We start from the raw sequence: 112048 nt of genomic DNA on the forward strand, positions 1-112048 counted from the left end.
GGGGTGACGGTGGCGGTGACGCCGGCCGGGGCGCCGCTGACCGACAGGTTGAGGCTCTGCGCCGAGCCCGCCGTCACTGCCGTGGCGATGGCCGCGGACGTGGACGAACCAGCGGCCAGGGTGCCGGAGTTCGGGTTCACCGCGACCGAGAAGTCGTTGCCGGGCTGGGTGCCCGTGACGTTCAGGGTGAAGACGCCGGTGTGACTGCCGGAGGCCGCGCTGCCGGTGACCGTCAGCTGGTAACTCCCGGGCGCCACCGCCGAGGTGGTGGTGACGTTGAGGGTGGCGCCGGTGCCGGCGGTGACGCTGCCGGGGGTGACGGTGGCGGTGACGCCGGCCGGGGCGCCGCTGACCGACAGGTTGAGGCTCTGCGCCGAGCCCGCCGTCACTGCCGTGGCGATGGCCGCCGACGTGGACGAACCAGCGGTGACCGTCGCGGAGTTGGGGTTGACGGCCACGGAGAAGTCGTTGGTCACCGTCGAGCCGCTGGTGAACGGCGCGAAGATGTGGGTGAAGTCCCAGGTGTTCTGGCTGATGCCGGAGCAGGAGTCGTCCCCCGCCTTGCCCGGGCAGCCGCCGTTGTCGCGCTGGAGCGCCCAGAAGGACAGTGTGTTGATGCCCTTCGACACCGCCCAGTTGTAGACGGTGGTGGCGTTGGCCACGGTGAAGGTCTCGGCCGCGCCGTAGTCGTCGATGCCGGGCATCTCGGTGATCCCGATCGAACCCCACAGCTGGGCTGGGGTCTTGGACGGGTAGAGCTTGGCGAGCTGGTTGTAGAGGCCCTGCGCGGAGGTCTGGGTGTCGGCCGCCATGTCGTGGGTGGCGCCGTCGTAGTAGTCGAAGGTCATCATGTTGACGACGTCGATCCGGGCGTTGTTGCTGACCGCGTTCTTCAGCACGGCGAGACCGCTGGAGGCGAGCCCGGTGGTGGTGGTCGGCAGCGTGTAGGAGAACTGGACGTTCCGCCCGTTGGTGGCGGCCCAGTCCTGCACGATCTTGATCGCCTTGTTGCGACGGTCGATTCCGGCCGTGTTGGTCAGCGAGTTGTCCTCGATGTCGAGGTCGATCCGGCTGACGTCGTAGGTGGTGACGAGGTTCTCGAAGGCTGCTGCGATCTGGTTGACGTCGGTGCAGCTGTCGGCCAGTTCGGTGCCGGTGTTGTCGGCGGTGTAGCCGCCGAAGGAGGGGATCACGTCCCCGCCGTTGGCCCGGATGGTGGCGATGTCGGCGCCGAAGGTCGAGGAGGAGACCGGCTTGGAGGTGTCGCCGTTCCAGTACGGGGTGCAGGAGCCCTTGGTGGCGGCCTGGAGGAACGCCATCGTCAGGTGCTTGGCCCCGGACTGGGCGGCCAGGGCGGCGGGGCTCTGCCCGGTCCAGGACTCGAAGTAGGGGGCGAAGACCCGGCTGGGGAGCGGGGTCGCGGCCTGGGCGGAGCCCGTCCCGGCGGCGACCAGGCCGGCCGAGGCGGCCAGCGTGGCACAGGCTGTCAGGGCCGCCTGGATGGTTCTGCGTAGACGCATGGATTCTCCAACATACGTGGTGGGGCAGGACGTTGGGGATGCGCGCATGATCGGGGCGCGACGGCCGTGTGGGGTCGGCTGCGCGGGCCCGGACGTGCGGACGTGTGGGTGTGCGGGTGTGCTGACGTGCGGGACTGCTGGGTGTCCGGATGTGCGGGCGCGCGGAAGCCCACCGACTCGCGCGGAGGCGGGTGGCGGGTACGCGTGTGCGCACGCCGTACGGAGCGGGGGTGGTGCGGGACAGGCAGGGCAGGGCAGTGCCTCAGCCGCCGGTGGTCACACCCCCACAGTGCATCCCGGTCGGATCGACATGCTTATGGTTGGACTAGACCACTGGTCTGTCAAGAGACCTAACAGTTCGTCAACATACCGCCCTCGTGGCCGAAGGGCCGTCCGATCGGCCGGGTGTGCGCGGTGCGGCCGGGGCTGTGGAGGTGGGCGGTGCGGCGGAGGTGGCCGGTGGGGCGGGGTGGCCGCGCTGCCGAAGGGTGGATCCGGCGAAGAGCGAAGGTGCCGAAGAGCGAAGGTGCCGTGGCCGCGCGCCCGTCGGCGGGAGCGCGGCCACGGCGGCCCGGTGCTCAGGACACCGGGCGGTTCGGGTGGGCGCTCCGGGTCACGCCGGCGGCGGGCAGAGGGTGGTCCGCAGCGCGTCGTTGATCTTCGCGGCGGTGTCCGGTCCGAAGCCCTGCGGGTGGTCGGGCGAGGTGAAGCGCTGGTTGGCCAGCTCGACCAGCTTCGACTTGTCCTTGGGGAACTGGAACAGCGCCTGGCACTGGTTGCGGGCCCGGTCCACGGCCTGGTCCGGCTTGCCGCCGACGATTGCCGGGTCTATCGCGTCCAGCGCGGCGACCAGCTTGCCGGTCAGGTCGGTGCCCGGCTTTCCGGGCAGGCCGGCGTCGCTGGGGGGCGTGGGCTTGGCCGGGGCGGGGGCTCCGGAGGAACCGGAGTCCGGGGCGGGGGCGGGGGCCGAGGGGCTGTCGGGCGCGGGCGCCGAGGGGGCCGCGGGCACCGAGGGGGAGGCGGCCGGGTCGGGCGCGGAGGCCGAGGGCGACTCGGGCGCCGACGGCGTCGAGGCGGTGCCGGGGGCGGGAGCCGAGGCGGCGGCCGGGGTGGTGGGGGAGCCGGCCGCGGCGGTGGCCGGGTGGGGGCCCGGTCCGGAGCTGGAGCAGGCAGCGAGGCTCACCGCGGCGAATGCCGTGAGGGTGGCGGCGAGGAGACGAGTGCGCATGGCGTCACACTGTCATGTCCGCGGCGTCGAAGGGAAGATCCTCCCGCGAGCGCGGACGGCCCGGGAGGGGGACCTCCCGGGCCGCCGACTCGCCGCGTTCGCAAGACACGGGCGAGGCGCCAGCAAGGCACGGCCAGGGCACGGGCGAGGCGCCAGCAAGGCACGGCCAGGGCGCGGGCGAGGCGCCAGCAAGGAACGGCCGGGGCGCGACCGGGCACGGCCAAGGGGCCGGCCGAGGCGTGGTCAGCCGAGGCCGTTGGCCTTCAGCCAGTCCTTGGCCACCGCCGACGGGTCGTCCTTGTCGATCGCGACGCGCTTCATCAGCGCCGTCAGCCCCGCCGTGTCGAGCTTGGCCGACACCGCGTTGAGGGCCGCCGTCGCGGTGGGGTTCACACTCGCCTTGTTGACCAGCGGGGTGACGTTCTGCGCGCCGAAGAGGTTCTTCGGGTCGGTCAGCGGGACGAGCTTCAGCTGGACGATCTTCGGGTCGGTGGTGAACACGTTGCCGACCTGGATGGTGCCGTCCTTGAGCGCGTTCGCGGTGGCGTCGCCGGTGGGCTTCCACTCCTTGAAGTTCAGCCCGTAGACGTCCTTGAGCTGCTGCTCGCGGCGGGACTTGAACTCCGGCGGACCGCCTATCGTGAACTCGCCCGCCTTGGCGGCCAGGTCGGCGATGCTCTTGAGGCCGTACTTGTCGGCGTTCTCCTGGGCGACGCTGAGCGAGTCCTTGTCCTCGGCGGGGGAGGAGTCGAGGATCCCCAGCGCGGCGGGCAGCGTCTTGGCCAGCGCCGCGTTCACCTCCTCGGTGGTGGCGGCGGTGGACTTGGCGTCCAGGTAGGCGAGCAGCGAGCCGTTGTACTCGGGCAGGACGCTCAGGCTGCCGCTCTGGAGCTGCCCGTAGAGCACCTCGCGGCTGCCGATGTTGAACTTCTCCTCGACCTTGACGCCCTTGGCCTTGAGGGCCTGCGAGTAGATCGAGCCGAGCAGCACGTTCTCCGGGAAGTTCGCCGAGCCGACGACCACCGTCGAGCCGGCGCCGGCGCCCGAGGCGGCGGGGGAGCCCGCCGCGGAGCCGCCGCCGAGCGGGTCGCCGCCGCCGGAGGAGCCGCAGGCGGTGGCGCCGAGGGCGAGTGCGGCGAGCGTGCCGAGGACGACGGCGCGCCTGCTTCCGTGGTTTGTCGACATGGTGACAGATGTCCTTCCGGAGAGGATGGGGAACGAGGTTCAGCGGGCCCGGCGCTGGGCGCGCATCCCGGGCGGGAGCGCGTACCGGGCGAGCAGGGCGAAGAACAGCTGGGCGCCGACCGCGAGCAGCACCACCAGCAGTGCGCCGCCGACGGTGACGGCGTACTTGCGGGTGGCCAGTCCGTCGATGACGTAGCGGCCGAGGCCGCCCAGCCCGACGTACGCGGCCACGGTGGCGGTCGCGATCACCTGGACGGTCGCGGTGCGAAAGCCCGCCAGCAGGGTCGGCGCCCCGGATGGCAGGCAGACCTGCCACAGCACCTGCGGGTGGGTCAGCCCGATGCCGCGCGCCGCGTCCCGGACGTCCGGGTCGGTGCCGCGCACCCCCTCGACGGCGGCCACCAGCAGCGGCGGCGCGGCGAGCGCGACCAGCGGGATCAGCACGGCCGTGTCCCCGACCCCGCCGAGCAGCACCGCCAGCGTCACCAGGCCGAGCGTCGGCAGGGCGCGGGTGGCACCGGCGAAGGCCGTCACGAGCGTGACGCCGCGCCCGGTGTAACCGATCAGCAGCCCGAGCGGCACGGCGAGCAGCGCTGCGAACAGCAGGGCCTCGCCGGAGAGCACCAGGTGCTCGGTGATCCGGTGCACGATCGAGTCCGGGCCGCTGCGGTGGTCGGGGGCGGAGAAGAAGTCGCCCAGCCAGTTCAGCCAGTTCACGAACCGGCTCCCTTCTCCCGGACGGCCCAGGGCGCGAGCAGCCGGCGGGCGCCCACCAGCAGCAGGTCGACGGCCAGCGCGAGGGCGGCGATCAGCGCGATGCCGGCCACGATCGGGGTCGGGAACGTGCGCTGGAAGCCGTCGATGAACAGGTAGCCGAGCCCGCCGCGCCCGATCAGCGCGCCGACGCTGGCCAGCGAGATGCTGGACACCGCCGCGACCCGCAGCCCGGCGATCAGGTACGGCACGGCGGCAGGCAGCTCGACGGAGGTCAGCCGGTGCCACGGCCCGTACCCCATCGCGGTGGCGGCCTGCCGGACCGGGTCCGGGACGGCGCGCAGGCCGTCCACGGTGGTCGGCAGCAGCACGGCGAGCGCGTAGAAGGTGAGCGGGATCATCACGGTGGCCTGGGTGGCGAGGCCGGTGTAGGGGATGAGCACCACGAACACGGCCAGCGAGGGCAGCGCGTAGACGATGTTGAAGACGGCGGACAGCGGTTGGTACAGCCGGGGGAAGCGGGTGCAGGCCAGGCCCAGCGGGACGGCCAGCAGCAGGCCGATGAGCACCGGAAGCAGGGAGATCACGGCGTGGTCGGCGAGCAGGTCGCCGAGGTAGCCGAGGTGGTCGCCGATCCAGTACCAGCGGACGATCGGTTCACCGTCCACCGGCCGCCCCGTCCGTGAGGTCACCGGCCGCCGCGCCGGCTGCCGCACCGCCCGCCGCGTCCACAGGGCCACCGGCTCCCGCACCGCCCGCCGTGCCCGCTGCGTCGGCCGCCGCGGCGGCCACAGGGGTGGACAGTGCGGCGAGGACGGCCTCGCGGCTCGCGGTGCCGGTGGCCCGGCCGTCGGCGTCCAGGGCCACGGCGGCCCCGGCGGGGGAGAGGACGGCGGCGTCCAGCGCGGTGCGCAGGGTGTCGGCGTCCGGCCGGTAGCCGGAGACCGGGTGCAGCTCGGCGGTGGCGGCGTCGCGGTCGATCCAGCCGATCGGGCGGCGCTCGTCGTCCAGCGCCAGTTCCCAGCCGCCGTAGCGCAGCCCGTCGGCCACCGGGCGGACGGCGATGGTGGTCGCGGGGCGCAGGGCGAGGCCGCGCAGGCCCCGGTCGCGGCCGAGGAAGGCGGCCACGCCGTCGTCCGCGGGGGTGGTGAGCAGGGTGTGCGGGTCGGCGAGCTGGGCGATCCGGCCGTGTTCGCGCAGGACCACCACCTGGTCGCCGAGCCGGACGGCCTCCTCGATGTCGTGGGTGACGAACAGCACCGTCTTGTGCAGCTCGGACTGGAGCCGCAGCAGTTCCTCCTGGAGCCCGGCGCGCACCACCGGGTCGACGGCGCTGAACGGCTCGTCCATCAGCAGCACCGGCGGGTCGGCCGCGAGGGCGCGGGCCACGCCCACCCGTTGCTGCTGGCCGCCGGACAGCTGGAACGGGTACCGCTTGCCGGTCTCGGGAGCGAGCCCGACCAGTTCGAGCAGTTCGGCGGCCCGGGCGCGGGCCTTCTTGCGGTCCCAGCCGAGCAGGTAGGGCACGGTGGCGACGTTGTCGATCACCTTGCGGTGCGGGAACAGGCCGGCCTGCTGGATCACGTAGCCGATGCCACGGCGCAGCTTGGCGGGCTCCAGTTCGGCGACGTCCGTGTCGTCCAGCAGCACCCGGCCCGAGGTCGGCTCGACCATCCGGTTGACCATGCGCAGCAGGGTGGTCTTGCCACACCCGGACGGTCCGACCAGGACGGTTATCCGACCGGTCGGGACGTCCAGGTCCAGGCCCTCGACGGCGATGGTGCCGTCGGGGTGGCGCTTGCCGGCGCCCTCGAATCTGATCACGGGGAGTTTCCTCGTCAGGGCGCCCCGGGGAGGCGGCGCCTGTTTCGGTCGTACGGTTGATGGCGGTTCGTCGACAAGCGGCGACGGCGTGGGCCGTACCGGCCGCTGCCGTGACGGCGTCTGTCGGATCGACCGCCCGGGCGTTCTTCCGCCCGCGTGGCTGCCCAGCTTCGGACCGGCGGAAACTCTGATCAGACTATGACCTGCATCATCTCCTGTCTCTCACTTACCACCCGGCACGGGGCCCGGACCCCGCCTCCGGACGGCCGGGGCCGACCGGACGCCCGACGTTCCGGCAGGTCAGAGGGGTGGGACACGGACACCCTGACGGCGGGTCGAGGGCTCGGGCCCCGGACGATCAGCCCGTCAGCCGCCGAGCGCCCCGGCCCTCCAGACTCTCAGCCGCCCCGGCGCGTCGGCAGCCCGGAGGCCGCCCAGCCGACGAAGCCGCCGTCCAGATCGGTCGCCCGGTGCAGCCCCAGCTCGCGCAGCGAGGCCGCCGCCAGGCTGGAGGCGTACCCCTCCGAGCAGACCACGATCACCTCGACGTCGTAATCCGACGCCTCGGGGATCCGGTGACTGCCCGTCGGGTCCAGCCGCCACTCCAGGACGTTGCGCTCGATGATCAGCGAGCCGGGGATCTCCCCCTCCGCCGCCCGCTGCGCCGCCGGACGGATGTCCACCAGCAGCGCGCCGTCCAGCTGCGACTGGTACGCCTCTCGGGCGCGCGGACGGTGGACGCCCTCGCGGGCCCGCTCCACCAGGTCGTCGATCGTGGTCACCATTGCTCCGGTCCTTCCTCCGAGGTACGGACGAGCCCGCCGGCCCGCAGGTCGTAGTGCGCCATCGAGCCCAGCGGGGGCGAGTAGGCGTGCAAAGTCACGGCCGGGCCGGACGCGGTGTTGCGCACGTCGTGCACGTACTCGGGGCCGAAGGCGCGGGCGGTGCCGGCCGGGACCCGGCGGATCAGCAGGCCCTGCTCCGGCCCGCCGAGGGACAGCTCCTCCAGCTCGCCGAGGGCGACGGTGAACGCGCCGCGCGAGCCGCCGTGGTCGTGGAAGCCGGTGGACTGGCCGGGCAGCCAGCTGATCAGCCACACCTCGTGGTCGTCGTCGGCCACCAGCCGCCGGTACCAGCGCTCCTCGGTGGAGAGCCGGACGAGGTGGATCCACTGGTCGGGCTGTTCGGCCAGTTCGCGGACGACGGTGCGCAGGGCGCTCGGGGTGAGCGGCGCGCGGGTCTCCGCGGTGGCGGTGGCGGTGGCGGTGGCGGTGGCCTTGGCCTTGGCTGTTCTGGCCGGTGCCGGTGCCGGGGTCGGGGCTTGGGCGGCAGCGGGTTCGTCGGGGGCGAGGTTCAGGCTCATGGGGGCGTCCTCGGGTGCAGCGGGAACGTCGGCGGGGTGCGCCCTGGTCCGGCGGCGGGCGAGGGCACGGGCCGACGGAGCGGCACGGCACGCGCGGATGCGCCGGGCGGGGCGGGAATCAGAACGCTGGGTGCGGGTGTGCGGCGCGGGCCCTGGCGGACGTCACAGGGCGGGGGCAGCGCGGAGAGCCAAGGTCAACAGGCACAGATGGAACTCGCCTGGCGTCGCAGATCGACGTGCAGGCGGCAGACCAGAGTGGTGCCGGTGTCCATGCGCCGGATCCTTCCCGAGCCAACCGGACGAAGTCAAGCCGGATGGGGCCGGATCGCCCGGCTCCGCCGCCGGTCGGCTCTCCGCCGGCTGCCCGTTACCCCTCGGCCGGCCGCCTTCGGCTGCGCCGCGCTAATCCACCCCCGGCCGAGCGGCCGACCGGCCGTCGAGCCGTTCTGGACCGGAACCGCCGAACGGCACTCGCATGCGTAAGGACCCCACTCGCGGGGTAAATGATCGGTTCATCCCATCCGGGACCCTCTGCGTGTCCGCGTCACGAGATCGCCCCAGATGCGTTACCGCCAACGTATTGTCAGGCCACCGAGGCCCGGCCTACGGTCTACAGACCGCTTTCTACGCACGTAGACCCCTGCGGATCCCCGGCGGTCCGCAGACGAGACCCGCCCGCCCCGTCAACCCTCAGACCGCAGGCCCGACCCCATGGCCGGGCGGCGGAGTTGCGGAGGTATCCATGTCGCAGATCGTCCGTGCCGCGCTCGTCCAGACCCGCTGGACCGGCGACCAGGAGAGCATGATCGCCCTTCACGAGCGGTACGCCCGCGAGGCCGCCGCCCAGGGCGCGAAGATCATCGGTTTCCAGGAGGTCTTCAACGCCCCGTACTTCTGTCAGGTCCAGGAAGCCGAGCACTACCGCTGGGCCGAAGCCGTCCCCGACGGCCCCACCGTCCGCCGGATGCAGGACCTCGCCCGTGAACTCGGCCTGGTGATCGTCGTCCCGGTCTACGAGGAGGAACAGGCCGGGGTCTACTACAACACCGCCGCCGTCATCGACGCCGACGGCAGCTACCTCGGCAAGTACCGCAAGCACCACATCCCGCAGGTCAAGGGCTTCTGGGAGAAGTACTACTTCAAGCCCGGCAACCTCGGCTGGCCCGTCTTCGACACCGCCGTCGGCAAGGTCGGCGTCTACATCTGCTACGACCGCCACTTCCCCGAGGGCTGGCGCGCCCTGGGCCTGGCCGGAGCGCAGATCGTCTACAACCCCTCCGCCACCAGCCGAGGCCTCTCCGCCTACCTCTGGCAGCTGGAACAGCCCGCCGCCGCCGTCGCCAACGAGTACTTCGTCGCCGCCATCAACCGCGTCGGCACCGAGGAGTACGGCGACAACGACTTCTACGGGACCTCCTACTTCGTCGACCCGCGCGGCCAGTTCGTCGGCGACGTCGCCTCCGACAAGGAGGAGGAGCTCGTCGTCCGCGACCTCGACCTCGGCCTGATCGAACAGGTCCGCCAGCAGTGGGCGTTCTACCGGGACCGCCGCCCCGACGCCTACGGACCGCTCGCCGAGGCCTGAGGAGCAGCGCGATGACCACCCGCGACCCGCACCAGCGCACCATCGTCCGCGGCGGCCTCGTCATCACCGCCGCCGACGAACTCCACGCCGACGTCCTCATCGAGGGCGAACGCATCGCCGCCCTCGCCACCACCGGCAGCTCCACCGCCGAGGCCTGGAGCGCCGACACCGTCATCGACGCCACCGGCCACTACGTCATCCCGGGCGGCGTCGACGCCCACACCCACATGGAACTGCCCTTCGGCGGCACCTCGGCCTCCGACACCTTCGAGACCGGCACCCGGGCCGCCGCCTGGGGCGGCACCACCACCATCGTCGACTTCGCCGTGCAGTCCGTCGGCGGCTCGCTGCGCGAGGGCCTGGACACCTGGCACGCCAAGGCCGACGGCAACTGCGCCGTCGACTACGCCTTCCACACCATCGTCTCCGACGTCAACGAGGGCGTCCTCAAGGAGATGGACGCCCTCGTCGACTCCGGCGAGTCCACCTCCTTCAAGCTCTTCATGGCCTACCCCGGCGTCTTCTACAGCGACGACGGCCGCATCCTGCGCGCCATGCAGCGCGGCGCGGTCAACGGCGGGCTGATCATGATGCACGCCGAGAACGGCATCGCCATCGACGTCCTGGTCGAACAGGCCCTCGCCGCCGGGCACACCGCACCCCGCTACCACGGCGAGGTCCGCCGCGAACTCCTGGAGGCCGAGGCCACCCACCGGGCCATCAAGCTCGCCCAGGTCGCCGGCAGCCCGCTCTACGTCGTCCACGTCTCCGCGGCCGCCGCCCTCGCCGAGCTCGTCCAGGCCCGCGACGCCGGGCTCAACGTCTTCGGCGAGACCTGCCCGCAGTACCTGTTCCTCTCCACCGACAACCTCGCCGAGACCGGTGCCGACGGCTTCGAGGGCGCCAAGTACGTGTGCAGCACGCCGCTTCGGCCGCGCGAGCACCAGGAGACGCTCTGGCGCGGACTGCGCGCCAACGACCTCCAGGTGGTCTCCACCGACCACTGCCCGTTCTGCTTCACCGGGCAGAAGGAACTCGGCCGCGGCGACTTCTCGAAGATCCCCAACGGCCTGCCCGGCGTGGAGAACCGGATGGACCTGCTCCACCAGGCCGTCGTGGACGGGCACATCACCCGTCGGCGCTGGATCGAGATCGCCTGCACCACGCCCGCCCGGATGTTCGGGCTGCACCCGCGCAAGGGCACCATCGCGCCCGGCGCCGACGCCGACCTCGTCGTCTACGACCCCACCGCCGTGCAGACCGTCTCCGCCGCCACGCACCACATGAACGTCGACTACTCGGCGTACGAGGGCCGCCAACTCACCGGCCGCGCCCGCACCGTGCTCTCGCGCGGCACCGTCGTGCTGGACGGCGAAACCTGGCTCGGCCGGGCCGGCCACGGCACGTTCCTGCGCCGCGACACCTGCCAGTACCTGACCTGACCACTCTCCCGCGCCGCCGCCCGGGCCTGTGCGCACGACCGCCCGGGCGGCGGAACCACCCTCCCCGGAGCCACCATGGACATCGGCCTCGTCCTGCAGACAGACCCGCCCGCCCGCCTGCTCATCGACCGGATGATCCGCGCCGAACAGGCCGGGTTCAGCCACGGCTGGACCTTCGACTCCTGCGTCCTGTGGCAGGAGCCGTTCGTCATCTACAGCCGGATCCTCGCCGAGACACGGCGGTTGACCGTCGGACCGATGGTCACCAACCCCTCCACCCGGACCTGGGAGGTCACCGCCTCCCTGTTCGCCACGCTCAACGACATGTACGGTAGCCGCACCGTCTGCGGCATCGGCCGCGGCGACTCCGCCATGCGGGTCGCCGGACGCCACCCCGCCACCCTCGCCCGGCTCTCCCAGGCCATGCACGCCATCAAGGAGCTGGCCGAGGGGCGGACGGTCGAGGTGGACGGCACCGAGATGCACCTGCCGTGGGTCGGCCCAGGCGCCCAACTCCCCATCTGGATGGGCGCGTACGGGCCGAAGGCGCTCGCACTGACCGGTCGTCAGGCCGACGGATTCATCCTCCAGCTGGCCGACCCGTACCTCGCCGAGTACATGGTCAAGGCGGTGCGGTCCGCCGCGGCCGAGGCCGGCCGGGACCCGGACGCCGTCACCATCTGCGTCGCCGCCCCCGCCTACGTGACCGCCGACGACTCGCCCGCCGCGCTCGCCCACGCCCGGGAGCAGTGCCGCTGGTTCGGCGGGATGGTCGGCAACCACGTGGCCGACCTGGTCAGCCACTACGGCGCACACTCCGAGCTCGTCCCGGAGGCCCTCACCGACTACATCAAGGGCCGCCAGGGCTACGACTACAGCCACCACGGCCGGGCCGGGAACCCCGACACCGCCTTCGTGCCGGACGAGATCGTCGACCGCTTCTGCCTCATCGGCCCGCCGCAGGCCCAACTCGCCCGCCTGGAGCACCTCCGCTCCCTCGGCGTCGACCAGTTCGCCGTCTACGCCATGCACGACGCCGTCGAGGCCACCATCGACGCCTACGGGACCGACGTCATCCCGCACCTGTCCCGCCAACCCCAGACGTAACGCCATTCACACGGAGGGGAGTTGCCCAAGGCCGACACCGCGACCAGCGGCGGCGGGCAGTGGCATCACTCCGACGGCCGGGTCGAACTCGAACCGGCCGCAGGGGAGTTGCCGTCCAACGGCTTCACCAACGGCGACCTGCGGCCGGTCCCGGTGGCACGGCGCACCTGGACCACCTACAACTTCCTGGCGCTCTGGGTCGGCATGGCCCACAACATCCCGTCCTGGACGCTCGCCTCGGGGCTCGTCGCGCTCGGCATGGACTGGAAGCAGGCCGTGCTGACCATCGCGCTCGCCAACCTCGTGGTGCTCGTGCCGATGCTGCTCACCGGGCACGCCGGGACGAAGTACGGCATTCCGTTCCCGGTGTTCGCCCGGGCCGCGTTCGGACTGCGCGGCGCCAACCTGCCCGCGCTCATCCGGGCGGCGGTGGCCTGCGCCTGGTTCGGCATCCAGAGCTGGATCGGCGGCGAGGGGATCTTCCTGCTGGCCGGCAAGCTGCTGGGAGAATCCTGGCGCACGGCAGCGGAGTTCGGCGGCTATCCATGGACGCAGTGGGTGTCGTTCCTGCTGTTCTGGCTGATCGAGATGGCCATCATCGCCCGTGGGATGGAGACCCTCCGGCGGTTCGAGAACTGGGCCGCGCCGTTCGTGATCGTCGGCGCGCTGGCGCTGCTGGCATGGATCACCGTGAAGGCGGGCGGGTTCGGTCCGTTGCTCGACCAGCCGTCCGAACTGGGCTGGGGCGGCGGGTTCTGGAAGGTCTTCTTCCCAGCGCTGATGGGCATGATCGGGTTCTGGTCGACCCTGTCGCTCAACATCCCCGACTTCACCCGCTTCGGCGGCAGCCAGCGCGCCCAGATCCGCGGGCAGGCGCTCGGCCTGCCGACCACGATGACGCTCTTCGCGCTGCTGTCCGTCCTCGTCACCTCCGGCTCGCAGGCCGTCTACGGCGCACCGGTGTGGGATCCGATCGAACTCGCCGCGAAGATGGAGAACCCGGTCGGCATCCTGTTCGCGCTGCTGACCGTCCTGATCGCGACGCTGTCAGTGAACATCGCCGCCAACGTCGTCTCGCCGGCCTACGACCTCGCCAACCTGCTGCCCCGGCTGGTCGACTTCCGTACCGGGGCGCTGATCACCGGCGTCGTCGGGATCGCGATCTTCCCGTGGAGGCTGATCTCCGACCCGCACGTGTACATCTTCACCTGGCTGGGTGTGGTCGGCGGCCTGCTCGGGACGGTGGCCGGGGTCCTGATCGCCGACTACTGGGTGCTGCGTGGCACCCGGCTGCAACTCGCCGAGCTGTACCAGCCGGGCGGGGCGTACTGGTACGCGGGCGGGTGGAACTGGCGGGCGGTGACGGCGCTGTTGGTCGGGGGCGTCCTGGCGATCGGCGGCTCGTACGGCGGGCCGTTCCCGGCGGACGGGCTGCTGCCCGTGTTCAAGCCGCTGGCCGACTACGGCTGGGCGGTCGGCTTCGGGTCGGCCTCGGTGCTGTACCTCGTGCTGGGCGCTGTCCCGGGTGCCCGGCGGGTGGGCGGGCGCCACGGGCGGACGGCGGCGGACGGCTGACAAGTGACAGCGGACGGATAACAGCGAACGGATGACAGCGAACAGATAACAGATTTCGAAATCTGTTATCTGTTCGCTGTTACTTGTTCACTGCCGGCTGCCCGCTGTCATTCGCCAGTCGCTGCCCGGTCGACGGCCGCGAGCACCTTCGCCGCACCGTCCTCGGCCGCGAGCGTGGCGGCCGCCGCCCGGGCCTGGTCGCGGTAGCGGGGGTCGTCGAGGGCCTGGCGGATGGCGGCGGCGAGGCGTGCGGCGGTGAGGGCGTGCAGCGGTACCGGCCCGGGGGAGACGCCGAGGCGGGTGAGCCGGTCGGACCAGAACGGGGCGTCGAGCTGTGCGGGTACCGGTACGGCCGGCGTGCCGCAGCGCAGGGTGGCGGCGGTCGTGCCGGCGCCGGCGTGGTGGATCACGGCGGCCATGCGGGGGAACAGCCAGTCGTGCGGGGCGTCGCCGATGGTCAGGACGTCCTCCGCCTCGCCGGCTCCGAGGTCGCTCCAGCCCGACTGCAGGACGGCCCGGACCCGGGCGGCGCGGACCGCGGCGACCACCGTCGCGGTGAGCCGGCCGGGGTCGGGGACGACCAGGCTGCCGAAGCCGACGAAGACCGGCGGCGGTCCGGCGGCGAGGAAGTCGAGCAGTCGGGTCGGGGGGTGCCAGTCCGGATCCCGTACCGGCCACCAGTAACCGGCCACGTCCAGCCCCGGGCGCCAGTCGGCGGGCCGCGGGACCACGGCGGGCGAAAACCCGTGCAGGACGGGGTACTTGCGCCTGGCGTGGGCGGCGCCGAGCGGCGGTAGGCCGAGGCGGCGCCGCAGCCCGCGTACGGCGGGGGCGAAGAGCTGGTCGGTCGCGACCTGGACGGCGTGCCCCGCGAGCAGGTTGCCCGGGCGGCCGAGTGAGCGGGCACCGGTGACAGCGGGCGCGAACTCCCTGGTGGGGGAGAGGGGTTGGAGGTGTAGGCCGATGCTGGGAATGCCCGCAGCCTCGGCGGCGACCTGGCCGAGCGGGCTGGTGGTGCTGGTGGTGAGCAGCAGGTCGGTGCCGAGTGCCGTGGCGTCGGCGATGCCGTCGGCGAGCTCCGGCATGAACTTCCGCCCCAGCTGTAGAAGTTGCAGGACGGCGCGAGGTCCGGTGCCGGCCTGGAGCAGGCGCCGCCCCTCGGCGGAGGCGAGTTCGGCGCGCGGGTCGACCGGCAGCGGGCGGAACTCCAGCCCTGCGGTCCGCACCGAGGCGGCGAAGGTGGCGTGGGTTGCGACGGCCACCTGATGGCCGGCCGCCTGGAGGCGGGCGCCGAGCCCGGTGAACGGGGCCACGTCGCCCCGGGATCCGGCGGTGGCGATCAGGATGCGCATGGCCGCAGTATCCCGGCGCGGGCGCCCCGCCGGAAAGGTGCCGTGCCCGGAGCGGCCCGGTCCGGGGTGGCCGGTTCGGGCCGGTGCTTCCGCGGCGCCGGAACCGGGCGGTGGTGGGCGGCGTCCTTCCTGGCAGAGCGGCGGAACGGGGCCGCCGCGCCGTGGACGGGAGGGACAGATGAGCATCGTCGCGTGGATCGTGCTTGGCCTGCTGGCGGGGGCACTGGCCAAGCTGCTGCTGCCGGGGAAGGACCCGGGCGGCCTGATCGTGACAACCCTGATCGGTATCGCCGGCTCCTTCGTGGGCGGTTGGATCGCCTCGCACTTCCTGCACAGGTCGGTGACGGCGCACTTCTTCGACATGGCGACCTGGGTGTCGGCGATCGGCGGGGCCCTGGTGCTGCTGATCATCTACCGGCTGGTGTTCGGCAGCTCCCGACGCTAGCCCGAGCGCCGGGAACCGGCCCCGCGCCGACGCGGACACGGTGTCGCACAGCCGAGCCGGCCAGGCCCACGGGGCGGCCGGCTCGGCTCAGCGCGTCGGTGCCGACGCCTCCGCGACCCACTCCGGCAGGTCCTCGCGGGCGGCCAGCCAGGCGGTCGGCACCTCGGCGAGGCCGGTGCGAGCGGCGACCGCCCCGGCGGCGATCGCGCAGGTGGTGTCCATGTCGCCCCAGCCCTCCAGGGTGTGCCAGATGACCTCGGGCAGTGAGTCCAGGTGCCCGGCGGCGGACCAGAGGGCGAACGGGACGGTGTCCGGGGCGGAGATCATGAACCCGGAGCCGAGTACGTTGGCGGCCTGCCGGACGCTCGTGTGTCCGGGCAGCCGGGCGGCGATCCGTAGACCGGAGCGCACTTCGCCGTCCGGCAGACGCCCGGCCACCTCTGCCAGCAACTCGGCACGGCCGGGCGGGTTTTGGCCCCGGCTGCGGACAGCGAGTGCCGTGGCGAGGGCGACTGCCACCGCGCCCGCGACCGCCTCCGGGTGGAAGTGCGTGGTGAGCGCCTGGAGTTCGGCCTGCCGGGCGACGGCGTCCAGGTCGTCCGCGAACCAGGCGCCCAGTGGGGCGACCCGCATCGCGGCGCCGTTCCCGTACGAGCCCTGACCCTCGAACTGGCGCGAGGTGATGGCGCGCCAGTCCCCGCCGGCGCCGATCTCACGCAGTACCCGGTGCATCGACGGGCCGTACTTGCGCCCGTACTCGCGGGCGTACTCCTCGGCGAACTCGCCGGCCAGCGCATCCTGTCGGACCTCGCCCCAGGAGGCCAGGTGGCGGACGAGGACCAGCGCCATCGCGGTGTCGTCGGTCCAGTACCAGGGCGCCGGGCGGAGCCGGCGAGCGGCCAGCGCGGCGGGCGCCTCGTCGAGCGGCCACGAGAACCAGCGGTCGCCGAAGGCGTCGCCGAGGGCGAGCCCCTGCAAACTGTCCAGGGTCGGACGGGTTGGACGGGGCGGAGGGGTCGGACGGGCCGGACGCATGTCGTCCTCCAAGTGAGATCAACCGTGCGCGGCAGTCTGCCGGACGGCCGGGCCCGTCGGCGACCGGGTTTCGCTCCGGTGCCGGCGAGCCCGGCCGTCGGTGTCCGGGTTCAGGGGCGCCCGGGGCTTCGGAGGGGCGTCACTTGGTGAGCAGGCCGCCGAGGATGAGCTTCCAGAGGGCCTCGAAACGGTCCTCGATGGTCGGCTCGGACCACGAGGACGCGTACGCCGGGTCGTGGAAGGGGCCGGTGGCGTCGAAGACGGCGCGGGCCGTGGAGAGGATGTGGGCGAGCTTGAACTCCTTGCTCTCCATGCCGTCCTGGACGATCTGGGCGATCTGGGTGACCAGGGTGTCGATGTGCGCCTCGACGATGCCGCTGTTCTCCTCGACCAGCACCATGTAGGTGGCGAACAGCTCCGGGTCGTCCAGCGCCTTCTTCCGCTTGGCCGCGAACAGCGTCACCAGCCAGCGGTGCAGCCGCTCGACGGCCGAGCCGGCCTCGGTCGAGATGAAGGCGAGCTGGTGGTGCGCCTGGTCGAGCCAGCGCTGGGTGACCGCCTCGCGCAGCGCGGCCTTGCTCGGGAAGTGGCGGTAGACGCTGCTGTGGCTGACGCCGAGGATCCGGGCGACGTCCACGACGGTGGCCTTGGCCGGGCCGAACCGCCGGAGGACGTCCTCCGCCGCGATCAGGATCTGCTCGGCGGTGAGTGTGGTGTCCGTGGTCACGGGGAGGTCCGTCCTTAGGGTCGTGCGGTCGAGGGTGGTGCTGCCGTCCCCGGCCGTCGGGCCGGTTCCGGTGGGTCAGTGCTCGCTGTCCAGGTGCTCCATCTGGGCGGCAGCGTAGCGGTCGCCCGCTGCGGAGCCGGCGGGGACGGCCGCCTCGATGGCCGCGAGGTCGGCCGCGGTGAGCGTGACGTCCAGCGCGCCCAGCGCCTCGGTGAGGCGGTCGCGGCGGCGGGCGCCGACCAGCGGAACGACGTCCTCCCCGCGCGAGGCGACCCAGGCGATGGCGACCTGGGCGACGCTCGCCTCCTTCGCGGAGGCCACCGCGCGCAGTGCCTCGACGAGCGCGAGGTTGTGGGCCAGGTTGTTGCCCTGGAAGCGCGGACTGTGGCCACGGAAGTCGGTGCCGGCCAGGGCGCGGCCCTGGTCCCAGTGGCCGCTGAGCAGGCCGCGCGAGAGCACGCCGTAGGCGGTGATGCCGATGCCGAGCTCGCGGGCGGTGGGGAGGATGGCGTCCTCGATCGAGCGGGAGATCAGCGAGTACTCGATCTGCAGGTCGCTGATCGGGTGGACGGCGGCGGCGCGGCGCAGGGTGTCGGCGCCGACCTCCGACAGGCCGATGTGACGGACGTAGCCGGCCTTCACCAGGTCCGCGATGGCGCCGACGGTCTCCTCGACCGGGACGTTCGGGTCCAGGCGGGCGGGGCGGTAGACGTCGATGTGGTCGGTGCGCAGTCGGCGCAGCGTGTAGGCGAGGGCGGTCTTGGTGGCGGCGGGGCTCGCGTCGTAGCCGAGCCACTGGCCGTCCGGGCCGCGCTGGGCGCCGAACTTCACGCTGATCTGCACGCTCTCGCGGGCGCGGCCGCGCAGGGCCTCGTGGATCAGCAGCTCGTTGTGGCCCATGCCGTAGAAGTCGCCGGTGTCGAGCAGGGTGACCCCGGCGTCGATCGCGGCGTGGATGGTGGCGATGCTCTCGGCCTCGTCGGCCGGGCCGTACAGGTCGGACATGCCCATGCAGCCGAGGCCGAGGGCGGAGGTGACCGGTCCGGAGGTGCCGAGGGTGCGCTGCGTGGGGCGGGAGGTCGTGGCCACGGGGACTCCAGGGGTGGGTGCGGCGATGGGTGGGGTGACCCGGGGTCCACTATGACACGACAGCGAACAGATTTCAAAATCTGTTCGCTGTCGTCTGTTATCTGTTATCTGAAAGCTGTCACCTGTTATCTGTCACCCGCCGACTCGATCGGCCGCCCGGCTGCGGTTCTCGTACGCGAGTGCCTCGCCGGCCGCGGCCTCGCCGGCCGGGGGCTCTGGCGGCGAGGCCGGACCCCAGTCCTCCCGCCCACCCAGTGACCGCAGCAGGTAGGCGCGGGCCGGCGGCAGGTTGCGCCACACCGTGCGCTCACCCAGCCCGTACGCCGCCTCGAACCGCCGCAGCAGTCGCACCACTGCCCGGTGGCGGGCGCTCTGCCGGGGCCCCGAGGACAGGGTGCGGGCCGTCGTCGTGCCGAGGTAGCCGAAGTACGTCAGCTCGCCCCCGGGCAGAAGCAGCCGCAGGTAGAGGTCGAGGAGGTGGCGTACCTGGGCCGGCTCGAAGTTGGTGAACGGCAGGCCCGACACGATCACGTCGTACCGCTCGTCCGTCTCGCCGGCTCGGCCCGTCACGTTCGTCTGGTCCTGGGGCAGTTCCTCCACCCGGCAGGCCGACAGCCGCAGGGCGACACCCGGGCGTCGTGCGGCCAGCACCGGGTCCTCGCGCAGCCGGTCGGCGAAGCGCGGGTTCGCCTCGACGACGTGCAGCCGGTCGCCCGGGAGCAGTACTTGGGCCAGCCGGCGGGTCACCACGCCCGTCCCGGCGCCGACTTCCAGCACCGAGATCGGCCGATTCGGGCGGCTGGTGGCCGGAACCACCAGGGCGTTCACGAGGTCCTCACCGCTCGGGGCCAGCGCTCCGGTGTCGTGGAAGGTGCGCAGGGCCTCGGCGAGGAACAGCAGGTGGTCCCCGGCGGACCGTGAACTGCGCTGCGGGGTGAGGAAGTCGGGGCGCGGGCGAAGCTGTTCGGTGGTCATGCCTTCGACGCTAGGCAGCCCCGCCGCACCCCGAATCGGCCGACGAGCGACGCGTACCCCCGACGAAAGTCGAGGGTGCGGGTACCCGGGAGAAGGGGGCACCCGCCCGCCGCCCGCCCGTAACATCGAGCCGGACGGACGGACGGACAGGCGACGGACGGACGGAGCGAGCGCGGAGGGAGCCCGATGCGAGAGGACGGGAGCGGCCCGATGCGCGCAGGCCTGTTGGGCTGGTACGGCCCGGGCCGCCGGCTGTGGAGCGAAACCCTGCTGCTGCTCGGCATCCTCGCGCTCACCGCCGAGGAGGGCCTCTCCCAGTGGGTCCACGCCGATGAGCCGTTTCGGCTGCCCCGGACCGTCGTGGCCGTCCTCGCCTCGCTCTCCCTGCTGTTCGCCCGCCGCTACCCGATGGCCTCCGCCGTCCTGCCGGTGCTCACCGGCGGCCTGTTCAACCGCGCCTTTCCCGGGCTGTTCAGCGTCTACTACCTCGCCTCCCTCGGCCGGACCGGCCCGGCGGCGGCCGGCGGCGCCCTCATCGCGATGGTGGGCGCGACCCGAGCCGATTCGCTGGTCGGCTGGGCGGGCACCACCGGATCCCAACTCCTCGTTCAGGCGGCGACCTTGTCCTTCGGCCTGTGGCTGCACGGCCGCAGGGTGCTGATCCGCACCCTGCACGAGCAGGTGGACGCGCTGCGCCGGGAGCGCGAGTTGCGCGCCGAACGGGCCCAGGCCGCCGAACGGGCCCGGATCGCCCGGGAGATGCACGACGTGCTCGCCCACCGCCTCAGCCTGCTGGTGCTGCACGCCGGGGTGCTGCGCGACCAGGCCCTCGCCGGTACCGTCGCCGCCGACCCGGACCGGCTCACCCACCGCCTCGAACTGCTGCGCACCACCGCCGCCCACTCGCTCGACGACCTGCGTGACGTCCTCGGCGCCCTGCGGGCCGACCCGCCGACAGCACCGGCCGCCGAGGAGGTGCCGGCCGCACCGCCCCGGGTGGCGCGCGTCCCGGTGCCCGTCCCGGCGCGCGTCCCGGCGCCCGCGCTGCGCGACCTCACCGAACTCGTCGGTGAGGCCACTTCGGCCGGGCAAGAGGTCGAACTGGCCCTCTCCGGCGACCCGGAGACCGTCCCCACCACCCACCGGCTGGCCGTGCACCGCCTGGTCCAGGAGGCGCTGACCAACGCCCGCAAGTACGCGCACGCCGCGCCCGTCACCGTCCGGGTCCGCTACGGCGCCCCGGCAACCACCGTCGAGGTCCGCAACGGTCCGGGGGAGGCGTCGCCGAACGGGCCGGGCACCGGCGGCGGGTACGGTCTGGTGGGGCTCGCCGAACGGGTCGACGCGCTCGGCGGCTACCTCGACGCGGGACCGGACGGTGGTGGCGGCTTCCGGCTCGCAGCCCGCCTGCCCGCACCGGAGCGCCCGCCGCGGACCGTGCCAGGACCCGTGCCAGGACCGGGACACGGCCTCGGATCCGGGCCTTCTCCGGCCCTTGCCCCCTCCCCGACCCCGCAGCCGAAGGACGCCGCATGATCCGCACGATGGTGGTCGACGACGACGCGCTGGTGCGGCTCGGCCTCGTCGACCTGCTCGCCCAGGACCCGGCCCTCACCGTGGTCGCCGAGGCCACCGACGGACTGCAGGCCGTCGAACTCGCCCGCAGCCAGCGGATCGACGTGGCGCTCATGGACATCCGGATGCCCAGGCTCGACGGCATCGCCGCCACCAGGCGCCTGCGCGAACTGCCCGACGCCCCGCGCGTGATCGCGCTCACCACCTTCGACCTCGACGAGTACGTGTACCAGGCGCTCGCTGCCGGGGCCGACGGCTTCCTGCTCAAGGACACCCCGCCCGCCGAGATCGCCCGGGCCGTCCACGTCGTCGCCGGCGGTCAGGGGATGCTGCACCCTGCGGCCGCGCGGCGACTGATCGACCGCTACCACCGCACCGGTGCGCCCCGGTCGGTCGCCGCCCGCAACCGGGTCGCCGGGCTGACCCCGCGCGAGACCGACGTGCTGCGCGAACTCGCCGACGGGCTCTCCAACGCGGAGATCGCGGGCGTCCTCGGGATGCGCGAGAGCACCGTGAAGGCGCACGTCAGCCGGATCCTGACCGGGTTGGGCGTCGGCAACCGGGTCCAGGCCGCGCTGCTCGCGCGCGATTCCGGGCTGGTCGGGGACGGCGCCTGAGCCGGCACCGGGCGCTGTGGGGCGGTGCGGTGCGGTGCGATGGTGCGGTGCCGTCGTGGCTCGTGTGGTCGCTGGTCCTGCCGATGCGCGACGCCCGGTGGTGCGCGCGGTGGTGGGTGGGGCGTCATGTCGTCCGGTGTTCACGCGAGTGTTCCCGGGGCGTCGGACCGGGCTCCCCCTGAGCCGGTCGCGTGCTCCCGGTTCGTACCGCGCGCTGAGCCGTTGTCACCCATCCGGCGTGGAAATCCCGCGCCTTGGCGGTTTGCGCTGCCGAACCCGGGCGGCGGGTCCATGGTGGAGATGGGCGCGATCCGGCGACCGCGCCCGCGCGCCGATCCAGGCCCGCGCGCCGCGCGCCCGCCGCTGTTCTCCGACGGGTGTCCGAGGCTGAGGGCCCGGTCCCGGCACGCTGGGAGCAGGGCCACCTCGCAGGAAGCCGAACGGTTCTTCTAGGCTCACATCTCGGCTTCCCTGCGGCGGTCCGGCCCGTTGCGCCCGCCGTCAGGAAGCCGCCGTCCACGGGGCCCCGGGCGGACCGGGGCCACCGGATCGAGCGAGGAGGACGCAATGCCAAGCACGCCGCCCAGCCGTTCCACCGCACTTGGGCCAGACGGTCCGTTCCGAAGGGCCGGGCACCATCCCGGTCGATCGGCGCGGTCCGGCCGGGCCTGGCAGCCGGGTTGGGGTGGCCGGCCGGTCCGGCCGCTGAATACCGGCAGCGGCCGCGGAGGCGAACGTTGAGTCCCCAGATCGTCGGGTCGCCCGCCGCGCCGAGTGCCGCCGCCCCCGACGGTGACTCCGCCCCCGCGCCCGCCCCTGCCTCGGACCGCGCCCCCGTCGACCTCCCGGCCGCTGCTGACGGTGAGGCCCTCACCGCTACCGCTACCGCTACCGCTCATGCCACGGCCACGGCCACGGCCACGGTCACCGTCACAGCCTCGGCCACCGCTGCCGCGACCGCCGCACTCCCCGGCCTGCCGCAGGCCCTCAGCACCCGTGCCCGTACGCTGGCCGGGGCCGTCCGGCGCCGGTGCACGGACCTGGCCCGGATCGAGTCGCCCAGCGGAGACGTGCCCCGACTCGACGCTCTCGCCGAGGAGTTGAGCGCCGGGTTCAGCGCCACCGGTGCCACCGCGCAGCGCGAGCCCGGGCCGGCCGGTGACCACCTGGTCCTGGAGTGGGAGGGGCAGGACGAGACCCTGCCGCACCTGTTGATCGTCGGCCACCACGACACCGTCTGGCCGGTCGGCACCCTCGCCGACTGGCCGGTCACCGAGCAGGACGGTCTGCTCAGCGGCCCCGGCGTCGTCGACATGAAGGGCGGACTCGCCATCCTGGAAGGCGCGTTCGCCCTGCTCGCCGACCTCGGGCAGCGGCCGCACCGCGCCGTCCGGCTGGTCGTCGTCTCCGACGAGGAGGTCGGCAGTCCGGACGGACGGCGCCTGGTCGAGCGCCAGTTGCGCGGCGCGGCTGCGGTCCTCGGGCTCGAACCTCCGCACCCCGACGGCCGGTTGAAGACGGCTCGGCGCGGCAGCACCCGGGTCCGGCTCACCGTCACCGGGCGTGAGGCCCACGCGGGCAACGACGCCCACGACGGGGTGTCGGCGGTCGACGAACTCGTCGACCAGCTCGTCGTCGTCCGCGGCCTCGCGGGACAGCCGGGGACGGAGCTCAACGCCGGTCGGATCAGCGGGGGTTCGCGGGCCAACGTGGTCGCGGGCCGGGCCGAGGCCGAGCTCGGCCTGCGGTTCTCCACCGTCGAGGCGCAGCGCCGTACGCTCGACAACCTGGCTCGGCTCACCGCGCTGCGCCCGGGGGCCAGGGTCCGGACCGAGGTGCTGTCCAGCCGTCCGGCGTGGCCCGAGCGCACCGGCAACCCGCTGCTGCGGCACGTTCGTTCACTCGCCGCGGTGCTCGGGCAGCAGCTGGACGGCGGTCCGGCGGGCGGCGCGGGGGACACCAATCTGCCGGGCTCGCGCGGGCTGCCGACGCTGGACGGCTTCGGCGCGGTCGGTGCCGGTGCTCACGCCCGGCACGAGCACATCCGGCTCGACCAGCTGGCACCCCGGATCGCCCTGCTGGCCGCGCTCCTCGCCGTACCGCTGCCGAGGCTGCGCGACCGCACGGAGGGTTGAGCGGGCTGCCGGCGGCCGGGGGCTGTCGGCGAACAGGGAGCAGGGAACAGGGAACAGAGAACAGAAGACGGATGACAAGTAACAGCTGACAGATAACAGATAACAGCTAACAGATAATGAAATCTGTTAGCTGTTATCTGTTTGTTGCCCGCCCGCTCGCCGCAGCCCGCCCGTCGACGACTGTCCGCCGCCCGAAACCCCGCCCCTCACCCGCGTCCCTTGCCATCCCTCCACCTTGCCGCGCAGAATGGTACCGACCGAACGGTCAGTCGGTTGGCGCCGTGGGCGCCGGCGCGGGACACGAGAGGTGATCGTGGTGACAGCAGAGGTGGCCGAGGCGGTCCCCGCGCAGGCGCTGGAGGACCGGTTCGAGGCGGTCGTCGCCGCCGAGCAGCGGATCGAGCCCAGGGACTGGATGCCCGACGCCTACCGGGCCACGTTGGTCCGCCAGATCGCCCAGCACGCCCACTCCGAGATCATCGGCATGCAGCCCGAGGGCAACTGGCTCACCCGCGCCCCCTCGCTGCGCCGCAAGGCGATCCTGCTCGCCAAGGCCCAGGACGAGGCCGGCCACGGCCTCTACCTCTACGCCGCCGCCGAGACCCTGGGTGTCGACCGCGCCGAGCTGACCGAGAAGCTGATCTCCGGCCGGCAGAAGTACTCCTCGATCTTCAACTACCCGACCCTCACCTTCGCCGACGTCGGCGTGATCGGCTGGCTGGTCGACGGCGCCGCGATCTGCAACCAGGTCCCGCTGTGCCGCTGCAGCTACGGCCCGTACGCCCGCGCGATGGTGCGGATCTGCAAGGAGGAGTCGTTCCACCAGCGTCAGGGCTACGAGCTGCTGCTGACACTGATGCGCGGCACCGAGGCGCAGCGCCGGATGGTCCAGGACGCGGTGGACCGCTGGTGGTGGCCGTCTCTGATGATGTTCGGGCCCCCGGACGCCGACTCGCCGAACACCGCCCGCTCGATGGCCTGGCGAATCAAGCGGCACACCAACGACGAGCTGCGCCAGCGCTTCGTCGACATGACCGTCCCGCAGGCCGAACACCTGGGCGTCACGCTCCCGGATCCCGAGCTGCGCCGGAACGAGGAGCGCGGCGGCTGGGACTTCGGCGAGCCGGACTGGTCCGAGCTGACCAGGGTCATCCACGGCCAGGGCCCGTGCAACGCCCAGCGGGTCGAACGCCGCCGGACGGCGCACGAGGACGGTGCCTGGGTCCGTGAGGCGGCCGTCGCCTACGCGGCCAAGCGCCGCGCCGAACAGTCCGCCGAACCTGGGCAGCCCACCGGATCCGAACCGCCCGTCGAAGCCGGGCAGCCCGGGCGTACGGGCGAGCCCACGGAACAGGAGAACGGAAAGTGACCGAGTCCAAGGCCGGCTGGCCGCTGTACGAGGTGTTCGTGCGCCCCCGACGCGGGCTGAACCACGTCCACGTCGGTTCGCTGCACGCGGCCGACGACCGGATGGCCCTGCTCGCCGCCCGCGACCTCTACACCCGCCGCAACGAGGGCGTCAGCCTCTGGGTGGTCCGCTCGGACGCGATCACCGCCTCCACCCCGGACGAGCGCGACCCGTTCTTCGAGCCCAGCGGGGACAAGGTCTACCGCCACCCGACCTTCTACGACATCCCCGAGGATGTCCCGCACATCTGACGGGGGAACCGCCATGCAGGACCACAGCACGCAGGCCGGCGCTGACGCCGACGACCACGTCTACCTCGGCCTCGCCGAAGCCACGCCCGGCCCCGAGGGCGAGGGCCGCTGGGCGTACGGGACGGGCTTCGCCGACCCGCTGCTCGGCGTGGACACCGCCGTGCCCGCCGGAGTGGACGGCGCGGACCTCGCCGCCTACTGCCTGATGCTCGGAGACGACGCCCTGATCCTCTCCCAGCGCCTGATCGAGTGGTGCACCCGGGCGCCCGAACTGGAGGAGGAGGTCGCGCTCGCCAACCTGGGCCTCGACCTGCTCGGCCAGGCCCGGCTGCTGCTCACCCGGGCCGGCCAGGCGGACGGCTCCGGCCGCACCGAGGACGACCTGGCGTACTGGCGGGAGGACCACGAGTTCCGCAACGTCCGGCTGGTCGAGGCCCCGAACGGCGACTTCGCCCACTCGATCGCCCGGCTGCTGCTGTTCGCCACCGCGCGCTGCGCCCTGTACGAGGCGCTGAGCGCGCACCCGGACCCGGTGCTGGCGGCGGTCGCCGCCCGGGGCGTCAAGGAGCTGGCGTACCACCGCGAGTACGCCACCGCCTGGACGCTTCGGCTCGGTGACGGCACGCCGTACTCCTCGGCGCGGATGCAGGCCGGGCTGGACGCGCTCTGGCCGCTGCTGGAGGAACTGTTCACGGCCCACCCGGTGGAGCTGCGGACGGGCGCCGATCCGGCGGTGCTGCGCGAACCGGTGCTGCGCTCGCTCGGCGCCGTTCTCGCCGAGGCCGGGCTGACCGTACCGGACGTGCGGCCGCTGGCCACCGTGCTCGGCCGGGCCGGCCGGGACGGCGTGCACACCGAGGCGCTCGGCCCGCTGCTCGCCGAATTCCAGGTGCTGGCCCGCGCGCACCCGGGGGCGACGTGGTGAGCGCGGCGCTGACGGAGCGCGGGACGGCCTGGGAGGTCGCGGCGGCCGTGCCGGACCCGGAGCTGCCCATGCTGACCCTGGCCGACCTGGGCGTGCTGGCCGAGGTGGCGGTGGACGACGGCGCGGTGACCGCCTGGCTGACCCCGACCTACTCGGGTTGCCCCGCCGTGGCCGAGATGGCCGCCGACGTGGACCGCCGGCTGCGCGCGGCCGGGTACCGGGACGTCCGGGTCCGGCTGCGGCTGGATCCGCCGTGGTCGACCGATCTGATCACCGCCGAGGGCCGCCGCAAACTCGTCGAGGCGGGTATCGCCCCGCCGCGTCCGACCTCCGCCGCCGGCGTGGCCGGCCCGGTCCCGCTCGCGCTCGGTCCCACCCGCACCGCCGCTCCGGCCGGCACCTCCGCTGCCGCTTTCGCTTCCGCAGCCGCCCCCGTGCCCTGCCCGCGCTGCGGCGGTGCGGACACGGAGGAGCTGTCCCGCTTCGGTTCCACCGCCTGCAAGGCGCTCTGGCGCTGCCGCGCCTGCCGGGAGCCGTTCGAACGCGTCAAGGAGATCTGAATGCCCGCCGCTTCGCCCGCCGCGTCCCAGGCCGACGCCTCCCAGCCCGCCGCGTCCCAGGCCGACGCCTCCCAGACCGAAGCCTCCCAGACCGAAGCCTCCGTCGCCGCGCACGCCGACACTCCCGCTGAGGCCGCGGTGTCCACGCTGCGCCCCGCCCGCCGCCCGACCTTCCACCGGCTGCGGATCGAGCGGGTCGAGCGGCTCTGCGACGACGCCGTGGCGGTGACCTTCGAGGTGCCGGACGGGCTCGCGGCGGACTTCGTATTCCGGCCGGGGCAGACCCTGACGCTGCGCAAGGTGGTGGAGGGCGTCGACGAGCGCCGCTCGTACTCGATCTGCGCCCCCGCCGACGGGCCGCTGCGGATTGCCGTCCGGGAGGTGCCCGGCGGGCTGTTCTCCCGGTGGCTGGTCCGGGACGCGGGGCCGGGCGAGGAGGTGGACGTGCTGACGCCGTCGGGCCTGTTCACCCCCGACCTCGGCGTTCCGGCCGAGCACGTGCTGCTCGCGGCCGGTTCCGGCATCACCCCGATGCTGTCGATCGCCGCGTCCGTCCTGGCCGCCGACCGCAGCTCCACCGTCACCCTGCTGTACGGCAACCGGCGCAGCGACACCGTGATGTTCGCGGACGAGCTGGCCGACCTGAAGGACCGCTACCTCGGCCGCTTCCAGCTGGTCCACGTCCTGTCCCGGGAGACCCGTGACGCCGAACTGCTCAGCGGGCGGCTGGACCCGGAGCGGGTGGGGGCGCTGCTGGGGGCGCTGGTGGATGTCGGGAGCGTCGGGCACTGGTGGCTGTGCGGCCCGTTCGGGATGGTCGCGGGGGCGAAGGAACTGCTCGCCGGGCTGGGCGTGCCGGGCGAGCGCGTGCACCAGGAACTGTTCCACGCCGAGGACGAGCCGGTGTCCGAGCGACCGGAGGACCGGGACGGCGCGGCGGGAGCGGCCGACGGCCCGCACAGCGAGGTCACCGTCGTCCTGGACGGGCGCGGCAGCACGCTCTCCCTGCCGTGCGACCGCTCGATCCTGGACGGTGCCCAGCGCTCCCGCCCCGACCTGCCGTTCGCCTGCAAGGGCGGGGTCTGCGGCACCTGCCGTGCGCTGGTCACCGAGGGCGAGGTCGAGATGCGCCGCAACTTCGCGCTGGAGGAGAAGGAGCTGGCTGCCGGCTACGTCCTCACCTGCCAGGCCCGCCCGATCACCGACCGGGTGACGGTCGACTACGACCGCTGAGCGGCCGACCGCCCCGCCCTTCCCCTCCCGACTGCTTCAGACCACGGCCGGGGCGGGCAGCCTGGCCGGGTCGCCGAGCAGGTGGACGAGGTCGCTGACGGCGGCGCGACCGGCCCGGTTGGCGCCGATGGTGCTGGCGGACGGGCCGTAGCCGACCAGGTGGACGCGCGGGTCGGCGGTGGCACGGGTGCCGGTGAGCGCGATGCCGCCGCCGGGGGAGCGCAGCCCGAGCGGGGCCAGGTGGCCGACCTCCGGGCGGAAGCCGGTGGCCCACACGATCGCGTCCACCGCCAGCTCCTCCTCCCCCCAGGCGACGCCGTGCTCGGTGAGCCGGTCGAACATCGGGCGGCGGTGCAGGGCGCCCAGTTCCTCGGCACGCTGGTAGGCGACGGACGGGCCGAGCCCGGTGACGCTCACCACGCTGCGCACCGGCAGGCCCTGCCGGACCCGTTCCTCGACCTTGGCGACCACCGCGCGTCCGTACTCGGGGGTGAACGGCCCCTCGTGGTAGACGGGCGGGGTCCGGGTGACCCAGACCGTCTCGCCGACCGCAGCCACCTCGGACAGCACCTGGATCGCCGAAGCGCCCCCGCCCACCACCAGGACGCGCCGGCCGGCGAACTCCCCGGGGCCGCGGTAGTCGGCGTAGTGCAGTTGGCGACCGGCGAAGTGGCCCGGGTAGTGGGGCAGGAACGGGCGGGTCCAGGTGCCGGTGGCGTTGATCAGCGCCCGCGTGGACCAGGTGCCGTGGTCGGTCTCGACCAGCAGCCGGGAGTCCGGGCGGTCCGACTCGGCGCGCACCGCGCGAACGGCGACGGGGCGTACGACCGGGAGCGCGTGCCGGGCCTCGTACGCCGCGAAGTACCCCGGCACGACCTCGCGCGCCGGGGCCTCGGGGTCGGGCGCGGGGAGTTCGGCGTCCGGGAGGTCGTGGAAACCGTGCACGGTGGCCATCCGCAGGGACGGTGAGCGGTGCGCCCAGGCGCCGCCCGGCGCGGGGTTGGCGTCGAGCACGACGAAGCCGCCGTCGGCGTCCGCCCGGTAGGGGGCGAAGCCGCGGCGGCGGAGGTGGTAGGCGGCGGACAGTCCGGCCTGTCCGGCGCCCACCACCAGGACGTCCACCACGTGGACGTCCACTACCAGGACGTCCACTACCAGGACGTCCGCGTGCCGCTGCCCGCCATTGGTTGCACCGTAAACAGTCACGCCGGTGAAACATCGGGGGTGCGGCGGGTGTTCCCGCGTCCGCGGGTGCTTGCGGTCCCGCCGCGTGGCGCCCCGCGCGGGCGACGCGTCAGACGGCCGGGGAGATCACCGCGGCCGTGCCGTAGGCGCAGACCTCGGTGCCGACGTCCGCCGCCTCCGTCACGTCGAAGCGCATCATCAGCACCGCGTTCCCGCCGCGCGCCTTGGTCTGCTCGATCAGCCGCTGCATCGCCTCGTTGCGGCTCTCGACCAGGGTCTTCGTCAGGCCCCGCAGCTCGCCGCCGATCAGCGACTTCAGTCCGGCGCCGATCTGGCTGCCGAGGTGGCGGCTGCGCACGGTCAGCCCGAAGACCTCGCCGATCACATGATCGACCCGGAAGCCGGGGATGTCGTTGGTGGTCACGACCAGGACGTCGGCGTTCGGGCCCTGCCCGCCGCCGTACTCGTTGATGTCAGCCATGGGTCCATCCTGCCGTGTCGTACGTCCGAGTGATCGAGGCGGGGCCGGGCGATGGCCGAGAAGGGGTCCAGAAGCTGGTTCAGACCGGTGATCGGGCGGCCGAAAGGCCGTACCGTAGCCCCATGGGCGAGCGAAGCGATCATCCACAGGGGCCGGGCGCGGCGGAGGACTCCGGCGCGCAGGAGATCGAGGCGACGGTGGTGCTGGGCCTGCGGATCACCGACTGGCCGGCGCTGCGCGCCGCCGCGATCAGGGCCGTCGAGGAGCTGGTGTTCGAGGGCGTCGACCCGGTCGGCCAGCGCCGCGAGCTGCTGCGCGAGGTCTCCGAGGACGCCAACGCGGCGCTCGGCGCACTGCTGCACCCGGACCGGCTGGTGGCCGCGATCCCCGGGGTCGAGGCGATCGGCGGCACGCTGGAGATCAGCGTCACCGAGGACTTCGCGCCGGACTTCGCCGAGCTGTTCCCGCTGGAGGGCGACGAGGACGAGGACGGCGGCGCCGGCGCGGACTGGACCCTCACCCCGCGCACCGCCTGCCTCCTGCACGCCCAGCTGATCGGCCTGGCCGACGCCGCCTACGACGACTTCGACGAGCACGGTGACGACCCGGTCGTCGACGGCGAGGACGCCGACTGGGCGGTCTACGCCCGCCTGCCCCAGCGCACCTGGCGGCTGCACCGGAACTGGCGCCGCGCCATGGCCCGGGCCTTCGACGACCTGGCCGACGACCTCGCGCTCGGTGAATGGCCGCTGCCGCGATGTCTGGCCGAGGACATCGGGCTGCGGATGGCCCTGGTGGACGCCCGGGCCCTGCTCGGCGCGCAGCCCGAGTCGGTGGCCGACATGATGGGCGACCTGCCGGCCGACCTGTACGACTACGACTGGGACGGCTGTCACGACGAACTGTTCGGCGTCTACGGACCGGACGACGGCGACCCGGAGCTGGGCGCCGAGCAGCGCACCGAGGTGCTGCTGGCGGCCACGCACCCGGAGGGCTGGTTCCTGACGTACGAGGACGCGGAGGCGCGGGACCCGCAGCGCGGCTACCGGCGCTGACCGGCCGTCGGGCCGGGTTGGCCCTGGTCGGGATGGTGCGAAGTGCTCTTCGGGCGCTGCGACGGGTGGGCGACTAGGCTGCGGGCATGTCCGATACGTCTGATGTGCGTGCGGTACCCGGGGGACCGGACGGGGCGGACGGTCCGGCCCGGGCAGACGGTCCGGCGGGCCGGGACGACCAGGTGCTCGCCCGGATCGCGCTCGGACTGGACGGCGTGCAGGCCGCCCAGCGCGGGCGGACGGCCGAGGCGCGGGCCAGCTTCGAGGCGCTCTGGGCGGCGCTCGGCGAGCGGGGCGACGTCTTCCACCGCTGCGTCCTCGCCCATTACCTGGCCGACCTACAGGACCATCCGCAGGACGAGCTGGAGTGGGACCGGCGGGCGCTGGCCGCCGCCGACTCGCTGACCGCCGAGCGTGCCCAGACCTACGAGTCCGCCCTCCAGGTGCGCGCGTTCTACCCCTCGCTGCACCTCAACCTGGCCTCGGACCACCTCAAGCTCGGCGAGCCCGACCTCGCGCGCGAGCAGCTGGAACGCGCCGTGCGCAGCCTGGACGCGCTCCCCGAGGACGCCTACAGCGCCGGCATCCGGTCGGCCGTCGACGAACTGCGGCAGCGGCTGCGCTGAGCGGCGGTGTGCGGGGGCGGGGGTGTGCAGGGGCAGGGGCGTGCGGGGGCAGGGGCGTGTAGGGACGGGGGTGGAGATGGCGGCGGCTCGGGTGGTTCGGGGCGGGTCGTACGGGCTCCCGGCACCGCGTGATCACCGGGGTGGCGGGGCTGGCATGCTGGACGGGTGACTTCTCCGTTCGACACCCCTGCTCCCGATGCCGCTTCCGATTCCGCTCCGGCGCCCGTTTCCGCTGCCGACGACGCCCCGGCCCCGGCGGACCGTGACGCGCGGCCGCAGTACGTGCTGCCGCTGCTCGTCCGGCTGGAGAAGGCCACGCCGCCCGGGCGGACCGACGCGCTGGAGACCTCGGCCCGGGCGGTGCTCACCCTGCTGTCCGACTCGCGGGTGACCGACACGGACGGCGAGTGGGCGGAGCGGGTCGAGGCCTGGGAGGACGCCCGGATCCGCAAGGTGGTCCGGCGGGCCCGGGGCGGGGAGTGGCGCCGGGCGGGCGAACTGCCGGGGATCACGGTGAGCGGACGGGAGGCCGAGGTGCGGGTGTTTCCGCCGGTGCCGTTGGATGGCTGGCCGAAGGACCTCGCCAAGCTCCAGGTCTCCGGGACGGACTTGGAGGAGACCACCGAGGTCGGCGCTCCTGAGCCCGGGTTGCCGGTGCTGTGGCTCAACCCGGAGCTGGAGATGAGCGCGGGTAAGACGATGGCGCAGACCGGCCACGCCGCCCAGCTGGCCTGGTGGCGGCTGGACGAGGCGCAGCGCAAGGAGTGGGCCGAGGCCGGATTCGCGCTCGCGGTGCGGACGGCCCCGGCGGAGGCGTGGGAGGGGCTGGTCACCAGCGGTCTGCCGCTGGTCCGGGATGCGGGCTTCACCGAGATCGCGCCGGGTAGCTGCACGGTGATCGCGGACCACCCGGCATTGCGGGGGACTGCTGAGGTCTGACAGCGAGCTCGGCCCTGCCTCGGCTCACCCGCCACTGGGCCGTGAACGGGCATGGTGGCGTCCCGACGGTTTGACGACGGAGAGCACGACGTTGGCGACGTACACCGACAGCGCGACGATCGGGATGATCACCAGGTTGTAGCGGGTGAATCCGAGGTGCATGTCCGCGATGGTGCCGGTGGGGTGCTGGTCCACCAGGTGGGCCGCTTCGTGCAGCCGGGCGGTGAGTTCGAAGATCGAGGCGGCGGTGGCGGCCAGGGTGAGCCAGAACTTGACGGCAACCCAGCGGTACCTGAACAGGCGCCAGGGGGTGCCGAGCGCGAGGAGCAGTCCGGTCAGCAGGGAGAGCAGGCTCAGCGGGAAGACCAGCGCGTCGCCGAGGACCGGCATCATCCGGTAGGCGCTGCGCAGGGTCTCCGCGCTGTCCGTCAGCAGCCCTGTCGCGCCGAGTGTGAGCAGGCAGAGCATCAGGCCCAGCCAGCTGACCGAGCTGACGATGTGCACGACCACCGCGCTCTTGCGGGCAGTCGGTGAGAGGCGGAAGTTCTTGGGCTGCCGGGTGCCCGGACGGGGCGTTGCCGCGGAGGACGCGGCGGGGGTGGTCATACGGGGTCCTTCGGGAGACGACGGGGGAGGGGGCCTGCGTCAGGCTCTCGTGGCGAGCGCCGTGGTCGCCGGCCTGTGGCTGCGGCCGGCCACCGGCGTCAGAGCATGATGCGCCCGCCGGCCACGTCGATCGTCAGGCCGGTCAGCCAGGACGACGACTCGGACGCGAGGAAGAGCGCGGCGTGAGCGACATCGGCGGGCACTCCTGCGCGGCCCAGCGGGAACTGCCTGACGATCAGCGGGAGCTTTTCGGCGGGTATGCGCTCCTGCTGGCTCTCCGTCATGATCAAGGACGGAGCGAGGCAGTTGACCCGCACGCCGTACCGGCCCACCTCCTGTGCGACCTGGCGGGTGAACATCAGCACGCCTGCCTTGGCCGCCGCGTAGGAGGCGGCGGCACCGCCGGGAAGCCGCCCGGCGGTGGACGCCATGGTGATGATCGAACCGCCGCCGCGCTCGATCATGCCGGGCAGGAAGGTCTGCACGGCCAGGAAGGTGGTGGTCAGGTTCAGGTCGACCACCGAGCGCCAGTGCTCCAGGCTCATCTGCTCGATCGGCACCGGGTCGCCGCCTCCGCCGACGAACGCGCAGAGCACTTCGATCGGACCGACGGACTGCTCGGCCTGTGCACGCAGCCGCACGAGGTCGGCGGGATCGGTGCAGTCGGCCGTCATCGCGACCGCCGTTCCGCCTGCCGCGCGGATCTCGCCGACCGTCCGGTCGACGGCACTCCGGTCGCGGCCGACGACGGCTGCCTTGACACCGTTGGCGGCCAGGGCCTTTGCCGTCTCGGCTCCGATGCCCCGGGAACCTCCGGTGACGAGGGCGGCCTTGCCCGCGAGATCGGGATAGGTGGGCAGTGGCGTGGTCATCAGTGTGGCTCCGTGGATTCTCGGTTGACGGTGAATCGGCCGGCGGGCGGCGTGGTCTCGTCAGACATGGGAGGGGACCGTGGCGTCATCGGCTTCGGCCGGGCGTCGCGCCGGGTTGAGGGCGCCGGCCTGGCGGCCGGCGCGTCGCCCCGGACTGATCCGCCGATGCGGGCACCTGCCGCCCGTGCCGACCCCAGGAATCCTCGTCGCCGCGCCTGCACGCCGTCGTCGTCCGAGCGGCGACCGTCGGGATACTCCTGCTGACGTAGCGTCGCGTCCCGGTGGTACGACGCTGGGAGGAGGTCGAAGTGCCAGTCTCAGACCAGCTGCTGACACGACACAAGGGACAATGCTCTCTTGGTGGCCGAGCCCTTGGTATGACCCGCGGCCGAAGCACCAGGCCTGTGTGAGGGCGGCCGGTGCTCCGGCACCCCCGAGGGCGTACGGCGGAAGCCTTCCTCCGGAGGACGCCCCGGCGCGGCCGGCGCGGTGAACTGAACCGCGCCGGACGTGGGCCTTCCAGCCGGCGCCGTCCCTTGCCTGGAGGCTGTCGACCTTGTCGTCCTTCACCTCGCCCCGCCGGTCGTCCGCGGGAGCGCTCAGCGGCATCCTGTACGTGCTCCTCTTCGTGGCCAGCCTCGTCATCAGCGGCATCACCGCGCCCTCCGGGCCGTTCGCCACCCCGTACTCCAGTGACGACGTGGTGCGGAAGTACCTGCTCGCCGATCCGGCGGCGCTGCACCGCTCGCTTCAGGTGGGAGCCCTGTTCCAACTGCTCTCGGCACTGGCGCTGCTGGCGTTCGTCCCCTGGCTCACAGAGTTCGTGGGCCGCTACGGCACCCCGGTGCGGGCGGGTGTGGTCCGGGCGGCGGGCAGTGCGTCCGGGGTCCTGCTGGTGCTGTCCGCGAGCGCGGGTTGGGTCCTGTCGCTGCTGGGCACCGCCGCGGACCTGCCGGTGTCCCGCGCCCTCATGGACCTCGCCTTCATCACCGGCGCCGCGCCCGCGATCGGTACGCTCGGCGTGGTCCTGTGGCAGGTGTCGCGCACCGCGCTGGTGAGCCGGGCGCTGCCCGCCTGGGTGGCCTGGTCCGGACTGGCCCTGTCCGCCGCGAGCATGTTGTCTCTGCTCTCGCTGGTCGCCGAGCCGGCCACGCTGCTGATCCCGGTCGGACGTTACGTCGGCTTCCTCTGGTTCGTCGCGGTGAGCCTGACGCTGTGGCGTCGGGACGGCGGCACCCCCTCCACGGGCCAGTCGCGTACTACGGCGGGAGTAGCTGCGCCCGCACCCGCGAGCTGATGCCCAGGTGTGGCGCGCCGCACTAGCCTTCCGGGATGAACGAGTTGCGCCCGTCGTGGAAGCCGCCGTGGAACCGGTCCGGCCGGGCGGGCCTGCCCGTGCTCTCGTCGCTGGCCGTCGCCTGCTTCCAGGTGGCGGGCACGGTCGGCGCAGGACACCGGCAGCCCGACCGCGTCCAGCTCGACGCCCTCGGCTACGCGCTGCTCCTGCTCGGCCCCGCCGCGCTGCTGCTGCGCCGCCGCCACCCGGCGGCGGTCATGGTCGGCACCACAGCGGTCACCATCGGCTACCTGCTCGCCGGGTACCCGTACGGCCCGGTCTTCGTCAGTCTTGGTGTGGCGTTCTTCGTCGCGGTCCAGTGCGGGCGACGGCGGGCGGCCTGGGCCTGCGGCGGCGCCTTCTACGTCGGTCAGCTGCTGATGAGCTACGCGGTTCCGCACGACTGGCTGCGGGCCAAGAGCTGGCAGGCCAACGCCTGGCAGGAGTTGGGCGTCACGGCGGTGCTGCTGCTCATCGCGACCGGTGCGGAACTGGCCCGGACCCGCCGCGAGCAGTCCGCCGCCGCCAGAGCCGCCGCGGAGGAGGCGCAGCGGCGCCGCGTCGACGAGGAGCGGCTGCGGATGGCCCGCGAGCTGCACGACATCCTGGCGCACAGCATCTCGTTGATCCACGTCCAGGCCGGGGTGGCGCTGGAACTCATCGACACCCGCCCGGAACAGGCCAGAAGCGCCCTGGCGACGATCAAGGCCGCCAGCAAGGAGGCCCTGGGCGAGGTCCGGCAGGTCCTCGGCACGCTGCGCGGACCGGGGGCCACCGCGCCGCGCACTCCCGCCCCCGGCCTGGACCGGCTGGACGAACTGGTCGACCAGGCCGGCCGGGCAGGCCTGACCGTCAGCGTCCGTTCCGAGGGCATCCCCGGGGAGGTTTCGGCCGCCGTCCAGCGGGCCGCCTTCCGGATCGTCCAGGAAGCCCTGACCAATGTGATCCGCCACTCCGCCGCCCGGACGGCCACCGTGCTGCTCTCCCGGACGGCCGACGGCCTCACCGTGCGGATCGACGACCCGGGCCCGGTGGGCGGCGGCGACGCGGGTGGCTCGGGAGCCGGATTGGTCGGGATGAGGGAGCGGGTCGCCGCCTTCGGGGGCACCCTGGAGGCGGGCCCGTACGACGCGGGATTCCGAGTCCGGGCCCGCTTGACGAGGGGTGACTGATGATCAGGGTGCTGCTGGTGGATGACCAGATGCTGGTCCGGGCCGGTTTCCGGGCGTTGCTCGACGCCCAGCTCGACGTCGAGGTGGTCGGCGAGGCCGACGACGGCGAGCAGGCCCTGCGTCTCGCCGTCGAGCTGCGTCCTGACGTGGTGCTGATGGACATCCGGATGCCCCGCCTCGACGGCCTGGAGGCCACCCGGCGGATCGGGGCCGACCCGGAGCTCGGCGGGGTGCGGGTGGTCGTACTGACCACCTTCGAGCTCGACGAGTACGTCTTCGAGGCGCTGCGGTCCGGCGCGGCAGGGTTCCTCGTCAAGGACGCCGAGCCGGCCGAATTGCTCCGGGCGGTCCGGGTCGCCGCCGCAGGTGACGCGCTGCTCTCGCCGGGCGTCACCCGGCGCCTGATCGGAGAGTTCGCCGCCCGCTCGAAGGAACCGCAGGCGGTCGGCCTTGAGATGCTCACCGAACGCGAACGCGAGGTGCTTGCCCTGGTCGGGCTCGGGCTCTCCAACGAGGACATCGCCCGCCGCCTGGTGGTCAGCCCGCTGACCGCCAAGACGCATGTCAGCCGCGCCATGGTCAAGCTCGGCGCCCGCGACCGCGCCCAACTGGTCGTCCTCGCCTACGAGTCTGGCCTGGTCCGCCCTGGCTGGCTCGGGTGACGAGTGACAGATGACAGCGAACAGATAACAGCAAACAGATAACAGATTTCGAAATCTGTTATCTGTTCGCTGTTTGTTGTCATCGGCCACCGGCCCACCGGCCCACCGGCCCACCGGCCCACCGGCCCGCCGGCCCGCCGCCCGCCGTCGGGCGCTACTCGCCGGAAGCCTGGTGCCGCCGGATCGCCCGCAGCCCGCCGTAGGCGGCTGCGGCCGTCCAGAGGGCCATGATCAGCAGTCCGGTCCAGTGGCCGTAGTGGATGCCGGCCTCGGTCCGGGTGTGCATCGCGTACAGGCCGGCCCGGTCGGGCAGGAACTGGCCGACCTCGCGGACGCCGGGGATGGCCGCCAGCCAGGTGGTGCCGAGGAACACCATCGGGCCGAGTAGGCCGAGCGCGGCGCTGAAGTTGCCCAGCATCGTGGTCAGTCCGAGGCAGAGCAGTACCAGCAGCGGGTGGTAGAGCACGCCGGCCACGAAGCTGCGGGCCAGGCCGGGGGTTGACCAGTCCAGTCCGACGGTGGCGTCGACGGCCAGGAACGAGCCCGCCGTCGACGCCAGCCCGAGCAGCAGGCCCAGCCCGGCTCCGAGCGTGAGCTTGGCGCCGTACAGCCGAGCGCGCCGGGGGACGGCGATGAACGAGGTGCTGATCATGCGGGTGTTGAACTCCTGGCCGATCAGCAGGATCCCGAGGCAGGCCACGGCCACGTGCCCGAAGAGCAGCCCGTAGTAGATCCCGTTGGCCGGGTCAGTGCCGGGGGCCACGGTCTTGGGGTCGGAGGCGGCGCTGACGGCCGTAGTGACCCCGACGGTCAGGACCAGGGCGACCAGCGGGGCCGCCCACTGGGAGGGCAGGGTGGTGAACTTGATCCGTTCGGCGCGCAGGGCGTGGGCCGCGCTCATGGTCATCTTCCCTTCGTTCGTGGTCACTTGGCGCGCCGCAGGGCGAGCAGGCCGCCGTAGGCCGCGGCGCCGGCCCACAGGGCCATGATCAGCAGTCCGGTCCAGTGCCCGTACGAGACCTGCGGGTCGTCGGCGTAGTGCATCGCGTACTGGCCGGCCCGGTCGGGCAGGAACTGGGCCACCTGCCGCACCCCGGCCACGCCGCCGAGCAGCGGCGAGAGCAGGAAGAAGACCGGGACCAGCAGTCCCATGGCGGCGGTGAGGTTGCCGAGCAGCGCGGTCGCGCCGAGGCAGAACACCACCAGCAGCACCGGGTAGAGCACGCCGGCGGTGGCGCTGCGGACGAAGGCGGGGCCGTCCCAGTCGCCGGGGACGGTGGCCGCGTACCCGGCGAAGGCGCCCGCCGTGCCCGCCGCGCCGACGCCGAGGCCGACCAGCGCGCCGAGCGTGAGCTTGGCGCCGTACAGCCGTCCGCGCCGGGGGACGGCGGTCAGCGAGACGTCGATCATGCGGGTGTTGAACTCCTGGCCGATCAGCAGGACCGCGAAGCAGACCAGCGCGGCCTGGCCGAAGTTGAGCCCGTAGAAGACGCCCACGCCGGGGTCGTCGGTGAGGTTGTGCTCCGAGCCGCCGAGGGCCGCACCGATCGCCGTGGTGGTGCCCACGGTGAGCGCGAAGGCGAGCAGCGGGGTGATCCAGAGCGAGTGGAGGGTGGTGAGCTTGATCCGCTCGGCGTCGAAGGCGCAGAGGTGGTGCCGGAGAGTTGAGTCGGGGCTCATGCGGTGGCCTCGGCGCGGTACTCGACGCTGTCGGCGGTCATCCGCATGAACGCTTCCTCCAGCGAGTCCTGTTGGACCGCGATCTCGTACAGGACCACGCCGTGTGCGGCGGCGAGCGCGGCGATCTGCTCGGGTTCGGCGCCGGTCACCTCCCAGGCGCCGTCGTCGACCTCGGTCGCGGTGAGGTTGCCGGCGGTGTCCGACTGCCGGAGCAGGTCGCCGCCGAACAGGGCGGCGAGCTTGGCCGAGTTGACGGCCCGGACGCGGATCCTGGTCCGGCCGTGCTGGTCGATGAACTCGGCGGTGGCGGCGTCCGCGAGCAGCCGACCACGGCCGATGACCACCAAGTGGTCGGCGGTGAGCGCCATTTCGGTCATCAGGTGGGACGACACCAGCACCGACCTGCCCTCGGCGGCCAGTTCGCGCAACAGGGTGCGGATCCAGCGGATGCCCTCCGGGTCGAGACCGTTGACCGGTTCGTCCAGCAGCAGCACCGGCGGGTCGCCGAGCAGCGCGGCGGCCACCCCGAGGCGCTGGCGCATACCGAGGGAGAAGCCGCGGATCCGCCGTCCGGCGGCGTCCGTCAGGCCGACCTGGGCGAGCACCTCGTCCACCCGGCGCGGCGCCAGGCCGTTGCTCGCCGCGAGCCAGCGCAGGTGGCCGGCGGCGGTGCGGCCGCCGTGCAGGGCGTGGGCGTCCAGCAGGGCGCCCACCTGTCGTAGCGGCTGGACGAGTTCGGTGTACCGGCGGCCGCCGACCAGGGCGCTACCGGCGGTGGGGCGGTCCAGGCCGAGGATCAGGCGCATGGTGGTGCTCTTACCGGCGCCGTTCGGGCCGAGGAAGCCCGTCACCAGGCCGGGCCGGACCTCGAAGGACAGGTCGTCGACGACGCGCCGACCGTCGTACTCCTTGGTGAGGCCCTGGATCTCGATCACGGCCGCGCTCCCCTCTCGGTGCTCCGGTGCCGGGTCGTCCGGCTGGTGGTCACATTCGACCGGAGCGGGCCGTACCGGCGGATCCCGCCGGGGTCGGGAGCCGTCTCCCTCCCGGGAGGGAGACGGCGGCAGGCCGGCGGGGGAGCCCGGGCCGACCGCTGAGCTGGCAGGATGGTGGAATGCCCAGGATCCTCGCGCCGCTGCTGGCCGGCGCCACGTACGCGCGCCTGCTGCATCTGCTGGTCGGGTGGATCTTCGTGGGCGTCGTCCTGATGATCTACCCGGGGACGTACCACAAGAGCCTGGGCGAGATCGTGGTCGCCGGCGCCGCGGTGGACACCGCCCTGCTCGCCCTGGTCGCCCTCGTCCCCGCGACGCGGCGCGCCGAGGGGGTGCAGGCGCGACTGCTGCTGCTGCCCGACCGCGAGGAGGACATCGCCGCCGAGTCCTCCCGCACCTGGGCGGACCGGCGGCGCACCGCCGGCTGGCTGATCGGGCGGGTCGTGCTCGGCTCGGTGGTCGGGTTCGCGACGGCCTTCGGCCTCACCAGCGGCTACGACCTGCTGACCGGACCGGACTCGTTCTGGTACCTCCCGCTCGCCCCGGTGCTGGTGATCGGCTACGGCTGGCTGGTGGTGTCCGCCGGGCGCCTCCAACTCGCCATGGCTGTAAGGCTTCTGGGGCCATCCCCGGCGGAGCGGCTGGCGGAGGCGGAGCTGCGCGCCGAACGGCTGCTGGAACGCAACAGGTTGGCCCGCGAGCTGCACGACTCCATCGGCCACGCACTGACGGTGACGGTCCTTCAGGCGGGTGCCGCGCGGGAAGTCGGGGACCAGGTGTTCACCGCCAAGGCGCTCGAAGTCATCGAGGAGACCGGCCGCCGGGCCATGGAGGACCTCGAACGCACCCTCGTCCTGCTCCGCGAGACGCCGGAGGGCGCGGCCGGCAACGGAACGGCCACCGAACAGCCCGGTGTCGACCAGTTGCCCGCACTGTTCGACACCGCCCGGTCGGCCGGGAGCCCGGTCGAGGCGCGGATCGAGGTGTCGGCGGGCGCGCTGCCCGGGGTGCTCTCCCGCGAGTCCTACCGGATCGTCCAGGAGGGTGTCACCAACGCGCTCAAGTACGCGCCCGGCGAGCCGGTCAGCGTCCGGATCGCCCTTCAGGGAGGGCAGTTGGAGCTGCGCTGCGCCAATCGCCCGGCGGTCGGCGGCGTTCCGGCGCGCCTCCCGGGCGGCGCGGCGGGCAAGGGCGGCAAGGGGCTGCGCGGCATCCGGGAGCGCGCCACGCTGCTCGGCGGGGAGGCCACCGCCGGGGTTTCGGGCGACGGGGGCGGGGAGTGGGTGCTCGCCGTCCGGTTGCCCCTACGCTTGGGCTCGTGACGAACGATCTTGTGGGCGACGGACCGTCGAGGGGCTCCGCTGGGATGATCGACATCCTGCTCGCCGACGACGAGGAGCTGGTCCGGGCCGGGATGCGGGCCGTCCTGGAGGCGCAGGGGGACCTACGGGTGGTCGGTGAGGCCGCCGACGGCGCCGACGCGGTGGCGCTGGCCCGCTCGCTGCGCCCACACGTCGTCCTGATGGACGTCCGGATGCCGGTGCTGGACGGCCTGGCGGCCACCCGCGAGCTCCTGCGCCCCGGCGCGCCGGGGGAGCAGCCGCCGAAGATCCTGGTCGTCACCACCTTCGAGAACGACGACTACGTCTACCAGGCGCTGCGCGCGGGCGCCGATGGCTTCCTGCTGAAGCGCTCCCGAGCGGCCGAGATCGCGCACGCGGTACGGCTGGTGGCGGCGGGCGAGTCACTGCTGTTCCCGGCCACGATCCGCCGCCTCGCGGCCGGCCACGGCAATCCCGCCGCCCGCGCGACCATGGAGCGGGCGGCACTGACCGAGCGCGAGGCGGAGGTGCTGCGGCTGGTCGCGCGCGGCCTCAGCAACGGGGAGATCGCCGAGCTGCTGTTCCTCGGCGTGCAGACGGTGAAGACCCACGTCAGCAGTGTGCTGGCGAAGCTCGGGGCGCGGGACCGCACCCAGGCGGTGATCGCCGCGTACGAGTCGGGCTTCGTCGAGCCGTCGGAGTAGCGCAGAGCGCAGCGGGCAGGAGCTCGGCGGGGACGCGGGCGGCCCGGCGCGGCCCGGCCCGGCCCGGCGCGGTGTCGGGGTCAGGCCGGGTACGCGTGGGTCTGGGTGGCTTTGACGGAGGCCCAGACCTCGGATCCGGGCGCCAGCCCCAGCTCGGCGACGGCGGCCGGGGTGAGGTCGGCGGCCATCGGGAGTTCGCCCGCGAGGTCGGCGCGCACCTGGTCGCCGTGCAGGTCCAGGCCGGTGACCTCGGCCTTCCACACGTTGCGCGCGCTGGACTGGGGCCGTTCGCGGTGCAGGGTCACGGCGGACGGCGGGAAGGCGACGAAGGCCGGGCCGGACAGCTCCTCGGTGGTGGCCAGGACTGTGCCGGCCGTGAGCGTGACCTGGTGGCCGTCGGCCACGCCCTGGTACAGGTTCAGTCTGACCAGGCGCGCGATGTAGTCGGTGCGCGGCCGCCGGGCGACCTCCGCCGGGCTGCCGGACTGCACCTCGTGCCCGCTCTCGATCACCACCAGCCGATCGGCGAGTACCATCGCGTCCAGCGGGTCGTGCGTCACCAGCACCGCCACGGCCTCGAACTCGGCCAGATGGCGCCGCAGTTGGGCGCGTACGTCGAGCCGGGTGCGGGCGTCCAGAGCGGCCAGTGGCTCGTCCAGCAGCAGCAGCCGGGGGCGGACGGCCAGCGCCCGGGCCAGCGCCACCCGCTGGGCCTGGCCGCCGGAGAGGCTGCCGGGTCGTACGGAGGCGTGGTCGGCCAGGCCCATCCGCTCCAGCCAACCGGCCGCCTCGGCCCGGGCGGTACGCTTGGGGCGGCCCTGGCAGCGCGGGCCGAAGGCGACGTTGTCGAGCGCGCTGAGGTGCGGGAAGAGCAGGTAGTCCTGGAACACCACACCGACGGGACGCTCCTCGGCGGGGGTGTGCACGCGCTGCCCGGGCTCCTCCAACAGGCGTCCGTCCAGGCGCAGGTGGCCGCCGGTGAGCGGGAGCAGCCCGGCGAGGGCGCGCAGGGCGGTGGACTTGCCGGCGCCGTTCGGGCCGAGCAGCGCGATCACCTCGCCGGGTGCGGCGGTGAGGGCGAGGTCGAGGGTGAACGCGGCGCGCTCCACCCGCAGCCGGGCGTCGAGGGCGGGTGCAGGTGCAGCCGCGGCGGCCGTGGAGGCGGGGTCGGCCGAGTCGGTGGGGTCGGTGGGGTCGGTGGGGTCGGTGGGGGAAGTGCTCATCGGGGCGGCGTCCAGGGGGTCGGGGCAGCGGTGGCCGGGCTCCGGCCCGGGGCTCGCGGGGCCGTCACGGGGTCGACATCCAGCGGTCGCGCAGGCCGACCAGGACCGCGACGGAGACCACCAGCAGGACCAGCGACAGCGCGATCGCCGCCTCGGGGTCCGATTCCATGGCGAGGTAGACGGCCAGTGGCATGGTCTGGGTGCGGCCCGGGAAGTTGCCCGCGAAGGTGATCGTGGCGCCGAACTCGCCGAGCGCCCGGGCCCAGGCGAGGACCGCCCCGGCGGCGATCCCCGGGGCGATCAGCGGCAGGGTCACCCGGCGGAACGCCGTCAGCCGGGAGGCGCCCAGGGTCGCGGCCGCCTCTTCGTAGCGGGGGTCGGCGGCGCGCAGCGCACCCTCCACGCTGATCACCAGGAACGGCATCGCCACGAACGCCTCGGCGATGACCACTCCGGTCGTGGTGAACGGCAGCGTGATGCCGAAGGCCGAGTCCAGCCAGGAACCGACGATGCCGCGCCGTCCGAGGACCAGCAGCAGTGCCACGCCGCCGACCACCGGCGGCAGCACCAGCGGCAGGGTGACCAGGGCCCGGATCACCCGTCGGCCCGGCAGCTCGGTGCGGGCGAGCAGCCAGGCCAGCGGGACGCCGAGGACCAGCGAGACCGCCGTGGCCGCTGTCGCGCAGATCAGCGACAGACGCAGGGCGTCCCAGACGGCGGCGCTGGTGAGCTGCTCGGACAGGCCGCTCCAGGGCGCCCGGACGAGCAGGCCGACCAGCGGCAGGATCAGGAACGCCAGCCCGAGCAGCGCCGGGAGCAGCAGCGTGACCGGGACGCGGTGGGTGCGCCGGCGCCGGCGTGGCAGGGCTTTCGCCGTTCCTGCCACGCCGGGCCCGGTGCCGGTGGCGCGCTCGGTGGTGCGCCCGGTGTCGGTGGTGCGCTTGGTGGTGCGGTCGCTCACGGCGCCTGGAAGCCCGCCGCGGTGAGCACCTGCTTGGCCTCGGGCGACTGGATGTACGCGACGAAGGCGGCGGCGCCGTCCTTGTTCGGGGCCTTGGCCAGGGCGGCGATCGGGTAGTCGTTCACGGCCTTGTCGGCCTCGGGGAAGTCCACGCTGTCGATCTTCCCAGCGTCCGCCTTCACGTCGGTCTTGTACACGAGCGAGGCGTCGACCTCGCCGAGCTCGACCTTGGTCAGCGCGCCCTTGACGTCCTGCTCCAGGGTGACCGGGGTGAGGTTGACGTTGGCGGCCTTGAGCGCGGTCAGGGCGGCGGCGCCGCACGGCACCTCCTTTGCGCACAGCGCGACCTTCACACCGGAGGCGGTGAGGTCGTTCAGGCCCGCGACGTGCTTGGGGTTGCCCTTGGGCACGGCGATGGTGAGCGTGTTCTTGACGAAGGTCTTCGGGTCGCCGCTCGCGCCGCCCGCGTCGGTCACGGTCTTCATGGTGGCCGGACTGGCGGCGGCGAACACGTCCGCCGGGGCGCCCGAGTTGATGCTGGTGGCGAGGCTGGAGCTGCCGCCGAAGTTGAACTTGACCTTGGCGCCCGGGTTCGCGGCCTCGAACTTCTTGCCGAGGTCGGTGAACGTCTCCTTGAGCGAGGCGGCGGCGAAGACGGTGATGTCGCCGGTGGCCTTCGGGACGCTGCCGCCACCGGCCGCCGACGAGGCCGAGGAGCCCGCCGTCGAAGCGGCCGAGGAGCTGCCGGACTTGCCACCGCCGTCGCTGCCGCAGGCGGTGGCCCCGAGGCTGAGGACGAGGGCCGCCGCGGCGGCGACGGCGAGTCTGCGGGTGGTCGTACGGGTGCTCATCGGGGCTTCCCCTCCAAGGCGCGCGCCGGAAGGGGCGCGGAGTGAGGCCGCAGGTGCGGCCATTACGGTGATCATAGTGCCGCAAATGCGAGTGATAAGTCCTCTGTCGCTTCGCACAGGCGGGGTGTGGCGGCGCTCTCCGCCCGGCTGTGCGAAGGCGCAAACGCGCACGGACGGCGCCGGAGCGGGAGTGCTGCGGGGGTCGGCGTGATGGCCTGTGTGAGGGCCGGCGTGAGCGTGCTGCCGGGGAAATTACGTCGCGCAGGGGGTAGCCGGGCGGACAGAGTGGGGGCGATTCGTACGGCAGTCCGTACGGCAGTCCGTACACACCACCCGGGCCGAACGGCCCAGAAGAGGAGGAGGGGTCCGTCCATGTCCACGTTGCGCGTCACCGCGGAGAAGCTGGTCGTCCTGGAGCACCCGAACGCCGACGCACTGGAACTCGCGCAGGTCGGCCTCTACCGGGCGGTGGTCGCCAAGGGCAGGTACCGGACCGGCGACTACGCCGTCTACATCCCCGAACAGTCGGTCCTCCCGGTGAAGTTGATCGAGGAGCTGGGCCTGACGGGCAAGCTGGCCGGCAGCAAGTCCGACCGGGTGAGGGCCGTCCGGCTGCGCGGTGAGCTGTCCCAGGGCATCGTCTGCCTGCCGGCCGCGCTCGCCGGCACCGACCTGGCGGACGCCGCCGGGCGCGGCGAGGACTTCGCCGAGCTGCTCGGAGTCGTCAAGTGGCAGCCCCCGGTACCGACCTCCATGAGCGGCGACGTGCTGAGCGCGCCCGACCTGCTGCCCTGGGTGGACATCGAGAACCTCAAGCGCTACCCCGACGTCTTCGAGCCCGGCGAGCCCGTGGTGCTGACCGAGAAGCTGCACGGCAGCTGCTGCCTGATGACGTACACCGCCGCCACCGGCGAGGTCCGGGTGTCGTCCAAGGGCATCGGGGCGCAGGGGCTCTCACTGGTCGAGGACGAGCGCAACCTGTACTGGCGGGCCGTGCGCGCGTACGACCTCCCCGCCGTGGCGGCCCGACTGGCCGAGCGGCTGGGCGCCGAGCGGGTCGGCGTCTTCGGCGAGGTCTTCGGCGCCGGTGTGCAGGACCTGACGTACGGAGCCTCCGGCCGTGCCGAACTGCCCGGCTACGCCGTGTTCGACGTGTCGGCCGTGGTGGACGGGCAGCTGAGGTGGTACTCCGCCGCCGAACTGCTCGCCGCCGAACTGCTCGACGGCGAACTGCCGCTGGTGCCCGAACTGTGGCGGGGGCCGTTCGACCCGGAGACCGTGCTGGCCTTCGCCCAGGGCAAGGAGACCGTCTCCGGGCGTGAACTCCACCTGCGCGAAGGCGTGGTGGTCCGGCCGGTGACCGAGCGCTGGAGCCCGGTGGTGGGCGGACGGGCGATCGCCAAGGTGGTCGGTGACGCCTACCTGACGCGCAGGGGCGGCACCGAGTACGAGTGATCCCCGCCCCGTCGCGCCCTCTCGCGCCCTCCCCCGCGCTTTCACGCCTTCCGCAGCTGATGGATCGTCAGCTAGGTTGGTGGGTCGCCTGCGGAGAATGGAGTGCCGATGACCGCCGCCACCGCCCTCATCCCCGGGCCGGCCGGAAACCCCCTGGTCGGGTCGTTGTTCGACCTCACCCGCCGCCCGCTGCGCACCTACCTCGCCGCCCGCCGCGACCACGGGGACGTGGTCCGGTTCCGGGTCGGGCCGCCCGGGCTGCGGGTCGAGTTCTACGGGGTGTTCTCCCCGGAGGGCGTCCAGCAGGTGCTGGGCGGTGAGGCGGCCAACTTCCGCAAGGAGAACGCCTTCTACGACGAGTTGCGGACCAGCGTCGGTAACGGCCTGCTGACCAGCCAGGACGGCGACTACCAGTGCCAGCGCCGGCTGGTCCAGCCGCTGTTCACCCGCCGCCGGGTGGACGGCTACGCGGGCGCCGTCGCCCGGGAGGCGCGGGCGCTCACCGAGCGGTGGAACGCGATCCCGGTCGGGGTCGTGGACGCGGCGGAGGAGATGTCCCGGTTCGCGCTGCGAGCCGTCGCCCGGATCCTGTTCGGCGCGGACGTCGAGGAGGCGGTGGCGGTGGTGGACCGCAGCTTCCCGGTGCTCGGTGAGTACGTCTGGGACCGGGGCTTCGCGGCGATCCGCATCCCGCGCACCTGGCCGACCCCCTCGAACCGGCGCGGCGCCGAGGCCCAGCGCGCCCTGTACGCGGTCTGCGACCGGATCATCGCCGAGCGGGCCGCGCGCGGCGGCCTGGACGAGGACGCGGACGACCTGCTCACACTGCTCGGACGGGCCCGTGGCGAGGACGGGGAGCAACTCGACCCGGCCGAACTCCGGGACCAGGTACTTGTGTTCCTGCTCGCCGGGCACGAGACCACGGCCACCTCGCTGGCCTTCGCGCTGCACCTGCTCGCCAAGCACCCCGAGCAGCGGAAGCTCGCCCAGCAGGAGGCGCAGACCGTGCTGGCCGGCCGGGAGCCGACCGCGGCGGACCTGGAGTCGCTGCCGTACATCACCCGGGTGCTGAAGGAGGCGATGCGGCTCTACCCGGCGGCGGCCCTGGTCGGGCGGCGGGCGGTCGCCGAGACGGTCATCGACGGGTACGTGATTCCGGCGGGTGCCCAGGTCGTCGTCTCGCCACTGGTCACCCACCGGCACCCGGCGCACTGGCCGGACCCGGAACGCTTCGACCCCGACCGCTTCCTGCCCGAGCAGGAGAAGGACCGGCACCGCTACGCCTGGTACCCGTTCGGTGGTGGTCCGCGGGCGTGCATCGGGCAGCACTTCGCGATGCTGGAATCGGTGCTGAGCCTGGGCGTGCTGCTGCGGGACTTCGAGATGGAGGCGGTGGACGAGCGGGTGGCGCTCGCCCAGGGCATCACGCTCCGCGCGGCGAGCCCGATGCGGATCCGGGTGACGGCGCGGGGAGCCGCAGGGCTCGCCGGGTAACGGCTGACAGCCTTCAGATTTCAGATGACAGAGGATGAAATCTGTTATCTGTCATCTGTTTGTTGTTATCTGTTCGCTGCCTCTCCGGGTGTGTGGCCGGCCGGCGCCCACCGGGGGGTGCGGGTGCGCGGCGGGGGCGCCGCCCCGGCGGGACAGCGCCCCCGATCGGCTCTGCCGGTGCCTCAGCCCCGGCTCTGGAACACGATCTTGGTCCAGGTGGAGCCCGGGCAGTTGCCCCAGACGTCCCAGGCCTGGGATCGGGCGCCGATCCACAGGCCGGTGGTGCTCGTGCCGTTGGCACAGTAGGTGATGGTGCGCAACTCGCCCGAGTAGACGTTGCAGTAGCCCTCCCAGCGCCACCCGTAGTTCGCGGTGATGACGCAGTGGTAGGAGGCGGCGGCCACCTCGGGCGAGGCTCCGATGGCATTGGCGGTGATGGTCTGGTCGGCGACGGTGGGCGCGGCGGCGGCGGGCAGGGTGGTGGTCCCGAGCACGCCGAGGGTGGCCGCGGCGGCGGCCCCGAACGTGGCGATCTTCCTGGCGATGCGACCTCGCATGGCGGTTTCTCCTCGCTCAGCGGTACGGATCGGGCGGTGCGTCCCCGGCCGTCCAGATCCACGGGGTGGGTGAATTCCGGCTTCCCGTCCGGCCGATGACGTATTGCGCACGAATGACTGCGTACAGTGAGACGACGGCCTATGATGTGAGCTGTGTCACAACCTTTTCTTTGGGTTGTGACCTGCCCAACTGGGCTTTCGGAGTGCCGATTTCCGGGGAGAGCGGCATGGCGGAATGCGGCGGTAGGTGTGGTGGCGGACGCGGGGGCGGCGGTGGGAAGGACTTCGGTCCGAGGCCTGCCGATCGTCAATCGGACGATTTCAACCGGGTGTTCACGGAAATGCTGCCGAGGCTCCACCGGGCGGCCGCGTCGCTCACCGGCGGGCTCGCCGCCGGGGACGTGGTGCATGACGCGTATCTGCGGATCGCCCGCAGGCCGGAGCGGTTCCTGAGCCATCCGCAGCCCTACGCCTACGTGTTCACCACGATGGCGAACATCCTGCGCGACCAGTGGCGCCGGGAGCGGCGGAGGGTCGTGCTGCCCGATCCGTGCGAGACGGCCGAGCGGGAGCGGGACCGGCCGCCGGTCGAGTCGCCGTCGGGCGGGATGGCCGAGCTGCAGGCGCGCTGGGAGGTGCTCCGACTGCTGGGCTGCCTGACGGCGAAGCAGGCCCGCGTGGTGGTGCTGGTGGACCTCGACGGCTACACCGTCGACGAGGCCGCCGAACTGCTGGGCCTGCATCGCAGCACGCTGGCCGTCACCCGTCGCCGCGCCCACGGGAGGCTGCGCGCGGTCCTCGCGCGGGAGCGGGATCATGAGCGGGAACATGAGCGGGAGGGCGAGCGGGACCATCGGCCGGGGCCCGCCCTCGAAGCGGCGCCCGGCGCGGGGTCCGCTGCGGGGTCCGCTGCGGGGCCCGGTGCAGGCCCTGGGGCGGCGCCCGAAGCGGCACCCGACGCACCGAGCTGACGCCAAGTCAGCTGATGCGCCGCCCCGGCCCGTACGCTGAAAATCGTGATCACGTACGAGGACCACCGCCTCCGCGCCCTGGCTGACGACGGCCGCTGGCCCGAACTGCTGACCGCCTACCGGCAGGGTCGGGCGGCAGCCGTGGAGCGCGCCGGGGAGGAGCCCGCGGCGGCGCTGACCGCGCCGCTCGGCCACCTGATCGCCTACTCGGCGCCGCCGGAGCTGGCCGTCCGGCTGTTCGACCGGGACGGCGGCCCGGGGACGGTCGCCGGGGTCGCCGACCATGACGCCGGTCCGCTCTGGGAGGTGCTGGCGACCCGGCATTCCTGGCTGCGGCTGGCCCCGCTGCTCGTCCCGGCCCCGGTGCGCCGACTGGTCGCGCAGACCCGGGTGCTGCTCGGCGAGGACCTCTCGTACGGGGCCGAACCCGACCCGGAGGGCGTGCCGCTGCTGCTGGCGCCGTGGGAGACGGCCGGATGGGACGAGGGGGCGCGGGTGCGCCAGTACCTGCCCTGCGGGGGCGCGCGCAGTGCGCTGCTGACCCTGCCGGCCAGCCGGGAGGGTCTGGGTGACGTGACGCTGCCCGCATCGGGCGTACGGCTGGGCGGGCAGCGGGCGACCCGGGCGCTGGCCGCACTGGCGGACTGGGCGGAGGTGGTCTGCGTCCGGGGCCCGGCGCCGCAGGCGGCCGCCCAACTGGCCCGTAGTTCCCGGGTCACCGGCGGGTACCTGCCGTTCGCGCTGGTCTATCCGGCGCTGGTACAGGCCGCCGTCGTGGACCGCGGACGGGGCTCGGCGCACGGACGGCTGGCGCTCTGGCGGGCGCTGGTCGCGATGGCCGGCGCGAAGGGTACGGACGGGTCGGACCGGGCGGAGGTCGACGCGCTGGTGGCCCGGATGCGCTGCTTCATCTGGCACGAGCCGACCGCCGGGCTGCGCCATCTGCACGTCGCACTGGAGGACCCGGCCTGTGGCCTGGCCTGGGCGGTGAGCGGCTCCGAGGACCTGTGAGGACCTCCGAGGACCTGCGAGGACCTGTGGGGACCCGCGAGAACCGGTGAGGACCGGTGAGGGCCTGTGGCGAAGGCCCGTCGGACATGCGGAACCCCCGGTCCGGCGCCGTTTCCGGGGGAGGTGGTGGCGCCGGACCGGGGGCGTATGAGGGGGCCGCTCAGGCGGCCGCGGCCGCGCCGCTCTGGACGGGGACGGCTTCCGGAGTCGCCGGGACGGCCTCGGGGGCCTCGACCGGCCCGCCGTGCGCGTCGACCAGGGTCCGCTCGTCGAACGGCTCCTCGCCGGCCAGCACCCGCTGGGCGCGGTCCGCGTCGAGTTCGCCGGTCCAGTGCCCGATCAGGACGGTGGCGACGGCGTTGCCCGCGAAGTTGGTGAGCGCACGGGCCTCGGACATGAAGCGGTCGATGCCGACGATCAGGCCGACCCCGTCCACCAGCGCGGGCTTGTGCGACTGCAGTCCGCCGGCCAGGGTGGCCAGCCCGGCGCCGGTGACCCCGGCCGCACCCTTGCTCGCGATCACCATGAACACCAGCAGCGAGAGCTGCTCGCCGATCGACATCGGCTTGTCCATCGCCTCGGAGATGAAGATCGACGACATGGTGAGGTAGATCGCGGTGCCGTCGAGGTTGAAGCTGTAGCCGGTCGGCACGGTGATGCCGACGACCGGGCGGCTCACGCCGAGGTGCTCCATCTTGGCGATCAGGCGGGGCAGCGCGCTCTCGGAGGAGGAGGTGGAGAGGATCAGCAGGAACTCGCGGCCCAGGTAGCGCAGCAGGGCGAACACGTTGACCCCGGCGACCAGTCGCAGCAGCGCGCCCAGGACGACGACGACGAACAGCACGCAGGTCGCGTAGAAGCCGATCATGATGACCGCGAGGCTCTTCAGCGCGGCCGTGCCGGTCGCCCCGACGACGGCGGCCATCGCCCCGAAGGCGCCGATCGGCGCGACCCACATGATCATCGACATGACCCGGAAGACCAGCCGCTGCACGTGCTCGATCCCGCGCAGCACCGGGGCACCGGCCGGGCCCATCGCCTGGAGGGCGAAGCCGGCGAGCAGTGCGACCAGCAGGGTCTGCAGCACCTTGCCCTCGGTGAGGGCCGAGAACGTGGTGGTGGGGATCATCCCGAGCAGGAAGTCGGTCGTCGACTGGGCGCCGCCGGCGACGGCCTGGGCGTGGCCGGACTTCGCGAGCGCGGCGGTCAGGTGCAGGCCGCCGCCGGGCTCCAGCAGGTTGCCGATGGCCAGGCCGATGGCCAGCGCGACGGTCGACATGACGAGGAAGTAGCCGAGGGCGAGGCCGCCGACCTTGCCGACCTTGGCGGCCTTGGTCACCGAGCCGATGCCCAGCACGATGGTGCAGAAGATCACCGGGCTGATCATCATCTTGATCAGGTTGACGAATCCGGTGCCGACCGGCTTCAACTCCACGGCGAAGCCGGGGGCGGCCAGCCCGACCGCGATGCCCGCGACCACGGCGGCGATGACGGCGAGGTAGAGGTAGTGGGTCCGGTCCCTGCGTCTGGATCCCCCCGCCGGTGCGGCTCCATCGATCGACATCTGCGGCTCCTTCGCCGTGCGGTCCTGGCGGCCCCGGGTGGTGGGCCGCTCTGACTATCGGGCCTGGGCGTGACGGAGGTCACGTTTGCGTTCATAGAGTTCACGGCCGGGTGCCGCTGGGCCGTGGGGTGCGACGGGGCTGGGGGGCGTTCGTCGACAGGTCGTCGGCAGGCCGCCGACCTGTCGCGGGCCCCTGGGGGACCCCGGGAGTGTGGTGCACACTGGCAGGCATGTCCGTGCGCACCGCCCCCACGCCCTCGCGCCGACGGCTCCCGGCACCCCGCGGGCTGGTCCGCAGCCTGGCTGGGCAGCTCTTCGTCGTCCAGGTGGTCATCGTCGCCGCCGTGGTGGCGGGCGGTGCGGTGCTCGCATACCTCTTCACCGCCGACCGGGCCGAGGACGCGGCCCGTCGTCAGGTCACCACTGTCGCCCACGCCGTCGCCGACTCGCCCTCCGTGCGGGCCGCCGTCACCACGCCGGACCCGACCGCGGTGCTCCAGCCGTACGTCGAGCAGGTGCGGGTGGACACCGGCGTCTCCTTCATCACCGTCATGGACACCGAGGGCGTGCGCTGGACCCACCCGCTGCCCGAGCAGATCGGCAAGCGCTTCCTCGGACACATCGACTGGGCACTCGCGGGGGAGACCCGCAGCGAGACGTACACCGGCACGCTCGGGCCGTCCGTGCGGGTGGTGACGCCGGTGTTGGACGACCGGCACCAGGTGATCGCGCTGGTCAGCGCGGGCCTCACGGTGGAATCCATCTCCGCGCAGTTGAGCGGCCCGCTGCTCGCCCTGATCGGGGTGGCGGTGGCCGCGCTCGGGGTCGGCGGTGTGGGCACCTACCTCGCCAACTCCCGGCTGCGGCGGCACACCCACGGCATGGGGCCGGCCGAACTCAGCCACCTCTACGAATACCACCAGGCGACCCTGCGCTCGGTGCGCGAGGGGCTGGTCCTGCTGGACCGCGCGCACCGGGTGGTGCTCTGCAACGACGCGGCCCGTGAACTGCTCGGACTGGGCGGCAACTTGGAGGGCCGCCTGATCGTGGAGCTGGGGCTGCCGCAGGCGCTGGTCGCGGCCGTGCTCGGCGACGAGCCGGTCCGGGACGAGGTGCACCTGACCGCCGAGCGGGTGGTGGTGCTCAACACCTCCACCATCGGCACCGGCCTCGGCCGGGTCGTCACCCTGCGCGACCACACCGAACTCCAGTCGCTCAGTGGAGAGTTGGACTCCGTGCGGGGCTTCACCGAGGCCCTCGGGGCGCAGGCGCACGAGGCGGCCAACCGGCTGCACGCCGTCGTCTCGCTGATCGAACTCGGCCGCCACGAACAGGCGGTGGAGTTCGCCACCGCCGAGCTCGCGCTCGCCCAGCAGCTCACCGACCGGGTGGTCGCGGCGGTCGGCGAACCAGTACTGGCCGCGCTACTGCTCGGCAAGGCGGCCCAAGCGGCCGAACGGGGAGTGGAGTTGGCCCTCACCGACGACAGTCGGATCGACGACGGGCTGCTGCCGCCCGGGCTCTCCGCGCGGGACCTGATCACCGTCCTCGGCAACCTGATCGACAACGCCGTGGACGCCGCCATCGCCGGAGCCGCGCAGAGCGCGGTGCCGCCGGAGGTCACCGTCACCGTGCGGATCGATGGCGGTGGCGTGGGTGGCGTGGGTGGCGTGGGTGGCGGCGACGCGGCTCCGGGTGGCGGCGATTGCCTGCTGCTGCGCGTCGCCGACACCGGGGCGGGGATCGACCCGGCCGCCGTCGAGGACGTGTTCCGGCGCGGCTGGAGCACCAAGCAGGACGTGCGCGGGCACGGTCTCGGGCTGGCGCTGGTCTCCCAGGCCGCCCGGCGCAACGGCGGCAGCGTCGAGGTCGGGCGCGACCGGGGTGCGGTGCTCACCGTCCGGCTGCCGCTCGCTGGGCTGCCGGCACGATCCGGTGAGCGGCAGCCGGGGCAACTCGGGAGCCCGGAGCAACTTGGCCAGCCGGGCCAGCCAGGCCAGCCGGGGCAGCCGGGCCGACGGGAAGGGGTGTCGCGATGACCGAGGTGACCGCCGGGCCGGGGATCTCCGTGCTGGTCGTCGAGGACGACCCCGTGGCCGCCGCCGCGCACACCCTCTACGTCGAGCGCGAACCCGGCTTCCACGCCGCCGGGACGGTGCACAGCTGCGCCGACGCGCTGCGCTTCCTGGACCGCGCCCGCGCTGCCGGGAGGCCCGTCGACCTGACCCTGCTCGACCTCTACCTGCCGGACGGCCACGGCCTCCACCTATGCCGCTCGCTGCGTGCCGCCGGCCACACCACCGACGTCATCGCGGTGACCTCGGCCCGCGACCTGGCGATGGTGCGGCAGGCCGTGTCGGCGGGCGTGGTCCAGTACCTGCTGAAACCGTTCAGCGCCGCCGCCCTGCACGACCGCCTGGAACGCTACGCCCGCTACCGCGACAGCCTCGGGCGCACCGGCGAGGCGACCGGGCAGGACGAGGTCGACCAGGCGTTCGCCCTGCTCCGCACGCCCGAGCGCAGCAGCCTCCCCAAGGGGTTGAGCGCGCCCACCCTGGACACCGTCGCCGCCGTACTGCGCGAGACGGCGACGGGTCTGTCCGCCGCCGCCGCGGGCGTCGCCGCCGGGGTCTCCCGGATCACCGCGCGCCGCTACCTCGAACACCTCGTCGACACCGGGCGGGCGGTGCGGGAACCGCAGTACGGGAGCGTGGGGCGGCCGGAGCTCTGCTACCGGTGGAAGGGTGGCGGGGCGGCTCCGGGTCGGCGGGGGTGAGGGCCGTGACCTTTTCGCCGGTGGCTCGTTGGCAGGACCGGGGGCGGTTCACTCACTCGGGTGGTTCTGGGGGCCCATGGGGTATCCCGCCAGGTCAGGGGCGGTAAAGTTAGGCTTACCTAACTTCTTCTGGGGGTTTGCCTTGTCGCTCGCCGCCGTTCCCGCCCAGGTTCCGGCCTCCTCCTCCGGAACTGTCGGAGCCGCCGGAGCCGTCGGAGGTGTCGAATCCGCCGGTGTCGCTGGAGCCGCCGGTGCCCCGGCCTCCGGCGAGGCCATCCTGCGCCGCCAGCGCGTACGCGAGTCCGCCGCCCGTACGTACGCCCGGTCCTTCCCGATCGTCCCGGTACGGGCCCACGGCATGACCGTCGAGGGCGCCGACGGGCGGCGCTACCTGGACTGCCTCTCCGGCGCCGGGACGCTCGCCCTCGGGCACAACCACCCGGTGGTGCTGGAGGCGATCCGCCGCACCCTCGACAGCGGCGCCCCGCTGCACCTGCTCGACCTCGCCACCGCCGAGAAGGACGACTTCACCAGCGCCCTCTTCGAGAGCCTGCCCGCCGACTTCGCCGCCGGCGCCCGGATCCACTTCTGCGGGCCGGCCGGCACCGACGCCGTCGAGGCCGCGCTCAAGCTGATGCAGACCGCCACCGGCCGGTCCGGCGCGCTCGCCTTCACCGGCGCCTACCACGGCATGACCGCCGGAGCCCTGGCGCTCACCGGAAACGTCGCCGTCAAGGAACCGCTGCCGAGCGGCGGCGAGGTCGTCCGGCTGCCCTACCCGTACGGCTACCGCTGCCCGTTCGGCGTCGGCGGCGAGGCCGGCGCCGACCTCGCCGCGACCTACGTCGAACGGCTGCTCGACGACCCCTCGGGCGGGGTCGTCCCGCCCGCCGCGATGATCCTGGAAGCCGTCCAGGGCGAGGGCGGCGTCGTCCCCGCGCCCGACGGCTGGCTGCGCGAGATGCGCCGGATCACGGCCGAGCGGGGCATCCCGCTGATCGTCGACGAGGTGCAGACCGGCGTCGGGCGCACCGGGGCGATGTGGGCCGTCGAGCACAGCGGCATCGTCCCGGACGCCATGGTGCTCTCCAAAGCCATCGGCGGCAGCCTGCCGCTCGCCGTCGTCGTCTACCGGGAGGACTACGACGGCTGGCGCCCCGGCGCCCACACCGGCACCTTCCGCGGCAACACCCTCGCCATGGCCGCCGGCGCCGCCACCCTGCGCCACGTCGCCGCCCACGGGCTGGCCGAGCGCGCCGCCGTCGTCGGCGAGCGGATGACCGCCCGGCTGCGCGGGCTCGCCGCCGAACTGCCGGTGATCGGCGACGTGCGCGGGCGCGGCCTGATGCTCGGCGTCGAACTCGTCGACCCCGCCGCCGATCCGGACGCCTGCGGGGCCAGGCCGGCCGACCCGGCGCTCGCCCGCCGGGTGCGGGAGGCCTGCCTGGCACGCGGGCTGATCGTCGAGCTCGGCGGGCGCCACGACGCGGTGCTGCGACTGCTGCCGCCGCTGACCATCACCGACGAGCAGGTCGCCGCGGTGCTCGACCGGCTGGCCGACGCGATCGCGGCCGCTGCGGCCGTCGAACCCGTCGCTGCGGCGAGCGCCGCGGCTCCCGCGGCCCGGGGCGCCGAATGAGCGCGCGGCGAGGGGGCGATGGCGGTTCAGGGGAAGGCTCGGGAGGAGGCTCGGGCGCCCGAGCCGGGGCCGGTGGTGACTCCGGTGCCGAGGGCGGTTCCGGGGCCGGAGTCGGGGCCGGTTCTGGAGTTGGAGGCGGTTCGAGGGCTGGTGGCGGTTCCGATGCGGGTTCCGGCTCGGGTTCCGGTGCCGCAGCCGGACTGCCCGGCGGGCCCGCCCCGTTGGACGCCCTCGCGGGCGGCGTCGGCGGGCCTGGCGCGCTCGGACCGCTGCTGGCCACCGTCCTCGACGCGCTCGACCACGGCATCGCCCTGCGCGGCGGGCCGCTGCCCGCAGGCAGTCCGGCCGAGCTCGGTGCGCTGGTCGCCGACGGTCTGGCCGGCGCCCACGGGCCCGGCGCGCTCGCCCGCCTCACCGAACTCCTCGCCTACGGCGCCGCCGACCCCGCCGACCCGGCCTGCGCCGCCCACCTGCACTGCCCGCCGCTCGCCGTGGCCGCCGCCGCCGACCTCGTGGTCAGCGCCCTCAACCCCTCCCTGGACTCCTGGGACCAGGCCCCCGCCGCCACCGCCCTGGAGACCGCCCTCCTCGCCGAACTCGCCGCCCTCGTCGGCTACGACCCGGCCCGCGCTGCCGGCGTCCTCACCTCCGGCGGCACCGAGTCCAACCTCATGGGACTGATGCTGGCACGGGACCAGAAGCTGGACGGCATCGTCGAATTGGACGGCATCCCGGCCGGAGTCCGGCCGTGCGTCGTCGCCTCCGAGGCCGCGCACTTCTCCGTCCAGCGCGCCGCCGCCCTGCTCGGGCTCGGCGAGCGCGCCGTCACCACCGTCCCCGTCGACCGGCAACTCCGGATGGAACCAAAGGAGTTGGAGCGGACCCTGGCCGAGGCCAGCTGGGCCGGACGCACCCCGATCGCCATCGTCGCCACCGCCGGCACCACCGACACCGGCGGCATCGATCCGCTGCACGTCGCCGCCGACCTGGCCGGCCGCTACGGCGCCTGGCTGCACGTCGACGCCGCGTACGGCGGCGGCGCGCTGCTCTCCGACCGGCTCGCCCCGCTCCTCGACGGCATCGACCGCGCCGACTCCGTCTCCCTCGACTGGCACAAACTCGGCTGGCAGCCCGCCGCCGCCGGCGTCTTCCTGGTCCGCCGCACCGAGACCTACGTCTCGCTCGCCCGCCGCGCCGAGTACCTCAACCCCGTGGACGACGAGCAGGCCGGCTACCCCAGCCTGCTCGGCCGCTCGCTGCGCACCACCCGGCGGGCCGACGCCTTCAAACTCGCCGTCACCTTGCGCACCCTCGGCCGCGACGGGCTCGGCCGACTCGTCGACGCCTGCCACGAACTCGCCCGGTCGGCCGCCGAGGCCGTCCGCGCCGAACCGTCGCTCGAACTCCACGCCGAACCCGCGCTGACCGTCGTGCTGTTCCGCTACCGGCCGCCGGGCCTGACCGACGAGGCTGCCGTCGACGAACTCAACGGCAGCCTGCGCCGGTTGCTTCTGCGCACCGGGCGGGCGGTGGTCGGGCGGACCGAACTCCCGGGCGAGGGGCCGGGCCGGGTACGGCTCAAGCTCACCCTGCTCAACCCGCACGCCACGGCGGGGGAGGTCCGTGTACTGCTGCGCGAGGTGGTGGGCGCCGGGCGGAAGGCCGAGGGGGACCGGGCCGGCTAGGCGCGCGCTGCGGGGAGTCGGTCATCGCCGGTCATCGCCGGCCGACCGGCGCCCGGGCAGGCCCCGTTCGGGACCGAGGACCAGGGCGCCGATTCATGACCGCGACCGGATGACCATGGTTGCCGCGGTGGCGGTGGCGGTGGCGGTGGCGGTGGCGGTGGCGGTGGCGGTGGCGGTGGCGGTGGCGGTGGCGGTGGCGGTGGCGGCGTGGCTGTGGTTGCGGTCGGTCAGTCGCTCAGGAGTGTGGTGCGGGTGAGCTCCCAGGTCTCCGGGTCGGCGGCGACCAGCAGGCCGTTCTCGCAGCCGGGGGCCTCGGGGCGGTAGGGGGTGCCGTCCAGCCGGGCGGACACGCCGCCGGCCTCGGTGACGAGCAGGGAGCCGGGGGCGTGGTCCCAGGGGAGGGTGCGCCAGTAGAGGAGGAAGTCGAAGCGGCCCTCGACGACGTCCGGGTACTCGATTCCGGCGGCGTGCCGACCGGGGGAGACCTCGCCGAAGGCCGACTCGTTGGCCTGCAAACGCCGGCGGTGTTCCGGGTCGAGGTAGCGGCTCTTCACGGATCCGCGCAGCTTCGCGGCGTCGCGCGGTGCCGGCGGCCGGGTCAGGCGCACGCCGTCGCGCCAGGCCCCGGAGCCCAGTTCGGCACAGTAGGCGGTGGCGGTGGCGGGCTGCCAGATCCAGGAGGCGACGGTCTCTCCGCCGCGGACGAGCGAGCACATCACGGCGTACTCGGGGCGGCCTGCGACGAAGTTGGCGGTGCCGTCGACCGGGTCGACCAGCCAGGCGGCGGGCTCGTCGTGGAGGGCCTGGGCGAGTTCGGGGTCGGCGGAGACCGCCTCCTCGCCGACCACGGGGACGGGCAGCAGCTCGCGCAGGCGGCGGGCGATGATCACCTCGGCCTCGCGGTCGGCGACCGTCACGATCTCGCCGGGCGCCTTCTCCATCACCTCGCCGGCGGCCAGCGCCCGGAAGCGCGGCTCCACCACCTCGGCCGACGCCTCGGCGAGTATCGCCGCCACCTTGTCCATCAGCACGTTCGCGCTCCCTTCGCTGCCTACCACTGTCGCACGAGTGTGCGGAGGCGACCTGCGGCGACCCCTGGGGCGGGCGGGGCCCGCGGGTGGGGTCCGGCGCGCGGACGGGCGGGCGGCGGGGCTCGAACAGGGAACGGCGAACAGATAACAGATAACAGATTTCGAAATCTGTTATCTGTTATCTGTCAGCTGTTACCTGCTGCCCGCCGTCCCGGGGGTGCCTTCAGTCGCCCAGGTAGTGGAACCCCGGGCGCGGGTGCATCAGGAACTCGTGGTGCGAGATGTTCCAGGCGTACGCGCCCGCCATCGCGAACAGCACCCGGTCGGCTGCCCGCAGGCCGTCGGCGTCGGCGGCGGCCCGGGCGAGGACGTCCTTCGGGGTGCAGAGCTGGCCGGCCAGGGTGGCGCGGCCGGTGGCGACGGCGGGGCGCGGCCACGGGTGCGGCCAGGCGTCGACCGGGAGCACCTCGAAGGGCTGGGAGTGCCCCCGGGTGGCGGGGGTGCGCAGGTGGTGGGTGCCGCCACGGACCACCGCGAAGTCCTCGCCGTGGCTCTGCTTCACATCCAGCACCTCGGTCGCGTACCAGCCGCAGTGGGCGGTCAGGGCCCGGCCGGGTTCGATCCGCAGGGTCAGGCCGGGGTGGGCGTCCAGCAGCTTGGCCAGCCCTTCGCCGAAGGCCGTCCAGTCGAAGTGGTTCGCCGGGTCGTCGTAGTCCACGGCCATTCCGCCGCCGACGTTGACCTCCACCAGCGGGAAGCCGTGCCGCTCGGCCAGCGCGGCCGACCAGGCCACGATCTGCTCGGCGACGGCCAGCTGTTCCGCCGCCGCGAGCCCGCTGGCCAGATGGGCGTGCACGCCGCGCAGACGCAGCCGCCGTCCGAGCGGGCCGGTGCCGTCGCCGGTGAGCTGGCGCACGCACTCCTCGGCGCGGTCCGGGTCGAGCCCGAAGGGCGTCGGTCGCCCACCCATCGCGAGTGCCACCGCGTCGAGCGCACCGGTGGCGACCGGCAGGTTGACCCGTAGCAGCACGTCGACCACCGTGCCCGGCCGGTCCGCGAGGACGGCGTCGAGCCGGTGCAGTTCCTGCTCGCTCTCGATATGCCAGCGGTGCACCCCGGCGTCCACGGCGGCGGCGATCTCGGCGGGCGTCTTGCCAGGGCCGCCGAAGGCCAGCGGCGCGTCCGGAACGGCCGCCCGCACGTGCGCCAACTCACCTCCGCTGGAGACCTCGTAGCCGTCGACCGCGTCGCGCAGCGCGGCGAGCAGCGGCGCCTCCGGATTGGCCTTGGCGGCGTAGTACAGCTCGACCCGCGCGGGCAGCGCGGCCCGGACGGCGGCGGCGTGCGCGCGCAGCGCCGCCAGGTCGTAGACGTAGGCGGGCAGGGCATCGGACGCGAGGGCGGCGACGTGCCGGCGGACGATCTCGGTCATCGGGCGGTGCTCCCGAGGGAGAGGGGGGTAGCGGCGCGGGCGGCCTGGGCGAGGACGGATCCGGCGAGCGGCGAGGGCAGGCGGACGTAGCCGGCCTGTCGGTCGGCCTTGCGTTCCCAACGGGTGAGCAGGTTGGCCTTGGCCGGCAGCGGCACGCCCGCGAGCAGCGCCCGCAGCCGGGGCGGGCGGCCGTGGCCTGCCGCGTACCGCTCCAGGGTGTCCCGGACCGCCTGCCACAGGGCGCCCTCCAGCTCGGGGTGGCGGTCGGCGAGGGCGGCCAGCAGTTCGGCGACGTGGTTGACCAGCAGGCAGTAGACCACCCGGTCCCAGCCGCGTTCGGCGTCGTACGTCATCGGCCCGGCGACCTCGGGCGGGAGGGCGGCCAGGAGGTCGGCGTTGTGCTCGGGGACGAGCTTGGTGCCCTCCAGGTCGCGGAAGAGCACCTGGGTGGGGTGCCCGGTGGCGTCGACGCCGATGAGCACGTTCTGCAGGTGCGGCTCCAGCACCACGCCGTGGTCGAAGTAGGCGGCGAGCACGGGCGGGATGAGCAGCCCCAGATAGGCCCGCCACCAGTCCAGGGCCCGGGAGGCGTCCGAACTCCCCGCCAGTAGACGGGAGATGTGGGCGGAGCTGGTCGGGTGCTCGTCGGCGACGGCGGCGGCCAGCAGCGGGGTGACGCCGGGCCGCAGCACGCCGCCGAAGCCCTCGCGGACGATCAGGCCGAAGCCCTCGTACAGCGCCTGGTCGGGTCGGCCGTCGGCGCCGGGCAGGGCGAGGGTGCGGAACGCGGGCTCGCGCAGCATCGCCGCGTCGGGGAAGCGCCGGGCGAGGTCGGCGAGGGCGGGGGCGAGCAGCCGGGTGAGTTCGACGGCGCCGGTGAGCTCGTAAGCGGCGTTCTTGCGCAGGCAGTTGGTGATGCGCACGTTGAGGCTGAACTTGAGGAAGGCGTCCGCGCCGTGGAGGGTGCGCACCGAGGCGGTGGCGGCGAACTCCTCGCCGCGCGGCCCGAGGTCGAGGACGTCCCCGCGGTCCAGGGCGTCGCGCAACAGCGGGTGATCGCCGATGAGTTGGTACTGCCAGGGGTGGGCGGGCAGCAGGCGGTATCCGTCCGGGACGTCGCCGAGGCCGTCCAGCAGGGCGCTCGCGCTCTCGTCCAGGGACTGCTCGGTGAGCAGTTCGGTGCGGACGGCGAGGTGGCGCAGCGGGAACGCCGCACGGAACTCCGGGGCGTACCCGCGCCAGTCCCCCCGAGCGGCGGAGCGGGACTTGGGCGCCGGGTGGAAGCGGTGGCCGAACAGCAGGGCCTGCTCGGACTCCAGGTAGCGATCCGGTCCGGAGACCGGGCGGTCGGCCAGGCTCTGCCGGAGGCCGTCGTGGCTGGAGGTGACCTGGCCGAGGAACTCCTCGTTCACCGTGCCGGTGCGCAGCTCCAGTTCGTCCTGCACGTGTTCCGCCAGCTCTCGCCAGTTCAACTCCGCCCAGATGCCGCCTCGTTCGATCTCGACCGGGCCGGTGAAGCGGTGCGCGCCGAGCAGCGAGGTGCGGCGCAGGGCGATCCGCAGCAGGGCGCCGCGCCGGGGCAGGCGCAGCAGCAGGCGGCCGTCGGCCACGGCGGTCTGGTGCTCGGGGGCGGAGACCTCGCGCAGCAGGCAGTTCAGCAGGGTGTGGGCCACCGCGTCGTCGGCGGTGGGCAGTTCGTGGCTGATCGGCTCGTGGGTGATCGACTTGGGGGCGATCGGCTCGGGGGTCATCGGCGACTCCAGCGCTGGCGGAGGGACGGGAGGGAGAATGCGGTGGCCGCGACGGCGGCCAGCAGGGCGGCGGCGGTGCCGGCCACCACGGGCGCGGCGGCGCCGAACTGCCCGTTGGCCAGCGCTGCGACGGCGCCAGCGGCGACGGCGCCGCCCTTGGAGACGAGTTCGAGCGTGCCGAACATCCGCCCGGGCGCGCGCCCTTGGGCCGCTCCGGCGGCGAGCACGGCGAGGCAGACCAGGCCGAGCGTGAGCCCGGCGCCGAGCAGCAGCCGGACGGCGACGAAGACCGGGAGCGAGTACGCGACGGCGTGCCCGGCCAGGCCGAGCGCGACGAGGCCGAAGCCGAGTGCGATGCCGGTGTGCGGGCGGGCGTGGAACAGCGTGTGGACGCGTGCGGCGAACACCAGGTAGCACAGGTGCGGCAGGGCGAACAGCACGCCGGTGGTGGTGCCGGAGACGCCGGGAAGCCGTTGCTCGGCGAGCGAGATGAGATAGGGGAAGGAGATGACGGTGGCGAAGACGAAGACGAACTCGAAGACGTAGAGCGGGAGGAGCGGGGCGGCGGGTGCCCGCTCGGCGCGGCCCTCCGACGCGGGGGTGGCCGCCGGACGGTCCGGCTCGGGCAGCAGGGACAGCAGCAGCGCGGCGGCGAGCGGGAGGACGGCCATCACCAGGTACTGGCGGTGCGGGTCGATCCACGGGGACAGCGCGCCGACCAGGATCGGTGCGGCCACCAGGGCCGCCCGGGCGCTGCCTTGCATCAGGGTGAGTGCGCGGGACAGCCGCGGTCCGTCGAGGGCGGCGGCGAGGTAGCCGTTGGTGGCGGCGAAGGTGCCGCCGAGGAAGCCCTGAAGGACCAGCGCGAGGGTGAACGCGGGCAGGCTGCCGGCGGCCCCGGCCAGCAGGAAGGAGACGGTGAGCCCGAGTTGGGCGCGCAGCAGCAGCCGCTTGCGGCCGAAGCGGTCGGCGAGCCGGCCCCACAGCGGTGCGCCGAGCGCGCTGAAGACCGTCGGGACGATGTAGAGCACGCCGGCCCACCGGGCCTGCGGATCGCCGAGCGTGGGCAGGATCGCGGTCAGGTACGGCGGCAGGCCCAGCGCGGCGAAGGAGGCGACGAAGTAGCAGGCGGCGACGGCGTGCACCTGGCGGCGGCCGAGTCCGCCGGAGTGGTCGGTCCCGTGGCCGGACCGCTGCGAAACGGTCTCCACACTCACCGGGTGATCCCGTCCGCCAGCAGGTAGTTGGGGCCGCTGGTGTAGTGCTTGTTGATGTCGGCGGCGCCCGAGCGCTGCTTGCTGAGCAGGGTCCCGGCGCTGACCATGGCCTTGACCGGCAGGCGTTCGGCCTCCAGCAGGTCCGTCCGCAGCGGCTCACCGGCCGGTCCGATCCGGTCCACCGCTTCGGCCAGGCGCTTTCGCAACAGTGTGAGCACGTCGGTGAGTTCGGCGCGACGGTGCTCGGCGAGGCCGAACGCGAGCGCGCCGGTGCACAGGTGGCCGGTGATGGTGGTGAACAGGTCGGTGAGCGCCCGGTCGTCGTCGCCGAAGATCCGGGCGTCGTCGAAGTCGGCCCGGGTCGGGGCGAGTTCGCCGAGGCGGGCGGTCATCCGGGCGGTGTGCACGCGCGGGCCGTCGTCGTCCTTGTAGAGCAGGCGCAGTCCGTCGCCGTCGAGCACCAGGGAGGTGTTCTGCTGGTGCGACTCCAGTGCTATGCCGTAGTCGAACAGCGTGGTCTGCCAGTCCAGCAGCAGTTCCAGCAGGGAGTCGTAGAAGGCGAGTTGGTCGCCGTCGTGGAAGCGGTCGACGAGGTGGTCGAGCACCAGGCGGCCCCCGGGCGCGGGGGCCAGCAGGGCGGCCAGCGGGACGGTGACGGCCCGCTCCAGCCCGGCGGGGTAGCGGCGCAGCAGGACGGCCAGCAGTTCGTGACCGGCGTGCGCCCAGGTCTGCTCGTCGGCGTGCAGGACGCGGCCGGCGAAGCGCGGCTCGCGGGCCAGCACGGCCTCGATCAGGCGCTGGCCGGCGGCGCCGTCGAGCAGCGTGCCGGGCTTGATGGTGCGGCGGTTGAGCCGGCCCAGTGTGGCGGTGGCGAGCGGGAGTTTGAGGTGGCAGGCGGGGTCGTCGGCGACGGCGACGGTGCGCATGGAGAGCGTCGGCACGACGGTCAGGTAGGGCCGTTCGGCGAGCACCGCGCGGTCGGCCAGGCCGGCCGCCTCCAGTGCCTCGTCCAGCGGGGCGCCGACGGTGAGGGGGTGGACCGGCAGGGTGGTCCAGCCGTCGCCGGGGCAGGCGTCCGCAAGGCCCAGCCAGGCCGGAGTGGGCCACCAGCTCGGGAGCGGGCGCCGGCCGTGGGTGGTGAGGGCGTCGGTCGGGACGGCCAGCCAGCGCAGCTCGAACGCGGGGTGGAACTCCGGTGCGTAGGAGCTCAGCTGGTGTTCGGTGAGGCCGGATCGGCCGCGCGCGGTCGGGTAGACGGGGTGGTCGAGGTAGGCGGCCAGGGTGTCGTGGCCGAGGGCGGCGGCCAGACCGGTCCAGTCGGCCGGGTCCTCGCCGTACAGGTCGGTGAGCCGGGTGTGCACCTCGGGCCGCGCGCGCTCGTGCAGTTCCATGGTCGCGAGGGTCTGGCGGCACTCCTCGGCGAAAGCGTCCCAGCCGGGCCGGTCCTCGGCCTCGGCCAGGCCGGCCAGGGCTGCCACGATGACGTCCAGGCCGGTGAGCCGGCGCCCGGCCAGCTCCAGTAGGGGCAGCCGGGCGGCGTACTCGCACTGGAACCCCTCGACGGCGACGGGCAGGGCGAGTTCGGCGTCCGCGACGGTGAACCAGGCGCCGTCCGCGCGGTCCTCCACGGCGCCGCGGGTGCGCAGGCCGAGGACGTCCTCGCGCAGCAGGGCGGAGAGCACCCGCAGGGTGAGCTGCTCGTCGGCGGTCACGGGGTGATCTCCCAGCGGTTGGCGGCGCGGAACCGGGCGACGGCGGCGTCCACGGCTTCCTGGTCGGCGCCGATGGCCCACATCACGCCCAGGTAGTCGCGGTTGGTGCGGTAGTGCTCGTGCCGCTCGCCGAGCGGGCGCAGCGGGCGGTAGGCGAGCCGGACGCCGTCGCGCTCCTCGTCGTACGGCCCGGGGGCGGCGGTGAGGAGGCCGGCGCGGTCGGCGCAGACCACCTCGTTGCGGGCCCGGCGCGGGGTCGCGGCGCACTGCGCGCCGAGGTCCGCGGGGAGTTCCCGGCCGAGGTGGGCGGCGAGGATGTGCTCGAAGAGCGGGACGCCGAGGATCTCGGCGAGCATCAGGTCGCACTGGTCGCCGATGGCGCGGTAGTTGACCTCGATGATCCGGGCGCGGCCGTCGGGCTGCACGACGAACTCGGTGTGGCAGGCGCCGAGTCCGATCCCGAGCGCGTCGAGTTGGGCGAGCACCTGCGCGACCACCCCGCCGGGGTGCGCGGGGACGAACTCCAGCACCTCCTCGATGAAGTCCGGCGGCGGGGAGAGCTGCGTGCGGAAGCCGCCGAGGACGTGCCGGCGGCGGCCGTCGCCGAGCGTCTCCAGGGTGCACAGCCGGCCGTCCAGGAACTCCTCGACGACCAGCGTCGCGCCGGCCCGGCGGTGCTGGATCTCCCGGCAGCGGAGGGCGAGTTCGGCGGCGTCGGCGACCAGTGTGACGTCCTCGCTGGCCACTCCCTCACGAGGTTTGACCACGCACGGGAACGGCGGCTCCAGCTCGGCCGGGTCCTGCCCGGGGGCCAACTCGGCGGACCAGACGGCGTCCTGGCCGGTCAGGGCGAGGTGGCGGCGCAGCTGGCCCTTGTCCTTGGCCCGCAGTGCGGCCTTCCAGTCCTTGGCGGGGAGGCCGAAGTACTCGGCGGCCAGGGCGGTCTGGGTCTGCAGGTGGTCGCTGTTGCTGAACACCGCGTCGGGCGCGTGGTGGCGGGAGACCAGGCTGATCACGGCGCGGAAGTCCCGGACGTCGCACTCCAGCACCGCGGGTGCGGTGAACGGGAGGTCGGCGTAGGCCTTCTCGTGGGGTTCGGCGTGGTCGGTCAGGACGGTGACGTCGAGCCCGAGCCGGGCGGCGGCGGGCAGGAAGCCGGCGGTGACCGAGTCGGTGGGGTTGAGGGCGAGCAGGTAGAGCCGCATGGGGTGGTGGTCCTTGAGGGTGGTGGCGGACGGGAGTGACGGCGGGCGGTGGCGGTGGCGGCCACAGCGGCAGCCGCCTCCGCCCGCCGTCGTCCGTCGGCGGTTACTTGGGCGCGTCCACGCCCGCGGCCTTGGCGATGTCGCCGAGCATGGCGTCGGCGGCCTGGACGCCGATGCCGGACATCCAGGTCTCGTCCGGGACGTTGAAGACCTTGCTGTTCTTGACGGCGTTCAGGCCCTGCCAGACCGGGGTCTGCTGGACCTCGCTCTCCTTGGTCTTGGACGGGTCGTCGGCGGTGGTGACGAACACCAGGTCGGCGTCGGCCTGGTTGATCTGCTCGGCGCTCACCTCGACGATGTTCTTGTCGACGTCCTGGGCGGCCGGGCGGGCCAGGCCGACGTCCTTGAGCACCACGCCGCTGTAGGAGGCCTTGGCGTAGAGGCGGGTCGGTCCGGCCACGAAGCGGACCACCGAGGCGGTCGGCATGGTGCCGCCGTTCTTCGCCTTGATCGCCTCACCGAGCTTGGCGGCCCGCGCCTCGTAGTCGGCGAGCGCCTTCTTGGCCTCGTCCTCCTTGCCGAGCGCCTGCGCGTAGAGGGCGAGGTTCTCCTTCCACGGGGACCCGGTGGTCTCGGCGAGCACGGTCGGCGCGATCGCGTTCAGCTGGTCGTAGACCTTGGCGTGGCGGACCTTGGAGGAGAGGATCAGGTCGGGCTTCAGGGAGGCGATCAGTTCCAGGTTCGGCTCGTTCATCGGGCCGACGTCCTTGGTGTCCTTGATCTTGTCCTTGAGGTAGTTCGGGAACCCGCCCTCGGTCTTCATGTGCGGCGACACCGCGCCGACCGGCGTGATGCCGAGCAGCGTGACGTCGTCCAGCTCGCCGCTGTCCAGCACCACGACGCGCTTGGGCTGGGCCTTGATCTGGGCCGTTCCGGCGGCGTGGGTGACGGTGCGCGGGAAGCCGGCGGAGGCGCCGGCGCTCGCGGAGGAGGCGTCCCCGCTCTGCTTGGTCCCGCCGTCGCTGCCGCAGGCGGCGAGCAGCGTGGTGGACAGGGCGACGGCGAGGACGGCGACGGGGAGGCGGCGGTTCATGGGGGTCCTTGGATCGGGTCGAGCGGGCGTCGGGTTGCGGAGCGTCGAGGGTGAGGAGCGTCGGGGGTGACGAACGGGGGCAGTGGTCAGCGGTCGGCGGCGCGCGGCCGGGTCCGCGCCCGGGGGACGACCAGCGGCGTGCCGGTCTCCGGGTCGGGCACCACCCGGCACGGCACCTGGAACACGGCCTCGACCAGGTCGGCGGTGAGGACCTCGGCGGGCGGTCCGGCGGCGGCGAGCCGCCCGTCCTTGAGCACCACCAGGTGGTCGGCGTACCGGGCGGCCTGCCCGAGGTCGTGCAGCACCATGACGACGGTGCGTCCGGCCTCGGCGTGCAGGTCGGCGACCAGGTCGAGGACGTCGAGCTGGTGGCGCAGGTCGAGGAAGGTGGTCGGCTCGTCGAGCAGCAGCAGCTCGGTGTCCTGGGCGAGTGCGAGCGCGATCCAGGCGCGTTGGCGCTGCCCGCCGGAGAGCCGGTCGACCTGCTGCTCGCGCAGTTCGGCGGTGCCGGTCCGGGCGAGGGCGTCCTCGACGGCGGCCTGGTCGGTCTTGGACCACGGGCTGAGCATCCGCTGGTGCGGGTACCGGCCGAGCCGTACCAGCGCCTCGACGGTGATCGCCTCGGGGGTGACCGGCTGCTGCGGCAGCAGGCCCATCCGCTTGGCGAGGGCCCGGGCGGACATCCGGTGGATGTCGGAGCCGTCCAGGGTGACGGTGCCGGCGGCGGGGTCGAGCAGCCGGACCAGTCCGCGCAGCAGGGTCGACTTGCCGCAGGCGTTGGGCCCGACGATGGCGGTGACGGCGCCGCCGGGCAGTTCGAGGTCGAGCCCGTCGACGATCGTGCGGTCGCCGTAGCGCAGGTCGAGGCCGTGCGCGGCGAGCCGGTTGGCGGTGGTGGTGACGGACTCGACGGTCGTCGTGGGCGTCATCAGTTGCTCCTCTGGGGAGGCCGGCCCTGGCGGATCATCAGCGCCAGGAGCCAGGGCGCGCCGAGCGTGGCGGTGACGGCACCGACCGGCAGGCCGTGGACGGGGATCACGTGGAGCACGAGGAGGTCGGCGGACAGCAGCAGGACGGCGCCGGTGAGCGCGGTGAGTCCGAGCGTGCCGAGGGTGGGCGGCCCGGCGAGCAGCCGGACCAGGTGCGGTACGGCGAGCGCGACGAACGCGACCGGGCCGGTGAGGGCGGCGGCCAGCGAGGCGAGGGTGATGCCGAGCAGCAGCAGCCAGAGCCGGTCCCGGCCGGGGTTGAGGCCGAGGCCGCCGGCCGAGTCGTCGCCGAGGTCGAGGACCGCGATCCGCCGCTGGCAGAGCAGCACGGCCAGGGCGGTCAGCGCGATGGCGGTGCCGCCGATCCACACCTCGGTCCAGTTGCGGCCGTAGAGCGAGCCGGTGGTCCACTGCATCGCGGAGGAGGCCAGCTCGGCCGGGAACCGTACGATCATCAGGTTCACGGCGGCGGCGAGGCCCTGCTGCACCGCCAGGCCGACCAGCACCAGCCGGGTGACGGCCATCTTCGACCGCCAGGCGAGGCCGCCGAGCAGCAGCGCCGCCAGCAGTCCGCCGCCGAGCGCGGCCAGCGGGATCAGCTGCTGGGAGGCGCCGGTGGCGAGCATCAGCACCGCGCCGAAGGACGCGCCGCCGGTGACACCGATGGTGTCGGGGGAGGCCAGCGGGTTGCGGAAGAGCCGCTGGAGCATCGAGCCGGCCATCGCCAGCCCGGCCCCGGCGATCAGCGCCGACACCACCCTGGGCGCCCGGAACTGCTGCACCACCAGGACGTTTCCGGGTTCGCCCTGCCCGACCAGGGCGCGCAGCGCGTCCCATCCGGACAGGCTCACCTGTCCGGTGCCGAGCGCGACGCCCGTCAGCACCACCAGGACGACGGCGGCCAGCGCCGACCACACGGCGGTGCGGGCCCGGCGGCGGGCGAGCGTGCCGACGGGTACGGCGAGCGCGGTCACCGGGCCACCTTCCGGGCCAGTACGGCGAGAAGCGGCGCGCCGAGGAAGGCGGTCACGATGCCGACCTCGATCTCGGAGGGGCGCACCACGAGCCGTCCGAGCACGTCGGCGGCGAGCAGCAGCAGCGGACCGGCGATCAGGCAGCCCGGCAGCAGCCAGCGGTGGTCGTTGCCGAGCAGCGGGCGGACCAGGTGCGGCGCGGCCAGTCCGATGAACGCCACCGGCCCGGCGACGGCCACCGCACTGCCCGCGAGCAGGACAACGGCCAGCCCTCCGGCCAGTCGGATCCGGGCCACCGGCACGCCGAGCGACTGGGCGGTCTCGTCGCCGAGGGCCAGCGCGTTGAGGGCGGGCGAGATCGCGAACGCGCCCAGCAGGCCGAGCACCAGGAACGGCAGCACGGGGGTGAGGGTGTCCAGCTGCCGCCCGCCGATCGAGCCGGCCAACCAGAACCGGGCCTCGTCCAGGGTGCGGTGACTGGCCAGCATCAGCGCGGAGGTCCAGGAGGTGAGCACCACGGTGAGCACGGTGCCGCCGAGCGCGAGCCGGACCGGGTCGAGGTCGCCGCCGCGCCGGGACATCGCGTACGCGGCGACCGCGGCGACGGCCGCCCCGGCGAAGGCGAACCAGACGTACTCGACGGGCCGGGTGAGGTCCAGCGCGTAGATCGCGGCGACCACGGCGAGACTCGCGCCGGCGTTGACGCCGAGGGTGACCGGGGAGGCGAGCGGGTTGCGGGTGACGCCCTGGGCGACCGCCCCGGCGACGCCGAGCGCGGCCCCGACGGCCAGTCCGATCACCGTTCGCGGCAGGCGAAGGCCCGTCACCACATCGGCGTCGCCGCCGTGGGCGGCCCCGGTGAGCGCGTCGGCCACGGTGGACAGCGGGATGGATCGGGAGCCGAGCGCGAGGCTCAGCGCGGCACACAGCACGAGCGCGCCCACACCGGCGACCAGCAGCAGGGGCCGCTGGACCGCAGACGATCGAGGCGTCGCCGGGGCCGTGGTGGCCGGCGGGTCGGTTCTCAACACGAGTCGACATCTTAGGTTAGGTTTGCCTAAGTTCGTCAATCTCGGGTCGCCTGGTCCGATGTCGGGCCGTTCGCCGCGGCGTCACCCCGCCCAGGTGTCGCGGGTGTCGCGCCGCCCAGCCCGGCCCCGGGTGGTGCACTTCCTGGGGCATTGTAAGGTGAGCCTCACCTTATTCGATCATGCGGAGTCGATCCACGGAGCGCCGATGATCCCCGGAACACCCCTGCCCGTCGCGCCGACGTCCACCCTGCCCGGCGACTACCGGCGCCTGCGCGAACTCTGCCCGGTGCTGGAGCTGCGCCTGCTCGGCGCCGAAGAGCCCGACCCCCGTGCCGCCGACGGCTGGTACTCGGGGGCCGAACTCGCCGCCGACGAACGGGCCCTGGCCGCCGTTCTGGCCGGCGAGGAGGAGCGCATCGCCGCCGAGCACGGCCGCGCCCCCCGCCCGCACGTCACCGCCTCCAGACTGCTGCACCACTACGTCTGGTCCGCGTGCCTGCTCATCGCGGGCCCCTGGCACCTCGCCCGGAAAGTACCCCTCGTCGACCCCGCCGACCTCTGGCTGCACGCCCCCACCGGGGACCTCGCGCTGCGCCCGCGCGGCCACGTCACCCTCCCCGGCGACGACGAACTCCGCGCCGAACTGCGGGCCGCCGTGGTCGCCCACGTGGAGCCGGTACTCGCTGCCTTCGCCGCCCCCAGCCGGCGCCGCGACCGCGCGCTCTGGGGCATGGTGACGGACGACCTCGCCTCCGCCGTCTGGTACCTCGGCCGGATGCTCGGCGAGGAGGACGCCGCCGTCGTCGCCGCCGGGGCGGTGCTGCCCGGCGGCACCCTCCCGCTGCCCGGCGCCGCCGACTTCCGCCGCCTGCACACCCCCGACGGGCGCGGCCACCACACCCGTACCCGGCTCGGCTGCTGCCTCTACTACGCCGTCAAGCCCGAGGCCGCCGCATGCCTGACCTGCCCGCGCACCGGCGACGAGGAACGGCTGCGCCGGTTCTGAGGGGTCCGTCCGCGGATCGCCGTCGGGGATCCGCGGACGGGATTGTGTGGGGGAACCGTCGGGGACGGTTCGTTGTCAGTGGTATCGGCTAGGGTCGCGGCCATGATCGATTCGACGACGCGGGTTCGCATCGCCCGGCCCTCGCGCGACCTCGCGGCGGCCGAGCGCTTCTACGTCGGCGGCCTCGGCCTCGACGTGCTGTGGCGCACCACCGAGCGGGTGTCCGGCGAGCACGACCTGCTGATGGTCGGTCCGCCCGGCGGAGCCTGGCACTTCGAACTCACCCACGACCCGGAGAACCCGCTGGAGCCCACCCCGACGGTCGACGACCTGTTCGTCGTCTACCTCGGTGCGCCGGTGGACGACGCCCTGGTCGCCCGGCTGGAGGCCGCCGGCGGCACCCCGGTCCGGGCCCACAACCCCTACTGGGAGGAGTTCGGCGTGACGATATCCGACCCGGACGGCTACCGGCTGGTGCTCTGCTCCCGTGGCTGGGGAGCCTGACCGCCTGTCCGACCCCGTTCGGTCTCGCCGCCCGCCCCGTCCCTGCCGCGCAGCACCGCCACGCCCCGGTCCAGGTCCACGCCGAAGTGCGGCGGCGCTCCGACCTGGGCGTCGTCCCGCAGCGTCAGCTGTTCCCGCCGTTGTTCGACCTGCACCCGCTTGCCCGGGCTGAACAGCGCCTGCAACTCCTCCAGCCCGCCGCCCAGGCCAATCCCGGTGCTCCCGCCGCCGCGCCGCCAACGCCCCGACGACTCGCCCCGGATCTGCCACGCGATCAGGAGCATCAGCCCGATCACCGCCGCCGCCACGCACGCCACGTCTACGATCACACCCATGTACGCCCAACGCCGGTCGGCCGCACCCGTGTTCCCCGAGGGCGCCGCGCCGGTGGCGGCGTCCACCCGCTACCCTGCCGCGCGAACCGAAGGAGACCCCTCACCATGACCGTGCGCGGAACCACCGTGGACATCCCGACGGCGGACGGCACCGCCGATGCCTACCTCGCCCGTCCCGACGACGGGCGGGCCCACCCCGGCGTCATCCTCTATATGGATGCCTTCGGGCTCCGACCCCAGCTGAAGGACATGGCCGACCGGCTCGCCCGGGCCGGGTACGCCGTGCTGGTCCCCAACGCCTACTACCGGAACGGCCGCGCGCCGGTCGTCGAACTGCCGCCGCTGATCGACCTGGAGAAGGACCCGGCGATCTTCAAGCAGATCGGCCCGCTGCTCGCCACCCTCACCCCCGAGGTGACCGCCCGCGACGCGGACGCCTACCTGCGCTGGCTCGCCGATTCCCCGCTCGTCGAGGACGGCCCGGTCGGCCTCACCGGCTACTGCCGCGGCGCGGTGCTCGCCCTGCGGACGGCCGCCAGCCACCCCGACCGGATCGCGGCCATGGCCGGTTTCCACGGCGGCAGCCTCGCCACCGAGGCGCCGGACAGTCCGCACCTGGGCGCCTCCCGGATCACCGCCGAGGTGTACTTCGGCCACGCCGACGAGGATCCGTCCATGCCCGCCGAGCAGATCGAACGGCTCGCCGGGGCCCTCGCCGCCGCCGGTGTCCGCCACCGGGAGGAGGTCTACCAGGGTGCCCCGCACGGCTACACCCAGGCCGACACCACCCGCTACGACGCCGTCGCCGACGCGCGCCACTGGGAGGCGCTGCTCGACCTGTTCAAGCGGACCCTGTCGGCCTGAGCCGCCGGAGGGCCGGGGCGGCCAGCGACGCCGCCCCGGCCTGGGCCGTGCGGGCGCGGGCCGGTGACGGCCTCACGCCACAGCGCCTCCTCTTCGTCCTCCGGTCACACAACGGACGCGAGGTGTTCGGGTTTGCGTGGAGCCGGGCCGTCATGGTCTGGTGCCTGACAGCGAGTCCGGGCCCGGCCGGGGGCCGACCCGCCGGGCGTCGGGGAGGCACCCGGGACTCGTGGCAGTGGTGAGCAACGAACCCGCGTCACCCGGTACCACAGGCCGGGACCGGGCGGACGGATCCAGGGGGGAACCGAACGTGCAGAAGACGGAGAACAGGCAGAACGCGCAGGAACCGTGGGGCACGCGGGACACGCAGGGCGCACGGGGCATGGGGGGCGTACAGGTAGTACGGGGCACGCGGGCCATGCGGGATGTGCAGGACGCCATCGCGCAGGCGCTGGCCGAGAGCGTCCCCGGCGGGGTCCGGCAGGGCGAACTCGACCGTGACGGGCGGGCATTGCGCTGGGTGGAGGCGGGGCGCGGCGGCCCGCCGGTGGTCCTGCTCGCGGGCTGCGGCACCTCGTCGCTGACCTGGGCGCCGGTGCTGTCCGAACTGGCCGCGCACAGCCGGGTCGTGGCGTACGACCGGGCCGGGCTCGGTGCCAGTGACCCCGCTCGCGTCTCCGGTCCTTCGCTGGAGTCCCCGACCGGGGACCTGGCTGCCCTGGTGGAGCACCTCGGCGCCGGCCCGGCCATCCTGGTCGGGCACAGCTGGGGCGGCCAGCTGGCCCAACTCCTCGCCTGGCGGCACCCGGAACTGGTGGCCGGCCTGGTCCTGGTGGATCCGGCGCACGAGGAGTTCCAGCCACCGGCCATCCGCGCGGCCGAGGCCGTCCTGTTGCGGCTGGGGCTGCTCCGGGCGGCCATGACGCCCGCCGCACGCCGTGCCGGGGGAGCCGTCGCGAGGGCCGAGGCGGCCGTCGAGGCGCATCGCCACCAGCGGCGGACCGTCCTCGACGAGAACCGGCTGACGGTCCTCGCGGTCTCCGAGCTCCGGCGGCGGCGCGCGGCCGCGCGGCTGCCCGACGTGCCGGTGACGGTGCTGAGCGCGACCGACGGCCTGCCGGGGGCGATGCGCGCCCGCTGGACCGTCCTCCAGTCACACGTCGTCGCCGGCGCGGCCAAGGGGTCGCACATCGTGGTGCGCGGCGCCGGCCACCACGTCCACGCCGACCACCCGCAGGCCGTCGCCGCCGCCGTCCTGGAGGTGGTCGAGCACGCCCGGCAGGGCCGGGACAGCTGACGGCGGCGGCCCTCAACCGCTGGCCGGACAGCGCCTGCTGACCGTTCGACCCCCTCTGGCACACTGGGGGCCGAACGGCCCGCTGGGGAGGGTCATGACACATGGGGGCGGGAGTATGAGGGGTCCGGGCGCCGTGCTCGGCGGGCGGTACACGCTGGTCGAGCGGATCGGCGGCGGGGGGATGGGTACGGTCTGGCGGGCCGACGACACGGTGCTGGCGCGGCCGGTGGCTGTCAAGATCCTGCACTCGGCGCTGTTCGAGGACGACACTTTCATCCAGCGCTTCCGCCGGGAGGCCCAGCTGGTCGCCGCGATCGACCACCCGGCCGTCGTGGACGTCCACGACTACGGTGAGAGCGGCGGCGGTGCCGAGGGCCGGGAGGGCGGCGAGGGCGGTGACGCCGGGGACCGCTGCGCCTACATCGTCATGGAGCTGGTCGACGGCCGGCCGTTGGACCGGGTGCTCGCCGAGGAGGGCCCGATGCCTCCCGAGCGCGCCCTCGGTCTGGTCGCCGCCGCGCTGGACGGCCTGCACGCCGCCCACCGCCGGGAGATCGTGCACCGGGACATCAAGCCGTCCAACCTGATGGTGCGCACGGACGGCCGGGTGACCATCACCGACTTCGGCATCGCCCGGGCGATCGCCAGTACCAAGATCACCGCCTCGCACGCGATCGTCGGCACCGCCCTCTACATGGCCCCCGAACAGGCCGAGGGTACGGGCACCGGGCCGGCCTCCGACCTCTACTCGATCGGCGTGGTCTGCTTCGAACTGCTCACCGGGAAGCCGCCGTTCGTCGGCGAGAGCGTGTTGGAGGTCGCGCTCAAGCACGTCCGCCAGCCGGCGCCGGAGCTGCCGGGGGCCTTCCCGGCGGCGGTCCGCGAGCTGGTCGCGAAGGCACTGGAGAAGAAGCCGGAGGACCGGTTCGCCGACGCCGCCGAGATGGCGGCCGCGGCCCGGGCGGCGATCGGCGCGAAGGACGCGGGCGCTGCGGCGGGTGCGGCCGGCGCCCCGGCCGACACCGGGACGGTCGACCTCAGGGCGGCGGCCGGGGGAGCGGCTGCGGGTGAAGGGGCCGGGGGTGGGGTGGCCGGGGGCGCCGGTGCGGCGAAGGCCGGTGCCCTGGTGCCGGTCGCGGACGGCGCCGACCAGCCCGCGTCAGGCGAGCGCCCGGCGTCGGGTGGCCCCGTGCCGGACGAGGACGAGGTCGCCAAGGTGGGGCCGCAGCCGGTGACCGAGCCGGGCAAGCGCCGGTCGCGGCGCGCACTGCTGGTGCCGGTGATCGTCCCCGTGGTCATCTCGATGGGCACGGCGACCGTCCTGCTGGTGGACCGCGGCCCCGGCCGGTCGGACGCGGCCGAGCCGCCCGCCGCCCAGCCGACCGTCGTCGTGACGGCCCCGGTGACCCCGGTCGCGGGCACCCCGGCGGCCCCGGCCGCGACGCCGCCCGCCACGCCGACACCCTCCGACACCCCGGTCGCGGCCCCGGCCGCCGACCAGCAGCCGAGCACCCCGAACCAGCCGGGCGCGCCCGTCCCGGCCCCCGCGCCGGGCGGCAACGGAGGCGCGGCGGGCCGAGGTGCCGGCGCGGGCGCGGCGGGCGGCGGAAACGCGGCCGGTGGCGGCGGCGCTTCGGGCGGCCAATCCAACCAGTCCGGCGGCGGGGGCGGCACCGCCAACCAGCCCGCCAACCCCAATCCCAATCCCAACCCGCAGCCCCCGGCCCAGAACGCGGCCGGTGGCTCCCCCGCCGGGGGCGGCTCCCCGTCCGGCGGCGGTTCGCCCTCGGGCGGCGGCAACCCGCCGGCTCCGCAGACCCCCACCCGGCCGCCGTCGTGCGGCGGCACCTCCTGGACCACCATCGTCAACGTGAAGGACGGCCGCCCGATCGGGATGGCCCGCGACGAACTGAGCGGCGACAACCCGATCGTGGTCGGCGGCGCGTCCCAGTACGGCTGGGTGCGGGCGACCGACCCCGGTTCCTGGATCAGTTTCAACGCCTGCAACAGCGGCGGGCCGCTGCTCGTCCAGACCATGGACGGCAAGGTCGCCCTGAGCGGAGGCTTCAGCTTCCTGACCAACTGGACGGTGCGCAGCGGATCCGCCCAGGGCTCCTACACGCTGGCCGACTACCAGAACCAGCGCTGCATGACCGACAACGGCCCGGGGAACGCGGTCACCATGGTGACCTGCACCCCCGGCAACACGGCCCAGGAATGGCGGTTCCAGTGACAGCGACCGGCGGAGCCGACGACGGTGTGGTCCTCTACTGGCGGCCGCTGTGCACGTTCTGCATGAACCTGCGCCTGGCGCTGCTCTTCACCCGCCTGCGCTACAGCCGGCGGTTCACCATGGTGAACATCTGGAAGGACCCGGACGCCGCCGCCTTCGTCCGCTCGGTCGCGGACGGCAACGAGACCGTGCCGACCGTCACCGTGGCCGGGCGGCCGATGGTGAACCCGTCGATCCGCCAACTGCTCGCCGCAGTGCGGGAGTACGCGCCGGACGTGCTCCCGGGGAGGCCTCGCTGACCGGTCCGGGCGAGGAGTGGTACCCCTTCGCTCTCCCGGTCCAGATCCCGATCCCGATCCCGCCGTTGCCGTTGCCGTTGCCGTTGCCGTTGCCGCTGCCGCTGCCGCTGCCGCTTCTGCGACCGGACGGGCCCGGCGCGGGCGGCGGTTGAGCGCGTGTGCCGACCCGGCCCGGGTGTCCGTACGGGCGGGTCGCCCGAGAGTCGGGGGCGGGCGAGCGGGGCGCCGCGGGAACCGGGCGTCATCGCAGATGCCGGTGGAGGAGGGGCCGTTGTGGGACACGGGGTCTCCCCGGCTCCGGTGCGCCCTCAGGTGTCGAGCCCAACTCGCCGACTGCGCTGAGGAGTCGGGCGAACACGAGGCCCGGTGGCGCTAGCAGATGACCCGGCGGCGGGCAAGGGTGGCAGGTGGCGGGACCTCGCCAAGCGGATGTCAAGATTCCGTATTGGAAGTTCTACAGGGATGTAAAAGTCGATTCCGGCCCGCTCGGCTCCGCGCGCCGAATCGGCGTTCGACGGTCGATCGGACATCGGTGCAGGCGGTCGGGCGTGGTTCGGGTGGGAACCTACTGCAAGGCGCGGTGAATTGCCCCGTTTTGCCCACCACTTGAGGGCCTTGGCGAGCTGGCGGGACCTGGCCAATCGCTGAAGTAGACCTGTCAATTCACCTGCTGGATTGTCATGCTTCTGGACAGCCCCGGCGGTAGCCCCCACCCCCACCCCTTGGTGGCTCGCCGCTCGACCGCTCGGGGTTTCAGCACGTCAGCGCCCATTTCCGCCCCACAGGTGCCGACCCCGGCCCCCGGAACGCGGCGCGACCGCGTCCACACGCGGTTTCCCGGAAGGACTCGCACGTGAAGCGAAAGCTCGCAGCTGTCGCCGTACTGTCGGCCACCGCCCTGCTGACCGGTGTGATCCAGGTGAGCACCGCCGCCCAGGCCAGCCCCGTCGCCGGCCTCCAGGCCCAGGCCGACCACCAGCACGCGGCCGTGCTCGCGCTGGCCGGCGGCCAGTCCGGCCCGCTCGCCAAGGCCCTCGCCCTCGGCGAGAAGGAGCGGCTCGTCGCCAAGGACGCCGTGGTGGACAAGGACGGCACCCGGCACCTGCGCTTCGAGCGCACCTACGCCGGCCTGCCGGTGCTCGGCGGCGACCTGGTCGTCCACCAGAAGGCCAACGGCTCGGTCAAGTCGGTCGACAAGGCGGTCTCCGCCAAGCTCGCGCTGCCGAGCCTGACCCCGCAGATCCCGGCCGACCAGGCCGCCACGCAGGCCACCGGCGCGGTCAAGGCCACCGTCGGGGTCACCCTCGACGCCGACGAGTCCCCGCTGGCCGACGTGCACCAGACCGGCAAGGCCGAACTGGTCGTCTGGGCGACCGACGGCAACCCGCGCCTGGCCTACCGGACCACCGTCGAGGGCGTGCGCGCCGACGGCACCCCGAGCAACCAGGTGCTCGTCACCGACGCCGCCACCGGCAAGGTGCTGTCCACCCACGAGAAGATCCAGACCGCCGCCGGCACCGGCAAGGGCGTCTTCGTCGGCCAGGTGCCGCTCACCACCGCGCAGAGCGGCTCCAGCTACTCGCTGAAGGACGACAGCCGCGGCGGCCAGTCCACCAGCGACATGAGCAACGGAACCGCCGGCAACGGCTCGCTGTTCGCCAACACCTCCAACAACTTCGGCGACGGCACCGCCTCCAACCGCGAATCCGCCGCCGTGGACGCCCAGTTCGGCGCGGCCACCACGTGGGACTTCTACAAGAGCACCTTCGGCCGCAACGGCATCCGCAACGACGGTGTCGGCGCCGCGAGCCGCGTCCACTACGGCTCCAACTACGTCAACGCCTTCTGGGACGACAGCTGCTTCTGCATGTCCTACGGCGACGGCAACGGCGACGCCGCCCCGCTCACCGAGATCGACGTGGCCGGCCACGAGATGAGCCACGGCGTCACCGCCGCCACGGCGAACCTCAACTACTCAGGTGAGTCCGGTGGCCTCAACGAGGCCACCTCCGACATCATGGGCACGATGGTCGAGTGGTACGCCAACCTGCCCTCCAACCCGCCGAACTACTGGATCGGCGAGCTGATCAACCTGAACGGCAACGGCACCCCGCTGCGCTACATGGACCAGCCCAGCAAGGACGGCCAGTCCGCCGACTCCTGGTCCGCCGGCGTGGGCAACCTCGACGTGCACTACTCGTCGGGCGTGGCCAACCACTTCTTCTACCTGCTGTCGGAGGGCAGCGGCGCGAAGAGCATCAACGGGTTCGACTACAACAGCCCGACGGCCGACGGCTCCTCGCTCGCGGGCATCGGCCGGGACAAGGCCGCGCAGATCTGGTACCGCGCGCTGACCGTCTACTTCACCTCCACCACCGACTACGCGGGCGCCCGGGCGGGCACCCTCAGCGCGGCGGCGGACCTGTACGGCAACGGCAGCGCCGAGTACAACGCGGTCGCGGCCACCTGGACGGCGGTCAACGTCAACTGACGACCGCCTGAGTGGGCCCTGCCGAACCGTGGGTGCCGGCGGGCGGGGCCGCACGGCGGGGGCGACGGTGTGCGGACCACCGTCGCCCCCGCCGTCATGTGCGCGGGGCGCGGCGCGCGGGCGCAGCGATGCGGGGTTGGACGCCGGAACCGTCAGTCCCACCGTCAGTCCCACCGTCGGTCGGAGCGGTCGGAGCGGTCGGAGCGGTCGGAGCGGTCGGAGTGCGGCGGCGGTAGCGCTGTTCGGTCGCGGTGCACGCGGCGAGCAGCAAGGCGGCCGCCGCCGCGGCCGCGGTGATCGCGAACGGCGCGGCGGGCGCGAAGTGCGTGGTCGCCAGCCGCCCAGGAAGGTGCCGGCCGATTGCGCCAGGATCAGCGCGCTGACCAGCGCAGCCATCGCCTCGCCCAGCCGGACGGCCGGCACCGTCCGCTCGGCCAGGCCGAACATCGTGATCATCTGCGGTGCGACCGCCACCCCGAGGAGGCCCACGGCAACGGTCAGGCTCCACAGGCTCCCGGTGGAGACGAGCAGGACGCCGGAGGCGGCGAACAGCAGCGCCATCCCGGCCAGCAGCAGGACGTAGGGCACGGTGAGCAGCCGCTCAGGGCGCGAGGTGCTTCCGGATCTGGTCCAGGATCAGGCCGGCCCCGGTGTAGCCGATCCCGAGCATCCACAGGCTGTCGTCGACCCGGAACACCCGGCCGGTGCGGACGGCGTCCAGGCTCTTCCACAGCGCGCCATCGGTGATCCTGCCCTGGTCGGACTTGGCCGCGTCCCCGTAGACCGAGTAGAAGATGACGTCGGCCGCCGCCTGGTCCACCTGCTCGGGGCTGATCTCGACCGAGAACCCGGGCTTGTCCTGGTTGGCGGGCCGGCCGAGCCCGAGGTCCTTGAACAGCGAGCCGACGAAGGTGTCGTTGAGGTACAGCCTGGTCGGTGCGCCCGCGAGGAAACGAGCCATCTCGACCCGGGTGGCGGCGGCCTTGGCCGGGCCGCCGAGTGCGGTGACGAGGTCCCGCGCCTTCGTCCGGTACGCCGCGTCGGCCGCTTCGGCTTCGGCCTGCCGGCCCATCGCCTCGGCGTGCAGCCGGACGTTCTCCTTCCAGGTGGGCCCGGTGGTCTTGGACAGCACGGTCGGCGCGATCTTCGTCAGTTCGTCGTACCGCTTGTCGTCGCGCACCTGGTTGCTCAGGATGAGGTCCGGCCGCAGCGCCGCGATCGCCTCCAGGTTGGGCTGCCCGATGGCGCCGACGGCCTTCGTCGTGGCCAGCCGTTCGGCGGGCAGGTAGGCCGGGAAGGGAGCGCCCTCGGTGACGGTGGTCGCGCCGACCGGCGTGAGCCCGAGGGTGACCACCGAGTCCAGCGCGTCGGTGTCCAGCGCCACCACCCGGGTGGCCCGGGCCGGTACGGTGCTCTCGCCGCGAGCGTGCCGGACGGTCCGGGGGCCGGCCCCGCTGGATCCGCCGGAACCGCCCGGCGCGCCGGATTCACCGGTCGCGCCGGTCGAACCGTCGGACGGTGCCGGGGAGTTCGGTCCGCAGGCGGCGAGGGCGAGGCCCGGGGTGAGCCCGGCGGCGAGGCCGAGCGCGGCGCGGCGACTGAGGGGTCTGGGCATCGGGGGTTCCTCCAACGGGTGGGCAGGGCGCGGGAATCCCTGCCCTCCCGTCGGAGGGGTTACGCCTCGGTGTCGTTCTCCCGTCGCTGGCGCAGCAGTTCGTCGTACTCGGCGGGCACCCGCCGGTCCATCGCGAGGGCGAACTGCGCGTCGACGACCGTACGGGCCAGCGGCCGCACCCGCAGGATGCGTTCGGTGAGCCGGGCTGCCTCGCCGGGCGGCAGCGGGGCGTCGGCGGCGAGGGCGCCGAGCAGGTGCTCGCCGACCACGTCGATGAAGATCTCGGCGATGGCTTCCACGTGCTCCTGGGTGCGCCGGCTGGCGTCCAGCACCACGGAGAGCGGTACGCCCTCGGCGACGAGTGCGGTGGTGGCGTCCATCAGGCGGCGGCTGATGTGGGTGATCCCGTCGTCGTCGATCGTGATGTAGCCCTGGGCGATCGACTCGGCGGTGTTCTCCTCGGTGAGCTGGTCGTTGAAGACGGTCCTGAGTTCGTCCCAGTCCAGGCGCACCAGGGTCTCGTCCGACCAGGGGGCGACGATCGCGGCCTCCAGCCCGATCAGCTCGGCGACGTCCCGCCCGCTCTCGCCGGCGCCGATCAGTTCGGCGATGCCGCCCAGGGTGTGGCCGCGGTCCAGCAGTTCGCCGATCATCCGCAGTCGGGCCAGGTGCTCCTCGCCGTACCAGGCGATCCGGCCCTCCTTGCGGGGCGGCTGGAGCAGTTTGCGCTCGCGGTAGAAGCGCAGCGTCCGGCTGGTGATGCCGGCCGCCTCGGCCAGTTCCTCCACCCGGTACTCGCGTTTTCCGTCACCCGCAGCAGCTCTGACCTTGTCCACGGCGATCAGCATAGGTCCGGCACCTCCGAAGGCTCCCGGAATCCGGGTGGCCGCGCTTCTTCCATCCGGTGTCAGCAAGGGCTACCCTGCCAATCATGCCAGTAATTACTGGCGCGATTAGCGGGGCTCCGACGCCGGTCGTCGGGGAGCCCAAGGCAGTGCGCACAGCACCATGCGGAGCAGCACCAGAGCGACACCGCGGCTTCACCCGGGCGCATCAGGGCAACATCAGAGCAGCGCCAGGGCGGTACGAGAGCAGTCGAGCACAGCACGAGCACGGCGTCGTCGGCGCGCCAGGACGCGCGGCACGAGCGGGCGCCACGGTACGGCAGCGCGAAGATCATCGCCCCACCCTCAGGAGGAGGCCGCATGGCATCCAGCAGCAAGCGCCCCCGCTCCGGCACGTCCGGTGCCCCCGCGGCGGACGAGGCCGTCCCGCACGTGCGGGTGGCGGTGATCGGCTCCGGCTTCGGCGGTCTCGGCGCCGCCGTCCGGCTGCGCCGCGCCGGGATCACCGACTTCGTCGTCCTGGAGCGCGCGGACTCGGTCGGCGGCACCTGGCGCGACAACAGCTACCCCGGCTGCGCCTGCGACGTGCCCTCGCACCTCTACTCCTTCTCCTTCGCGCCCAACCCCGCGTGGCCGCGCAGCTTCTCCGGCCAGCCGGACATCCGCGCCTACCTGGAGAAGGTCGCCACCGTCTTCGGCCTCCGCCCGCACCTTCGGTTCAACACCGAAGTGCTGGAGGCGCGTTGGGAGGCCGAGCAGGTCCGCTGGCGGATCACCACCTCGGCCGGTCAGTGGACCGCGGACGCGGTGGTCTCCGCCGCCGGACCACTGGCGGACCCGCAGATCCCCGACCTGCCGGGGCTCGGCGCCTTCCCCGGCAAGGTGTTCCACTCCTCCCGCTGGGACCACGACTACGACCTGACCGGCAAGCGGGTCGCGATCGTCGGCACCGGAGCCTCCGCCGCCCAGATCATCCCGTCGATCCAGCCGAAGGTCGGCAGGTTGACGGTCTTCCAGCGCACGCCCGCCTGGGTCCTGCCGCGCCGGGACCGCGAGATCAGCCAGCTGGAGAAGTGGCTGCACGACCGCGTGCCGGTCACCGGGAAGATCCGCCGCGGCACCCTGTTCGCCCTCCGAGAGCTCCAGGTGGACGCCTTCGTGCGCCGCCCGGGAATGCTGCGCGTGGTCCAGCAACTCGCCGAACGCCACCTCGCCCAGGGCGTTCCCGACCCGGCCCTGCGCGCCAAGCTGACCCCGGACTACCGGATCGGCTGCAAGCGCATCCTGCTCAGCAACACCTACTACCCGGCGCTCGCCGCGGCCAACACCGAGGTCGTCGCCTCCGGCCTGCGCGAACTGCGCGGCTCCACCCTGGTCGCCGCCGACGGCAGCGAGCACGAGGTCGACGCCATCGTCTTCGGCACCGGCTTCCACGTCACCGACATGCCCATCGGGGCCCGGGTGTTCGGCGCCAACGGCACCAGCCTGGCGGAGGAGTGGAAGGACGGCATGGAGGCGCTGCGCGGCTCGGCCGTGCACGGCTTCCCGAACCTGTTCTTCGTGATCGGCCCCAACACCGGCCTCGGCAACAGCTCGATGATCCTGATGATCGAGTCCCAACTGAACTACCTGATCGACGCGTTGACCACGCTCGAGTCGATCGGTGCCACCGCGATGCAGCCCACCGTCCGGGCCCAGCGGCAGTGGAACCTAGAACTCCAGCACCGGATGGACCGCACCGTCTGGACCACCGGCGGCTGCCGCAGCTGGTACCTGGATCCGAACGGCAAGAACACCGTGCTCTGGCCCGGCTCCACCACCGCGTTCCGCCGCGCCACCCGCAAGGTCGACCTCGGCGAGTACGAACTGATCATGCGCGCCGGCCAGGACGCCGCCCGTACCGCGCAGGAGGTGTCCGCATGAGCGCCGCCGAGCTGCCCGCCGAGTACGTCCCGCCCGTGCCCGTCGAGGAGTTGAGCATCCGATCGGCGGACGGGATCCGGCTGCACGTTGAGGTCCACGGCCAACCCGGGGCGCCGACCGTCGTGCTCGCCCACGGCTGGACCTGCTCAACCGCCTTCTGGGCTCCGGTGATTCGCCAACTCACCGACCGCTACCGAGTGGTGGCCTACGACCAGCGCGGCCACGGGCACAGCGAGATCCCGCCGAGCCGGGTCCGCTACTCCACCCGGGCACTGGCCGAGGACCTCTCCGCCGTCCTCGCCCGGACCGTCCCGGCGGGGGAGAAGGCCGTGCTCGCCGGGCACAGCATGGGCGGGATGACCATCATGGCCGCCGGTGGTCGCCCCGAGATCGCCGACCGGACCGCCGCCGCCGTCCTGGTCTCCACCGGGCCGGGGGAGCTGGTGGCCGAACTCGCCGTGCTGCCCGAGGCGGTGCGTTCCCCGGGGCTGCGCCGCTTCCTGAACCGCCTGCTGCTGCGCTCCCGGCTGCCGCTCGGGCCGGTCTCGCCGGTCACCCGTGTCGCGCTCAAGTACGCGACCATGGGTCCGGGTTCGTCCGCCGGGCAGGTGGAGGCGACGGCCCGGATCGTGCATGCCTGCCCGACCGCCGTACGCGCCAACTGGGCGGGCGTCCTCGACCGCCTGGACGTCCACGCCGGACTCGCCCGGCTCGCCGTACCGACCGCGGTCGTGGTCGGCACCGCGGACCGGTTGACCCCACCGGTGCACGCGCACCGGATCGTAGCCGAACTCGTAGACCCACAAGGGCTGTTGCTGCTTCCGGGGGTCGGGCACATGGCGCCGCTGGAGCGGCCGGTGGAGGTCGCGGCCGAGATCCACCGCTTGGCCGCCGCGTACCTGTCCGCCGCGCCCGCTTCCGTCTCCGCTCCTGCTCCCTCCCCCTCCACCTCCGCCTCCTCCGCCTCTGCGCCCGTCTCCGAGAGGACCGCCGCCGCATGAACGCCATCCCGCCGTTGTCCGCGCAGGTCGTCGTCGTCACCGGGGCCGCCCGCGGGGTCGGGGCTTCGCTCGCCCACACGCTCGCCCGGCGCGGGGCCAAGGTCGCCCTCCTGGGGCTGGAGCCGGACGAGCTCAAGGCCGTCGCGGCGCAGTGCGGCGCGGCCGCGACCAGTTGGGAGGTGGACGTCACCGACCTCGACGCGCTCGGCGACGCAGCCCGTCGGATCAAGGAGCACTACGGCCGGATCGACACGGTGGTCGCCAACGCCGGCATCGCCATCGGCGGGCCGGTGGCGGACAGCGATCACCGGGCGTTCAGCCGGGTGATCGAGGTCAACCTGCTCGGCAGCGTCGCCACGGCCAGGGCCTTCCTGCCCGCGCTCGCCGAGAGCCGGGGCTACCTGCTGCAGATCGCCTCGCTCGCCGCGCTCACTCCCGCGCCGCTGATGAGCGCGTACTGCGCCAGCAAGTCCGGGGTGGAGGCCTTCGCCCACTCGCTCCGCGCCGAGGTCGCCTACCAGGGGGTCAAGGTCGGTGTGGGATACCTGAGTTGGACCGACACCGACATGGTGCGCGGCGCCGACGAGGACACCGTGCTCAAGCAGATGCGCACCAGGCTGCCGTGGCCGGCCAACAAGACCTACCCGCTGGAGCCCGCAGTGGAGCGGATCGTCGCCGGCATCGCCCGGAGGTCCGCCCACGTCTACGCGCAGGCCTGGCTGCGCGGCATGCAGCCGGTCCGCTGGCTGCTGCCGAGCCTGATCGCGGCGGTCGGCTCCCGCGACGTCGCCCGGATCGCGCCCCAGCTCGCCGCCACCGCCGCCTCCCGGTTGCGCGCCGTCGGTGCCGGCGGAGCTGCGGACACGGCGGTGCGGGGCGGCCGGAGCGGCGCCGTCGACTGACGGCCGTCGACTGACAACTGACAACTGACAGATTTCAACTGACGGATAACAGATAACAGATTTCAACAGCTGTTATCTGTTATCTGCCAGTTGTCCGTCCGTCCGTCTGGCTGCCCATCACTCCATCCACTCCTCCGCCGTCCCCCGCGCGATCCGCGCCAGCGTCTCCAGCGCTCGCGTCAGCACGGGCAGCGGCGGCGAGGCCAGGGCGACTCGGACGGCGGACGGGGAACGCCGGGGGTCGGCGGCGAACGCCGCCGCGGGTGTGACGGCGATGCCCGCCCGCGCCGCCGCCGCGACGAACGTCTCCGCCCGCCAGGCCGTCGGCAGCTCCCACCACAGGTAGTACGAGCAGGGGTCGGCCCGGACGTGCTGCCCCGCCAGCACCTCGCGCGCCAGCAGCTGACGCGCGACGGCGTCGGCGCGCTTGGCTGCCGCGACCTCGGCCACGGTGCCCTCCCCGATCCAGCGCACGGCCGCCTCCAGGGCGAACCCGCTGGGCGTCCAGCCACCCGAGCGCAGTGCGCCCGCGATCCGCTCGCGCAGCGCGGCGGGGACGACCGCGAACCCGGTGGTCAGCCCGGGCGCGAGCCGCTTGGAGAGGCTGTCGACGAGGACGGTGCGTTCCGGTGCGAGGCTGGCGAGGGCGGTCAGCTCCGGGCGGAGGAAGGACCAGATCGCGTCCTCGACGACCGGCAGGTCGAGGCGGCGCAGTTCCTCGGCGAGGGCGGCCGTCCGCTCGTACGGCAGGCTCCCGCCGAGCGGGTTCTGCAGCCTCGGTTGGACGTAGACGGCGCGCAGCGGCGCGGCCCGGTGGGCGGTGGCCACGGCGTCGGGCAGCAGCCCGTGCTCGTCGACGGCCAGTGGTACGAGTGTGATGCCCAGCCGCTGGGCGACGGCCTTGACCACCGGGTAGGTCAGCGCCTCCACCCCCAGCCGGTGGCCGGGCGGCACCAGCGCGGACAGTGCCGCGGCGATGGCCTGCCGGCCGTTGCCCGCGAACAGCAACTCCTCCCCGGCGATCTCCGGGTTGACCTCCTGATCCCCGCCCGAAAGGTCCCCGCCCGACCGGTCGCCGTCCATCCGATCCCCGCCCGTCCGGCGTTCGTCCGACAGCAGTGCCGCGAACGCCTGCCGGGCCGCGCCCGTCCCGGCCGCGCCCACCGGTGCGAGCGCGGCACCCAGCGCGTCGGCCCGGAGCAGCGGCGCCAGTCCGGTGGCCAGCAGTCCGGCCTGCTCGGGGACGGCGGGGTAGTTGAGTTCCAGGTCCACCGGCGCGCCGGCCGGTTCGGCGAGTGCCACCTGCCCGCCGGTTGCCCCGCCGCCGGCCCCCTGCCCGGCCCGGACGAAGGTGCCGCGCCCGACCTCCCCGGTGGTCAGTCCGCGCCGGGTCAGTTCCCGGTAGACGCGCCCGGCCGTGGAGTTGGCGATGCCCCGGCTGCGGGCGAAGGCGCGCTGGGTGGGCAGTTGCCGGCCCGGTCGCAGCCGCCCGTCGGTGATGGCGCCGGCGATCTCGTCGGCGATCAGGCGGTAGTCGTCCATCGGGGGGACCCCTCCACACGAGTTGACGGCATTGCACAGCATCGCACCGATATTGCACCGAGTGCAAAGTCATCATTGCATTGAGATCGACGCCGGGCCTAGCCTCCTCGCATGGAAGCACTGACCCCCACCGCTCCCGCCGCATCCGCCCTGTCCGCTGTGGGCGGGCACGCCGTACTCGGGATCGCCGCCGTGGCGCTCGGGATGGTGCTGACACCGGGGCCCAACATGATCTACCTGGTCTCCCGGTCGATCGCCCAGGGCCGCCGCGCCGGGCTGCTGTCGCTGATCGGGGTCGCGGCCGGCTTCCTGGTCTACCTGGCCGCGGTGACGGCGGGCGTGGCCGCCGTGTTCTCGGTGGTGCCCGCCCTCTACACCGCGATCAAGCTGGCCGGCGCCGGCTACCTGCTGTGGTTGGCCTGGAAGGCCGTCCGTCCGGGCGGTACGGCGGTGTTCGCCCCGCAGCAGCTGCCGCCGGATCCGCCGCGCCGGCTGTTCGCGATGGGCTTTCTGACCTGTCTGCTCAACCCCAAGATCGCCATCATGTACATCTCGCTGCTGCCCCAGTTCGTGGCGCCCGAGCGCGGTCACGTCGCGGTGCAGAGCCTGGTGCTGGGGCTGGCCCAGATCGTGGTGGCGGTCACCGTCAACGGGCTGATCGCGGTGAGCGCGGGAGGCATCGCGTCCTTCCTCAACCGCCGTCCCGCCTGGCTGCGGATCCAGCGCTACGCGATGGGGACGGTCCTCGGCGGCCTCGCCGTCCACATCGCCGCCGACCGCGCCAAAGCCGTGGCAGCCTAGGCCCGTCGCCTCGGCCCGCAGTGCCGCGATGCCGCAGCGCCGCAGTGCCGCACCCCCCAGGGTCCTAAGCCGCCCGCAGCACCTCGTACGCCGCCTGTAGGAAACGCCCGTCCAGCGACGGCCCGGTGTTGGCCAGGGCCGCCACCGCGGCCGACGCCTGGGGCGAGAACCCGACGAAGGCGGTGAACCCCCGGGTCGCCCCGGCGTGGAAGTACAGGTCGCGCCCGCCCGGGCGGCGGTGGTTCCACACCAGGCACAGCTCGTCCGTCGAGCGCGGCAGCCGCAGCCGCGGTCGCTGGACCTCGCGCAGCGCGGCCGCCAACTCGCCGTGGCCACCGCCGAGATGCGCCCTCAGGTAGCGCAACAGGTCGGCCCCGCTCGCCCGGAGCGCGCCGGCCCCCGGCAGTCCGGGGATGTGCCAGGGTGGCAGTTCCTGCCCGCGCCGGTACCCGACCGCCCGCCCCGGCGGGTCCGCCGTACAGGTGGTGGCACCGAGGCCCAGCGGTCGGAGGACCCGTTCGGCGAGCAGTTCCCCATAGGGCGACCCGCCCGTCTCGGAGAGCACCCGACCGAGCAGTGCGACGCCGTAGTTGGAGTACCGGTACCGGCTGCCGGGCCTGCACCGTACGGTGGTTCGGGCCACCCCTGCCCTCAACTGCTCGTCCCCGAACGCGACGTACGGATTGGTGAACCAGGTCGGTACGGCGCGCGCGGCCAGTCCGGGCGGCAGCCGGGGCAGGCCCGAGGTGTGGGTGGCCAGGTGCAGCAGCCGGATCGGCTCGGGGGAGCGGACGGTCACCGGGCGCCAGCAGTCCGGCAGGCGGCGTTCCACCGTGTCGTCCAGGGAGACGTCTCCGCGCGCGGCCATCTGTGCCAGCAGCAGCGCGGTGAAGGTCTTGCTGACCGAACCGAGTTCGAAGACGGTGTCCGGCGAGCACGCGGCCGTCCGCCCGTGCCCGAGCCGCCCGTGGCAGCGCACCTCCTCCGCGTCCCCGCGCGCGACGGCGACCGTGACGGCGCTGGCGCACGGCCCGGCCGCGCGCACCACCTCCGCGACCGCCGGACCCAGCCCGTTCACGCGACCGCCGTGGTGGCCCCGAGCGCCCGGGCGAGCGTGATGCCACCGGCCACCACCGCGACGACGGCGGTGTGCTGGTGGTCCTGGAACGCCTGCGCGCGGTCCTCGTCGACCGGGTCGGCGTCGCGCGGCAGCAGGCCGTCCTCGTGCTGGACGGCGGCCAGCGCGTCCCAGCCCTGCCGCCCGGTGGCCGGCTCACCGATGCACGCGTCGACCACGAGGAGTTCGGCGGCGAGGTCCCACTGGCCGATCTCCAGCCAGATGTCGAGCCAGGCCGGCAGCCAGTCGCGCACGTGGTCGCGCATCGGCTCCGGCAGGCCGTCCGGGCGGGCGCCCCAGTCCGTGAGGTGGAAGACGGTGTGGGTGATGTCGTAGCCGGTCATCCAGTTGACGGCCCACGGCTCGGGCGTGGCGCCCAGCCAGGTGCCGGCGGCGAGTGCGGCCCAGTCCGGCTGGTGGGCGAGCCCGATGACCCGTCGGGCGTTGGCGACCCCCAGGCGCCGGTTGGGGTGGATCTCCTCGGCGTGCGCGGCCCGCAACCGGCTGAGCGAATCGAGCAGTTCCTCCAGCGCCGGGTGGCGGTAGCCGGCCCGGGCGAAGTGGGCGTAGGTCTCCAGCGGGTCGGTCATGGTGAAGTGGCGCAGCTGCCGCTCGTACAGCAGGTCGCCCTCGCGCAGTTGCGCCCAGGCGTGGTCGAGCAGCTCGCGTGCGGTGCGGGCCTCGGTGGGCCCGGTGACGCCGTCGCGCAGGATCAGCGAAGCGGCCAGCGCGATCTCGCCGAGCGGCTTGTAGGCGTCGTCGGGGTCGGAGAGGTCGACCACGGTGTTGTCCGGGATCCGGCCGAGGCCGTCGGCGTGGGAGGCGTGCAGCCAGGCCAGCGCGCGGGAGGCGAGCCGCTGCGCGGTGGCGAGGACGTGGGTGTCGGTCATCGGACCCGGCTCCGTCGGTCGGTCGGCGGACGGGAGGAGCGGTCGAGCAGTCGACGGGCGACGGCCAGCTCGAGTCCGGTGCGGGCGCTGCCGTTACCGGCCAGCCGGATGCGTTCCAGGACGGGCTCGACCTCCAGCCGCAGCGGCCGGCCCTCGGCACCGGCCCAGGCGAGCCAGCGGGCGAGCCGGGCGGCGGTGGGGAGGTCGCGGCGCAGCATGGAGCGGACGGTGCCGCGGGCAAGGGCCAGGGTGTGCGCGCGGGCGGTGTCGTGCACCGGGCCGTCGAGCCCGGGCAGTGCCAGGACGGACAGCTGGGCCATCCGTACCGACCAGGTCTGCCAGCCGACGGCCTCCGGGCCCGGAGGCGGCACGGGCGGCGGGGCACCGGTTCCGTACGGCGTGCGGGCGAGCACCTGCCCGGCCGCCCAGTCCTGCCATGCGATCACCAGCGCGGCGTCGGCCGAGGCCGCTGCCGAGTCCGGTGCCGGAAAGGCCTGCCGCGCCTCGGCCAGCAGTACGGAGGTGGGCCCGTCGGGCGCGGCCCCGGAGAGTAGTTGCGGGGCGAAGAGGTCCGCGCCGAGCACCCGCAGCGCGGCCAGTGTCGGGCGCGGCACGGCGCTGTCCGGGTCCGCGATCGCGGCTGTGCCTCCGTCGCCCCGGAGGGCGTCGAGGGTCCGGCGCGCCACCCGTTCGACGGCTGCGGCGTACTCGTCGCGCAGTGGCGTCTCGGCGAAGGGCATCGGTGGTGTTCCTCCTGGTCGGGGAGCCCCCGGCGGGCGGCCTCGCGGGCGTGGGTTCGCGCGGACGGGCTCACGGGCGCGAGTTCACGCGGACGGACTCACGAGCGTGGGCTCACGAGCGCGGGTTCGCGCGGACGGTTCACGAACTCGGGCTCACGAGCCCTCGTCAGGCCCGCCGAGGAGCCGGGGAAGGGGTGGGCCGGTCCACGTCGGTGGACCGGCCCCGCGATCGGGCCGCCCGGCTACCGGGTCGGTGATCGGGTCGCCCGGCTGCTAGCGGGTCGACTTCTCCTTCGGCGGCTTCGGCGACAGCAACAGCGCCAGCAGCAGGAGTCCGAGGGCTTCGGGCGAGTACGTGGGCGCGTCGGACACGACGGCCTCGTCCTCCACCATCAGGCTCGCGAGTGTGTCCGTCTCGGCGCGCGTCGCGGTCGCCGCGGTCGGCGTGGTCGTGGCGGTCGGCGTGGTCGTGGCCTTGTGGGTCCGGCAGTGAGTAAGCATCAGAAGTGCCTCCTCAGTTGAGCGTCACCGCCCGGTCGGGCGATGCCCCCGTCCGAACGGTACGGGCGCGGTCCGGTACCTGCATCCGCAGATGGCCGGCAGGGATAGTCCGTTCGGAGTGGGCGCGGCCGCGGTGAGTCGGTACCGTCGGGGGCATGACCACAGCCTTGATCACCGGCGCGACCGCCGGCATCGGAGCCGCGTTCGCCCGCCGGCTCGCCCGCAGCGGCTACCAGCTCGTCCTGGTGGCCCGGGACACCGGGCGCCTGGAGCGTGCGAGCGCCGACCTGCACGCCGAGCACGGAATCGAGGTGGAGGTGCTGACCGCCGACCTCGCCACCGACGAGGGCATCGCGGCCGTCGAGGCCCGGCTCGCCGACTCCGCCCGCCCGGTGGACCTGCTCGTCAACAACGCCGGTTTCGGCAACAAGGGCGCGTTCGGGACCGTCCCGCTCCAGGACGAGCTGGACATGCTGAAGGTGCACATCGAGGCGATCCTGCGGCTGACCACGGCGGCCCTGCCGGGGATGCGCGAGCGCGGTCGCGGCGCGGTCGTGAACGTCGCCTCGGTGGCGGCGTTCCTGCCGCGCGGCACGTACGGGGCGAGCAAGGCGTGGGTGGTGAGTTTCACCCAGGGCGTGCTGCGCGACCTCGGTGGCACCGGAGTGCGGATGATGGCGCTCTGCCCGGGCTTCACCCGCACCGAGTTCCACCAGCGGGCCGGCATGGGCACCGGCAACATCCCGGCCTGGTCCTGGCTCTCGGCCGAGCGGGTGGTGGCGGAGGCGATGCGCGACCTGGCCCGGGGCCGCTCGTTGTCCGTGCCGGGCAAGCGCTACAAGGCGGTGGTGGCCCTCGCCCGCCTGTTGCCCTCCGGTCGGCTGGGCGGCCTGTCCTCGAAGGCGGCGCGCAGCTACCGGACGAACTGACGCGGTCGGGGCGGCCGGAGCATTCGGGGCGGCCGGACGGTAGGCCGGGCGGTCGCGGCGCCGTGGGAATAGATCCAGCCTCACTATTAGCTAGTCTAACTATGAGCTATTCTCGCTATGCTGGCGGCCGTCCGACCGCCCCACCCACGGAGGTTTGCCCTTGAGACCCACCACCATCAACTGGACCCCGCCCGAACGCGCCCAGGGCGAGCCCCGCCCGCCGGCCCAGTGGCGGCGCATCCTCGCCCTCTTCCGCCCGTACACGGGCCGCCTCACCGTCGTCGGGCTGCTGGTGGCCGCCTCCGCCGTGGTGTCGGTGGTCTCGCCGTTCCTGCTCAAGGCGGTCCTGGACACCGCGATCCCGCAGGGCCGCACCGGGCTGCTCAGCCTGCTCGCGCTCGGCATGGTTCTCGCGGCCGTGGTGAACAGCATCTTCAACGTCCTGCAGACGCTGATCTCCACCACCGTCGGCCAGCGCGTCATGCACGACCTGCGCACCGCCGTCTACAGCCACCTGCAACGGCAGTCGCTGGCGTTCTTCACCCGCACCCGCACCGGCGAGGTGCAGTCCCGGATCGCCAACGACATCGGCGGCATGCAGTCCACCGTGACGTCCACCGCGACCAGCCTGGTCTCCAACTTCACCGCGGTGATCGCCTCCGTGGTCGCCATGGTCGCGCTCGACTGGCGGCTCACCGTCGTCTCGCTGCTGCTGCTCCCGCTGTTCGTCTGGATCAGCCGGCGGGTCGGCAACGAGCGCAAGAAGATCACCACCGAGCGGCAGAAGCAGCTGGCCGCGATGAGTTCGGCGGTCCAGGAGTCGCTGTCGGTCAGCGGCATCCTGCTCGGCCGCACGATGGGCCGTTCCGACTCGCTCGCCCGTGAGTTCACCGGGCAGTCCGACCAGTTGGCCGACCTCGAAGTGCGGTCCAGCATGGCCGGGCGCTGGCGGATGAACACCATCCAGATCGTCATGGCCGCGATGCCCGCGGTCATCTACTGGGCGGCGGGGCTGTCCGCGGCGGGCGGCGCGCCGATCGTCTCGGTCGGCACCCTGGTCGCCTTCGTCACCCTCCAGCAGGGCCTGTTCCGCCCGACCGTCAGCCTGCTCTCCACCGGCGTGGACGTGCAGACCTCGCTCGCGCTCTTCCAGCGCATCTTCGAGTACCTCGACCTGCCGGTGGAGATCGCCGAGCCGCCGAAGCCGCGGAACCTGACCGACATCCGCGGCGAGGTCCGCTTCGAGGACGTCGACTTCCGCTACGACCCCGCGCAGGAGCGGCTGACGCTCTCCGGGGTCGAACTCAAGGTCTCGGCCGGGAGCTCGCTGGCCGTGGTCGGTGAGACGGGCTCCGGCAAGACCACGCTCAGCTACCTCGTCCCGCGTCTGTACGACGTCACCGGCGGCCGGGTCACCATCGACGGCGTGGACGTGCGCGAACTGTCCTTCGACACGCTGGCCCGCGCGGTCGGCGTGGTCTCCCAGGAGACCTACCTCTTCCACGCCTCGGTCGCCGAGAACCTGCGCTTCGCCAAGCCGGAGGCCACCGACGCCGAACTGGTCGAAGCCGCCCGGGCCGCGCAGGTCCACGAGACCATCGCCGCCCTGCCGGACGGCTACGACACCCTGGTCGGCGAGCGCGGCTACCGCTTCTCCGGCGGCGAGAAGCAGCGCCTCGCGCTCGCCCGGACGATCCTGCGCAACCCGCCGGTGCTGATCCTCGACGAGGCCACCAGCGCGCTCGACAACCGCACCGAACAGGCCGTCCAGCAGGCCGTGGACACCCTGGCCGCCGGCCGCACCACCATCACCATCGCGCACCGGCTCTCCACCGTCCGGGGCGCCGACCAGATCGCCGTCCTCGACCACGGTGAGGTGGTCGAACTCGGCACCCATGAGGAACTGGTGGAGCTGGACGGCCGCTACGCGGCGCTGCTGCGCCGGGAGGCGCCGGAGCCGGCCGTCGTCGTACCGGAGCCGGCCGCGCTCGGACACGTGTGAGCGCCCGAGCGGGTGCGGCGAGGCGTGATGTGGCGGGGTGTGACGTAGCGAGGTGTGGCGGGGTGTGATGCGGTGCGGCGCGCGGCCGGGGCCTACGCGGCCTTCGGCGCCTCGTTGTAGCTCTCCGCGACCTCCTGGCCGGAGAGCCGCTGGATCGCCGCCATCACCTCGTCGGTCACCTGTCGACGGGCCTTCAGCGAGCGGGCCTGCCCGTGCAGCTCGTCGAAGTGCAGCGGCTCGCCGAACCGGACGGTCACCTTCTTGATCCGCGGCACCCGCTTGCCGACCGGCAGGATCTGCTCAGGCCCCTCCAGCGCCACCGGCACCACCGGTACGCCCGCGGTCAGCGCCAGCCAGGCGACGCCCGTCTTGCCCCGGTAGAGCCGGCCGTCCAGCGACCGGGTGCCCTCGGGGTAGATGCCGAAGGCCTTGCCGTCCTCCAGGATCTCCAGCGCCGACTCCAGCGAGGCCTGAGCGGAACGGTAGGTGCCGCGCTCGACCGGCACCGCGCCGATCGCCTCGAAGAAGTCCTTGGAGAGCCGGCCCTTGAGCCCCGTTCCGGTGAAGTACTCGGCCTTGGCGAGGAAGTGGACCCGGCGCGGGGCGGTGAGCGGGATCACCACGCTGTCGATGAAGGACAGGTGGTTGCTGGCCAGGATGACCCCGCCCTTGCGCGGCACGTTCTCGATGCCCTCGATGGTCGGCCGCCAGATGCCGCGTGAGACGGGTTTCAGCACCAGCCTGGTGGCGAGATCGAGCATGGTCCCTCCCTGGACGAACGATCGCCCGGGAGGAGCCCGGGCCTGCAATCAGATCCGCAGACTACGACAACCACCCCCGCGGCCGTCCACTCCCGGCGACCGTGGCGCGCACCACGGCCGGGTAGGGTACGCCCGTCCGAACAGAGCGCAACCCCGCAGTACCAGGAGGGCACGATGGAGACCACCGAGGCGATCAAGGCCATGTTCGACCGTTTCGACAAGAACGGCGACGGCAAGATCACTCCGGCCGAATACGCGCTGGTCGCGAACGAGATGGGCGACCACGACGTGACGCTGTCGATGGCCGAGGCCCTGATCCACGCCATGGACACCCACCACCAGGGCTTCCTGACCTTCGACGAGTTCCTGGCCGCCCGCCAGCGCTGAGCGTGCCGACGGGTCCGGTCGCCGTACCGGCGGCGCCGGGCCCGGTGCCACCCGGGTCCTCAGGGCTCCGGGAGCGCCGCGCGACGCCTCAGGACTCCACCGGGAACACCCGGCGCACCACCCGCTCCGCCGCCCCGCCGTCGTCCCACGGGCAGAACCGCGCCCGGAAGCGCGCCCGCGCGGCCGGCTCCGGATCGCCCGCCAGCAACGCCTTCGCCAGCCCGTCCGGGTCCACCGTGACGGCCCCCGGCGGCTGCTCGAACAGGTCGAAGTAGACGCCGCGCACCCGCTGGTACTCCTCCCAGTCCGGCGCGAAGATCACGACCGGCCGGTCCAGCACCGCGTAGTCGAACATCATCGACGAGTAGTCCGTCACCAGCGCGTCCGCCGCGAGGTAGAGGTCCTCCACGGTCGGGTGGGCCGAGACGTCGACGATCGCGGCCGAACCCTCGCCCGCCGCCAGGTCGCCCGGGCCGCCGGTGTGGAAGTAGTGCGTGCGCACCAGCAGGGTGAAGTCCGGGCCCAGCCGCCGGGCCAGCTCCCGGACGTCCAGCAGCGGCACGTAGCCGCCCTGGTCGCCGCGGTGGGTCGGGGCGTACAGCACGGCCGTGGTGTCCGGCCGCAGCCCGAACCGCTCGCGCACGGCCCGCACTTCGTCCGGTGTGGTGTTGGCCAGCCGGTCGTTGCGCGGGTAGCCGGTGTCCAGCATCTCGTACCGGCCGGGGAAGGCGCGGGTGAAGTGCTCGCTGGTGTGCGGGTTGGAGGAGACCAGGAAGTCCCAACGGTCGACGGCCTCCTGGAGCCGGTCGAAGTCCATCCCCTCGGCGGCTTCGGGACGTTCGCGCAGGTCCATGCCCATCGCCTTGAGCGGGGTGCCGTGTTGGGTCTGCACGTGCACGGTGCCCGCCCGCTTCGCCATCGTGCGCGGGAAGTTGACGTTGTTGACGAAGTACTTGGCGGTCGCCATCGCCTTGAGGTAGGCCGGGGTGTTGACGATCACGTACGGCACGCCGGGCGGCATGGCCGCGGCCTGCTTGCGGTTCTCCACCACCCACACGCCCCGGATCTGCGGTGCCAGCTCCCTGGCCTTCTCGTAGATCGCCGCCGGGCTGCACGCGTAACCCCGGTGCCAGTACGCCGCGTAGACCGCCAGGTGCTCGTCCAGCGGCAGCCGGCGGAAGGCGTTGTACGCGGTGAACCGGGCGCCGCTGCGCACGCCCTTCTTCACGGCCGGGGCCACCGCCCGTGCCCCGCGCTTGAGTTCGCGCGGCAGCTGCCCGGTGCGGCGCAGCTCCGCGTACGCGATCCGGGCGCCGCGCGCGGCCAGCCGGTACTGCACGCCGCGCACGCCGCCGGGGTAGCGGTAGCCGGTCGGGCGGTGCCGGGCGAAGTGCCGGGCGATCTGGCGGAAGAAGTCCTTGCGCCGGTCGACGGGGACCAGCCCGGGGGTGTCGTAGACGTTCAGCGCCTGCCGGACGGTCCGGTCGAAGACCAGGGTGCGCAGCGCGTCGGGGACGGGCCGGCCGGGGCGGTCCGGGCGGTCCAGGAAGGCGAAGATCGCGTCGTACTGGGCGAACACGTCGGCGTGCTTGGGGGAGGCGGTGGCGGTGATCGCGCCGTCCCGGCCACGCCGGTAGAAGTAGCAGGGGCGGTCGAGGTAGCGCAGCCGCTCGGCGGCCAGCAGCGCGGGGTAGGTGACCGAGATGTCCTCGTAGTAGCCGCGGCCGAAGGAGACGCCGAGGCCCTCCAGGAAGGCGCGGCGGAACACCTTGTTCCAGACCGACATCACGGTCTGGAACAGCGCCGGGTGCTCGGCCAGCGTGCACCCCTCGACCAGCGGGGAGTCGGCCAGCACGTGGCGCCAGGGGTTCGGCTCGGTCCCGCCGTCCGGGTAGACGTGGGTGAAGCCGGTGAGCAGGACGTCGGTGGGCGCCTCGGTACCGCGCTGCCGCTCCTGCTCCCGCTCCAGTTCGTCCAGGATCGCGCCCACCGTCCGCTCGGGCAGCCAGTCGTCGCTGTCCACGAACCAGACGTACTCGCCGCGCACCTGCGCCAAGGCGGTGGTGCGGGCGCCGCCGAGGCCCTGGTTCTCGGTGAGGTGCAGGACCCGAAGTCGGGGGTCGCGGGCCGCGTAGGCGTCCAGGATCGCGCCGGAGGCGTCGGGGGAGAGGTCGTCGACCGCGATCACCTCGAAACGGGACTCCGTGGCGGGGGTGTCGCCGAGGATCGAGTCGAGGCAGCGCGGCAGGAACCGCTCCACGCCGTGGACCGGGAGCACGATGCTGAGGAGGAGGGGCACGCTGGCCGAGTCTACCGATCCACCGGGTGCGACCTGCGGGGACGTCCGGCCGGAGTGATCGGTCGAGGTGACCGGCCGGGCTGACCGGTTGCCGTGGAGCCGTGGCCACGGTCGCCCCTGAGCCCGGAACCGCCGGTGCCGGGCCCTGAACGGGGCGGCACCGGCAGCCTGGCGGCGGCCCGGCCGACCCTCTACGGCCGGCCGCCTTTCCGGGCACCTCGCGAGCCTGGCCACCGCAGCGTCGAGGCGGCCGGGCAGTGGCTCGCGGGAGCCGGAGTTCTTCATCACTCGAACGCGCACCCGGGTGCGATGCGGGCGCGCACGTGTTCTCACAGATATTGCTTGGAGGATTGCCGGGAGTCAATCCCTCGAATGTGTTCACTTCATGAAGCCTGGAGGTGTCGACCGGTCGCTTTGTCGATGGCCCCGGCTGTCCCCTATATCCACCGCGGCATCCGCGTCGTGTCCACCGCCGCATCCCTCATGGCTCTCGGGCGGACCGGCGGGCCGCCCGCGGGACCACCGGCAGGACCGTCCGCAGGGACGCGTGCGGGGTCGCGTGCGCCCGGCGCGCGCCGCGTGGCCGGGCGCCGTGCCCGTGCCCCGGGTACTGCTGACAGATGGCCGGTCGTGCACCATCATTGATGCCTAGTCGTGATCGGCCTGGTGGCCCCTGGTGCATCGTCAGTTGACGCCGCACGATACGGTGGCACAACACCAAGGACGGTTGCGCGAAGGCCGTCCATCGCGGATAGTCTTCGCCTCACGGCCCTGGCGCCTCGTAGGGGTGGGAAAACTGATGGAACACATGCAAGTGCGGACTCGGCCCCGCGTGCCGGCGATCCAGTGCGGTGTCGGCACGACCGGCCGTCGGATCGACCGACACCTGGCCGTGCTCGGCGCGCCCGCGCTCCCGGCGGTGGACACCGCCGAGGCGCTCGGGTTGATAAGGGAGCTGACGCCGCGCGGCGCGGACGCCCCGACGGCCAAGCGTCGTCACGCGCGGATCTCGCTGCTGACGCCACTGCGCCGGCTGCGGCGAAGCCTCTTCGGCGGGCGCGGCTAGCGCCCGTCGGCTCGGGGCCCACGGCTCCGCGGCCCGGGGCCTCCCGGGCCACCCGATGCGGATCGGGACCCCGACCCGGCGGACCACACGGACCGTCGGGTCTTCGGCGTACCCGGCTCCGGGGTCGTCCCGGCTGGGCCGATGTGGTCTAAACCTTTCACCCTAGTGCACCTCGCCGCCCCCACAGGTGGAGTCGGCGAGGTGCTGCGCGAGGTCCGCCGAGGTGGGTCAGGATGGCGCCATGGCGGACAACATCCACTCCACCCACCAGGGCCTCTTCCAGACCACCACCTTCGAGATCACCACCGGCAGCCGAGAGGTCGCGCTCGACATCACCGACCGCTGTGCCGCGTTCCTCACCGAACGGGCCGCCGGCCGCGACGGCCTGCTCAACGTCTTCGTCCCGCACGCCACCGCGGGAATCGCCGTCCTGGAGACCGGATCCGGCAGCGACGACGACTTCCTCGCCACCCTGCGCGAACTGCTCCCCGCCGACGACCGCTGGCGCCACCGGCACGGCAGCCCCGGCCACGGCCGGGACCACGTGGTGCCCGGCCTGGTCGCCCCGCACGCCACCCTGCCGGTGATCGGCGGCCAGCTGGCGCTCGGCATCTGGCAGTCCGTGGTGCTGATCGACACCAACGGTGACAATCCACGCCGAACCGTGCGGCTCTCCTTCTTCGGCTGATCCGGCTCCCTCGGCCGAGGCTCCTTCGGCCGACACTCCTTCGGCCAGGACTTCTTCGGCCGACACTCCTTCGGCTGACTCGACGCTCTACTCGACGGCGGGACCGGCCGGGCCCGCGGGCCCGGCCGGCTCGGCCACGGCGACGGCGGCGGCCACCGCGGCCAGGTAGCGCTCGATCGCCAGGTACTGGCAGAGCAGCGCGACCGGCCGGCCCAGCCGCGCGTACCAGGCGGTCAGCCGGGAGAACGCCGACACCTCGAACCACACCTCGCCGGCGGCGTCCATGGACACCAGGAACGCCTCTTCGCCGCACTCCGGGTGCCCGGGGAGCGTGCCGTACGCGAAGCCGATCCGATCCGGCTCCTCGACCGTCCACACCACCCGGCACGGGATCACCAGCCGGGGCCACCGGCCGCCCGGCAGGCTCAGCCGCAGCAGCACCGTCGACCCCGGCTCGGCCGGCGCGTGCGGGTACACGGCGAAGCCGGTGCCCAGCTGGCTTCCCCAGCCGAGCACGTACCGCCCGGCCCGGGCCAGCACCTGCGGCCCGCGGCCCAGGTGCACCCGCCGCCGCAGGTGCGCGTAGCCGTCCGGCAGCGGGCCGCCGCGGGTGGCGCCGACCTCGGGGTAGGAGGGCGCGGTGGCGCGGGCGGCGAGCAGGCGCCGCTGGAGGTCGGTGGCCATGCGGTCACCGTAGCCGGGCGTCGCGGGCCCGCCGCCGGCGGGTCGCCCGGGGCGGAGGGGGGCGGGGCGTGGGGCGGGGCGGTCCGGCGCTCGGGTCGGGCTCGGGCCGGCGGCGCCTTGCGGCGGGGGCCGGGGGCGGAGTAGGAAGGCGGCATGAGCGACAGCGCGAGGAACGAGGACACGGCGGTCTGCGAGTTCGCCCCCGACGGCGGGGTGCAGGCGGCGCAGGCGGCGCTGGTGCGCGATCCGGCGTCGACCGGGCCGCGGGCCGACTGCGTCCTGTGCGGGGAGCCGACCGAACTGCCCGCCGACCACCCGGGCAGCACGCTCTGCCCGGTCTGCACCTGGCAACAGGCCCAGCGGGTGGCCTGTTCGGGCTGATGCGACGCAGTGTGCCCTAGCCGCAATGCCACCGGCTTGACAGTGCCCGCAAGCCGTTGACCTGCGGCGATGCAGGGCCCAGAAGGCACCGGAAGGCCGCCTCAAGACCGCTGGCAGTGCCCCTGAGCGGTCCCTAGGCGTCCTCCCGCCCGGCCAGGGCCAGGGTCGAGCCGCGTCGCCCCTTGCGGACCAGGAGCTGGGCGGGGATGCGGGTGCGCAGGTCGGCGACGTGGCTGACGATGCCGACCGCCCGGTCGCGTTCGCGCAGGCCGTCGAGGACGTCCATCACCTCCTCCAGGGACTGCTCGTCGAGCGTGCCGAAGCCCTCGTCGATGAACAGGGTGTCCAGCGGCATGCCGCCGGCCTCGTCGGTGACCACGTCGGCCAGGCCCAGGGCCAGGGCGAGGGAGGCGAAGAAGCTCTCGCCCCCGGAGAGCGTCGCGGTGTCCCGCTCGGTGCCCGTCCAGGCGTCGACCACCCGCAGGGCCAGACCCGAGCGCTTGTTGCCGGTGCCCCGGTCGTCGCTGTGCACCAGGGTGTAGCGGCCGCCGGACATCCGGACCAGCCGGTCGCTGGCCGCCGCCGCGACCTGCTCCAGGCGGGCCGCCAGGACGTAGGACTCCAGGCGCATCCGGAGCCGGTTCTCGGTGGAGGTGCCGGCGGCCAGCGCCGCGAGCCGGTTGATCCGCCCGTACCGGGCCAGCGCCGGGGCCAACTCGGCTGCGAGGTCCGCCAGTTGCCGGCCGATCGAGGCCAGTGCCGCGCACCGTTCGGCGGCCGCCGAGCGGGCGGCGTGGGCCCGGCCCAGCCGGTCGGTGGCGGCGCTGAGCGCGGCCGCGGCGGCGGACAGGTCGACCGGCGGACGGGCCGCGGCCTCGGCCAGATCGGGCAGTGCGAGTTCGTGCCGGACGGCGGCGGACTCGGTTCGGTGCCGCTCCAGCCGGGCCGCCAGTCGCTCGCGCTCCGCGCGGGGGAGCAGTACGGCGAGGGCCTCCTCGGGGCTCGGGAAGCCCGCTGCGGCGGCGGCCTCGGCGAGCTCGACCTCGGCGTCCCCGAGCCGGGCCAGCGTCTGCGCGCAGGCCCGCGAGGCCTCGGCCACGGCGGCGACCCGCTCGACCAGCCGCTCCAGCGCGGCCGCCCGCGCGGCGACGGAGGCCGCCTCGCCCCGGGCCGCGGCCACCCGCGCGGCGAGTTCGTGCTGTTCGTGCTGGAGCGCCTGGAGCCGGTCGGTACGGACGGCGGCGCGCTCCCGGGCCTCGCGCAGTTCGGCGAGCCGGCGGTCCTGGTCGGCCGACAAGCGGGCGATCTCCTGCTCGACCCGGCCGAGCGCCTCCGCCGAGTGCAGCGCCTCGCGGTGCTCGCGGTCCAGCTCGGCGAGGGCCTGCGCGAGCGCGTCGGCACCCTCCGGCCCGGCCGCGCCGGTGGCGGTCGCCTCGCGGACCCGCAGCGCGGTGAGGGCCTGGTCCGCTGCCGTCCAGGCCTGTTCGGCGACGGCCTGGGCCCGGCGGGCACGCTCCTCGTCGTCGGCGCCGACCCGGCCGTCGGCGGTCTCGGCGGGTGCCGGGTGTTCGGGCGAGCCGCAGACCCGGCACGCCTCGCCCGCGCGCAGTTGCTCGGCCAGCTCGGCGGCCATGCCCGCCAGCCGCCGCTCGCGCAGGCCGAGGCCGTACTCGCGGGCGTCCAGCGCGGCGGTGCGCAGGGCGGCAGCGCGCGGCTCGGCGGCGGCGATCTCGGCCCGCAGGCCGTCGCGCTCCCGGGCGGCGTCCAGGCGGGTGCTCAACTCGACCCGTCGGCCGTCGAGTTGCTCGACCAGCGCGCCCGCCGACCGGGCCCGGTTCTGCTCCTCCTGGAGGCCTCCGAGCCGCTCGTCATACTCGGCCAGCCAGTCCTCGGCCTCCTCGGCGAACTCGTCGGCCCGCCGGCGCTCCTCGTCCAGGCTCCGCTGCTCGCGGGCGAGTTCGGCGCAGCGCCGCTCCTCCGCCCCGGCGGCCTCCAGCCGGACGAGCCCGGCCCGCAGGCCCCGTTCGGCCTCGGCCAGCTCGGCGGCCCCCGCCTCGGCCAGCGCCGGGCCCCCGGCGGCCGCGCTGCCCGCGCCGCCGTCGCCGTCGCCGGCCAGCACCTTGCGGTGCCGACGCTCGGCCTCCCGGGCCCGCCGGTGCGCCTCGGCCGCGCCCTCGTGCAGCCGCAGCGCGGACTCCACCCCGACGGCCGCCTGCGCCGCCGCCAGCCGCCGGCCGTCCCGGGCCGCCTCGGGCTCGAACGCGGCCAGCCGGTCGGCCTGGAGCAGCGCCTGCCGGTGGCGGTGCTGCCGCCCGGCCAGCTCCTCGGCGGCCGCTCGCTCGCCCTGGGCGGCGCGTTGCGCCTCCTCGGCGCCCGCCAGCGCCTCCCCGGCGACGGTGAACTGTTCGGCTGCGCCGCTGCGCAGGATCGCCGCCCAGCCGAGCACCCCGGCGGTCAGGTCTGCGGCGTCCTCCTCGGCCGGCACCCAGCCCTCTGCGGGCTCGGCGCCGGGGCCGGCCGCCTGCTCGGCCTTGCTGGCGAGATCCCGCAGGCGGCGCCGGCCGGCCTGGACGGCGGCCTCCTGGACGCGCCGCTGCTCCGCGAGCCACCCCTCGACGTGCTGGAACCGCTCGGTGTCGAACAGGCGCCGCAGCAGCTTGCCGCGCTCCTCCGAGTCGCCCTTGAGGAAGCGGGCGAAGTCGCCCTGCGGCAGCAGCACCACCTGGCAGAACTGCTCCCGGTTCATGCCGATCAGCCGGTGGATCTCCTCCCCGGCCTCCTGGTGCGACTTGCTCACCGCCCGCCAGCCGGGCGTGCCGTCCCCCGCGTCGGCGGCCCACTCGCGCAGCAGGGTCTGCGGCCGCTCGACGGTGGTGCCGGTGCCGACCTTCTTCGGCCGCCGCTGCTCCGGCAGCCGGGTGATCTGCAGCCGCCGCCCGCCGAGCGTCAGCTCCAGCCGGACCTCGGTCAGCCTGCGCGCCTCGGCGTGGTCGCTGCGCAGCCGGTTGGCCCGCCGGGTGCCGGGGACGTCGCCGTAGAGGGCGAAGCAGACCGCGTCCAGCACGCTGCTCTTGCCCGCGCCGGTGGCGCCGCGCAGCAGGAACAGGCCGCCGGCGGCGAGCGCGTCGAAGTCGACGCTCTCGCTGCCCGCGAACGGGCCGAACGCGCTGACGGTGAGCCGGTGCAGCCTCATCGGGGCAGGTCCGCCTTCCGGTCGGTGGTCTCCCGGACGCTCTCGAACCCGGCGCGCAGCCAGCCCAGCTCGTCCGGTTCCGGCTCGGCACCCGGGCGCACGTGCCGCAGGAAGCCCTCCGCGATCTCCAGGTCGGCCCGGCCGCTGACCCGGGCCGCGTACGACCGGGAGGGCTCGGCCTCGCTCTCCTCGGGGTCGAAGAGCAGCTGGAGGGTGTGCGGGAAGCGGCGGCGCAGCTTCTCCATCGGCTCGCTCGGGCGGGCCGCGTCGGTGAGCGTCGCCTGTACCCAGGCCTGCTCGTACGGCGCGTACTCGTCCTTGGTGAGCAACGCGTCGAGGCTGTCGCGCAGGGTGGCGAGCGGGCGCGGGCGCGGGCAGTCGACGCGCTCGGCGGCGACCGAGCCGTCGGCCGCGAGGTCGACCAGCCACATGGTCTTGCGCTGGTCCACCTCGGAGAAGGAGTAGGCGAGCGGCGAGCCGCTGTAGCGCAGGTGCGGGGCCAGGGTCTGGCAGCCGTGCAGGTGGCCGAGCGCGGCGTAGTGCACGCCGTCGAAGACGGAGGCGGGCACCGAGGCGACGCCGCCGACCGCGATGTCCCGCTCGCTGTCGCTCGCCGTCCCGCCGGTGACGAAGGCGTGCGCCAGCACCACCGCGCGGGTGCCGGCCGGGCGGGCCGCGAGATCGGCCCGGACCTGGTCCATCGCCGCGCCGAGCACCGCCGCGTGCCCGCCGCGCTCCAGCCCGAACCGCTCGCGCACCAGCGTCGGCTCCAGGTACGGCAGCCCGTAGACCGCCACCGGCCCGTGCTCGTCCGCCAGCAGCACCGGGGCGGCGCACTCGCCCGGGTCGGTGCGCAGGTGGATGCCGGCCCGGCCGATCAGCCCGGCGCCGACGCCGAGGCGGCGGGCCGAGTCGTGGTTGCCGCTGATGAACACCGTCGGCACGCCCAGCCCGGCCAGCCGGTGCAGCACGTCGTCGAACAGGGCGACCGCGTCCAGGCCCGGCAGCGCCCGGTCGTACACGTCCCCGGAGACGAGCACGGCGTCCACGCGCTCGGCCCGGACCACGTCCACCAGGTGGTCCAGGAACGCGCGCTGGGCGTCGTGCAGGCTCTCCCGGTGGAAGGAGCGGCCCAGATGCCAGTCGGAGGTATGCAGCAGTCGCATGGTTCCCGACCTTAACGTCCGGTACTGACAGTCCCGTCCGGATCAGGAGACCCGAGGGTCTCGGGACATGCGCGTTCGATTACTCGGGGTGGATTGTCAGTGGCTCTGTGTATGTTCCTCGACGTCGGCGGTTCCGGGGTCGGGGCCGTCGGCGGTGTCCGGTGCTGGGCTAGTCGGTGGGAGGAACCATGCGGGTGTGGTCGTCGGGTCGTGAGGGCTCCGGGGTTGCGGAGCGTTGTGCGGGGCGTTGTGGGGGCCCCGGGGGTTCCGAGTGTTCCGGGGCCGTGGATGTCTTCGGGCGGTCGCGGGTCCGCCGGCGGGTGCTGCTGCGCGCCGGGCGGCGGGCCGGGGCGGACGGTGGGCCGGGCGCTCCCGGTGGGGCCCGGCCGTCCGGTGGTGACCGGCCGCCGGGAGGGCGTGCGGGCGGGGCGGGTGCGCGGGGGCGCCGCGGCGGGCGGGCCCGGGGTGCTCCGCCGCCGCAGCCGGTGGCGGTCGCGCTGGCGGCGGCTGCGGCCGACTTCGCCGGCCTCGCGCGGTACGGGTTGTTCGGCCGGCTCGCCCACCAGGAGTACCTGCGGCGCTCGGAGGAGCAGCTGAGGGCCCTGCACGCGCAGGGCCTGGAGGTGCACTTGCGGGTCCTGGAGGCGGGTGACTACGAGGACTACTGCACGGCGCTCGGCCTCGACCCCCGGACGCCCGCCGCCCGGGTCGCGTACGCGGGCGATCCGGAGCTGGCCGGGGAGCCCTTCGTCTACGCGGGGGAGCGGCTGGCCGAACTGCTCCCGGTCCTGCTGGACGACCACCGGGCGCGGGTGCGGATGTCCGTCGCGGGCGTGGCCCTGCTGGAGGCGGTCGGCGACGACCCGGACGGGCAGCGGCGGCTGGCGGCGGTGATGGGGTACGTGACGTCGGCCTACCTCGCGCTGGCCGAGGGCGCGGGGGAGGGTTGCCACCTGCTGACGCTGCGCTGCCACGGCCCGGAGGACGGCGAGCAGCTCAGCTCGGCGGTGGAGGTCTGTGTGGAGGCGGGCGGCCTCTACCCCGCCGGGCGGGACACCGAGGCGTTCTGCGTCACGCTGGCGGCGGGGGTCGCCGGTGGTGGGGCGGGGGCGTTGCTGCTGCACGGCGATCCGGGCGTCCCGGCGCCCGGGGCCCCGGCCTCGGACGGGCCGTGGGTGCGCGGTTGGGCGCTGGCCGGCGGGCGGTTGCGGCCGATGACGGTGCACGAGGTGTTCGACGAGCTGGCCGACGACGCGGCGCGCGGGCTGCCGTTCCCGCCCGGGGTGGTCCCGCGACCGGGCTTCCCGCTGCCGGGCTTCCCGGAGCCCGGCTCGGCTGGGCCGGGGGAGGGGGGTGGGCCGCTGGGGTGATCAGGGGGTTTCCACCCCTGTCATCCACCATGCGGCGCTGGGGACTGTTCATCGACCGCCTGTTCGGGGAAGATTCGGAGAAGATCAACAGCAGGAGCGCGCGGTGCCCCACGCCGCCGCTCCGGCCGCTCCGCTCCGTACCGTGCTCCGCAGGTCCGTCCCGCGCACTGCCGGTCCGGCGAGCCCGACAGCGAGAGGGGGACGCATGAGCCGGATCGAGTACAGCGCGGAGATCGCCGAGCTGCTCGGCAGGGTGCGCCGGCGTCCCACGGCGGGGTGGCCGTGGCGGCCGGGCGAGCAGGTGCCCGAGGGGCTGCCGGTGAAGCAGTCCTGGGGGTGGCTGTTCGCTCCCGACGGGCGGGTGCTGACCCTGGTCAACCCCAGGGACGGGATCTGCTCGCTCCCCGGCGGATCGCTGGAGCCGGAGGACGCCGGGGATCCGGCCTCCGCGCTGGCTCGGGAGGCGGCCGAGGAGGCCCAGGCCGTGATCGGCCGACCGTACTACCTCGGTTACCTCTACGACCGGGTCGGCTCGGCCAACGGCGGGCACGAGTGCGCGCGGGTCCGGATGGCGGCGGCGCTGCGCGCGGTCGGCCCGAGCGCGGCCGACCCGGCCTCCGGCCGGCACTACCGGCGGCTGCTGGTCGCGCCCGGACTCGCCGTCGAGCTGCTCGGCTGGGGCGCGCCCGGGCTGCGCCAGGCCCGGGTGGCGGTCGCCACCGCCGCCCGCCGGCTCGGCGTGCCGGTCGCCGCGAACGAGGCGATCGAGGAGCTGCCGGTGGAGGGCTGCGTGGTCTTCCCCGGCGCCGTCTATCCGGATGCGGTGTGCTCGGACGCCGGTTGCTCGGATGCCGTCCACCCGGATGCGGTGTGCCCGAGCGAGCCTCACCCGGGCCTCGCGTAGCCCGAGGAGGGGCTGCCGGGTGCCGGCGCCGTCCGTCTGATCCGTGGTCAGGGTTTCGAGCCGGAGTCGCGTGCGTCGGAGTCCGCGTGCGCTGACGCCCTTGCGCCCGGGGTCGGTTCGTGCGGGGTCGGTTCGTGTCGCGCCGGTTCGCGCCGGTTCTCGGCGCGCTGTGCCATGGCGAGCCCCGGCACCCCGCGACGCGTCGTACGGCGGGTGGCCCGGCGGTGGCCGGGCCGTAACGGTGTCCTGGCCGTGCCCTGACTACCAACTGACCACTCGCTGACTTTTTCACCGACCACCGTCTACGCGCGATGACCGACGCCCGTCGGCGTACACCGGCGCTGACCAGCGCCAACTCACGCCCTGTGGACGGTGGTTCACTTCTGCGTTGTCGGACAGCCCGTCAATGTCCTTGGCATGAGCGCTTCCCGGTTCACCTACTGCCTGGTATCACTTCTGTGACCCATACCACACCAGGAGGTGCCATGCTCCGTCCAGCTCGCGCCATGTCCGTTGCCGCGATAGCGGCTCTGCTCACTCTGACCACGTTGTTCACCGCGTCATCCGCGAATGCGGCGAGCGTCAACTACGTCGCTCTCGGGGACTCCTACTCCGCCGGTGTCGGTGCCGGCAGCTACCTGAGCGACAGCGGCAACTGCAAGCGAAGCACCAACGCCTACCCGTACCTGTGGAAGAATGCGCACTCGCCGTCGTCCTTCTCGTTCGTCGCGTGTTCCGGCGCCAGAACCGGAGACGTCCTCAGCAACCAGCTCTCCGCGCTGAGCTCCAGCACCACGCTGGTCAGCCTGTCGGTCGGCGGCAACGACGCCGGCTTCGCCGACACCATGAAGACCTGCGTGCTGGAGTCGGACAGCACCTGCCTCAGCGCCGTCAGCACGGCCCAGAACTACGCCCGCAACACCCTGCCCGCCCAGCTGGACAAGGTGTACTCGACGATCCACGCCAAGGCGCCGAACGCCCACGTGGTGGTGCTGGGTTACCCGCACCTCTACAAGATCGGCGGCAGCTGCATCCTCGGCATCAGTGACACCAAGCGCGCCGCGATCAACGGTGCCGCCGACACGCTGGACGAGGTCATCGCCAAGCGGGTCGCCAACGCCGGCTTCAGCTTCGGCGACGTGCGCAGCATCTTCACCGAGCACGAGATCTGCGGCTCGCAGACCACCTGGCTGAACAGCGCCACCCTGCCGGTCGACGAGAGCTACCACCCGAAGGCCGCCGGCCAATCCGGTGGCTACCTCCCGGTCTTCACCCAGTCGTAACGGCTTCGCGCCGGTAGGCCGTCGCTTCAGGGCGCCGCCGAACCGGCACACGGGCCGTCGGCCCCTCTCCCCGAGCGCGGGGAGAGGGGCCGACGGCATTCGTGCGTCTCAGTCCCGGGCCGGACCGGGCCGCAGCGGCGGGAACGGGATCCCGGCGAGCGTCGGCAGCAGTTCCGCTTCCTCGTAGTCGAGGTGCGCCTCCAGCTCGGCCGACATCCGGTCCAACTCGGCCCGGAGTCGGTCCGGTTCGGTGACCTCGATCCCGGCCAGCAGCGCCACCAGCTCCTCCCTGATCCGCCCGATCACCAGGTGCTGTTCGCCCAGCTGTTCCAGCACCCCGGCCAGTTCCGGGTGGTTGCGCGCGAGCGCGGGGAAGATCGCGGCGTCCTCGCCGGCGTGGTGGTGCGTCAGCCCCTCGCAGAAGGCGAGGCAGTGCTGGCGCAGTTGGAGCCCGAGGCCGGCCGGTCGGCCCGCGATGTGCGAGTGCGCCTCCTCCCGGACGTGGCGTAGCTGCGCGCGCAGCCAGGTGTGCGCCTCCAACAGCTTGTCGGCGAGGCTGCGGACCTCGCGCGCGGGTGTCTCGGGCTGCTCCAGGACGACCACCGGTAGTTCCCGGTCGGTGTTCGCCTGGTAGTCGCCGTACCCGGGCGCCTGCCGGACGACAGCCGCGAACAGCCGCTCCCGGCGGGCGCCTTCGGCGGGTACGGCGATCACGTCGAACGCCTCGGAGCCGAGTTCGACCCGGACCACCGGTCGGGCGAGCAGGTTGCGGTACCACTGCGGGTGGTCCGGCGCCCCGGCGGCGGAGGCGACGACCAGGAGCAGCCCCTCGGCCCGGACGTACCCGAGCGGCACGGTGTGCGCCTTGCCTGAGCCGGCCCCGGCCGTGGTGAGCAGCAGCAGGTCGCCGCCCTCGAACGGGCCGCCCACCCGCCCGCCGTTGGCGCGGAACTCCTCGATGACGCTCTGGTTGAACTGGTTGACATGGTTCGTGGACATGGGTGTGGACATGAGTGTGGGTGAAGTCTCCTACAGGGATTGGGAGTCACGGCCACACGCGGTGCATGGGCGCGCACGCGGACACCGCGGTGACCGCCTACGTCAGATCAGGGCAGCGGAGAAAGTACTCATCGCGCATCGTCCCTCGGATAAAAGGTGCTCGCCCGGCGGCCGGCCGGCCCACTACTCTGTGGCCGGCGCCACGCTGCATGCCCCCATTAGAGCCACGCCGCGGACGCCCTGTCAACGAGCAAGATCGCCGACGAAAGTTCCCTGACCGGGATCGTCGACGAAAGGGGAGTGAACGCCGTCGTGGAGCGCATCGTCGACCTCGACCACGCCGCCGAGCGGATCGCCGCCCGGGCCGTACGCTGGCGGGCCGCCGGCCTGACGGTCGGCGCGCTCACCTGGCGCGACGCCCTGGCCCCGTGGCCGCAGCCGCTGGAGACGGACCGCGCCCGCGTCGCGGACCCGGACTCCGTCGGCGTCCAGGTCGTGGACCCGCTGTCCGGCGGCGAGCTGCACGTGGTGCTGTTCCGGGGCGGCTGGGCCGACGTCGAGTACCTCGCCGCCGGCTGGGAGGAGCAGGAAGACGCCGAGGGCGGAGTGATCCCGGCCAACGACTTCACCGGCGCCGCCGACTTCGACGAGCGCCTGCGCGGCTGGATGGCGCACGTCTTCGGCTGATCCCGGCCGCCGGTGGACGGGAGCCCGGTGAGTGGGTGCCCCCGTCGGCGGGCGCCCTGGGGAGCCCGCCGACGGCGACGCGTCAGTGCAGGTAGTCGACCAGGCCGGCCGGCTTGAGCCCGGCCGCGTCAGCGGCGGCGAGGGCGCGCTGGAGGTCGGCGGCGAGGGTGTCGGTCCAGTGCATCAGGACGACGTCGCCCGGCTGCAACAGGCCCGGGTGCCAGATGTTGGACGCGCCCCAGCTGAAGTCCGCGTCGGCGGTGAGCACGGTGCGGATGCCGCAGTTGGCGGCGGCCTGGAGGGTGTCGGCGTTCCAGGCGAAGTACGGCGGGCGGAAGGCCACCGGCGTGGTGCCGAACTGGCGGGTCATGGCGTCGCGGGCGTCGCAGATCTCGATCTGCTGCTGCTCCAGTGGCAGTTTGCTGAGGTCGGAGTGGGAGACGCTGTGGTCCTGGATGGAGGAGCCGGGCACGGCCGTGACGCGTCGGAAGAAGTCGGGGTCGGTGCCGGCCGGCATCGGCAGCGGGAAGGCGGTGATCGGTAGCCGGTGGTCGGCGATGAACTTCTCCGCCTCGGGGGTGCGCTGCCAGCCGTCGTCGACAGTGAAGAAGACGACCTTGTCGCTGGTGGGCGCGGATCCGGCGGCCACGGCCGGGGCGGGCGCGGGGCCGTCCACCCGGACGTCGTCGACCGAGAACGGGCCCTGCTGGTACCAGCCGTGGACGTAGAGCCGGACGCTGTGCGCGTTCGGGCCGGTGGTGAACCGGGTGGTGAGCTGCTGCCAGCCGCCGCCGGTGGTCTCGGTCCAGGCCGGGGCGACATCCCTGCCGGTGCCGGTGGCGCCCAGGTAGACGAAGGCGCCGCGGACCCAGGCCGAGGCGGTGTAGGTGGTGTTGGGCTGGACGGCCACGGTCTGCGCGCACTCGCCGGTGGAGTCGGCGGTGGCCGGCGTGACGGTGAGTGCGGAGGCGCCGGAGTGCGCGGCGATGGTGGTGACGGCGGCCTCGGCCGGGCCGCCGGTGCACTTCCAGCCGGGGACGGCGCCCCAGTCGGAGAGGTCGGGGACGGGCAGTTCGAAGCCGGGGTTGGTGGCCAGGTTGACGGTCGGGCCGCTCGGGGTGCTCGGACCGCTCGGGGCGCCGGCCGGGGCGGGCCCGGGGGCGGCGGAGGCCGCCGGGGCGGCGAAGGCGGTGAGCAGCGCGACGGAGGCGGCCAGCGCGGACAGGCGCGTGAACTGGCGCGTGGACTGGCGCGCGGACAGGCGCGTGAACTGGCGCGTGGACAGGCGCGCGGACGGGCGCGTGGACATCGACACGAGAGGACTCCTGCATGTGGGGGACACGCCCGTGGGGAGGGCGTGGCGGAATCGGAACCCTGGAACCGGGGCCTTGGGTCGGGCCCCTGGAACCGGGCTCGCGGGACCTGGGTGCTCCCGGAGGGGCGGGAGCGGATGGTGCGCCGCACTCGGACCGAGGAGAAACAATGGACTGGACCAATCGGCCCGTCAAGGGAACGGCCGGTGAACCGAAGCCCACCGCACCCGCCGCAAAAGGGACAAGACGATCCGTCAGGGGACGTACAACTCCGCGATGTCATCGGCGTAGTACTCGGCGATCGCCGCCCGGCGCAGCTTCAGGGAGGGCGTCAGCAGCCCCTGGTCCTGGCTGAACTCGCGGGGCAGCAGCCGGAACGCGCGGATCGACTCGGCCCGCGACACCGCCGTGTTCGCCGCCGCCACCGCGCGCTGGACCTCGGTGTGCAACTGCTCGTCCGCGAGCACCGCCCACGGGTCCAGCTGCTCCAGCCCGTGCGTCTTCAACCAGTGCGCCAGCGCCGCCGGGTCGAGCGTGATCAGCGCGGCCACGTACGGGCGGTCGTCGCCCACCACCAGGCACTGGGAGACCAGCGGATGCGCGGCCACCCGCTCCTCCAGCGCCGACGGGGCCAGGTTCTTGCCGCTGCTGGTGACGATCAGGTCCTTCTTGCGGCCGGTGATGGTCAGGTAGCCGTCCTCGTCCAGCCGGCCCAGGTCGCCCGTCCCGAACCAGCCGTCGATCAGGGACTCCGCCGTGCACTGCGGGTGGTTGAGGTAGCCGCCGAAGACCGAGCCGCCGCGCACCCAGACCTCGCCGTCGTCGGCGAGGGCCACCGACGAGCCCGGCAGCGGATGCCCGACCGTGCCCAGCTTCTGCCGCCCGATCGGGTTGGCGGTGATC

103 protein-coding genes (1 of these 103 running past the window's edge) are annotated in these 112048 nt (G+C 73.7%); 51 read left to right on the forward strand and 52 right to left on the reverse strand.

Features of this window, described 5'->3' with window-relative positions; all coding sequences use genetic code 11:
• The 9 genes from ACIOGZ_RS00895 to ACIOGZ_RS00935 form a co-directional block, all read right to left on the reverse strand.
• Positions 1-1520, reverse strand: a 1520-nt coding sequence (locus ACIOGZ_RS00895; protein ID WP_400984239.1) for a glycosyl hydrolase family 18 protein, incomplete at its 3' end; no start/stop codon positions are given.
• A 613-nt stretch (positions 1521-2133) separates the two neighbouring features.
• Entirely contained in the window at positions 2134-2748 is a 615-nt protein-coding gene (locus tag ACIOGZ_RS00900; protein ID WP_400984242.1) for a hypothetical protein, read from the reverse strand.
• Between the two features lie 243 nt (positions 2749-2991).
• The gene (locus tag ACIOGZ_RS00905; protein WP_400804801.1) at positions 2992-3933 is read right to left on the reverse strand and encodes an ABC transporter substrate-binding protein; all 942 of its coding nucleotides are present in this window, start codon (positions 3931-3933) and stop codon (positions 2992-2994) included.
• Positions 3934-3972: 39 nt separating this feature from the next.
• Positions 3973-4650, reverse strand: a complete 678-nt coding sequence (locus tag ACIOGZ_RS00910) for an ABC transporter permease (protein ID WP_363579465.1) — start codon at positions 4648-4650, stop codon at positions 3973-3975.
• Positions 4647-5315: an ABC transporter permease gene (locus ACIOGZ_RS00915; RefSeq protein WP_363579463.1), complete on the reverse strand. Its 669-nt coding sequence runs from the start codon at positions 5313-5315 to the stop codon at positions 4647-4649. The genes ACIOGZ_RS00910 and ACIOGZ_RS00915 overlap by 4 nt, the downstream gene beginning before the upstream one ends.
• Entirely contained in the window at positions 5305-6471 is a 1167-nt protein-coding gene (locus ACIOGZ_RS00920) for an ABC transporter ATP-binding protein (protein WP_400804805.1), read from the reverse strand. Before ACIOGZ_RS00920 ends, ACIOGZ_RS00915 begins: the two co-directional genes overlap by 11 nt.
• Positions 6472-6869: 398 nt before the next feature.
• Complete coding sequence (locus ACIOGZ_RS00925) at positions 6870-7256, reverse strand: rhodanese-like domain-containing protein (protein WP_363579460.1); 387 nt, start codon at positions 7254-7256, stop codon at positions 6870-6872.
• Positions 7250-7834 (reverse strand): cysteine dioxygenase, encoded by a 585-nt coding sequence (locus ACIOGZ_RS00930; protein ID WP_400984245.1) that lies wholly within the window; start codon positions 7832-7834, stop codon positions 7250-7252. The genes ACIOGZ_RS00925 and ACIOGZ_RS00930 overlap by 7 nt, the downstream gene beginning before the upstream one ends.
• 194 nt (positions 7835-8028) lie before the next feature.
• Positions 8029-8106 (reverse strand): putative leader peptide, encoded by a 78-nt coding sequence (locus ACIOGZ_RS00935; protein WP_106981192.1) that lies wholly within the window; start codon positions 8104-8106, stop codon positions 8029-8031.
• A gap of 470 nt (positions 8107-8576) precedes the next feature.
• On the opposite strand from ACIOGZ_RS00935, the gene ACIOGZ_RS00940 reads away from it, so the two are divergent.
• The 4 genes from ACIOGZ_RS00940 to ACIOGZ_RS00955 all read left to right on the forward strand — a co-directional run bounded on the left by ACIOGZ_RS00940 (position 8577) and on the right by ACIOGZ_RS00955 (position 13543).
• Complete coding sequence (locus ACIOGZ_RS00940; protein ID WP_063349907.1) at positions 8577-9419, forward strand: nitrilase-related carbon-nitrogen hydrolase; 843 nt, start codon at positions 8577-8579, stop codon at positions 9417-9419.
• Between the two features lie 11 nt (positions 9420-9430).
• Positions 9431-10861, forward strand: coding sequence for a dihydropyrimidinase (hydA, locus tag ACIOGZ_RS00945; RefSeq protein WP_400984249.1), 1431 nt, complete (start codon positions 9431-9433; stop codon positions 10859-10861).
• Positions 10862-10936: 75 nt separating this feature from the next.
• The gene (locus ACIOGZ_RS00950) at positions 10937-11968 is read left to right on the forward strand and encodes a TIGR03842 family LLM class F420-dependent oxidoreductase (RefSeq protein WP_400984252.1); all 1032 of its coding nucleotides are present in this window, start codon (positions 10937-10939) and stop codon (positions 11966-11968) included.
• Positions 11969-11989: 21 nt separating this feature from the next.
• Positions 11990-13543: an NCS1 family nucleobase:cation symporter-1 gene (locus ACIOGZ_RS00955; RefSeq protein WP_400984255.1), complete on the forward strand. Its 1554-nt coding sequence runs from the start codon at positions 11990-11992 to the stop codon at positions 13541-13543.
• Between the two features lie 107 nt (positions 13544-13650).
• Here the strand turns inward: ACIOGZ_RS00955 and ACIOGZ_RS00960 are convergent, their stop codons facing one another.
• The gene (locus ACIOGZ_RS00960) at positions 13651-14895 is read right to left on the reverse strand and encodes a glycosyltransferase (RefSeq protein WP_400984258.1); all 1245 of its coding nucleotides are present in this window, start codon (positions 14893-14895) and stop codon (positions 13651-13653) included.
• A gap of 178 nt (positions 14896-15073) precedes the next feature.
• Between ACIOGZ_RS00960 and ACIOGZ_RS00965 the strand changes: the two genes are divergently transcribed.
• Positions 15074-15340 (forward strand): GlsB/YeaQ/YmgE family stress response membrane protein, encoded by a 267-nt coding sequence (locus ACIOGZ_RS00965; RefSeq protein WP_350875097.1) that lies wholly within the window; start codon positions 15074-15076, stop codon positions 15338-15340.
• An 87-nt stretch (positions 15341-15427) separates the two neighbouring features.
• On the opposite strand, the gene ACIOGZ_RS00970 is transcribed toward ACIOGZ_RS00965, so the two are convergent.
• The 4 genes from ACIOGZ_RS00970 to ACIOGZ_RS00985 form a co-directional block, all read right to left on the reverse strand.
• The gene (locus ACIOGZ_RS00970) at positions 15428-16375 is read right to left on the reverse strand and encodes an ADP-ribosylglycohydrolase family protein (RefSeq protein ID WP_400804819.1); all 948 of its coding nucleotides are present in this window, start codon (positions 16373-16375) and stop codon (positions 15428-15430) included.
• 139 nt (positions 16376-16514) lie between these two features.
• Positions 16515-17102 carry a TetR family transcriptional regulator gene (locus ACIOGZ_RS00975; RefSeq protein WP_363579444.1) on the reverse strand — a complete coding sequence of 196 codons (588 nt, stop codon included), beginning with the start codon at positions 17100-17102 and terminating at the stop codon, positions 16515-16517.
• A 75-nt stretch (positions 17103-17177) separates the two neighbouring features.
• Positions 17178-18191, reverse strand: coding sequence for an aldo/keto reductase (locus ACIOGZ_RS00980; RefSeq protein ID WP_400804822.1), 1014 nt, complete (start codon positions 18189-18191; stop codon positions 17178-17180).
• Between the two features lie 132 nt (positions 18192-18323).
• Positions 18324-19166, reverse strand: coding sequence for a methyltransferase domain-containing protein (locus ACIOGZ_RS00985; protein WP_363579440.1), 843 nt, complete (start codon positions 19164-19166; stop codon positions 18324-18326).
• Between the two features lie 210 nt (positions 19167-19376).
• On the opposite strand from ACIOGZ_RS00985, the gene ACIOGZ_RS00990 reads away from it, so the two are divergent.
• The 8 genes from ACIOGZ_RS00990 (at position 19377) to paaE (ending at position 27870) form a co-directional block, all read left to right on the forward strand.
• Positions 19377-20702, forward strand: a complete 1326-nt coding sequence (locus tag ACIOGZ_RS00990; RefSeq protein ID WP_363579438.1) for a histidine kinase — start codon at positions 19377-19379, stop codon at positions 20700-20702.
• On the forward strand, positions 20699-21358 hold the full coding sequence (locus tag ACIOGZ_RS00995; RefSeq protein ID WP_363579436.1) for a response regulator transcription factor: 660 nt from the start codon (positions 20699-20701) through the stop codon (positions 21356-21358). Before ACIOGZ_RS00990 ends, ACIOGZ_RS00995 begins: the two co-directional genes overlap by 4 nt.
• 737 nt (positions 21359-22095) lie before the next feature.
• On the forward strand, positions 22096-23493 hold the full coding sequence (locus tag ACIOGZ_RS01000) for a M20/M25/M40 family metallo-hydrolase (protein WP_400984262.1): 1398 nt from the start codon (positions 22096-22098) through the stop codon (positions 23491-23493).
• Between the two features lie 247 nt (positions 23494-23740).
• The gene (paaA, locus tag ACIOGZ_RS01005) at positions 23741-24862 is read left to right on the forward strand and encodes a 1,2-phenylacetyl-CoA epoxidase subunit PaaA (RefSeq protein WP_400804835.1); all 1122 of its coding nucleotides are present in this window, start codon (positions 23741-23743) and stop codon (positions 24860-24862) included.
• Positions 24859-25152 (forward strand): 1,2-phenylacetyl-CoA epoxidase subunit PaaB, encoded by a 294-nt coding sequence (gene paaB / locus ACIOGZ_RS01010; protein WP_030056311.1) that lies wholly within the window; start codon positions 24859-24861, stop codon positions 25150-25152. The genes paaA and paaB overlap by 4 nt, the downstream gene beginning before the upstream one ends.
• A gap of 13 nt (positions 25153-25165) precedes the next feature.
• Positions 25166-26077 carry a 1,2-phenylacetyl-CoA epoxidase subunit PaaC gene (gene paaC / locus ACIOGZ_RS01015; protein WP_400984265.1) on the forward strand — a complete coding sequence of 304 codons (912 nt, stop codon included), beginning with the start codon at positions 25166-25168 and terminating at the stop codon, positions 26075-26077.
• Positions 26071-26637: a 1,2-phenylacetyl-CoA epoxidase subunit PaaD gene (gene paaD / locus ACIOGZ_RS01020; protein ID WP_363627587.1), complete on the forward strand. Its 567-nt coding sequence runs from the start codon at positions 26071-26073 to the stop codon at positions 26635-26637. Before paaC ends, paaD begins: the two co-directional genes overlap by 7 nt.
• Entirely contained in the window at positions 26638-27870 is a 1233-nt protein-coding gene (gene paaE / locus ACIOGZ_RS01025; protein WP_400804847.1) for a 1,2-phenylacetyl-CoA epoxidase subunit PaaE, read from the forward strand.
• Between the two features lie 36 nt (positions 27871-27906).
• On the opposite strand, the gene ACIOGZ_RS01030 is transcribed toward paaE, so the two are convergent.
• A complete protein-coding gene (locus ACIOGZ_RS01030) occupies positions 27907-29007 on the reverse strand; it encodes an NAD(P)-binding domain-containing protein (protein WP_400984487.1) in 1101 nt (366 codons plus the stop codon).
• A gap of 157 nt (positions 29008-29164) precedes the next feature.
• Entirely contained in the window at positions 29165-29536 is a 372-nt protein-coding gene (locus tag ACIOGZ_RS01035) for a YbjQ family protein (protein WP_363579424.1), read from the reverse strand.
• Positions 29537-29658: 122 nt separating this feature from the next.
• Between ACIOGZ_RS01035 and ACIOGZ_RS01040 the strand changes: the two genes are divergently transcribed.
• The 3 genes from ACIOGZ_RS01040 (at position 29659) to ACIOGZ_RS01050 (ending at position 32156) form a co-directional block, all read left to right on the forward strand.
• On the forward strand, positions 29659-30591 hold the full coding sequence (locus tag ACIOGZ_RS01040; RefSeq protein ID WP_363627585.1) for a hypothetical protein: 933 nt from the start codon (positions 29659-29661) through the stop codon (positions 30589-30591).
• Positions 30592-30677: 86 nt separating this feature from the next.
• Complete coding sequence (locus tag ACIOGZ_RS01045) at positions 30678-31217, forward strand: hypothetical protein (protein ID WP_363627584.1); 540 nt, start codon at positions 30678-30680, stop codon at positions 31215-31217.
• Positions 31218-31382: 165 nt separating this feature from the next.
• Positions 31383-32156, forward strand: a complete 774-nt coding sequence (locus ACIOGZ_RS01050; protein ID WP_363579420.1) for a peptidyl-tRNA hydrolase — start codon at positions 31383-31385, stop codon at positions 32154-32156.
• A gap of 24 nt (positions 32157-32180) precedes the next feature.
• Here ACIOGZ_RS01050 and ACIOGZ_RS01055 read toward each other — a convergent pair whose 3' ends face one another.
• Together ACIOGZ_RS01055 and ACIOGZ_RS01060 are read right to left on the reverse strand one after the other, a co-directional pair.
• The gene (locus ACIOGZ_RS01055) at positions 32181-32762 is read right to left on the reverse strand and encodes a DUF2269 domain-containing protein (RefSeq protein WP_363627583.1); all 582 of its coding nucleotides are present in this window, start codon (positions 32760-32762) and stop codon (positions 32181-32183) included.
• A 98-nt stretch (positions 32763-32860) separates the two neighbouring features.
• A complete protein-coding gene (locus tag ACIOGZ_RS01060) occupies positions 32861-33634 on the reverse strand; it encodes an SDR family NAD(P)-dependent oxidoreductase (protein WP_363579416.1) in 774 nt (257 codons plus the stop codon).
• Positions 33635-34190: 556 nt separating this feature from the next.
• On the opposite strand from ACIOGZ_RS01060, the gene ACIOGZ_RS01065 reads away from it, so the two are divergent.
• Genes ACIOGZ_RS01065 through ACIOGZ_RS01075 form a run of 3 tightly spaced genes read left to right on the forward strand, consistent with a single transcriptional unit; the run spans position 34191 to position 36804 of the window.
• Positions 34191-34931: a hypothetical protein gene (locus tag ACIOGZ_RS01065; RefSeq protein ID WP_400325910.1), complete on the forward strand. Its 741-nt coding sequence runs from the start codon at positions 34191-34193 to the stop codon at positions 34929-34931.
• 35 nt (positions 34932-34966) lie between these two features.
• The gene (locus ACIOGZ_RS01070) at positions 34967-36142 is read left to right on the forward strand and encodes a sensor histidine kinase (RefSeq protein WP_400984271.1); all 1176 of its coding nucleotides are present in this window, start codon (positions 34967-34969) and stop codon (positions 36140-36142) included.
• A complete protein-coding gene (locus ACIOGZ_RS01075) occupies positions 36142-36804 on the forward strand; it encodes a response regulator transcription factor (RefSeq protein ID WP_363579411.1) in 663 nt (220 codons plus the stop codon). The genes ACIOGZ_RS01070 and ACIOGZ_RS01075 overlap by 1 nt, the downstream gene beginning before the upstream one ends.
• Before the next feature lie 154 nt (positions 36805-36958).
• Here the strand turns inward: ACIOGZ_RS01075 and ACIOGZ_RS01080 are convergent, their stop codons facing one another.
• Genes ACIOGZ_RS01080 through ACIOGZ_RS01090 form a run of 3 tightly spaced genes read right to left on the reverse strand, consistent with a single transcriptional unit; the run spans position 36959 to position 39419 of the window.
• Positions 36959-37705: a hypothetical protein gene (locus ACIOGZ_RS01080; RefSeq protein WP_400984274.1), complete on the reverse strand. Its 747-nt coding sequence runs from the start codon at positions 37703-37705 to the stop codon at positions 36959-36961.
• Between the two features lie 23 nt (positions 37706-37728).
• Positions 37729-38484: a hypothetical protein gene (locus ACIOGZ_RS01085; RefSeq protein ID WP_363579409.1), complete on the reverse strand. Its 756-nt coding sequence runs from the start codon at positions 38482-38484 to the stop codon at positions 37729-37731.
• Positions 38481-39419, reverse strand: coding sequence for an ABC transporter ATP-binding protein (locus ACIOGZ_RS01090; RefSeq protein WP_400984277.1), 939 nt, complete (start codon positions 39417-39419; stop codon positions 38481-38483). Before ACIOGZ_RS01090 ends, ACIOGZ_RS01085 begins: the two co-directional genes overlap by 4 nt.
• Positions 39420-39598: 179 nt before the next feature.
• Here ACIOGZ_RS01090 and ACIOGZ_RS01095 point away from each other — a divergent pair, with 179 nt between their 5' ends.
• Together ACIOGZ_RS01095 and ACIOGZ_RS01100 are read left to right on the forward strand one after the other, a co-directional pair.
• Positions 39599-40801, forward strand: a complete 1203-nt coding sequence (locus ACIOGZ_RS01095; RefSeq protein ID WP_363579406.1) for a histidine kinase — start codon at positions 39599-39601, stop codon at positions 40799-40801.
• A gap of 44 nt (positions 40802-40845) precedes the next feature.
• On the forward strand, positions 40846-41505 hold the full coding sequence (locus tag ACIOGZ_RS01100) for a response regulator (RefSeq protein ID WP_400984489.1): 660 nt from the start codon (positions 40846-40848) through the stop codon (positions 41503-41505).
• Positions 41506-41585: 80 nt separating this feature from the next.
• On the opposite strand, the gene ACIOGZ_RS01105 is transcribed toward ACIOGZ_RS01100, so the two are convergent.
• The 3 genes from ACIOGZ_RS01105 to modA form a co-directional block, all read right to left on the reverse strand.
• Positions 41586-42728 carry an ABC transporter ATP-binding protein gene (locus ACIOGZ_RS01105; protein WP_400984281.1) on the reverse strand — a complete coding sequence of 381 codons (1143 nt, stop codon included), beginning with the start codon at positions 42726-42728 and terminating at the stop codon, positions 41586-41588.
• A gap of 64 nt (positions 42729-42792) precedes the next feature.
• Positions 42793-43614: an ABC transporter permease gene (locus ACIOGZ_RS01110; protein WP_350875665.1), complete on the reverse strand. Its 822-nt coding sequence runs from the start codon at positions 43612-43614 to the stop codon at positions 42793-42795.
• Between the two features lie 71 nt (positions 43615-43685).
• On the reverse strand, positions 43686-44540 hold the full coding sequence (modA, locus tag ACIOGZ_RS01115) for a molybdate ABC transporter substrate-binding protein (protein WP_363627575.1): 855 nt from the start codon (positions 44538-44540) through the stop codon (positions 43686-43688).
• A gap of 372 nt (positions 44541-44912) precedes the next feature.
• Between modA and ACIOGZ_RS01120 the strand changes: the two genes are divergently transcribed.
• Together ACIOGZ_RS01120 and ACIOGZ_RS01125 are read left to right on the forward strand one after the other, a co-directional pair.
• Entirely contained in the window at positions 44913-45995 is a 1083-nt protein-coding gene (locus ACIOGZ_RS01120; protein ID WP_363579401.1) for an RNA ligase (ATP), read from the forward strand.
• Positions 45996-46103: 108 nt separating this feature from the next.
• Positions 46104-47489, forward strand: a complete 1386-nt coding sequence (locus ACIOGZ_RS01125; RefSeq protein ID WP_363627573.1) for a cytochrome P450 — start codon at positions 46104-46106, stop codon at positions 47487-47489.
• A 182-nt stretch (positions 47490-47671) separates the two neighbouring features.
• Here the strand turns inward: ACIOGZ_RS01125 and ACIOGZ_RS01130 are convergent, their stop codons facing one another.
• A complete protein-coding gene (locus tag ACIOGZ_RS01130) occupies positions 47672-48046 on the reverse strand; it encodes a hypothetical protein (protein WP_400984286.1) in 375 nt (124 codons plus the stop codon).
• 113 nt (positions 48047-48159) lie between these two features.
• Between ACIOGZ_RS01130 and ACIOGZ_RS01135 the strand changes: the two genes are divergently transcribed.
• On the forward strand, positions 48160-49017 hold the full coding sequence (locus tag ACIOGZ_RS01135; RefSeq protein WP_400984288.1) for an RNA polymerase sigma factor: 858 nt from the start codon (positions 48160-48162) through the stop codon (positions 49015-49017).
• A gap of 45 nt (positions 49018-49062) precedes the next feature.
• The gene (locus ACIOGZ_RS01140; protein WP_400984290.1) at positions 49063-50028 is read left to right on the forward strand and encodes a hypothetical protein; all 966 of its coding nucleotides are present in this window, start codon (positions 49063-49065) and stop codon (positions 50026-50028) included.
• Positions 50029-50188: 160 nt separating this feature from the next.
• Here the strand turns inward: ACIOGZ_RS01140 and ACIOGZ_RS01145 are convergent, their stop codons facing one another.
• Positions 50189-51592 (reverse strand): cation:dicarboxylate symporter family transporter, encoded by a 1404-nt coding sequence (locus tag ACIOGZ_RS01145; RefSeq protein ID WP_363579391.1) that lies wholly within the window; start codon positions 51590-51592, stop codon positions 50189-50191.
• Positions 51593-51822: 230 nt separating this feature from the next.
• Between ACIOGZ_RS01145 and ACIOGZ_RS01150 the strand changes: the two genes are divergently transcribed.
• The 5 genes from ACIOGZ_RS01150 to ACIOGZ_RS01170 all read left to right on the forward strand — a co-directional run bounded on the left by ACIOGZ_RS01150 (position 51823) and on the right by ACIOGZ_RS01170 (position 57948).
• Complete coding sequence (locus ACIOGZ_RS01150) at positions 51823-53631, forward strand: ATP-binding protein (RefSeq protein ID WP_400984293.1); 1809 nt, start codon at positions 51823-51825, stop codon at positions 53629-53631.
• The gene (locus ACIOGZ_RS01155) at positions 53628-54368 is read left to right on the forward strand and encodes a response regulator (RefSeq protein WP_363579387.1); all 741 of its coding nucleotides are present in this window, start codon (positions 53628-53630) and stop codon (positions 54366-54368) included. Before ACIOGZ_RS01150 ends, ACIOGZ_RS01155 begins: the two co-directional genes overlap by 4 nt.
• A gap of 142 nt (positions 54369-54510) precedes the next feature.
• Positions 54511-56007: a diaminobutyrate--2-oxoglutarate transaminase gene (locus ACIOGZ_RS01160; RefSeq protein ID WP_400804892.1), complete on the forward strand. Its 1497-nt coding sequence runs from the start codon at positions 54511-54513 to the stop codon at positions 56005-56007.
• Between the two features lie 221 nt (positions 56008-56228).
• On the forward strand, positions 56229-57692 hold the full coding sequence (locus ACIOGZ_RS01165; RefSeq protein ID WP_400984296.1) for a pyridoxal phosphate-dependent decarboxylase family protein: 1464 nt from the start codon (positions 56229-56231) through the stop codon (positions 57690-57692).
• Between the two features lie 109 nt (positions 57693-57801).
• Positions 57802-57948 carry a hypothetical protein gene (locus tag ACIOGZ_RS01170; RefSeq protein WP_400984298.1) on the forward strand — a complete coding sequence of 49 codons (147 nt, stop codon included), beginning with the start codon at positions 57802-57804 and terminating at the stop codon, positions 57946-57948.
• Here ACIOGZ_RS01170 and ACIOGZ_RS01175 read toward each other — a convergent pair.
• The 10 genes from ACIOGZ_RS01175 to ACIOGZ_RS01220 all read right to left on the reverse strand — a co-directional run bounded on the left by ACIOGZ_RS01175 (position 57920) and on the right by ACIOGZ_RS01220 (position 70058).
• Positions 57920-58717, reverse strand: a complete 798-nt coding sequence (locus ACIOGZ_RS01175) for an inositol monophosphatase family protein (RefSeq protein ID WP_400805280.1) — start codon at positions 58715-58717, stop codon at positions 57920-57922. The two genes, ACIOGZ_RS01170 and ACIOGZ_RS01175, sit on opposite strands and share 29 nt — an antisense overlap.
• 229 nt (positions 58718-58946) lie before the next feature.
• Entirely contained in the window at positions 58947-60155 is a 1209-nt protein-coding gene (locus tag ACIOGZ_RS01180) for a type III PLP-dependent enzyme (protein ID WP_400984301.1), read from the reverse strand.
• Positions 60152-61906: an IucA/IucC family protein gene (locus ACIOGZ_RS01185; protein WP_400984303.1), complete on the reverse strand. Its 1755-nt coding sequence runs from the start codon at positions 61904-61906 to the stop codon at positions 60152-60154. Before ACIOGZ_RS01185 ends, ACIOGZ_RS01180 begins: the two co-directional genes overlap by 4 nt.
• Complete coding sequence (locus ACIOGZ_RS01190; RefSeq protein WP_400984306.1) at positions 61903-63123, reverse strand: MFS transporter; 1221 nt, start codon at positions 63121-63123, stop codon at positions 61903-61905. The genes ACIOGZ_RS01185 and ACIOGZ_RS01190 overlap by 4 nt, the downstream gene beginning before the upstream one ends.
• Positions 63120-64835 (reverse strand): IucA/IucC family protein, encoded by a 1716-nt coding sequence (locus ACIOGZ_RS01195; protein ID WP_400984309.1) that lies wholly within the window; start codon positions 64833-64835, stop codon positions 63120-63122. The genes ACIOGZ_RS01190 and ACIOGZ_RS01195 overlap by 4 nt, the downstream gene beginning before the upstream one ends.
• Complete coding sequence (locus ACIOGZ_RS01200; protein WP_400984312.1) at positions 64832-66040, reverse strand: acetyl-CoA carboxylase biotin carboxylase subunit family protein; 1209 nt, start codon at positions 66038-66040, stop codon at positions 64832-64834. Before ACIOGZ_RS01200 ends, ACIOGZ_RS01195 begins: the two co-directional genes overlap by 4 nt.
• A 103-nt stretch (positions 66041-66143) precedes the next feature.
• A complete protein-coding gene (locus ACIOGZ_RS01205) occupies positions 66144-67133 on the reverse strand; it encodes an ABC transporter substrate-binding protein (protein ID WP_400984315.1) in 990 nt (329 codons plus the stop codon).
• 86 nt (positions 67134-67219) lie between these two features.
• On the reverse strand, positions 67220-68062 hold the full coding sequence (locus tag ACIOGZ_RS01210) for an ABC transporter ATP-binding protein (RefSeq protein ID WP_363579374.1): 843 nt from the start codon (positions 68060-68062) through the stop codon (positions 67220-67222).
• Entirely contained in the window at positions 68062-69096 is a 1035-nt protein-coding gene (locus ACIOGZ_RS01215) for a FecCD family ABC transporter permease (protein WP_400804917.1), read from the reverse strand. Before ACIOGZ_RS01215 ends, ACIOGZ_RS01210 begins: the two co-directional genes overlap by 1 nt.
• On the reverse strand, positions 69093-70058 hold the full coding sequence (locus ACIOGZ_RS01220; protein ID WP_363579658.1) for an iron ABC transporter permease: 966 nt from the start codon (positions 70056-70058) through the stop codon (positions 69093-69095). Before ACIOGZ_RS01220 ends, ACIOGZ_RS01215 begins: the two co-directional genes overlap by 4 nt.
• A gap of 274 nt (positions 70059-70332) precedes the next feature.
• Between ACIOGZ_RS01220 and ACIOGZ_RS01225 the strand changes: the two genes are divergently transcribed.
• Both ACIOGZ_RS01225 and ACIOGZ_RS01230 read left to right on the forward strand, forming a co-directional pair.
• On the forward strand, positions 70333-71133 hold the full coding sequence (locus ACIOGZ_RS01225; RefSeq protein ID WP_400984319.1) for a (2Fe-2S)-binding protein: 801 nt from the start codon (positions 70333-70335) through the stop codon (positions 71131-71133).
• A 102-nt stretch (positions 71134-71235) separates the two neighbouring features.
• On the forward strand, positions 71236-71637 hold the full coding sequence (locus ACIOGZ_RS01230) for a VOC family protein (protein WP_363579370.1): 402 nt from the start codon (positions 71236-71238) through the stop codon (positions 71635-71637).
• Here the strand turns inward: ACIOGZ_RS01230 and ACIOGZ_RS01235 are convergent.
• A complete protein-coding gene (locus tag ACIOGZ_RS01235; protein ID WP_400984321.1) occupies positions 71598-71972 on the reverse strand; it encodes a DUF6191 domain-containing protein in 375 nt (124 codons plus the stop codon). The two genes, ACIOGZ_RS01230 and ACIOGZ_RS01235, sit on opposite strands and share 40 nt — an antisense overlap.
• Positions 71973-72077: 105 nt before the next feature.
• Here ACIOGZ_RS01235 and ACIOGZ_RS01240 point away from each other — a divergent pair, with 105 nt between their 5' ends.
• The 5 genes from ACIOGZ_RS01240 (at position 72078) to ACIOGZ_RS01260 (ending at position 79156) form a co-directional block, all read left to right on the forward strand.
• Entirely contained in the window at positions 72078-72836 is a 759-nt protein-coding gene (locus ACIOGZ_RS01240; protein WP_363579366.1) for a dienelactone hydrolase family protein, read from the forward strand.
• Between the two features lie 418 nt (positions 72837-73254).
• Positions 73255-74133 (forward strand): alpha/beta fold hydrolase, encoded by an 879-nt coding sequence (locus ACIOGZ_RS01245; protein WP_400804925.1) that lies wholly within the window; start codon positions 73255-73257, stop codon positions 74131-74133.
• A 115-nt stretch (positions 74134-74248) separates the two neighbouring features.
• On the forward strand, positions 74249-76366 hold the full coding sequence (locus tag ACIOGZ_RS01250; protein WP_400984324.1) for a protein kinase: 2118 nt from the start codon (positions 74249-74251) through the stop codon (positions 76364-76366).
• Complete coding sequence (locus tag ACIOGZ_RS01255) at positions 76363-76665, forward strand: glutaredoxin domain-containing protein (RefSeq protein ID WP_363616659.1); 303 nt, start codon at positions 76363-76365, stop codon at positions 76663-76665. Before ACIOGZ_RS01250 ends, ACIOGZ_RS01255 begins: the two co-directional genes overlap by 4 nt.
• Positions 76666-77518: 853 nt before the next feature.
• On the forward strand, positions 77519-79156 hold the full coding sequence (locus ACIOGZ_RS01260; protein ID WP_363579358.1) for a M4 family metallopeptidase: 1638 nt from the start codon (positions 77519-77521) through the stop codon (positions 79154-79156).
• Positions 79157-79757: 601 nt separating this feature from the next.
• On the opposite strand, the gene ACIOGZ_RS01265 is transcribed toward ACIOGZ_RS01260, so the two are convergent.
• On the reverse strand, positions 79758-80771 hold the full coding sequence (locus ACIOGZ_RS01265) for an ABC transporter substrate-binding protein (RefSeq protein WP_400984327.1): 1014 nt from the start codon (positions 80769-80771) through the stop codon (positions 79758-79760).
• A 59-nt stretch (positions 80772-80830) separates the two neighbouring features.
• Entirely contained in the window at positions 80831-81619 is a 789-nt protein-coding gene (locus ACIOGZ_RS01270; protein WP_400984330.1) for a MerR family transcriptional regulator, read from the reverse strand.
• A 357-nt stretch (positions 81620-81976) separates the two neighbouring features.
• Here ACIOGZ_RS01270 and ACIOGZ_RS01275 point away from each other — a divergent pair, with 357 nt between their 5' ends.
• The 3 genes from ACIOGZ_RS01275 to ACIOGZ_RS01285 are packed head-to-tail and all read left to right on the forward strand — an operon-like array spanning position 81977 to position 85442.
• A complete protein-coding gene (locus ACIOGZ_RS01275) occupies positions 81977-83539 on the forward strand; it encodes a flavin-containing monooxygenase (RefSeq protein WP_400984333.1) in 1563 nt (520 codons plus the stop codon).
• Positions 83536-84540, forward strand: coding sequence for an alpha/beta fold hydrolase (locus tag ACIOGZ_RS01280; RefSeq protein WP_400984335.1), 1005 nt, complete (start codon positions 83536-83538; stop codon positions 84538-84540). Before ACIOGZ_RS01275 ends, ACIOGZ_RS01280 begins: the two co-directional genes overlap by 4 nt.
• Positions 84537-85442, forward strand: coding sequence for an SDR family oxidoreductase (locus ACIOGZ_RS01285; protein ID WP_400984338.1), 906 nt, complete (start codon positions 84537-84539; stop codon positions 85440-85442). The genes ACIOGZ_RS01280 and ACIOGZ_RS01285 overlap by 4 nt, the downstream gene beginning before the upstream one ends.
• Positions 85443-85559: 117 nt before the next feature.
• On the opposite strand, the gene ACIOGZ_RS01290 is transcribed toward ACIOGZ_RS01285, so the two are convergent.
• Positions 85560-86984 carry a PLP-dependent aminotransferase family protein gene (locus ACIOGZ_RS01290; protein ID WP_363579345.1) on the reverse strand — a complete coding sequence of 475 codons (1425 nt, stop codon included), beginning with the start codon at positions 86982-86984 and terminating at the stop codon, positions 85560-85562.
• A gap of 204 nt (positions 86985-87188) precedes the next feature.
• Here ACIOGZ_RS01290 and ACIOGZ_RS01295 point away from each other — a divergent pair, with 204 nt between their 5' ends.
• A complete protein-coding gene (locus ACIOGZ_RS01295) occupies positions 87189-87785 on the forward strand; it encodes a LysE family translocator (RefSeq protein WP_363579657.1) in 597 nt (198 codons plus the stop codon).
• A 64-nt stretch (positions 87786-87849) separates the two neighbouring features.
• Here the strand turns inward: ACIOGZ_RS01295 and ACIOGZ_RS01300 are convergent, their stop codons facing one another.
• The 4 genes from ACIOGZ_RS01300 to ACIOGZ_RS01315 all read right to left on the reverse strand — a co-directional run bounded on the left by ACIOGZ_RS01300 (position 87850) and on the right by ACIOGZ_RS01315 (position 91033).
• On the reverse strand, positions 87850-88863 hold the full coding sequence (locus tag ACIOGZ_RS01300) for a serine hydrolase domain-containing protein (protein WP_400984340.1): 1014 nt from the start codon (positions 88861-88863) through the stop codon (positions 87850-87852).
• Positions 88860-89792, reverse strand: coding sequence for a DUF6895 family protein (locus ACIOGZ_RS01305; RefSeq protein ID WP_363579341.1), 933 nt, complete (start codon positions 89790-89792; stop codon positions 88860-88862). The genes ACIOGZ_RS01300 and ACIOGZ_RS01305 overlap by 4 nt, the downstream gene beginning before the upstream one ends.
• Positions 89789-90532, reverse strand: coding sequence for a hypothetical protein (locus tag ACIOGZ_RS01310; RefSeq protein ID WP_400984342.1), 744 nt, complete (start codon positions 90530-90532; stop codon positions 89789-89791). The genes ACIOGZ_RS01305 and ACIOGZ_RS01310 overlap by 4 nt, the downstream gene beginning before the upstream one ends.
• Before the next feature lie 273 nt (positions 90533-90805).
• Entirely contained in the window at positions 90806-91033 is a 228-nt protein-coding gene (locus tag ACIOGZ_RS01315) for a hypothetical protein (RefSeq protein ID WP_363579337.1), read from the reverse strand.
• Positions 91034-91188: 155 nt separating this feature from the next.
• On the opposite strand from ACIOGZ_RS01315, the gene ACIOGZ_RS01320 reads away from it, so the two are divergent.
• Together ACIOGZ_RS01320 and ACIOGZ_RS01325 are read left to right on the forward strand one after the other, a co-directional pair.
• Positions 91189-91962 carry an SDR family oxidoreductase gene (locus ACIOGZ_RS01320; RefSeq protein WP_363579335.1) on the forward strand — a complete coding sequence of 258 codons (774 nt, stop codon included), beginning with the start codon at positions 91189-91191 and terminating at the stop codon, positions 91960-91962.
• Between the two features lie 160 nt (positions 91963-92122).
• Entirely contained in the window at positions 92123-93964 is a 1842-nt protein-coding gene (locus ACIOGZ_RS01325; RefSeq protein ID WP_400984346.1) for an ABC transporter ATP-binding protein, read from the forward strand.
• 92 nt (positions 93965-94056) lie between these two features.
• Here ACIOGZ_RS01325 and ACIOGZ_RS01330 read toward each other — a convergent pair whose 3' ends face one another.
• Positions 94057-94725 carry a lysophospholipid acyltransferase family protein gene (locus ACIOGZ_RS01330; protein ID WP_363579331.1) on the reverse strand — a complete coding sequence of 223 codons (669 nt, stop codon included), beginning with the start codon at positions 94723-94725 and terminating at the stop codon, positions 94057-94059.
• Between the two features lie 174 nt (positions 94726-94899).
• Here ACIOGZ_RS01330 and ACIOGZ_RS01335 point away from each other — a divergent pair, with 174 nt between their 5' ends.
• Positions 94900-95112 carry an EF-hand domain-containing protein gene (locus ACIOGZ_RS01335; RefSeq protein ID WP_363579329.1) on the forward strand — a complete coding sequence of 71 codons (213 nt, stop codon included), beginning with the start codon at positions 94900-94902 and terminating at the stop codon, positions 95110-95112.
• An 88-nt stretch (positions 95113-95200) separates the two neighbouring features.
• Here ACIOGZ_RS01335 and ACIOGZ_RS01340 read toward each other — a convergent pair whose 3' ends face one another.
• Positions 95201-97411, reverse strand: coding sequence for a CDP-glycerol glycerophosphotransferase family protein (locus tag ACIOGZ_RS01340; RefSeq protein WP_400984348.1), 2211 nt, complete (start codon positions 97409-97411; stop codon positions 95201-95203).
• A 799-nt stretch (positions 97412-98210) separates the two neighbouring features.
• Between ACIOGZ_RS01340 and ACIOGZ_RS01345 the strand changes: the two genes are divergently transcribed.
• Together ACIOGZ_RS01345 and ACIOGZ_RS01350 are read left to right on the forward strand one after the other, a co-directional pair.
• The gene (locus ACIOGZ_RS01345) at positions 98211-98477 is read left to right on the forward strand and encodes a hypothetical protein (protein ID WP_063349971.1); all 267 of its coding nucleotides are present in this window, start codon (positions 98211-98213) and stop codon (positions 98475-98477) included.
• A 241-nt stretch (positions 98478-98718) separates the two neighbouring features.
• Positions 98719-99165 (forward strand): YjbQ family protein, encoded by a 447-nt coding sequence (locus ACIOGZ_RS01350; RefSeq protein ID WP_350875241.1) that lies wholly within the window; start codon positions 98719-98721, stop codon positions 99163-99165.
• An 87-nt stretch (positions 99166-99252) separates the two neighbouring features.
• Here ACIOGZ_RS01350 and ACIOGZ_RS01355 read toward each other — a convergent pair whose 3' ends face one another.
• Positions 99253-99849 carry a DUF1990 domain-containing protein gene (locus ACIOGZ_RS01355; protein ID WP_363579325.1) on the reverse strand — a complete coding sequence of 199 codons (597 nt, stop codon included), beginning with the start codon at positions 99847-99849 and terminating at the stop codon, positions 99253-99255.
• A gap of 153 nt (positions 99850-100002) precedes the next feature.
• Here ACIOGZ_RS01355 and ACIOGZ_RS01360 point away from each other — a divergent pair, with 153 nt between their 5' ends.
• Positions 100003-100230, forward strand: coding sequence for a hypothetical protein (locus ACIOGZ_RS01360; RefSeq protein ID WP_363627559.1), 228 nt, complete (start codon positions 100003-100005; stop codon positions 100228-100230).
• Between the two features lie 133 nt (positions 100231-100363).
• On the opposite strand, the gene ACIOGZ_RS01365 is transcribed toward ACIOGZ_RS01360, so the two are convergent.
• Entirely contained in the window at positions 100364-103423 is a 3060-nt protein-coding gene (locus ACIOGZ_RS01365) for an AAA family ATPase (RefSeq protein ID WP_400984351.1), read from the reverse strand.
• Positions 103420-104589: an exonuclease SbcCD subunit D gene (locus ACIOGZ_RS01370; RefSeq protein ID WP_363579319.1), complete on the reverse strand. Its 1170-nt coding sequence runs from the start codon at positions 104587-104589 to the stop codon at positions 103420-103422. The genes ACIOGZ_RS01365 and ACIOGZ_RS01370 overlap by 4 nt, the downstream gene beginning before the upstream one ends.
• Before the next feature lie 485 nt (positions 104590-105074).
• Here ACIOGZ_RS01370 and ACIOGZ_RS01375 point away from each other — a divergent pair, with 485 nt between their 5' ends.
• The 3 genes from ACIOGZ_RS01375 to ACIOGZ_RS01385 all read left to right on the forward strand — a co-directional run bounded on the left by ACIOGZ_RS01375 (position 105075) and on the right by ACIOGZ_RS01385 (position 108146).
• Positions 105075-105959: a hypothetical protein gene (locus tag ACIOGZ_RS01375; protein ID WP_363627557.1), complete on the forward strand. Its 885-nt coding sequence runs from the start codon at positions 105075-105077 to the stop codon at positions 105957-105959.
• A 205-nt stretch (positions 105960-106164) separates the two neighbouring features.
• Positions 106165-106863, forward strand: coding sequence for a hypothetical protein (locus ACIOGZ_RS01380; RefSeq protein WP_363579315.1), 699 nt, complete (start codon positions 106165-106167; stop codon positions 106861-106863).
• A 485-nt stretch (positions 106864-107348) separates the two neighbouring features.
• The gene (locus tag ACIOGZ_RS01385) at positions 107349-108146 is read left to right on the forward strand and encodes an SGNH/GDSL hydrolase family protein (protein ID WP_400984355.1); all 798 of its coding nucleotides are present in this window, start codon (positions 107349-107351) and stop codon (positions 108144-108146) included.
• Between the two features lie 108 nt (positions 108147-108254).
• Here the strand turns inward: ACIOGZ_RS01385 and ACIOGZ_RS01390 are convergent, their stop codons facing one another.
• On the reverse strand, positions 108255-109145 hold the full coding sequence (locus ACIOGZ_RS01390) for a nitroreductase/quinone reductase family protein (RefSeq protein WP_363627556.1): 891 nt from the start codon (positions 109143-109145) through the stop codon (positions 108255-108257).
• Between the two features lie 300 nt (positions 109146-109445).
• Here ACIOGZ_RS01390 and ACIOGZ_RS01395 point away from each other — a divergent pair, with 300 nt between their 5' ends.
• On the forward strand, positions 109446-109832 hold the full coding sequence (locus tag ACIOGZ_RS01395) for a hypothetical protein (protein WP_363627555.1): 387 nt from the start codon (positions 109446-109448) through the stop codon (positions 109830-109832).
• An 82-nt stretch (positions 109833-109914) separates the two neighbouring features.
• On the opposite strand, the gene ACIOGZ_RS01400 is transcribed toward ACIOGZ_RS01395, so the two are convergent.
• Both ACIOGZ_RS01400 and ACIOGZ_RS01405 read right to left on the reverse strand, forming a co-directional pair.
• Positions 109915-111141, reverse strand: coding sequence for a polysaccharide deacetylase family protein (locus ACIOGZ_RS01400; protein WP_363627636.1), 1227 nt, complete (start codon positions 111139-111141; stop codon positions 109915-109917).
• A 258-nt stretch (positions 111142-111399) separates the two neighbouring features.
• A protein-coding gene (locus tag ACIOGZ_RS01405; protein WP_400984358.1) for an AMP-dependent synthetase/ligase crosses the window boundary here: on the reverse strand, positions 111400-112048 show its final stretch. It continues 1253 nt past the right edge of the window; 649 of the gene's 1902 nt are visible here — the last part of the coding sequence; its start codon lies beyond the right edge, outside the window — the gene reads right to left on this strand; it ends in the stop codon at positions 111400-111402.

This window comes from Kitasatospora sp. NPDC088160 (assembly GCF_044741445.1).
Classification (GTDB): Bacteria; Actinomycetota; Actinomycetes; order Streptomycetales; family Streptomycetaceae; genus Kitasatospora.

Bases quoted from the DNA above. Each gene is read 5' to 3' on its own strand.
- ACIOGZ_RS01385 (WP_400984355.1), top strand. From the start codon at position 107,349: ATGCTCCGTCCAGCTCGCGCCATGTCCGTTGCCGCGATAGCGGCTCTG.
- paaA (WP_400804835.1), top strand. From the start codon at position 23,741: ATGGTACCGACCGAACGGTCAGTCGGTTGGCGCCGTGGGCGCCGGCGC.
- ACIOGZ_RS01125 (WP_363627573.1), top strand. From the start codon at position 46,104: ATGACCGCCGCCACCGCCCTCATCCCCGGGCCGGCCGGAAACCCCCTG.
- ACIOGZ_RS01200 (WP_400984312.1), bottom strand. From the start codon at position 66,040: ATGCGGCTCTACCTGCTCGCCCTCAACCCCACCGACTCGGTCACCGCC.
- ACIOGZ_RS01290 (WP_363579345.1), bottom strand. From the start codon at position 86,984: ATGGACGACTACCGCCTGATCGCCGACGAGATCGCCGGCGCCATCACC.
- ACIOGZ_RS00940 (WP_063349907.1), top strand. From the start codon at position 8,577: ATGTCGCAGATCGTCCGTGCCGCGCTCGTCCAGACCCGCTGGACCGGC.
- ACIOGZ_RS00930 (WP_400984245.1), bottom strand. From the start codon at position 7,834: ATGAGCCTGAACCTCGCCCCCGACGAACCCGCTGCCGCCCAAGCCCCG.
- ACIOGZ_RS00960 (WP_400984258.1), bottom strand. From the start codon at position 14,895: ATGCGCATCCTGATCGCCACCGCCGGATCCCGGGGCGACGTGGCCCCG.
- ACIOGZ_RS01240 (WP_363579366.1), top strand. From the start codon at position 72,078: ATGACCGTGCGCGGAACCACCGTGGACATCCCGACGGCGGACGGCACC.
- ACIOGZ_RS01245 (WP_400804925.1), top strand. From the start codon at position 73,255: ATGCGGGATGTGCAGGACGCCATCGCGCAGGCGCTGGCCGAGAGCGTC.
- ACIOGZ_RS01045 (WP_363627584.1), top strand. From the start codon at position 30,678: ATGTCCGATACGTCTGATGTGCGTGCGGTACCCGGGGGACCGGACGGG.
- ACIOGZ_RS00995 (WP_363579436.1), top strand. From the start codon at position 20,699: ATGATCCGCACGATGGTGGTCGACGACGACGCGCTGGTGCGGCTCGGC.
- ACIOGZ_RS01100 (WP_400984489.1), top strand. From the start codon at position 40,846: ATGATCGACATCCTGCTCGCCGACGACGAGGAGCTGGTCCGGGCCGGG.
- ACIOGZ_RS01035 (WP_363579424.1), bottom strand. From the start codon at position 29,536: ATGGCTGACATCAACGAGTACGGCGGCGGGCAGGGCCCGAACGCCGAC.
- ACIOGZ_RS01265 (WP_400984327.1), bottom strand. From the start codon at position 80,771: ATGCCCAGACCCCTCAGTCGCCGCGCCGCGCTCGGCCTCGCCGCCGGG.
- ACIOGZ_RS01225 (WP_400984319.1), top strand. From the start codon at position 70,333: ATGATCCCCGGAACACCCCTGCCCGTCGCGCCGACGTCCACCCTGCCC.
- ACIOGZ_RS01145 (WP_363579391.1), bottom strand. From the start codon at position 51,592: ATGTCGATCGATGGAGCCGCACCGGCGGGGGGATCCAGACGCAGGGAC.
- ACIOGZ_RS01210 (WP_363579374.1), bottom strand. From the start codon at position 68,062: ATGACGCCCACGACGACCGTCGAGTCCGTCACCACCACCGCCAACCGG.
- paaC (WP_400984265.1), top strand. From the start codon at position 25,166: ATGCAGGACCACAGCACGCAGGCCGGCGCTGACGCCGACGACCACGTC.
- ACIOGZ_RS01235 (WP_400984321.1), bottom strand. From the start codon at position 71,972: ATGGGTGTGATCGTAGACGTGGCGTGCGTGGCGGCGGCGGTGATCGGG.
- ACIOGZ_RS00985 (WP_363579440.1), bottom strand. From the start codon at position 19,166: ATGACCACCGAACAGCTTCGCCCGCGCCCCGACTTCCTCACCCCGCAG.
- ACIOGZ_RS01060 (WP_363579416.1), bottom strand. From the start codon at position 33,634: ATGACCACGCCACTGCCCACCTATCCCGATCTCGCGGGCAAGGCCGCC.
- ACIOGZ_RS00900 (WP_400984242.1), bottom strand. From the start codon at position 2,748: ATGCGCACTCGTCTCCTCGCCGCCACCCTCACGGCATTCGCCGCGGTG.
- ACIOGZ_RS01335 (WP_363579329.1), top strand. From the start codon at position 94,900: ATGGAGACCACCGAGGCGATCAAGGCCATGTTCGACCGTTTCGACAAG.
- ACIOGZ_RS01350 (WP_350875241.1), top strand. From the start codon at position 98,719: ATGGCGGACAACATCCACTCCACCCACCAGGGCCTCTTCCAGACCACC.
- ACIOGZ_RS01285 (WP_400984338.1), top strand. From the start codon at position 84,537: ATGAACGCCATCCCGCCGTTGTCCGCGCAGGTCGTCGTCGTCACCGGG.
- ACIOGZ_RS01320 (WP_363579335.1), top strand. From the start codon at position 91,189: ATGACCACAGCCTTGATCACCGGCGCGACCGCCGGCATCGGAGCCGCG.
- ACIOGZ_RS00970 (WP_400804819.1), bottom strand. From the start codon at position 16,375: ATGCGTCCGGCCCGTCCGACCCCTCCGCCCCGTCCAACCCGTCCGACC.
- ACIOGZ_RS01230 (WP_363579370.1), top strand. From the start codon at position 71,236: ATGATCGATTCGACGACGCGGGTTCGCATCGCCCGGCCCTCGCGCGAC.
- ACIOGZ_RS01185 (WP_400984303.1), bottom strand. From the start codon at position 61,906: ATGACCCCCGAGCCGATCGCCCCCAAGTCGATCACCCACGAGCCGATC.
- ACIOGZ_RS01380 (WP_363579315.1), top strand. From the start codon at position 106,165: ATGAGCCGGATCGAGTACAGCGCGGAGATCGCCGAGCTGCTCGGCAGG.
- ACIOGZ_RS01295 (WP_363579657.1), top strand. From the start codon at position 87,189: ATGGTGCTGACACCGGGGCCCAACATGATCTACCTGGTCTCCCGGTCG.
- ACIOGZ_RS01315 (WP_363579337.1), bottom strand. From the start codon at position 91,033: ATGCTTACTCACTGCCGGACCCACAAGGCCACGACCACGCCGACCGCC.
- ACIOGZ_RS00935 (WP_106981192.1), bottom strand. From the start codon at position 8,106: ATGGACACCGGCACCACTCTGGTCTGCCGCCTGCACGTCGATCTGCGA.
- ACIOGZ_RS00990 (WP_363579438.1), top strand. From the start codon at position 19,377: ATGCGCGCAGGCCTGTTGGGCTGGTACGGCCCGGGCCGCCGGCTGTGG.
- paaE (WP_400804847.1), top strand. From the start codon at position 26,638: ATGCCCGCCGCTTCGCCCGCCGCGTCCCAGGCCGACGCCTCCCAGCCC.
- ACIOGZ_RS01040 (WP_363627585.1), top strand. From the start codon at position 29,659: ATGGGCGAGCGAAGCGATCATCCACAGGGGCCGGGCGCGGCGGAGGAC.
- ACIOGZ_RS01360 (WP_363627559.1), top strand. From the start codon at position 100,003: ATGAGCGACAGCGCGAGGAACGAGGACACGGCGGTCTGCGAGTTCGCC.
- ACIOGZ_RS01270 (WP_400984330.1), bottom strand. From the start codon at position 81,619: ATGCTGATCGCCGTGGACAAGGTCAGAGCTGCTGCGGGTGACGGAAAA.
- ACIOGZ_RS01355 (WP_363579325.1), bottom strand. From the start codon at position 99,849: ATGGCCACCGACCTCCAGCGGCGCCTGCTCGCCGCCCGCGCCACCGCG.
- ACIOGZ_RS01085 (WP_363579409.1), bottom strand. From the start codon at position 38,484: ATGAGCCCCGACTCAACTCTCCGGCACCACCTCTGCGCCTTCGACGCC.
- ACIOGZ_RS01120 (WP_363579401.1), top strand. From the start codon at position 44,913: ATGTCCACGTTGCGCGTCACCGCGGAGAAGCTGGTCGTCCTGGAGCAC.
- ACIOGZ_RS00905 (WP_400804801.1), bottom strand. From the start codon at position 3,933: ATGTCGACAAACCACGGAAGCAGGCGCGCCGTCGTCCTCGGCACGCTC.
- ACIOGZ_RS01150 (WP_400984293.1), top strand. From the start codon at position 51,823: ATGTCCGTGCGCACCGCCCCCACGCCCTCGCGCCGACGGCTCCCGGCA.
- ACIOGZ_RS01180 (WP_400984301.1), bottom strand. From the start codon at position 60,155: ATGACCGAGATCGTCCGCCGGCACGTCGCCGCCCTCGCGTCCGATGCC.
- ACIOGZ_RS01135 (WP_400984288.1), top strand. From the start codon at position 48,160: ATGACTGCGTACAGTGAGACGACGGCCTATGATGTGAGCTGTGTCACA.
- ACIOGZ_RS01130 (WP_400984286.1), bottom strand. From the start codon at position 48,046: ATGCGAGGTCGCATCGCCAGGAAGATCGCCACGTTCGGGGCCGCCGCC.
- ACIOGZ_RS00965 (WP_350875097.1), top strand. From the start codon at position 15,074: ATGAGCATCGTCGCGTGGATCGTGCTTGGCCTGCTGGCGGGGGCACTG.
- ACIOGZ_RS01075 (WP_363579411.1), top strand. From the start codon at position 36,142: ATGATCAGGGTGCTGCTGGTGGATGACCAGATGCTGGTCCGGGCCGGT.
- ACIOGZ_RS01400 (WP_363627636.1), bottom strand. From the start codon at position 111,141: ATGTCCACGCGCCCGTCCGCGCGCCTGTCCACGCGCCAGTTCACGCGC.
- ACIOGZ_RS01205 (WP_400984315.1), bottom strand. From the start codon at position 67,133: ATGAACCGCCGCCTCCCCGTCGCCGTCCTCGCCGTCGCCCTGTCCACC.
- ACIOGZ_RS01365 (WP_400984351.1), bottom strand. From the start codon at position 103,423: ATGAGGCTGCACCGGCTCACCGTCAGCGCGTTCGGCCCGTTCGCGGGC.
- modA (WP_363627575.1), bottom strand. From the start codon at position 44,540: ATGAGCACCCGTACGACCACCCGCAGACTCGCCGTCGCCGCCGCGGCG.
- ACIOGZ_RS01305 (WP_363579341.1), bottom strand. From the start codon at position 89,792: ATGACCGACACCCACGTCCTCGCCACCGCGCAGCGGCTCGCCTCCCGC.
- ACIOGZ_RS01345 (WP_063349971.1), top strand. From the start codon at position 98,211: ATGGAACACATGCAAGTGCGGACTCGGCCCCGCGTGCCGGCGATCCAG.
- ACIOGZ_RS01155 (WP_363579387.1), top strand. From the start codon at position 53,628: ATGACCGAGGTGACCGCCGGGCCGGGGATCTCCGTGCTGGTCGTCGAG.
- ACIOGZ_RS01055 (WP_363627583.1), bottom strand. From the start codon at position 32,762: ATGACCACCCCCGCCGCGTCCTCCGCGGCAACGCCCCGTCCGGGCACC.
- ACIOGZ_RS01070 (WP_400984271.1), top strand. From the start codon at position 34,967: ATGAACGAGTTGCGCCCGTCGTGGAAGCCGCCGTGGAACCGGTCCGGC.
- ACIOGZ_RS00950 (WP_400984252.1), top strand. From the start codon at position 10,937: ATGGACATCGGCCTCGTCCTGCAGACAGACCCGCCCGCCCGCCTGCTC.
- ACIOGZ_RS01095 (WP_363579406.1), top strand. From the start codon at position 39,599: ATGCCCAGGATCCTCGCGCCGCTGCTGGCCGGCGCCACGTACGCGCGC.
- ACIOGZ_RS01170 (WP_400984298.1), top strand. From the start codon at position 57,802: ATGACCATGGTTGCCGCGGTGGCGGTGGCGGTGGCGGTGGCGGTGGCG.
- ACIOGZ_RS01370 (WP_363579319.1), bottom strand. From the start codon at position 104,589: ATGCGACTGCTGCATACCTCCGACTGGCATCTGGGCCGCTCCTTCCAC.
- ACIOGZ_RS01080 (WP_400984274.1), bottom strand. From the start codon at position 37,705: ATGAGCGCGGCCCACGCCCTGCGCGCCGAACGGATCAAGTTCACCACC.
- ACIOGZ_RS01280 (WP_400984335.1), top strand. From the start codon at position 83,536: ATGAGCGCCGCCGAGCTGCCCGCCGAGTACGTCCCGCCCGTGCCCGTC.
- ACIOGZ_RS01330 (WP_363579331.1), bottom strand. From the start codon at position 94,725: ATGCTCGATCTCGCCACCAGGCTGGTGCTGAAACCCGTCTCACGCGGC.
- ACIOGZ_RS01310 (WP_400984342.1), bottom strand. From the start codon at position 90,532: ATGCCCTTCGCCGAGACGCCACTGCGCGACGAGTACGCCGCAGCCGTC.
- ACIOGZ_RS00925 (WP_363579460.1), bottom strand. From the start codon at position 7,256: ATGGTGACCACGATCGACGACCTGGTGGAGCGGGCCCGCGAGGGCGTC.
- ACIOGZ_RS01390 (WP_363627556.1), bottom strand. From the start codon at position 109,145: ATGTCCACGAACCATGTCAACCAGTTCAACCAGAGCGTCATCGAGGAG.
- ACIOGZ_RS01175 (WP_400805280.1), bottom strand. From the start codon at position 58,717: ATGGACAAGGTGGCGGCGATACTCGCCGAGGCGTCGGCCGAGGTGGTG.
- ACIOGZ_RS01275 (WP_400984333.1), top strand. From the start codon at position 81,977: ATGGCATCCAGCAGCAAGCGCCCCCGCTCCGGCACGTCCGGTGCCCCC.
- ACIOGZ_RS01105 (WP_400984281.1), bottom strand. From the start codon at position 42,728: ATGAGCACTTCCCCCACCGACCCCACCGACCCCACCGACCCCACCGAC.
- hydA (WP_400984249.1), top strand. From the start codon at position 9,431: ATGACCACCCGCGACCCGCACCAGCGCACCATCGTCCGCGGCGGCCTC.
- ACIOGZ_RS01250 (WP_400984324.1), top strand. From the start codon at position 74,249: ATGAGGGGTCCGGGCGCCGTGCTCGGCGGGCGGTACACGCTGGTCGAG.